The sequence below is a fragment of the Endozoicomonas acroporae genome (genome assembly GCF_002864045.1).
GTDB classification, from domain to species: domain Bacteria; phylum Pseudomonadota; class Gammaproteobacteria; order Pseudomonadales; family Endozoicomonadaceae; genus Endozoicomonas; species Endozoicomonas acroporae.
Genome location: NZ_PJPV01000009.1, coordinates 1 through 115,343, shown reverse-complemented (window position 1 = coordinate 115,343; position 115,343 = coordinate 1). Strand labels below are relative to the sequence as shown.

Annotated in this window: 97 protein-coding genes, 1 other RNA gene and 1 riboswitch; of the genes, 46 read left to right on the top strand and 52 right to left on the bottom strand. The window is 49.7% G+C overall.

The window, feature by feature from the left end; genetic code table 11:
- Window positions 1-265: 265 nt before the first annotated feature.
- The 4 genes from CX664_RS02110 to CX664_RS02095 all read right to left on the bottom strand — a co-directional run bounded on the left by CX664_RS02110 (window position 266) and on the right by CX664_RS02095 (window position 4,603).
- A complete protein-coding gene (locus tag CX664_RS02110; RefSeq protein WP_276328465.1) occupies window positions 266-1,168 on the bottom strand; it encodes an amino acid ABC transporter ATP-binding protein in 903 nt (300 codons plus the stop codon).
- Complete coding sequence (locus CX664_RS02105; RefSeq protein WP_163369682.1) at window positions 1,119-2,207, bottom strand: amino acid ABC transporter permease; 1,089 nt, start codon at window positions 2,205-2,207, stop codon at window positions 1,119-1,121. The genes CX664_RS02110 and CX664_RS02105 overlap by 50 nt, the downstream gene beginning before the upstream one ends.
- 18 nt (window positions 2,208-2,225) lie before the next feature.
- Window positions 2,226-3,395 carry an amino acid ABC transporter permease gene (locus CX664_RS02100; RefSeq protein WP_338063455.1) on the bottom strand — a complete coding sequence of 390 codons (1,170 nt, stop codon included), beginning with the start codon at window positions 3,393-3,395 and terminating at the stop codon, window positions 2,226-2,228.
- A 182-nt stretch (window positions 3,396-3,577) separates the two neighbouring features.
- Window positions 3,578-4,603 carry an amino acid ABC transporter substrate-binding protein gene (locus tag CX664_RS02095; RefSeq protein WP_101745114.1) on the bottom strand — a complete coding sequence of 342 codons (1,026 nt, stop codon included), beginning with the start codon at window positions 4,601-4,603 and terminating at the stop codon, window positions 3,578-3,580.
- Window positions 4,604-4,906: 303 nt separating this feature from the next.
- Here CX664_RS02095 and folE point away from each other — a divergent pair, with 303 nt between their 5' ends.
- Complete coding sequence (gene folE / locus CX664_RS02090) at window positions 4,907-5,458, top strand: GTP cyclohydrolase I FolE (RefSeq protein ID WP_101745113.1); 552 nt, start codon at window positions 4,907-4,909, stop codon at window positions 5,456-5,458.
- Between the two features lie 210 nt (window positions 5,459-5,668).
- On the opposite strand, the gene tdh is transcribed toward folE, so the two are convergent.
- The gene (gene tdh / locus CX664_RS02085; protein ID WP_101745112.1) at window positions 5,669-6,694 is read right to left on the bottom strand and encodes an L-threonine 3-dehydrogenase; all 1,026 of its coding nucleotides are present in this window, start codon (window positions 6,692-6,694) and stop codon (window positions 5,669-5,671) included.
- A 71-nt stretch (window positions 6,695-6,765) separates the two neighbouring features.
- On the bottom strand, window positions 6,766-7,974 hold the full coding sequence (locus CX664_RS02080) for a glycine C-acetyltransferase (RefSeq protein ID WP_101745111.1): 1,209 nt from the start codon (window positions 7,972-7,974) through the stop codon (window positions 6,766-6,768).
- A gap of 484 nt (window positions 7,975-8,458) precedes the next feature.
- Between CX664_RS02080 and CX664_RS02075 the strand changes: the two genes are divergently transcribed.
- Window positions 8,459-9,016: a hypothetical protein gene (locus tag CX664_RS02075; RefSeq protein ID WP_101745110.1), complete on the top strand. Its 558-nt coding sequence runs from the start codon at window positions 8,459-8,461 to the stop codon at window positions 9,014-9,016.
- Between the two features lie 276 nt (window positions 9,017-9,292).
- Here CX664_RS02075 and cysN read toward each other — a convergent pair whose 3' ends face one another.
- The 4 genes from cysN to CX664_RS02055 all read right to left on the bottom strand — a co-directional run bounded on the left by cysN (window position 9,293) and on the right by CX664_RS02055 (window position 14,536).
- Window positions 9,293-10,888 (bottom strand): sulfate adenylyltransferase subunit CysN, encoded by a 1,596-nt coding sequence (cysN, locus tag CX664_RS02070; protein ID WP_101745109.1) that lies wholly within the window; start codon window positions 10,886-10,888, stop codon window positions 9,293-9,295.
- Window positions 10,888-11,796, bottom strand: a complete 909-nt coding sequence (gene cysD, locus CX664_RS02065) for a sulfate adenylyltransferase subunit CysD (RefSeq protein ID WP_101745108.1) — start codon at window positions 11,794-11,796, stop codon at window positions 10,888-10,890. Before cysD ends, cysN begins: the two co-directional genes overlap by 1 nt.
- A 373-nt stretch (window positions 11,797-12,169) precedes the next feature.
- On the bottom strand, window positions 12,170-13,486 hold the full coding sequence (locus CX664_RS02060; protein WP_101745107.1) for an anaerobic C4-dicarboxylate transporter family protein: 1,317 nt from the start codon (window positions 13,484-13,486) through the stop codon (window positions 12,170-12,172).
- 261 nt (window positions 13,487-13,747) lie between these two features.
- A complete protein-coding gene (locus tag CX664_RS02055) occupies window positions 13,748-14,536 on the bottom strand; it encodes a Nif3-like dinuclear metal center hexameric protein (RefSeq protein ID WP_276328464.1) in 789 nt (262 codons plus the stop codon).
- Between the two features lie 92 nt (window positions 14,537-14,628).
- Here CX664_RS02055 and CX664_RS02050 point away from each other — a divergent pair, with 92 nt between their 5' ends.
- Complete coding sequence (locus CX664_RS02050; protein ID WP_101745106.1) at window positions 14,629-15,738, top strand: S1C family serine protease; 1,110 nt, start codon at window positions 14,629-14,631, stop codon at window positions 15,736-15,738.
- A 188-nt stretch (window positions 15,739-15,926) separates the two neighbouring features.
- On the opposite strand, the gene CX664_RS02045 is transcribed toward CX664_RS02050, so the two are convergent.
- From CX664_RS02045 to gcvA, 7 genes are all read right to left on the bottom strand, one after another.
- Window positions 15,927-16,745 carry a hypothetical protein gene (locus CX664_RS02045; RefSeq protein WP_101745105.1) on the bottom strand — a complete coding sequence of 273 codons (819 nt, stop codon included), beginning with the start codon at window positions 16,743-16,745 and terminating at the stop codon, window positions 15,927-15,929.
- Window positions 16,746-16,870: 125 nt separating this feature from the next.
- Entirely contained in the window at window positions 16,871-18,154 is a 1,284-nt protein-coding gene (locus CX664_RS02040) for an ankyrin repeat domain-containing protein (protein ID WP_101745104.1), read from the bottom strand.
- A 4-nt stretch (window positions 18,155-18,158) separates the two neighbouring features.
- Window positions 18,159-20,642, bottom strand: coding sequence for an ankyrin repeat domain-containing protein (locus CX664_RS02035; RefSeq protein ID WP_101745103.1), 2,484 nt, complete (start codon window positions 20,640-20,642; stop codon window positions 18,159-18,161).
- A gap of 4 nt (window positions 20,643-20,646) precedes the next feature.
- Window positions 20,647-23,232, bottom strand: a complete 2,586-nt coding sequence (locus CX664_RS02030; RefSeq protein WP_101745102.1) for an ankyrin repeat domain-containing protein — start codon at window positions 23,230-23,232, stop codon at window positions 20,647-20,649.
- Window positions 23,233-23,236: 4 nt separating this feature from the next.
- The gene (locus CX664_RS02025) at window positions 23,237-25,558 is read right to left on the bottom strand and encodes an ankyrin repeat domain-containing protein (RefSeq protein ID WP_163369621.1); all 2,322 of its coding nucleotides are present in this window, start codon (window positions 25,556-25,558) and stop codon (window positions 23,237-23,239) included.
- Between the two features lie 180 nt (window positions 25,559-25,738).
- Window positions 25,739-28,237, bottom strand: coding sequence for a CoA transferase (locus tag CX664_RS02020; protein WP_101745100.1), 2,499 nt, complete (start codon window positions 28,235-28,237; stop codon window positions 25,739-25,741).
- Window positions 28,238-28,469: 232 nt separating this feature from the next.
- The gene (gcvA, locus tag CX664_RS02015; RefSeq protein ID WP_101745099.1) at window positions 28,470-29,369 is read right to left on the bottom strand and encodes a transcriptional regulator GcvA; all 900 of its coding nucleotides are present in this window, start codon (window positions 29,367-29,369) and stop codon (window positions 28,470-28,472) included.
- Between the two features lie 693 nt (window positions 29,370-30,062).
- Here gcvA and CX664_RS02010 point away from each other — a divergent pair.
- The 3 genes from CX664_RS02010 to CX664_RS02000 all read left to right on the top strand — a co-directional run bounded on the left by CX664_RS02010 (window position 30,063) and on the right by CX664_RS02000 (window position 34,648).
- Window positions 30,063-31,715 carry a BCCT family transporter gene (locus CX664_RS02010; protein WP_219622115.1) on the top strand — a complete coding sequence of 551 codons (1,653 nt, stop codon included), beginning with the start codon at window positions 30,063-30,065 and terminating at the stop codon, window positions 31,713-31,715.
- 206 nt (window positions 31,716-31,921) lie between these two features.
- Window positions 31,922-33,082, top strand: a complete 1,161-nt coding sequence (locus tag CX664_RS02005; RefSeq protein WP_101745098.1) for an iron-containing alcohol dehydrogenase — start codon at window positions 31,922-31,924, stop codon at window positions 33,080-33,082.
- A 69-nt stretch (window positions 33,083-33,151) separates the two neighbouring features.
- Complete coding sequence (locus tag CX664_RS02000) at window positions 33,152-34,648, top strand: CoA-acylating methylmalonate-semialdehyde dehydrogenase (protein ID WP_101745168.1); 1,497 nt, start codon at window positions 33,152-33,154, stop codon at window positions 34,646-34,648.
- 303 nt (window positions 34,649-34,951) lie between these two features.
- On the opposite strand, the gene CX664_RS01995 is transcribed toward CX664_RS02000, so the two are convergent.
- The gene (locus CX664_RS01995; RefSeq protein WP_244910614.1) at window positions 34,952-36,064 is read right to left on the bottom strand and encodes a porin; all 1,113 of its coding nucleotides are present in this window, start codon (window positions 36,062-36,064) and stop codon (window positions 34,952-34,954) included.
- Between the two features lie 658 nt (window positions 36,065-36,722).
- Here CX664_RS01995 and CX664_RS01990 point away from each other — a divergent pair.
- The 8 genes from CX664_RS01990 to CX664_RS01955 all read left to right on the top strand — a co-directional run bounded on the left by CX664_RS01990 (window position 36,723) and on the right by CX664_RS01955 (window position 44,158).
- Window positions 36,723-37,037 carry a PTS sugar transporter subunit IIB gene (locus CX664_RS01990; protein WP_101745096.1) on the top strand — a complete coding sequence of 105 codons (315 nt, stop codon included), beginning with the start codon at window positions 36,723-36,725 and terminating at the stop codon, window positions 37,035-37,037.
- A gap of 75 nt (window positions 37,038-37,112) precedes the next feature.
- Entirely contained in the window at window positions 37,113-38,444 is a 1,332-nt protein-coding gene (locus CX664_RS01985; RefSeq protein ID WP_101745095.1) for a PTS sugar transporter subunit IIC, read from the top strand.
- Window positions 38,445-38,509: 65 nt separating this feature from the next.
- Window positions 38,510-38,821, top strand: a complete 312-nt coding sequence (locus CX664_RS01980; protein ID WP_101745094.1) for a PTS lactose/cellobiose transporter subunit IIA — start codon at window positions 38,510-38,512, stop codon at window positions 38,819-38,821.
- A 151-nt stretch (window positions 38,822-38,972) separates the two neighbouring features.
- On the top strand, window positions 38,973-39,971 hold the full coding sequence (locus CX664_RS01975; protein WP_101745093.1) for a LacI family DNA-binding transcriptional regulator: 999 nt from the start codon (window positions 38,973-38,975) through the stop codon (window positions 39,969-39,971).
- A gap of 33 nt (window positions 39,972-40,004) precedes the next feature.
- Complete coding sequence (locus CX664_RS01970) at window positions 40,005-41,318, top strand: 6-phospho-beta-glucosidase (protein ID WP_101745092.1); 1,314 nt, start codon at window positions 40,005-40,007, stop codon at window positions 41,316-41,318.
- Window positions 41,319-41,435: 117 nt separating this feature from the next.
- Window positions 41,436-42,224: a chitin disaccharide deacetylase gene (chbG, locus tag CX664_RS01965; RefSeq protein ID WP_206679313.1), complete on the top strand. Its 789-nt coding sequence runs from the start codon at window positions 41,436-41,438 to the stop codon at window positions 42,222-42,224.
- Between the two features lie 6 nt (window positions 42,225-42,230).
- On the top strand, window positions 42,231-43,142 hold the full coding sequence (locus CX664_RS01960) for a glucosamine kinase nucleotide-binding domain-containing protein (RefSeq protein WP_244910613.1): 912 nt from the start codon (window positions 42,231-42,233) through the stop codon (window positions 43,140-43,142).
- Between the two features lie 734 nt (window positions 43,143-43,876).
- On the top strand, window positions 43,877-44,158 hold the full coding sequence (locus CX664_RS01955; protein WP_163369613.1) for an ankyrin repeat domain-containing protein: 282 nt from the start codon (window positions 43,877-43,879) through the stop codon (window positions 44,156-44,158).
- A 76-nt stretch (window positions 44,159-44,234) separates the two neighbouring features.
- Here CX664_RS01955 and dnaJ read toward each other — a convergent pair whose 3' ends face one another.
- From dnaJ to grpE, 3 genes are all read right to left on the bottom strand, one after another.
- Window positions 44,235-45,377, bottom strand: a complete 1,143-nt coding sequence (gene dnaJ / locus CX664_RS01950) for a molecular chaperone DnaJ (RefSeq protein ID WP_101745089.1) — start codon at window positions 45,375-45,377, stop codon at window positions 44,235-44,237.
- A gap of 165 nt (window positions 45,378-45,542) precedes the next feature.
- Complete coding sequence (dnaK, locus tag CX664_RS01945; protein ID WP_101745088.1) at window positions 45,543-47,474, bottom strand: molecular chaperone DnaK; 1,932 nt, start codon at window positions 47,472-47,474, stop codon at window positions 45,543-45,545.
- A 205-nt stretch (window positions 47,475-47,679) separates the two neighbouring features.
- Window positions 47,680-48,294 (bottom strand): nucleotide exchange factor GrpE, encoded by a 615-nt coding sequence (grpE, locus tag CX664_RS01940; RefSeq protein WP_101745087.1) that lies wholly within the window; start codon window positions 48,292-48,294, stop codon window positions 47,680-47,682.
- Window positions 48,295-48,753: 459 nt separating this feature from the next.
- On the opposite strand from grpE, the gene recN reads away from it, so the two are divergent.
- Window positions 48,754-50,463 carry a DNA repair protein RecN gene (gene recN, locus CX664_RS01935; RefSeq protein WP_101745086.1) on the top strand — a complete coding sequence of 570 codons (1,710 nt, stop codon included), beginning with the start codon at window positions 48,754-48,756 and terminating at the stop codon, window positions 50,461-50,463.
- 63 nt (window positions 50,464-50,526) lie between these two features.
- On the opposite strand, the gene CX664_RS01930 is transcribed toward recN, so the two are convergent.
- The 3 genes from CX664_RS01930 to fur all read right to left on the bottom strand — a co-directional run bounded on the left by CX664_RS01930 (window position 50,527) and on the right by fur (window position 51,930).
- Window positions 50,527-50,847, bottom strand: coding sequence for a DUF2158 domain-containing protein (locus tag CX664_RS01930; protein ID WP_101745085.1), 321 nt, complete (start codon window positions 50,845-50,847; stop codon window positions 50,527-50,529).
- Window positions 50,848-50,934: 87 nt separating this feature from the next.
- Window positions 50,935-51,231: a DUF2158 domain-containing protein gene (locus tag CX664_RS01925; RefSeq protein WP_101745084.1), complete on the bottom strand. Its 297-nt coding sequence runs from the start codon at window positions 51,229-51,231 to the stop codon at window positions 50,935-50,937.
- Window positions 51,232-51,522: 291 nt separating this feature from the next.
- Complete coding sequence (gene fur / locus CX664_RS01920) at window positions 51,523-51,930, bottom strand: ferric iron uptake transcriptional regulator (protein WP_219622117.1); 408 nt, start codon at window positions 51,928-51,930, stop codon at window positions 51,523-51,525.
- 123 nt (window positions 51,931-52,053) lie between these two features.
- Here fur and CX664_RS01915 point away from each other — a divergent pair, with 123 nt between their 5' ends.
- Window positions 52,054-52,428 carry an outer membrane protein assembly factor BamE gene (locus CX664_RS01915; protein ID WP_101745082.1) on the top strand — a complete coding sequence of 125 codons (375 nt, stop codon included), beginning with the start codon at window positions 52,054-52,056 and terminating at the stop codon, window positions 52,426-52,428.
- Window positions 52,429-52,469: 41 nt separating this feature from the next.
- Here CX664_RS01915 and CX664_RS01910 read toward each other — a convergent pair whose 3' ends face one another.
- The 3 genes from CX664_RS01910 to CX664_RS01900 form a co-directional block, all read right to left on the bottom strand.
- A complete protein-coding gene (locus CX664_RS01910; RefSeq protein WP_241693387.1) occupies window positions 52,470-52,796 on the bottom strand; it encodes an RnfH family protein in 327 nt (108 codons plus the stop codon).
- Window positions 52,789-53,220, bottom strand: a complete 432-nt coding sequence (locus CX664_RS01905) for a type II toxin-antitoxin system RatA family toxin (protein WP_101745081.1) — start codon at window positions 53,218-53,220, stop codon at window positions 52,789-52,791. Before CX664_RS01905 ends, CX664_RS01910 begins: the two co-directional genes overlap by 8 nt.
- 77 nt (window positions 53,221-53,297) lie before the next feature.
- On the bottom strand, window positions 53,298-54,656 hold the full coding sequence (locus CX664_RS01900) for a sodium-dependent transporter (RefSeq protein ID WP_101745080.1): 1,359 nt from the start codon (window positions 54,654-54,656) through the stop codon (window positions 53,298-53,300).
- Between the two features lie 511 nt (window positions 54,657-55,167).
- On the opposite strand from CX664_RS01900, the gene smpB reads away from it, so the two are divergent.
- The 3 genes from smpB to CX664_RS01885 all read left to right on the top strand — a co-directional run bounded on the left by smpB (window position 55,168) and on the right by CX664_RS01885 (window position 56,624).
- Window positions 55,168-55,647, top strand: coding sequence for an SsrA-binding protein SmpB (smpB, locus tag CX664_RS01895; RefSeq protein ID WP_101745079.1), 480 nt, complete (start codon window positions 55,168-55,170; stop codon window positions 55,645-55,647).
- A 285-nt stretch (window positions 55,648-55,932) separates the two neighbouring features.
- Window positions 55,933-56,298, top strand: a transfer-messenger RNA (tmRNA) gene (gene ssrA / locus CX664_RS01890).
- A 161-nt stretch (window positions 56,299-56,459) separates the two neighbouring features.
- A complete protein-coding gene (locus CX664_RS01885) occupies window positions 56,460-56,624 on the top strand; it encodes a type II toxin-antitoxin system VapB family antitoxin (RefSeq protein WP_244910612.1) in 165 nt (54 codons plus the stop codon).
- Between the two features lie 157 nt (window positions 56,625-56,781).
- On the opposite strand, the gene CX664_RS26125 is transcribed toward CX664_RS01885, so the two are convergent.
- Entirely contained in the window at window positions 56,782-57,171 is a 390-nt protein-coding gene (locus tag CX664_RS26125; protein ID WP_180966349.1) for a hypothetical protein, read from the bottom strand.
- A 36-nt stretch (window positions 57,172-57,207) separates the two neighbouring features.
- Between CX664_RS26125 and CX664_RS01875 the strand changes: the two genes are divergently transcribed.
- The gene (locus CX664_RS01875; RefSeq protein ID WP_145999758.1) at window positions 57,208-57,999 is read left to right on the top strand and encodes a hypothetical protein; all 792 of its coding nucleotides are present in this window, start codon (window positions 57,208-57,210) and stop codon (window positions 57,997-57,999) included.
- A gap of 45 nt (window positions 58,000-58,044) precedes the next feature.
- On the opposite strand, the gene CX664_RS01870 is transcribed toward CX664_RS01875, so the two are convergent.
- Both CX664_RS01870 and CX664_RS01865 read right to left on the bottom strand, forming a co-directional pair.
- Window positions 58,045-58,740, bottom strand: a complete 696-nt coding sequence (locus CX664_RS01870) for a hypothetical protein (RefSeq protein WP_101745076.1) — start codon at window positions 58,738-58,740, stop codon at window positions 58,045-58,047.
- Window positions 58,741-58,907: 167 nt separating this feature from the next.
- The gene (locus tag CX664_RS01865; RefSeq protein WP_101745075.1) at window positions 58,908-61,295 is read right to left on the bottom strand and encodes a hypothetical protein; all 2,388 of its coding nucleotides are present in this window, start codon (window positions 61,293-61,295) and stop codon (window positions 58,908-58,910) included.
- Window positions 61,296-61,740: 445 nt separating this feature from the next.
- On the opposite strand from CX664_RS01865, the gene CX664_RS01860 reads away from it, so the two are divergent.
- The 3 genes from CX664_RS01860 to CX664_RS01850 all read left to right on the top strand — a co-directional run bounded on the left by CX664_RS01860 (window position 61,741) and on the right by CX664_RS01850 (window position 64,990).
- A complete protein-coding gene (locus CX664_RS01860; protein WP_101745074.1) occupies window positions 61,741-63,432 on the top strand; it encodes an Eco57I restriction-modification methylase domain-containing protein in 1,692 nt (563 codons plus the stop codon).
- Between the two features lie 180 nt (window positions 63,433-63,612).
- Window positions 63,613-63,867 carry a hypothetical protein gene (locus CX664_RS01855; protein ID WP_101745073.1) on the top strand — a complete coding sequence of 85 codons (255 nt, stop codon included), beginning with the start codon at window positions 63,613-63,615 and terminating at the stop codon, window positions 63,865-63,867.
- 142 nt (window positions 63,868-64,009) lie between these two features.
- Window positions 64,010-64,990 (top strand): transposase, encoded by a 981-nt coding sequence (locus CX664_RS01850; RefSeq protein ID WP_101745072.1) that lies wholly within the window; start codon window positions 64,010-64,012, stop codon window positions 64,988-64,990.
- A 268-nt stretch (window positions 64,991-65,258) separates the two neighbouring features.
- On the opposite strand, the gene CX664_RS01845 is transcribed toward CX664_RS01850, so the two are convergent.
- A complete protein-coding gene (locus CX664_RS01845; RefSeq protein WP_101745071.1) occupies window positions 65,259-67,394 on the bottom strand; it encodes a hypothetical protein in 2,136 nt (711 codons plus the stop codon).
- A gap of 361 nt (window positions 67,395-67,755) precedes the next feature.
- Here CX664_RS01845 and CX664_RS01840 point away from each other — a divergent pair, with 361 nt between their 5' ends.
- Window positions 67,756-68,211, top strand: a complete 456-nt coding sequence (locus CX664_RS01840) for a YcgN family cysteine cluster protein (RefSeq protein ID WP_101745070.1) — start codon at window positions 67,756-67,758, stop codon at window positions 68,209-68,211.
- A 24-nt stretch (window positions 68,212-68,235) separates the two neighbouring features.
- Here the strand turns inward: CX664_RS01840 and CX664_RS01835 are convergent, their stop codons facing one another.
- Window positions 68,236-68,994 (bottom strand): HpcH/HpaI aldolase family protein, encoded by a 759-nt coding sequence (locus CX664_RS01835; protein WP_101745069.1) that lies wholly within the window; start codon window positions 68,992-68,994, stop codon window positions 68,236-68,238.
- Window positions 68,995-69,220: 226 nt separating this feature from the next.
- Between CX664_RS01835 and CX664_RS01830 the strand changes: the two genes are divergently transcribed.
- The 8 genes from CX664_RS01830 to modC all read left to right on the top strand — a co-directional run bounded on the left by CX664_RS01830 (window position 69,221) and on the right by modC (window position 74,546).
- Window positions 69,221-69,799, top strand: coding sequence for a molybdenum cofactor guanylyltransferase (locus CX664_RS01830; RefSeq protein WP_101745068.1), 579 nt, complete (start codon window positions 69,221-69,223; stop codon window positions 69,797-69,799).
- 75 nt (window positions 69,800-69,874) lie between these two features.
- The gene (gene moaB / locus CX664_RS01825; protein WP_101745067.1) at window positions 69,875-70,411 is read left to right on the top strand and encodes a molybdenum cofactor biosynthesis protein B; all 537 of its coding nucleotides are present in this window, start codon (window positions 69,875-69,877) and stop codon (window positions 70,409-70,411) included.
- Between the two features lie 2 nt (window positions 70,412-70,413).
- Complete coding sequence (gene moaC / locus CX664_RS01820) at window positions 70,414-70,947, top strand: cyclic pyranopterin monophosphate synthase MoaC (protein ID WP_101745066.1); 534 nt, start codon at window positions 70,414-70,416, stop codon at window positions 70,945-70,947.
- Window positions 70,944-71,195: a MoaD/ThiS family protein gene (locus CX664_RS01815; protein WP_101745065.1), complete on the top strand. Its 252-nt coding sequence runs from the start codon at window positions 70,944-70,946 to the stop codon at window positions 71,193-71,195. Before moaC ends, CX664_RS01815 begins: the two co-directional genes overlap by 4 nt.
- Before the next feature lie 153 nt (window positions 71,196-71,348).
- On the top strand, window positions 71,349-71,792 hold the full coding sequence (gene moaE / locus CX664_RS01810; RefSeq protein ID WP_219622114.1) for a molybdopterin synthase catalytic subunit MoaE: 444 nt from the start codon (window positions 71,349-71,351) through the stop codon (window positions 71,790-71,792).
- A 97-nt stretch (window positions 71,793-71,889) separates the two neighbouring features.
- The gene (gene modA, locus CX664_RS01805; protein WP_219622113.1) at window positions 71,890-72,780 is read left to right on the top strand and encodes a molybdate ABC transporter substrate-binding protein; all 891 of its coding nucleotides are present in this window, start codon (window positions 71,890-71,892) and stop codon (window positions 72,778-72,780) included.
- Window positions 72,781-73,473: a molybdate ABC transporter permease subunit gene (gene modB / locus CX664_RS01800; RefSeq protein ID WP_101745063.1), complete on the top strand. Its 693-nt coding sequence runs from the start codon at window positions 72,781-72,783 to the stop codon at window positions 73,471-73,473.
- Entirely contained in the window at window positions 73,473-74,546 is a 1,074-nt protein-coding gene (modC, locus tag CX664_RS01795; protein ID WP_101745062.1) for a molybdenum ABC transporter ATP-binding protein, read from the top strand. Before modB ends, modC begins: the two co-directional genes overlap by 1 nt.
- A gap of 329 nt (window positions 74,547-74,875) precedes the next feature.
- Here modC and CX664_RS01790 read toward each other — a convergent pair whose 3' ends face one another.
- The 15 genes from CX664_RS01790 to mobB form a co-directional block, all read right to left on the bottom strand.
- Entirely contained in the window at window positions 74,876-75,085 is a 210-nt protein-coding gene (locus tag CX664_RS01790) for a cold-shock protein (protein WP_101745061.1), read from the bottom strand.
- 320 nt (window positions 75,086-75,405) lie between these two features.
- Window positions 75,406-75,933: a LabA-like NYN domain-containing protein gene (locus tag CX664_RS01785; protein ID WP_101745060.1), complete on the bottom strand. Its 528-nt coding sequence runs from the start codon at window positions 75,931-75,933 to the stop codon at window positions 75,406-75,408.
- Window positions 75,926-76,609 (bottom strand): TVP38/TMEM64 family protein, encoded by a 684-nt coding sequence (locus CX664_RS26120; RefSeq protein ID WP_163371024.1) that lies wholly within the window; start codon window positions 76,607-76,609, stop codon window positions 75,926-75,928. The genes CX664_RS01785 and CX664_RS26120 overlap by 8 nt, the downstream gene beginning before the upstream one ends.
- 155 nt (window positions 76,610-76,764) lie before the next feature.
- Complete coding sequence (locus tag CX664_RS01775) at window positions 76,765-76,992, bottom strand: response regulator transcription factor (RefSeq protein WP_441080162.1); 228 nt, start codon at window positions 76,990-76,992, stop codon at window positions 76,765-76,767.
- 52 nt (window positions 76,993-77,044) lie between these two features.
- Complete coding sequence (locus tag CX664_RS01770) at window positions 77,045-78,535, bottom strand: hypothetical protein (RefSeq protein WP_145999757.1); 1,491 nt, start codon at window positions 78,533-78,535, stop codon at window positions 77,045-77,047.
- Between the two features lie 284 nt (window positions 78,536-78,819).
- Window positions 78,820-79,377 (bottom strand): response regulator transcription factor, encoded by a 558-nt coding sequence (locus CX664_RS01760; RefSeq protein WP_101745056.1) that lies wholly within the window; start codon window positions 79,375-79,377, stop codon window positions 78,820-78,822.
- A gap of 7 nt (window positions 79,378-79,384) precedes the next feature.
- The gene (locus CX664_RS01755) at window positions 79,385-80,692 is read right to left on the bottom strand and encodes an ATP-binding protein (protein ID WP_101745055.1); all 1,308 of its coding nucleotides are present in this window, start codon (window positions 80,690-80,692) and stop codon (window positions 79,385-79,387) included.
- A gap of 64 nt (window positions 80,693-80,756) precedes the next feature.
- The gene (locus CX664_RS01750) at window positions 80,757-82,256 is read right to left on the bottom strand and encodes a hypothetical protein (RefSeq protein ID WP_101745054.1); all 1,500 of its coding nucleotides are present in this window, start codon (window positions 82,254-82,256) and stop codon (window positions 80,757-80,759) included.
- 320 nt (window positions 82,257-82,576) lie between these two features.
- Window positions 82,577-84,088: a hypothetical protein gene (locus tag CX664_RS01745; RefSeq protein WP_101745053.1), complete on the bottom strand. Its 1,512-nt coding sequence runs from the start codon at window positions 84,086-84,088 to the stop codon at window positions 82,577-82,579.
- A gap of 153 nt (window positions 84,089-84,241) precedes the next feature.
- Window positions 84,242-85,708, bottom strand: coding sequence for a hypothetical protein (locus CX664_RS01740; RefSeq protein WP_101745052.1), 1,467 nt, complete (start codon window positions 85,706-85,708; stop codon window positions 84,242-84,244).
- A 149-nt stretch (window positions 85,709-85,857) separates the two neighbouring features.
- Window positions 85,858-87,354: a hypothetical protein gene (locus CX664_RS01735; protein WP_145999756.1), complete on the bottom strand. Its 1,497-nt coding sequence runs from the start codon at window positions 87,352-87,354 to the stop codon at window positions 85,858-85,860.
- A gap of 433 nt (window positions 87,355-87,787) precedes the next feature.
- On the bottom strand, window positions 87,788-88,960 hold the full coding sequence (locus CX664_RS01730; protein WP_219622112.1) for a Na/Pi symporter: 1,173 nt from the start codon (window positions 88,958-88,960) through the stop codon (window positions 87,788-87,790).
- An 85-nt stretch (window positions 88,961-89,045) separates the two neighbouring features.
- Window positions 89,046-90,827 carry a hypothetical protein gene (locus CX664_RS01725; protein ID WP_145999755.1) on the bottom strand — a complete coding sequence of 594 codons (1,782 nt, stop codon included), beginning with the start codon at window positions 90,825-90,827 and terminating at the stop codon, window positions 89,046-89,048.
- Window positions 90,828-90,990: 163 nt separating this feature from the next.
- Complete coding sequence (gene moeA, locus CX664_RS01715) at window positions 90,991-92,229, bottom strand: molybdopterin molybdotransferase MoeA (RefSeq protein ID WP_101745048.1); 1,239 nt, start codon at window positions 92,227-92,229, stop codon at window positions 90,991-90,993.
- Window positions 92,230-92,302: 73 nt separating this feature from the next.
- A complete protein-coding gene (mobB, locus tag CX664_RS01710; protein ID WP_244910611.1) occupies window positions 92,303-92,845 on the bottom strand; it encodes a molybdopterin-guanine dinucleotide biosynthesis protein B in 543 nt (180 codons plus the stop codon).
- A gap of 584 nt (window positions 92,846-93,429) precedes the next feature.
- Window positions 93,430-93,558, top strand: a riboswitch (molybdenum cofactor riboswitch).
- Here mobB and moaA point away from each other — a divergent pair.
- From moaA to CX664_RS01685, 5 genes are all read left to right on the top strand, one after another.
- Window positions 93,547-94,539, top strand: coding sequence for a GTP 3',8-cyclase MoaA (gene moaA / locus CX664_RS01705; RefSeq protein ID WP_101745047.1), 993 nt, complete (start codon window positions 93,547-93,549; stop codon window positions 94,537-94,539). (Overlaps the previous riboswitch by 12 nt.)
- Before the next feature lie 383 nt (window positions 94,540-94,922).
- Entirely contained in the window at window positions 94,923-95,846 is a 924-nt protein-coding gene (locus CX664_RS01700; protein ID WP_101745046.1) for a hypothetical protein, read from the top strand.
- 155 nt (window positions 95,847-96,001) lie between these two features.
- The gene (locus tag CX664_RS01695) at window positions 96,002-97,174 is read left to right on the top strand and encodes an alpha/beta fold hydrolase domain-containing protein (protein ID WP_145999754.1); all 1,173 of its coding nucleotides are present in this window, start codon (window positions 96,002-96,004) and stop codon (window positions 97,172-97,174) included.
- A 223-nt stretch (window positions 97,175-97,397) separates the two neighbouring features.
- Window positions 97,398-98,369, top strand: a complete 972-nt coding sequence (locus tag CX664_RS01690; RefSeq protein WP_101745044.1) for an aldo/keto reductase — start codon at window positions 97,398-97,400, stop codon at window positions 98,367-98,369.
- 593 nt (window positions 98,370-98,962) lie between these two features.
- Entirely contained in the window at window positions 98,963-100,807 is a 1,845-nt protein-coding gene (locus tag CX664_RS01685) for a DEAD/DEAH box helicase (protein WP_241693476.1), read from the top strand.
- Between the two features lie 215 nt (window positions 100,808-101,022).
- Here the strand turns inward: CX664_RS01685 and CX664_RS01680 are convergent, their stop codons facing one another.
- Window positions 101,023-102,234 carry a cysteine peptidase family C39 domain-containing protein gene (locus CX664_RS01680; RefSeq protein WP_180966348.1) on the bottom strand — a complete coding sequence of 404 codons (1,212 nt, stop codon included), beginning with the start codon at window positions 102,232-102,234 and terminating at the stop codon, window positions 101,023-101,025.
- A 222-nt stretch (window positions 102,235-102,456) separates the two neighbouring features.
- A complete protein-coding gene (gene trhA / locus CX664_RS01675; RefSeq protein ID WP_101745042.1) occupies window positions 102,457-103,131 on the bottom strand; it encodes a PAQR family membrane homeostasis protein TrhA in 675 nt (224 codons plus the stop codon).
- A 13-nt stretch (window positions 103,132-103,144) separates the two neighbouring features.
- On the opposite strand from trhA, the gene CX664_RS26115 reads away from it, so the two are divergent.
- On the top strand, window positions 103,145-103,312 hold the full coding sequence (locus CX664_RS26115; RefSeq protein WP_163371649.1) for a hypothetical protein: 168 nt from the start codon (window positions 103,145-103,147) through the stop codon (window positions 103,310-103,312).
- Between the two features lie 167 nt (window positions 103,313-103,479).
- Complete coding sequence (locus CX664_RS01670) at window positions 103,480-104,211, top strand: META domain-containing protein (RefSeq protein WP_101745041.1); 732 nt, start codon at window positions 103,480-103,482, stop codon at window positions 104,209-104,211.
- 342 nt (window positions 104,212-104,553) lie between these two features.
- Here the strand turns inward: CX664_RS01670 and CX664_RS01665 are convergent, their stop codons facing one another.
- Window positions 104,554-104,946: an acyl-CoA thioesterase gene (locus tag CX664_RS01665; RefSeq protein ID WP_101745040.1), complete on the bottom strand. Its 393-nt coding sequence runs from the start codon at window positions 104,944-104,946 to the stop codon at window positions 104,554-104,556.
- Window positions 104,947-105,120: 174 nt separating this feature from the next.
- On the opposite strand from CX664_RS01665, the gene CX664_RS01660 reads away from it, so the two are divergent.
- The 6 genes from CX664_RS01660 to CX664_RS01635 all read left to right on the top strand — a co-directional run bounded on the left by CX664_RS01660 (window position 105,121) and on the right by CX664_RS01635 (window position 111,694).
- Window positions 105,121-105,969 (top strand): CvfB family protein, encoded by an 849-nt coding sequence (locus CX664_RS01660; RefSeq protein WP_101745039.1) that lies wholly within the window; start codon window positions 105,121-105,123, stop codon window positions 105,967-105,969.
- A gap of 124 nt (window positions 105,970-106,093) precedes the next feature.
- Window positions 106,094-106,426, top strand: a complete 333-nt coding sequence (locus tag CX664_RS01655) for a PBPRA1643 family SWIM/SEC-C metal-binding motif protein (protein WP_101745038.1) — start codon at window positions 106,094-106,096, stop codon at window positions 106,424-106,426.
- A 239-nt stretch (window positions 106,427-106,665) separates the two neighbouring features.
- Window positions 106,666-107,874 carry an aromatic amino acid transport family protein gene (locus tag CX664_RS01650; protein WP_101745037.1) on the top strand — a complete coding sequence of 403 codons (1,209 nt, stop codon included), beginning with the start codon at window positions 106,666-106,668 and terminating at the stop codon, window positions 107,872-107,874.
- A gap of 104 nt (window positions 107,875-107,978) precedes the next feature.
- The gene (locus CX664_RS01645; RefSeq protein ID WP_101745036.1) at window positions 107,979-108,284 is read left to right on the top strand and encodes a GIY-YIG nuclease family protein; all 306 of its coding nucleotides are present in this window, start codon (window positions 107,979-107,981) and stop codon (window positions 108,282-108,284) included.
- A gap of 482 nt (window positions 108,285-108,766) precedes the next feature.
- Window positions 108,767-110,482 carry an AMP-binding protein gene (locus tag CX664_RS01640; RefSeq protein ID WP_101745035.1) on the top strand — a complete coding sequence of 572 codons (1,716 nt, stop codon included), beginning with the start codon at window positions 108,767-108,769 and terminating at the stop codon, window positions 110,480-110,482.
- A gap of 780 nt (window positions 110,483-111,262) precedes the next feature.
- Entirely contained in the window at window positions 111,263-111,694 is a 432-nt protein-coding gene (locus tag CX664_RS01635; RefSeq protein ID WP_101745034.1) for an H-NS family histone-like protein, read from the top strand.
- Between the two features lie 350 nt (window positions 111,695-112,044).
- Here the strand turns inward: CX664_RS01635 and CX664_RS01630 are convergent, their stop codons facing one another.
- The gene (locus CX664_RS01630; RefSeq protein WP_101745033.1) at window positions 112,045-112,785 is read right to left on the bottom strand and encodes a DsbA family protein; all 741 of its coding nucleotides are present in this window, start codon (window positions 112,783-112,785) and stop codon (window positions 112,045-112,047) included.
- Window positions 112,786-113,437: 652 nt separating this feature from the next.
- Here CX664_RS01630 and CX664_RS01625 point away from each other — a divergent pair.
- Window positions 113,438-113,710 (top strand): hypothetical protein, encoded by a 273-nt coding sequence (locus tag CX664_RS01625; RefSeq protein ID WP_101745032.1) that lies wholly within the window; start codon window positions 113,438-113,440, stop codon window positions 113,708-113,710.
- Window positions 113,711-114,221: 511 nt separating this feature from the next.
- Here the strand turns inward: CX664_RS01625 and CX664_RS28035 are convergent.
- Entirely contained in the window at window positions 114,222-114,644 is a 423-nt protein-coding gene (locus tag CX664_RS28035; RefSeq protein ID WP_101745161.1) for a pilin, read from the bottom strand.
- Window positions 114,645-115,343 lie beyond the last annotated feature (699 nt).

Below are 115,343 nucleotides of genomic sequence, written 5' to 3'. Positions count from 1 at the left end.
TTCGATTGCCAAGTGACCTAAAATACCGGCGTGAACCATTCATGCCGGTATTTTTTTATTAACCCCAAACTGGTTTGAGTTCCCTGGTACATCATTTCAATGAGTTTTATGTGCACAATCTCCGTTCACCCTGAGCGGAGTCGAAGGGTGATTGGCACAGTCTTTATTCAGGGTATGGAGCTTACGCCCTTCGACTCCGCTCAGGACGAACGGAGCCTGGGAGTCATTGATAGAAGGAACCCAACAATTGCACTGAAACCATGCACTAGTGATTCAACACCTGCCCAAGAAACCTGCGGGTTCGCTCTGAACGTGGGTTGCTGAAAAACGCTTCCGGCGGAGCCTGTTCAATAATCTGACCTTCATCCATAAAGATCACCCGGTCAGCCACCGTCCGGGCAAAGCCCATTTCATGGGTAACACAGAGCATGGTCATCCCTTCCTGCGCCAGCTCGACCATAACCTCCAGCACTTCTTTAATCATCTCCGGATCAAGGGCAGAGGTGGGCTCATCAAACAGCATGACTTCCGGATTCATACACAGGCTTCGGGCAATCGCCACCCGCTGCTGCTGACCACCAGACAGTTGCCCGGGATATTTATTGGCCTGATCCGGGATTCTCACGCGCTCCAGGTATTCCATGGCCAACTTTTCCGCTGCCTTGCGCGACTGTTTACGGACCCAGATAGGTGCCAGTGTACAGTTCTCCAGAATGGTCAGATGTGGAAACAGATTAAACTGCTGGAATACCATCCCCACTTCACGACGGATGGTTTCTATATTTTTCAGGTCATTGGTCAGTCGGGTGCCATCCACCACAATGCTGCCTTCCTGATGCTCCTCAAGGCAATTAATGCAGCGGATCAATGTTGACTTACCGGAGCCGGAAGGCCCACAGATAACGATCTTCTCTCCCTTCCTGACATTCAGGTTAATATCACGCAGCACATGAAATTGACCATACCATTTATTCAGGCCACTGATCTCAATCAGGCTGGCCTGCTCAACAGCGGCTTCACGCTGAATCGTCACCCCTGGCTGGCCACTTTTCGCTAATGGCTTTTGCAAACGAGGCTCGTCAAGATAATCACTCATACCATTGGCATCCCTGATTTCATTATCGGTGTAATTGTTGTTCCAATCGCTGGCTGTACTTTGATATGCCAAAACAGAAGACCCAGAAAACCAGCCCGGCAAACAGGTAGCCCTCTATGGAGTTACCCAGCCAGGCGGGGTCATTCAGCCCGGCCTGAATAATGGCCAGCAGATCAAATAAGCCGATAACCAGTACCAGACTGGTGTCTTTAAACAGGGCAATAAAGGTATTTACCACCCCGGGAATAACCAGTCTCATGGCCTGGGGCAGGATAATCATAATCATCCCCTGCCAGTAACTCAGGCCAAGACTGTTAAACGCTTCAAACTGTCCTTTGGGGATCGCCTGCAACCCACCTCGCACCACTTCCGCCATGTAGGCCGCCTGAAACAGAATAATGCCAATAAGCGCCCGCAGCAGTTTATCGAACACCACCTCTTCCGGCACAAACAGTGGCAGCATGACCGAGGCCATAAAGAGCACAGTGATCAGGGGAACACCGCGCCAGAGTTCAATATACCCTGTGCATAAAGACCGTATGACCGGCATATTGGAACGACGACCAAGGGCCAGCAGCACACCGAATGGCAAAGAGGCGATCATCCCGCACAGCGCCAGCAACAGCGTCAGCATCAATCCACCCCACTGATGGGTCTCCACCTTCTCAAGCCCCAACAAGTCGCCATAAAGCAAAAACCAGGAAACCACCGGCATCATTACCAGGCTGTAGCCCAACACCCACTTTTTACCGGGTGTCGCTTTAAACGACAGCCAGGCAATCAATACGACCAGCTGGGCAAAAAAGAGATCCGCCCGCCACTGCTGTTCTTCCGGATAAAACCCGTAAATAAACTGATCAAGCCTTGCGGTGATAAAAGCCCAGCAGGCACCGTCACTGCTGCAGGCATTACTGTCGGTACCAAACCAGGTGGCCTCGATAAATGCCCACTGCACCAGCGGTGGCACCAATAAATACAGACCATAAGCAATCAGCAGCGTGGTCAGCGCACTCAGCGGGTTGGCAAACAGATTATTTTTTCCCCATGCCAGTACACCGACGGCTGTTGCCGGTGGCTCACGGGCAGGAATCATGTTGCTATCGTGACTGATCATTTCTCTCTCTCAACCTTACCGCTCGATAAGCGCCACACGTCTGTTATAGATATTCATCAGCAGAGATACACTCAAACTGATGGTGAGATAAACGGCCATGGTCATGGCAATCACTTCCACCGCCTGCCCGGTCTGGTTCAGGGTTGTGCCGGCAAAGACACTGACCAGGTCCGGATAACCTATCGCTGTGGCCAGTGAAGAGTTTTTGGCCAGATTCAGATATTGATTGGTCAATGGCGGAATAATCACCTTCATCGCCTGGGGAATCACCACCAGGGTCAACACTTTCCCTGGCTTTAGCCCCAGTGATGCGGCAGCCTCTTTTTGCCCTTTCTGGACAGACTCAATACCGGCTCTCACAACCTCGGCGATAAAGGCAGCGGTATAAATGGTCAGGGCCAGTAACAATGCGCCCAGCTCAGGAATGATGGCAATACCACCACGGAAGTTAAAACCTTTCAGCGCTGGCGTATCCAGAACCAACGATGCACCAGAAAAGTGCCAGACAAGCGCAGGAATGCCTATTAATAGTGCAGCCATATACCAGGGCGCACCGGAAATGCCCTTACCGGTTGCCACTCTTCTCTGCCGGTTTCTGGCCCTTAACAATAACGCCAGACCAATGGCCACCAGGCAACTGACCAGAACCGGCAGCAGCCCCTGCTCAATAATAGGTTTGGGCAGAAAAAGACCACGCAGATTTAAAAAAATGGTATCACCGAGGGCATAACTTTGCCGGGGATGGGGTAACGCCGCCAGAACGGCGAAATACCAGAAAAAGATTTGCAGCAGTAATGGAATATTGCGAAAGGTTTCAATAAACACCGATGCCATTCTGGCCAGCAGCCAGTTAGACGACAGCCTGGCAACACCCACCAGAAAACCCAGCAGGGTGGCGAAGAAGATGCCTAATCCGGACACCAGCAGGGTATTGAGTATGCCCACAACAAAGGTGCGGCCGTAGCTGTGGGATTCGTCATAGGCCACCAGCGATTGAATAATGCCAAAGCCCGCTTCCTGGGAAAGAAAATCAAATCCGGTGCTGATGCCCCGGTGTTCCAGGTTGTTCATGGTGTTATTGATCACCCAGACACCGAGCATCACCACCAACAGCACCACAATTCCCTGCATCAACAGCGGTCTGAAGGAGGCATCACGCCATAACCTCAGCATCTCTTTCAACATATTCTCCAAAAAGGAGGGTTTTGCATTTCTTTTATGGGATACGTGCTCAGGATCACTCACGACCTAACTCCCTTTTTCTTATCTTGTTCCCGCGCTTCAGAAGTTCTGCAGAAATGCAGGACTATCCATACTCCCGCTCTCACGCGCTGCGTGTAAGCGGGGTATATGTCATAACGATTGAATTAACGGAAGGGAGGAGCGTAGAGGATACCGCCTTCATTCCATAGGGCGTTCAGGCCACGATCGATCTGAAGCGGTGATTCTGCACCCACGTTACGCTCAAAGATCTCCTCATAGTTACCCACCTGCTCGATAATCCGCAGAGACCAGTCATCATCCAGGGCAAGACCTTTACCTTTAGGGCCGTCAATACCCAACAAACGACGTACATTGGGATCAGCAGATGCTTTTTGCGCATTAATATTGCCAGAGGTCAGGCCCAGTTCTTCACCATTAATCATGGCGGCCAGGCTCCACTTGACAATGTTGAACCACTGGTCGTCGCCCTGACGCACTACGGGACCGAGGGGCTCTTTGGAAATCACTTCGGGCAGAACCACTGCGGAATCAGGTTTGGACAGACGAACTCTCAAGGCATAAAGCTGAGATTGGTCAGACGTCAGGACATCACAACGCCCCGCATCAAAGCCTTTTGCCGTACTGTCAGAAGTATCAAAGACCACGGGCTGATACTCCATATTATTAGCCCGGAAATAATCGGCAAGATTCAGCTCACTGGTGGTACCGGACTGGATACAGATAGAAGCACCATCCAACTCTTTGGCACTTTTCACACCCAGGTCTTTCTTCACCATAAAGCCCTGACCGTCATAGTAAGACACGCCGGTGAAGTTCAGGCCCAGGGAGGCATCACGGGTCAGGGTCCAGGTGGTATTTCTGGAGAGCACATCAATCTCTCCTGATTGCAGAGCGGTAAAACGCTCTTTAGCGGTAAGCGGTACAAACTTGACCTTGCCAGCATCTTTCAACGTCGCTGCAGCAACGGCACGGCAGACATCAACATCCAACCCACTCCACTGCCCTTTATCATCCGGGTTACTGAAGCCCGGAAGGCCGGTGCTGACACCACAGGCCACATAACCTTTTTCCTTCACCGACTCCAGCGTTGCCGAAGCGCTGGCGACCGGTGCCAAACCCGCTGCCGCCAATGCACCCAGCGCAGCGACTGTTTTCAGACTTTTCAGCATGAGATCTTTCCTTTTGTGTTGTTATTATTTTCAGCACGGGATGCCCGGCACAGGTTAATCCTGCTCAACCACCTGACAATTGCAACCGCGCTTTAGCTCATGGTTTTTCAACCATACCTGCAAGCAAAAACACTAGCAACTGTTATGCCGCTCATGTTTGTCCTGGCCATCCCTTCTTCTTGTTCAAATTGCTCAGCCTGTGCCAAACCTTGCAAAGAAAGTCGTTCAGCTGCTTTCCGGGTTATGTATTAATTGTGTTAAACTGCCGTCCACTTCGATAACCATGCAGTGATAATTCTTCCAATGTCTCAAAGAATCAGCGAACACTACAAGGCCATTATTGAGTCCGTCGGTGAAGATATTCATCGGGAAGGCCTCAGAGATACGCCGCTTCGCGCTGCCAAAGCAATGCAATACCTGACCAGAGGCTATAGCCAGACACTGGAAGAGATCGTTAATGGTGCGGTGTTTGAATCCGACATCAGCGAAATGGTCGTGATCAAAGACATTGAACTGTACTCAATGTGTGAGCATCACCTGCTGCCCTTTATTGGCAAGTGTCATATTGGCTATGTACCCAATGGTAAGGTGCTCGGCCTGTCCAAGTTTGCCCGCATTGTGGATATGTTCGCCCGCCGCCTGCAGATTCAGGAAAACATGACCAAACAGATTGCCGACGCCATTATGGAAGTCACCGACGCCAAAGGGGTTGCCGTGGTGATTGAGGCGCAACATATGTGCATGATGATGCGCGGTGTGGAAAAACAGAACTCATCCATGACCTCTTCGGTCATGCGCGGCCTGATGAAAGACAATCAGCCTACGCGTGAAGAGTTTCTGCGTTTTATTCGCTGATAACCTTGATCATGGGCAACAAAAAAGCCAGCATTTGCTGGCTTTTTTGCTATCAAAGAACTGTCCTGAAATAACTTCCACATTTCCGATGTTATCCAATAAGAAAAAACCTTGCCACGGAGACACAGAGGAAAAGATTTTTTCTTTTCTCTGTGTGTCCGTGCCTCCGTAGCAAAAAATAGAAAGTTATTCAGGGAAAATTCCTTAGGCTTAACACCAGTCCAGAATCACTTTCCCTGACTGCCCGGAACCCATGATTTCAAAACCTTTGTCAAAATCATCAACCGGGAATCGGTGCGTAATGATTGGAGAAATATCCAGACCAGACTGCAACATGCTGGTCATCTTGTACCAGGTCTCAAACATCTCACGACCATAAATACCTTTGATCACCAGACCTTTGAAGATCACCTGGTTCCAGTCAATCACCGTATCACTGGCTGGAATCCCCAGCAGGGCAATCTTGCCACCGTAGTTCATATTTTCCAGCATCTGCTTAAATGCACGACCATTGCCGGACATTTCAAGGCCCACATCAAAGCCTTCAACCATGCCCAGCTCAGCCATCACTTCCGGCAGATCGGTATTGGCAACATTCACGGCGCGGGTCGCCCCCATTTTACGGGCCAGATCCAGACGGTATTCGTTGACATCGGTAATCACCACATTGCGGGCACCGACATGTTTACAGATGGCTGCCGCCATAATGCCGATGGGGCCGGCACCGGTGATCAGTACATCTTCTCCCACCAGGTCAAAAGAGAGTGCGGTGTGCACCGCATTACCAAACGGGTCAAAAATTGCGGCCAGGTCATCACTGATATCATCAGGAATCGGGAAGGCATTAACCGCCGGAATCACCAGGTATTCGGCAAACGCACCGTCACGATTGACGCCAACACCCACAGTAAAGTTGCAGAGATGACGGCGGCCAGCACGGCAATTACGACAGTGGCCACAGGTAATATGGCCTTCACCGGAAACCCGCTGACCGACCTCAAAGCCACGCACACCGTCACCCATGTCAACGATTTCGCCGACAAATTCATGGCCAACGTGCATACCCACCGGAATGGTGTTCTGCGACCACTCATCCCAGTGATAGATATGCATGTCAGTACCACAAATGGCTGTTTTGCGGATTTTGATCAGTACATCGTTGTAACCCACTTCTGGCATGGGGCGGTCTTCCATCCAGATTCCTGGTTCTGCTTTGCTTTTGGCTAATGTCTTCACAGTGTCAGTTTTCTCAATGGGCCTGCTATTCAGAATAGCAAGCCGGCTGTTTTGTAAATCAATGGCTTAATTCAGTGGATAACGCCCAACTCTCGACCAACCTTGGCGAAAGCGGCAATGGCTTTGTCCAGGTGCTCTCTGCTGTGGGCAGCGGACATCTGGGTACGAATTCTCGCCTGCCCTTTTGGCACTACCGGGAAGGAGAAACCAACCACGTAAATCCCCTCTTCCAGCATACGGTCGGCAAACTGGCCAGCCAGTGACGCATCACCCAGCATCACCGGTACAATCGGATGATCGGCACCGGCCAGGGTAAAGCCCAGCCTGGTCATTTCGGCGCGGAAATAGTCGGCATTATCACGTACCTTCCGGCGCAGTTCTGCGCCTTCAGCCAGCATCTCAAACACTTTGATCGAAGCAGCAGCAATGCTCGGTGACAGCGTGTTGGAGAAGAGGTATGGACGGGAACGATTACGCAACCAGTCAATCACTTCCTTTTTACCGGAGGTGTAACCACCGGAAGCACCACCCAGTGCTTTACCCAGGGTACCGGTGAGAATATCCACACGTCCCATAACATCACAGAACTCCGGAGTACCAACCCCTTTCTCACCAATAAAACCGGTGGCATGGCAGTCATCCACCATCACCAGCGCACCGTATTTATCCGCCAGATCGCAGATGCCTTTCAGGTTGGCGATAACCCCATCCATGGAGAATACGCCATCGGTAGCAATCAGTTTGGTTTTGGCACTGGCAGCCTCGGCCGCCTGCAGCTGTGCTTCCAGATCGGCCATATCGTTATTGGCATAGCGGAAACGTTTGGCTTTGGACAGGCGCACACCATCAATAATACTGGCATGGTTGAGCGCATCACTGATAATGGCGTCATCCGGCCCCAGGATGGTTTCAAACAGACCACCATTGGCATCAAAACAGGAAGGATAGAGGATGGTATCTTCCATGCCCAGGAACCGGGAGATATGAGCTTCCAGATCTTTATGAACGGTCTGGGTACCGCAGATAAAACGTACGGAAGCCATACCAAAGCCATATTGATCAAGTCCCTGTTTACCCGCTTCAATCAGCTCCGGTGCATTGGCCAGGCCCAGGTAGTTATTGGCACAGAAGTTAAGCACTTCATCACCGCTCTCACCATTGGAGAGTACTTTGATTTCAGCCTGTTGCTGGGAGCTGATCACCCGTTCACTTTTATAAAGCCCTTCCTGTTTGAGCTCATCCAGCTGCCTGCGCAGCCCTTGATAAAAATCGGCCTTCATTTCGACTCCTGTTCTCGGTAATTTCCAGCATCCCGCCTTTGAGCATCTGCCAAGGGCACAGTTGTCCCGGGAGGCTGTCAGGCCAATGGGGATGTCTTTCTGTCATCAACCAGATCATTGTAGATGATTGGCCTAATAGTGGATCAGCGAGGATTCCCATTGAACCGGCATTTGTACCTATTATCAGGGCTTTTGCGCCAATTCACCTGATTAATCCGGTGAGTCACTGCTGACTTCTGGTTCAGTGGTTGAAGCAGCGCAGAGTTCGAAAAATCAAAGGCTGCCTGAGAATACCGTACCCACCATCAAGGCGGTCATGGCGGCAGCCAATGGTTGGCTGACCAGTCAAAGCAGGCATCCTTCAACAGCATTCCGTTGAACCTTTTGGGAGAACAATGGGTCTAAATGAACAATGGGTCTAAATAAAGAAAGTTCAAAGACAATTGGCAACTGATGAATTTCATCACCCGGAGTTTCTTGCCATATGGATAATGTACATTCGACCAGCAGTTGTTTTCTGTGCCATGCCGCTCAGGCTACTGATATCACCCCACCCGCTGATAGCACCCCACCCGCTGATAGCACCCCACCCGCTGACGATGATATGGTCAACTGCGCCCGGGGTCACGCATTCCACCGTAACTGCCTGATTCGGCGGGATTGCTTCCGGCGTTGCCCCCAAACTAACTGCAACGCCCACATTCCCTGCTTTGTCAAACCACTGGCTGACCGCCTGGCACGATCATTACTGCCTTATATTGGCCTGGACGAGCTACTAGATAGAGTGGTCATGACCGACGCCCTGCAAGCTGGCGTTTCCCTGGAAAATGCCCGGCAATTCGTTTCAGAGTCGGAGTTTTTATCGGAGTACCTCCGGCGAATGCTGCCCGGATCAATGAGCTCTGTTACCTTTAGCCTGGCGGCTATAATCGCGACCTCCTTAATTACCAATTACCTGTTGCCACCGCTACCAGACTTTTCCGGTTCCCGGGATGATTCTGCCAGCCCTCCCATGGAGGAGGTGTTATTGCCGAGGGATTAGTACATGGTTTGAATGAGTTTGACGTGTACAATCTCCGTTCACCCTGAGCGGAGTCGAAGGGTGCTTGGCACGATCTATCAGAGTCCAGCGTTTCCGCCTTTAGGCCCTTTGGGTCCTTCGACAGGCTTCAGGACGAACGGAGTACGGAGGCACGACAACCCGTCAAACTCATTGAAACCATTTACTATTGCATGGTTTAAATGGGCGTGTTGCCGTTCTAACACAGTCGTTTTTGAGAGGCCTCTCTGTCAGTTGAAGAGAGGCCTGAGGAAGTGTTTATGGAAGAGTCAGAGAGGCCACAATGGTATCCACCACCGAGTCTACAGAAGCATTATCCGCCACCTCATCTTCCGTGATAATCAACACGGCCACTTCAGCCTTGAGTAACGCATCCGCCTTGGCAGCCCACTGTTCATCATCACTGCCAATCACCAATGGATAAAACCCACGATCAAACAGCTGTCGTTCAATAATTTTGGCATGCTGTCCGGCAACTTTAAACACACCGCCTTTCTGACCCAGGCGCTGTTGCCGATGGACTCTGGCGAGCGAATCCTGCTGAGTGCGCTCACTGACTCCCCGTACCATACCGGCAGCAACCGTGGCGTTACTGAGCCGGTCAATAACAATAAAGGCACCGGTCTGGCGGTTACGCTGGTAGCTGTCCACAGGCACGGCCCTGGTCAGCCTGAGCTGGCACAGGCCAATTTCATTCAGAGCCAACTGCTCTGCCGGGTGATGGGCCAGGGAGTTCACATCAACCCGGTGATCAACCCCGGCAAAACTGCCCGGAACCTTGCCGGCAGAAAACTTGATCTGATACTGCCTGCCGGGGCTCATGGGCTGTTCCGCCATCCACACCAGATCCACATCCAGATCAGCAGCCACCTGAACACTGCTGTCCCGGCGCACCAGCATATCACCACGGCTGATATCAATTTCATCGGTCAGGGTCAGGGTAACCGCCTGACCCGCATGGGCTTCTGGCAGATCGCCATCCCAGGTCACAATGCGGGCAATGGTGCTCACCTGACCCGAGGGTAGTACCTTGATCTGATCGCCGGGCTTGATCTTGCCTGAAGCCAGCGTTCCTGAAAAGCCACGAAAATCCAGGTTAGGGCGATTGACATATTGAACCGGGAAACGGAAGTCATCCAGGTTACGGTCCCGGGCAATCTCGACATTTTCCAACACGTCCATCAGCGTACTGTCACGATACCAGGACATCCGTTCGCTGCGGTGTACCACATTGTCGCCTTCCAGCGCCGACATGGGCACAAACTGGATATCACCCAATTGCAACGGTTCTGCAAAATCAAGGTACTGGTTACGAATCTCTTCAAACCGAGCCTTGCTGAAATCCACCAGATCCATCTTATTGATGGCCACGACAATATGCTTTATGCCCAGCAAGCTGGCTATGTAGGTATGTCGACGGGTCTGGGTCAGCACGCCCTGGCGGGCATCAATCAAAATAATCGCCAGATCACAGGTGGAAGCGCCGGTTGCCATATTTCGGGTGTACTGCTCATGCCCGGGCGTATCGGCAATGATGTACTTACGTTTTTCGGTGGAAAAATAGCGGTAGGCCACATCAATGGTAATGCCCTGCTCACGTTCTGCCTGCAGACCATCCACCAGCAGCGCCAGATCCAGTTTTTCCCCCTGGGTACCTACTCGTTTACTGTCGTTTTCTACGGCAGCCAGCTGGTCTTCATAAATCATGCTGGTGTCGTGCAAAAGACGGCCAATCAGGGTGCTTTTACCATCATCAACACTGCCACAGGTAAGAAAACGCAGCATCTCTTTCTGTTCATGACGGTTCAGGTACTCTTCGATATCGGTGGCAATAAGTTCAGATTGGTGTGACATCAGAAATACCCTTCCTGCTTTTTCTTTTCCATGGAGCCGGCACTGTCATGGTCGATCACCCGGCCCTGTCGCTCAGAGGTTCTGGTCAGGAGCATCTCCTGAATCACGTCGGTCAGTGTATCGGCTTCAGATTCTACGGCACCGGTCAGCGGGTAGCATCCCAGGGTTCTGAAGCGTACTTTTCGTAACTGGGGTTGTTCACCGGGTTGCAACGGCATCCGCTCATCGTCCACCATAATCAGGTTGCCATCACGCTCCACCACCGGGCGTTCTTTGGCAAGATACAGTGGCACAATAGGGATCTGTTCCAGGTGGATATACTGCCAGATATCGAGCTCCGTCCAGTTTGACAGCGGGAACACGCGAATACTCTCGCCCTTCTCAACCTGGCTATTGTAGATATTCCAAAGTTCCGGTCTCTGGTTTTTCGGATCCCAGCGATGGTTTTTGTCACGAAAAGAGTAAACCCGCTCTTTCGCCCTGGATTTTTCTTCATCCCGACGGGCACCACCAAACGCAGCATCAAAGCCGTATTTATCCAATGCCTGCTTGAGTGCCTGGGTTTTCATCACATCGGTATGTTTTGCGCTGCCATGGGTAAATGGCCCGACGCCCTGCGCCAGACCTTCCGGATTGGTATGCACCAGCAGCTCAAGACCCAGTCTTTGTGCCAGCTGATCCCGAAACTCAATCATTTCCCGGAATTTCCAGGTGGTATCTACGTGTAATAAAGGAAAGGGCGGTTTACCCGGGTAAAAAGCTTTCATGGCCAGATGCAGCATCACGGCAGAATCTTTGCCAATAGAGTAAAGCATGACAGGGTTTTCAAACTCAGCAGCCACTTCCCGGATGATATGGATGCTTTCCGCTTCCAGCTGTTTTAGATGATTGAAGTCTTGATCCGACATGCATTTCGACCCAAAGCGAAGTTATTGTTGTGCTCTAAGTGAAATACTATCAGTGAAAATAGAATAATAAATTCAATATCTATATTGTTTTTATATATAAATATATCGCTTACTGATTCCCCCTGAATTCAGTGGTGAACCCGTCAGCTAAACGCTAAACCCTCAGTTAATATGGACTTTGTATTGACGGTGAGTGTCGGGTATCGCATTCCCACGGGAGGCTTCGGCTGTTGTGATAGTCTTACAAGCATTGGAACCACAAAGACACGAAGACACAAAGGAAGACTTTTTTGTTTGCCGGGCGTAGTTCAGACAAACCCATAAAAACTTTGTGTCTTCGTGTCTTTGTGGTTCTATCAATGCGCCATTATCTTTACAGCACAATACTGCTGAACACAAAACCGGCAATCACAGAGAACACAATCGCCATCAGTCCTGGCAGCATAAAACTGTGGTTGAACACATACTTGCCAATGCGGGTCGTGCCAGTGCTGTCAAAGTCGATAGAGGCAATGATCGGACCGTAGTTAGGTACAAAGAAGTAACCGTTAACCGCCGGGAACATAGCGACCAGAGAGGCTACTGGCAAACCAAGAGCCACACCCAGAGGCATCAGTGTCGACGTAGTCGCGCCCTGGCTGTTAACCATCACAGAGAGAATAAACAGTGCGATGGCAAATGCCCATGGAGCACTGTGAACCAGATCAGAGATACCGCCTTTGAGCAGCACATCGTGGGCAGCGAAAAAGCTGTCCCCCAGCCAGGCAATACCGAAGATAGCAATAATTGCCCGCATACCCGCCAGGAATACATCACCACGGCTGGCTTCAGCAACATCCGCTTTACCCAGCCAGACAATCAGTGCCGATACCGCCAGCATAATGATTTCAATGGTGTGCGCCATGGACATGGCAGAGCCATTGAACTGAGGACGTAAACCGGGAATCGCCCCCATCAGAACCACCAGAACGGCACCAAACAGGAACAGCAGAACGGAGATTTTCGCACCAGGCTTCAGTTCAACAGCAGAAACCGTGGTGGTTTCTTCCATCTTGCGGCGAAACTCCGGATCTTGCATACGACGCTGATATTCAGGGTCATCCTTCAGCTCTTTACCCAGCTTATTGGTCACCAGGGCGGCCAGGAACAGGCCAACCATGGTTGCCGGAATGGTTGTGCCCAAAATTTGTCCCAGGGTAATGTCATACTTTGTCGACATAATGGTCAGCATGGCAACCGTGGCTGCGGCAATCGGGCTGGCCACAATACCCACCTGAGAGGCGATGACTGCCATGGACATAGGACGCTCCGGGCGCACACCGGTGCGGCGGGCCACTTCAGCAATCACGGGCAGCACAGAGTAAGCAACGTGACCAGTACCGGCAAACATGGTGAAGAAGTAAGTGACTGCCGGCGCAATAAAGGTAATACGCTTTGGATTTTTTCTGAGAATACGTTCCGCCAGCTGTACCAGGTAATCCATACCACCGGCTGCCTGCATACAGGCAGCAGCAGAAACCACCGCCAGAATCATCAGCATGACATCAATCGGTGGTGAAGTCGGCTGGATACCGAACAAAAAGGAGAGCGTGGCAAGACCCACCCCCCCCATCAAACCAAGACCAATCCCCCCGATACGTGCACCCACCAGGATGCACAAAATCACAATGGCCAACTGTAGCCAGATCATAATTACCCCCCAACAACACGACAGTGCTGTCCAAAACGACAAGACAAAACTGCCTCGTGCTGTGGCCACTCAGGCTTAACAGCGAGGCAGAAGAAAAAGCGAGGACAAGTGTACGAGAGTTATTTTTTATACAGATTGACTTACAGCAACAATTTCAACGGCGTTTAAATAATTAATGAATGTGCTATTTCAACTGTAATCAAAGAAGAACAAGCCACCTGTTTTTTCTAACAACACGGCACAAAATTAATAAAAGAAAATTTATACCGGAGAATCGATATCAACAAACTCATGCTCAATGCCTGTTTCCTCATGCAGCCAGCGAGCCAGTGCCTGAACCCCATAACGCTCGGTAGCATGATGACCTGCGCTGATATAATGAATGCCATTTTCCCTGGCAAAATGCACCGTTGACTCCGAAATCTCACCACTGACAAAAGCATCCACCCCCAGGTTAAGAGCCTTATCAATCATGCTTTGAGCGGCCCCGGTACACCAGGCGATGGTTTTGATGGGGTGGTTTCCTCCGGCAATCACCAGTGGATCACGTCCCAGCTTGCCGGAAATTTCCTGGCTCAACTCATCCAGCGACAGCTTTCGCCCTGTTGTGCCCCAGTTACCCACCGGCAATTTGGCTCCCGGCTCCATGCCACCCACGACATCCCACCCCATCAAGCGGGCAAGCTCTGCGTTATTGCCAAACACCGGATGGGCATCCAGTGGCAAATGATAGGCCACCAGACTGATATGGTTCGCCAGCAGCGTTTCGATGCGCCGACGTTTGCTGCCGGTAATCACCGCGTCTTCACCACGCCAGAAATAGCCATGATGAACCAGAATGGCATCGGCCTTTAGCTCAATGGCGCGGTCAATCAGGGCCTGACAGGCCGTGACCCCCGTGACTATTTTCTTTATTGGCGTGTCCGCTGCCGGGCTGGCATCGACCTGAATACCATTGGGACAGTAATCTTTAAACAGACCAGGCTGTAACTCCTGATCCAGTAATGCCACCATTTCTTTTAAGGTCATATCTTGTGATGTCGGCACCATCGGTTCTCTCCATCCTTACATCGCTGTATATTAAGAATCGTATTTTGTTGGTCTCATTATAATCACATAACGGCAATTCCCATGGGCTGCGAATGAAAAAACTGCTTAAGTCGGTGGGCTTACCCATCCTGATCGGGCTATTCACCGCGATCACAGTACTGCTGATCAGGCCTGAGTTCGGTGGTATTTCAGAAAAATCCCGCAACCGCTTTATTGAACAATCCTCCAGAGTGTTCAATGTCACCGGGCAGGTTTCCTACAGCGATGCCGTGAAAAAGGCCGCACCGGCTGTGGTCAGTATCTCTACCAACAGCCTGTCACAGCGTGGTGACAGCAACCTGCCACTGCCCCAGAGAACCCATGCCCGCAGCACCCCGGAAGGTTCCGGCGTTATTGTTGATCCTGAAGGTTATATCCTGACCAACCACCATGTGATTCAAAATGCGGCCAGGCTGATGATTACCCTGCGCGATGGCCGGGAAGTCAAAGCCCGCATTATTGGCACCGACCCGGAAAGTGATCTTGCCGTGTTGAAAGTCAACCTGAAGGATTTGCCTTACCTGGACCTGGTGGACTCTGGCAGCGCAGAAATTGGCGATGTAGTGCTGGCCATTGGCAACCCATTCGGACTGGGACAGACGGTGACCATGGGCATTATCAGCGCCACCGGCCGGAATGACCTGCAACTGAATACCTATGAAGACTTTATCCAGACCGATGCCGCCATCAATATCGGCAACTCCGGTGGTGCCCTGGTCAATGCCTATGGTGATCTGATTGGCATCAGTACGCTATTGTTTTCCCGTGGTGGGGGCAGTGAAGGGGTTGGCTTTGTGATTCCCTCCAATATGGCCCGCTTTGTTATGGATTCCATCATTAAATACGGCCGGGTGATTCGGGGCTGGCTGGGTATTGAGTCACAGCCACTGAGCTCGGCACTGGCAGAAGCCTACGGTATCAGCACGAAAATTGGCATTTTGATTACCGGGGTTTATGAAGATGGTCCTGCCGACCAGGCAGGTTTGCGACGTGGTGATATTCTTACCGGCATCAATGGCCAGAGCACCCGGGATGGCCGCAAGGTAATGAATATGGTGGCCCGTATTCCACCGGGCCAACGGATGACCATGCAGGTGTTGAGGGATGGCGAAGCGATTGAGTTAACCGCACAGGCAACGACAAGGCCAACTATTGTTAACTGAATGCAATGCACTCGTGCATGGTTTCAATGAGTTTGACGTGTACTATCTCCGTTCACCCTGAGCGGAGTCGAAGGGTGCTTGGCACGATCTATCAGAATCCGAAGTTTCCGCCCTTCGTCAAGCTCAGGACGAACGGAGTGCGGAGGCATGTCAACCCGTCAAACTCATTGAAACCATGTACTAGGAGCCTAATTATTTCGAAAATTCGAGCCACCCATGAAATTAGCCATATTGCCAGAGGGGCGAACATCCTGACCATTGGGGCCATCGTTTGAAAAAGGGTCAACGTTTTGCATTCGCGAGCATCCCTGAGCCCCGGATTGTGGCTTGGCCTGGTCTTTTTCGGAATAGATAGCCTTATAATACGATGTCAGGTTAATCCCATGGGCGTACAGAGGTTTCTTACTATCCAGTGTTCTGTACTTCACCTCACTCGAACCCAATCTTCTGGTACGGATCTCAAGCGTTGAATTGCTAATCACTTCAAGGGGGTGATTCTGGTGTTCGGAGCAAAAAACATATTCCAGGCGTTGCTGCTTAAACCCCGGTTTTAATGGCACATAAGGGTCTTTTGGTTTACATCCCTCGCCTTGAGTGACTGGGTAAAAGGTTGTGATAACGGCATAATGACCTTCTGATACTTTGGATGCATCTGCTTTAAATGCTGCTCCTGCTTTTGAGCCAAGCTTACTTGCTACTAATTCCGCTTCCTTGCTGGGGTTATGAACAGAAAAGAGGCGGACGTAGCAGTCACAATCTGTAATCTTGACCAATTTTCCATCACGCGAAAAACTTTCAATCTGGGATATGTTTGGGGTTTTATCTGCGTGTGTTAAATAGAGGTCATTTTGCGTGAAGACAGTCAGGGTGCGAGTTTTACCGACACCTGTCAAAACAAATGACCTGGTATCTTTCGGATTTAATGGGGAATTACCGATGAGCTTGAGAAATTCATCATGTGTTGTACCAATGGAAATGGTTGGCATGCTGCCACTGCTTGCGTTCATAATAATATCTCCCTGATTGGGAACCGTTAAAAGGATTCGTTCTATGCCAACAATCCAGATAGCTGTTTAAATATCAGACTTCCAATTCAGGCAAAAGTTCAAACATCACCCTTGAAAAACATCGGTTAAATTTTCAGCGGGTGGTAGACAAACGCTTTTAAGGAATCCTTCAGTGGCAGACAGTCAGAGTCTGTTGACAGCACTTCTGCCAACAATATCCGATTTTGCACCAGGCGTTGACGAATGCAGGTTCGGGCACAGGCTTGCAGCGATCCGGGTTGATAAACGGGTATATGATTGCGCAGGGAATCGATGATTTCGGGGGCGGCCCCTCCAGCTTCAGCACTCTTCATAGCTGTCCAGCCCAGCTGGTTACGCACACCGGGATCGGCACCACTATCCATCAGAATCCTGACCAATTCCGGGCTTTGATTTGCTATCCCCAGATGCAGCGGGGTATCGCCATCTTCACCACGGGCATTGGGGTCAGCGCCGTTAGCCAGTAAGAGCTTGAGCAGCTGGACAGCGCAGCCATCATCTCTGTTTACCACAAAATTCAGCGTGGTCTGGCCAGAATTGCTGCAAGTATTGGGGTCAGCACCGTTAGCCAGCATCAGCCTGACTTCAGCAACAGGTCGCAGTTTTTCTACCAGACAGTTCAACGTGGTTCGGCCAGAGCTGTTGCACAGGTCGGGATCGGGGTTGGCACCGTGATTCAACAGTGTATGGACAATATCGGTGTGTTGTTTAGATACTGCCTTGTAAAGTGGGTTCAAGGTCCAGACGCCAAACGTGTCGGGGTTGGCACTGTGAGCCAGCAACTTGTCAACTATTTTGCTCGCCCCTTGTTCCGCCGCTTTATTAAGTGGGGTAAAACCGAACTGGTCAGGAATATCGGGGTCAGCACCGTGCTCCAACAGAGTACTTACGGCCGAAAGATTGTCACAGATAACGGCACATTGCAGGGGGGTACGGTTCAGTGCAGTCACGGCATTAAGGTCGGCACCGTGATTCAGCAGGCAATTCAGGAGCAGCGCGGTCTGATCGTTGCTGTTCCTTGTAGCAAAGTGCAACGCAGTAAAGTGGCCGCTGTCACAGGTTTTCGGGTCTGCTCCCCGGTGCAGCAAGGCTTTGACCCTATCATAGTTGCCATGCCAGGCAGCATCCAGGAGCTGGTCGTTAAGGGCTGGGGGGTCATTATATCTGACGACTGATGTCGCTTTGTCGTCCGTCGATAACGGTAATCTTCGGTTACTTGCCGAAGCGGCGGCAAATCCCGGATTGATGTCTGCTGAGGTGCCCGGCTGCTGCAGAGACAGCAAAGGCGTTGCAGGTAAACTGCCGGTCGGTTCCTCTGGCTGGTCGCTTCCAATCCAGGGATACAGACATTGTCTGATACTTGCGAACATTTCGTTAAAACGTCAGTGGGTTGGACACAAATTTTTTCAACGTATTTGGCAACGGCAAACCTTGAGTTACTAATGACAGCGGTTTTGCCCGGTTTTTTTTCAGAGTCATCTGTGGCTGCACCCGGGTTGCACGAATACAATTTCGGGCACAAACTTTCGTCGCCCCGGGTTTAAAGGGCTCACGCAGGGCATCAATGATGTGCACAGGTGCCCCTGTAGCGAGGGCAGCCTCCAGGGCGGTCTGGCCTGACTGGTTGCGAATATCAGGATTGGCACCATGGGCCAGCAGCATGTCAACACAGGTTGAGTTGCTGTTCTTTATCGCCAGATGCAGCGGGGTTTCGCCCTTTTTGCTCACCTTGTCGGGATTGGCACCGTGAGCCAGCAAATCGTCAACCATGTTGGTGCGCCCATTAAAGACTGCATGATCCAGCGCGGTACTACCGTCATTATCAGGAATATTGGGATCGGCACCTTCGCCCAGTAGGGTGTTAACGGTCAAAAGTGAAAATATGTCCCCAATGACAGCATTGTACAGCGGGGTGTGTCCCATACTATTACGGGCATTAATATCGGCACCGTGATCCAGCAGGCACTTCAGGAGCATGACGGTCTGATCGTCTGGATCCGATCCGGCCCAGTGCAGCGCCGTCCAATGAGCGAGGTTATGGACTTGCGGATCAGCCTCGTGATCCAGCAAAGCCTTGCAGACATCATAACTGCCTTTTTTGGCAGCCAGAAGCAGAGGTATGAACTCTTCATTAGTCAACGGATCGATAGTGGAGACATTGGGGTCAATCCCTCTGTCCAGCAGTGTCTTGAGACATTCGTGCACTCTGTATGAGTCCCTGAACCAAAAAAGCGGGTAGCGGCCTTGCTGGTCACAGAGATTGGGATTGATTCCCTGCTCCTCCAGCAGGTTCAGCAGGTCGTAGAGGGCTGACAGATCACCTTTGCTTCCTTTCCTGATTGCTACTGCCAGTTGATCACCCAAATCACCCAAATCGAGGTCAGACGTCGATGGATGTATGTTCCCGTTACCCCGGGAAGCCACCGCACGTGCTGAAATATTTCCTTCGCAGGCAATGGGTTGCTGGAGAGAAGGTACTGGCTGTGCATGCCAACCCTCGGCCGTTGCCGCCGAATTGGCCGTGTCATCCCGGGATAAACAGGGTCTGATGTTTGAGTACGTTTCGTTAAGAGCCAGCGGGTTGGACACAAATTCTGTCAAAGGATCTGACAACGACAGGCGTTGAGATTTTATTGACAGCGGTTTTGCCCGAGTTTTTTTCAGGGTCATCCGGGGCCGCAGCAGGGTTGCACGAATACAGTTTCGGGTACAAATCTGCAGCGACAAGGGTCTAAAGGGCTCACGCAGGGTATCAATGATGCGAGGAGGTGAACCTTTAACCAAGGCAACCTCCAGGGCGGTCTGGCCAGACGAATTGCGAATATTGGGATTGGCACCATGGGCCAGCAGCATGTCAACACAGGTTGAGTTGCTTTTCTTTATCGCCAGATGCAGCGGGGTATCGCCCTTTTTGCTCGCCTTGTTGGGATTGGCACCGTAAGCAAGGAGCATATCCACAATGTCGTCTGTGTATTGCTTGCTTAATGCCACGCAAAGTGAGTTGCTCACTCCGTAGCTGTGGATGCTGCCAGGCGTATCAGGATTGGCACCATGAGCAAGCAAGTCGTCGACAATGTTAGCGCACCTGTTAAAGACTGCATGGTCCAGCGCGGTTTTACCATCTATATCAGGAATATTGGGATCGGCACCTTCGCCCAGCAGGATGTTAACGGTCAGAAGTTCCCTGCGAAGGACGGCAATGCACAGCGGGGTGTACCCGGCATCATTACGGGCATTAATATCGATACCATGATCCAGCAGACACTTCAGGAGCATGACGCTCTGTTCGCTTACATGCCGTGCGGCAAAGTGCAGCGCCGTCCAATTAGCGCCGTCACGGGCTTGCGGATCCGCTCCGTGGTCCAGCAAGGCCTTGCTGATCTCATAACTGCCCTTTTCGGCAGCCAGAAGCAGAGGTATGCAATCTTTATTAGTCAACGGGTCAAAAGTGGCGAAATTGGGGTCAATCCCCCTGGTCAGCAGGGTCTTGAGGACATTTGACCCTCCGCTGTATTGGTAACTGATCCAATAGAGCGGGTGGCGGCCTTGCTGGTCGCAGAGATTGGGGTCAATCCCCCGCTCCTCCAGCAGATTCAGCAGGTTGTCTACGGCTTTGTGGTCACCCTCCCTGGTTGCTGCTACCAGTTGATTGCCCAAATCAACCAAATCGAGACCAGACGTCGATGGCTGCATGCTCCCATTGCCCGGTGAAGCCCCCCCACGTGCTGAACTATTTTTTGCACTGGCAACGGGTTGCTGGAGAGAAGGTACTGGCTGTGCGTGGAAACCCTCGGCCGTTTCCTCAGGATTGGCAGTGTCATCCCGGGAAGATGAACATTGTCTGATGCTTGAGAACATTTCGTTAAAACGTCAGTGGGTTAGAAACAAATTTTTTCAACGTATTTGGTAACGGCAAACGTTGAGTTACCAGTGACAGCGGTTTTGCCCGAGTTTTTTTCAGCGTCATCTGCGGCTGCACCCGGGTTGCACGCATACAGTTTCGGGCACAAACTTTCGTCGCCCCGGGTGTAAAGGGCTCACGCAGGGCACCAATGATGCGAGGAGGTGACCCTGCAACAACGGCAACCTCCAGGGCGGTCTGGCCTGACGATTTGCGAATATTGGGATTGGCACCACGGGCCAGCAGCATATCAACACAGGTTGAGTTGCTTTTCTCTATCGCCATATGCAGCGGGGGATCACCCTTAATGCCCGCCTTATTGGGATTGGCACCGTAAGCAAGGAGCATATCCACAATATCTGTCCTTTGCCCGCGTAATGCCTCGTACAGTGCGTTGCTCCACCCGACTTCGTCGCGGTTATTACCAGGCGTATCAGGATTGGCACCATGAGCCAGCAAGTCGTCGACCATGTTAGTGTATCCTCCGGAGACTGCATGGTCCAACGCGGTACAACCGTGATTATCAGGAATATTGGGATCAGCGCCTTCATCCAGCAGGACGTTAACGGCCACAAGGTCGCCGCGAATGATGGCATTGCACAGCGGGGTGCGCCCCGGATCATTACGGGCATTAATATCGGCCCCATAATCCAGCAGGCACTTCAGGAGCATGACCATCTGCCTGCTGCTTTCTCCCCATGTGGCCCAGTGCAGCGCTGTGTAATTAGAGCGGTCATGGGCTTGCGGATCGGCTCCGTGCTCCAGCAGGGCCTTGCTAACCTCATAACTGCCGTTTCTGGTTGCCTGAAGCAGGGGTATGTACTCGTTATTATTATACGGATCAATGGTGGAGACATTGGGGTCAATCCCCCTGTCCAGCAGGGTCTTAAGGATATTGGACGCTCTGAAATCATCACTGACCCAATAGAGCGGGTAGTAGCCTTGCTGGTCGCAGAGATTTGGCGCAATCCCCCGCTTCTCCAGCAGGTTCAGCAGGTTGTCGAGGGCTGGCAGGTCTCCCTTCCTGATTGCCGCTGCCAGTTGATTGCCCAAATCACCCAAATCGAGATCAGACGCCGATGGACGTATGCTTCCGTTGCCTGGGGAAGCCACCGCACGTGCTGAAATATTTTCTGCGCTGACAACAGGTTGCTGGAGAGAGGGTACTGCCCGTGCGTGGGAACCCTCGGCCGTTTCCTGCGGATTGGCAGAGTCATCCCAGGGAAATAAACATTGTCTGATGCTTGAGTACATTTCTTTAAAAGTCAGTGGGTTGGTCACAAATTTCTTCAAGGGTTCTGACAACAGCAGGTGTTGAGATGCTATTGACAGCGGTTTTGCCCGGTTTTTTTTCGGGATCATCCGAGGCCGCATCAGGGTTGCACGAATACAGTTTCGGGCACAAATCTGCAGCGACCCGGGTTTAAAGGGCTCACGCAGGGCGTCAATGATGCGAGATGGTGCCCCTGCAACGACGGCAACCTCCAGGGCGGTCTGGCCTGACTGATTGCGAATATTGGGATTGGCTCCATGGGCCAGCAGCTTGTCAACACAGCTTGCGTTGCTTTTCTCTATCGCCAGATGCAGCGGGGTATCGCCCTTTTTGCTCGCCTTGTTGGGATTGGCACCGTAAGCAAGGAGCATATCCACAATGTCGTCTGTGTATTGATTACTTAATGCCATGCACAGTGCGTTGCTCCACCCGTGGTCGTGGATGTCGCCGGGCGTATCAGGATTGGCACCATGAGCCAGCAAGTCGTCAACCATGTTGGTGCGCTCGTTAAAGACTGCATGGTCCAGCGCGGTACTACCATCATTATCAGGAATATTGGGATCGGCACCTTCGCTCAGCAGGATGTTAACGGCTGGAAGTACGTCACCAATGACGGCATTGCACAGCGGGGTGCATCCCCTACTATTACGGGCATTAATATCAGCACCGTGATCCAGCAGGCACTTCACGAGCATGACGCTTTGTATCTTGTACTCCCATGTGGCCCAGTGCAGCGCTGTCCAATTAGAACAGCCACGGACATGCGGATCAGCTCCGTATTCCAGCAAGACCTTGCTGACTTCATAACTGCCTCTGTCGGCGGCACAAAGTAGAGGTATGTTCGTTTTTCTATTCCACCGATCAATGTTGCAGAGATTGGGGTTCGCCCCCCTGTCCAGCAGGGTCTTGAGAATTCTGTCAGCTCTGCCCACGGCACTGGCCCAATAGAGCGGATAGCGGCCTTCCCGGTCGCAGAGATTCGGGTCGATCCCCAGATCCTGCACCAAGTTCAGCAGGTCGTTGACGGCTGCCAGATCTCGCTTCCTGATTGCCGCTGCCAGTTGATCGCCCAGGCCCCGCAAATCGACATCAGACGTCAGTGGATGTAAGCTCCCGTTGCCTGGGGATGCCACCGCTCGTGCTGAAATATTTTCTGCATTGGCAACGGGTTGCTGGAGAGAAGGTACTGGCTGTGCGTGGGAACCCTCGGCCGTTTCCTCCGGATTGGCAGTGTCATCCCGGGAAGATGAACATTGTCTGATGCTTGAGTACATTTCGTTAAAAAGTCAGTGGGTTGGACACAAATTTTGTCAAGTTATTTGGCAACGGCAGGCGTTGAGATACTATTGACAGCGGTTTTGCCCGAGTTTTTTTCGGGGTCATCTGTGGCTGCACCTGGGTTGTACGAATACAGTCTCGGGCACAAACTTTCGGAGCCCCGGGTTTAAAGGGCTCACGCAGGGCATCAATGGTGCGGGGAGGTAACCCTGCATCTACGGCAACCGCCAGGGCGGTTTGGCCTGACTGGTTGCGAATATTGGGATTGGCACCATGGGCCAGCAAGTCGTCAACCATGTTGCTGCACCTGTTAAAGACTGCATAGTCCAGTGCGGTTTTACCATCTTTATCAGGAATATTGGGATCGGCTCCTTCGCCCAGCAGGATGTTAACGGTCATAAGCTCCTTACGAAGGACCGCAATGCACAGCGGGGTGTGCCCATCATGATTACGGGCATTAATATCGGCACCGTGATCCAGCAGGCACTTCAGGAGCATGACTTTCTGTTCGCTAAATCGCCGTGCGGCAAAGTGCAGCACCGTCCACCCGCAGTCATGGGCTTGCAGATCAGCTCCGTGGTCCAGCAAGGCCTTGCTGATCTCATAACTGCCATCTTCGGCAGCCAGAAGCAGAGGTATGTACTCTCTATTAGTCAATGGGTCGAAAGTGACGAAATTGGGGTCAACCCCCCTGGTCAGCAGGGTCTTGATGACATTTGCCACTCTGCTGGATCGGTCACTGAGACAATAGAGCGGGTGGTGGCCTTGCCGGTCACAGAGATTGGGGTCAATCCCCCGCTCCTCCAGCAGGTCCAGCAGGTTGTCTACGGTTTCCCGGTCACCATTACTGGTTGCTGCTACCAGTTGATCAACCAAATCAAGATCAGACGTCGATGGATGCATGCTCCCGTTGCCTGGGGAAGCCACCCCATGTGCTGAAATATTTTCTGCGCTGGCAAAATGGCGATCCCCGGCCGTTTGCTCCGGATTGGCAGCGTCAGGTGAACATTGTCTGATGCTTGAGTCCATTTCTGCCAAAGTCAGTGGGTTAGACACTGATTTTGTCAAAGGATCTGCTAACGACAGGTGTTGAGATTCTTTTGACAGCGGTTTTATCCGGTTTTTTTTCTGGGTCATCCGGGGCCGCATCAGGGTTGCACGAATACAGCGTCGGGCACAAAACTGCAGCGACCCCGGTTTAAAGGGCTCACGCAGGGCATCAATGATGCGCGGAGGTGACTCTGTAACGAGGGCAGCCTCCAGGGCGGTCTGGCCTGACTGGTTGCGAATATTGGGATTGGCACCATGGGCCAGCAGCTTGTCAACACCGGTTGCGTTGCTTTTCTCTATCGCCAGATGCAGCGGGGTATCGCCCTTTTTGCTCGCCTTGTTGGGATTGGCACCGTAAGCAAGGAGCATATCCACAATGTCGTCTGTGTATTGCTTACTTAATGCCATGCAAAGTGAGTTACCCCACCCGCAGCTGTGGGAGTCGCCGGGCGTATCAGGATTGGCACCGTGAGCCAGCAAATCGTCAACCATGTTGGTGCACCCGTTAAAGACTGCATGGTCCAGCGCAGTACTACCGTCATTATCAGGAATATTGGGATCGGCACCTTCGCTCAGCAGGATGTTAACGGCCAGAAGAGTGTCACGAATGACGGCATTGCACAGCGGGGTGCGTCCAATACTATTACGGGCATTAATATCAGCACCGTGATCCAGCAGGCACTTCATGAGCATGATGCTCTGTTTGCCGAATTTCCGTGTGACCCAGTGCAGTGCCGTCCAATCAGAGCCGTCACGGGCTCGCGGATCAGCTCCGTATTCCAGCAAGACCTTGCTGACCTCATAACTGCCGCTTTCGGCGGCACAAAGTAGAGGTATGTTCTTTTTTCCATTCCACGGATCAATGTTGCAGAGATTGGGGTTCGCCCCCCTGTCCAGCAGGGTCTTGAGAATTCTGTCAGTGCTGCCCTGGCAACTGGCCCAATAAAGTGGGTAGTAGCCTTGCCGGTCGCAGAGATCGGGGTCAATCCCCAGATCCTGCACCAGATTCAGCAGGTCGTTGACGGCTGCCAGATCTCGCTTCCTGATTGCCGCTGCCAGTTGATCGCCCAGGCCCCGCAAATCAACATCAGACGTCAGTGGACGTAAGATCCCGTTGCCTGGGGAAGCCACCCCACGTGCTGAACTATTTTCTGCGCTGGCAACAGGTTGCTGGATAGCAGGCGATGACTGTACATTAGAACTACCGGCTCCTTCCTCCGGATTATCAGTATCATCCCAGGGTAATAAACACTGTCTGATATCTGGGCTCATGTCTGTCCGTCGCTGGAAAATCCCAAAGGGGGAGTTTGATACCTGCCTTATTCGTTCCTGAATCTGGCGTTTCATCATTTTAAGAGACAAATGACGAATAGAGGCTAGTTCAAAAGGCCCGTTGTGCAAGCCTGTTGCCTATGTTTTGTTCTGGTGACAATACCGGGCAAGCGTTCATGCTTAACTCGGCAAGTACTCTTTCCCCCAGCCAGTACCGATAACTTTGTCGTTTAGCATGGTGGCAATTTGTTCATCGGTATAACCAAGACCCGCAACAATCTCGGTAGTCGAACGGCCTAATCGCTCGGTTGGTGTTTGCGCAATAATCTGTGCCCGTGAAGGCCTGATTGAGTAGTGATCAATAATAGTCACTGCATGTCCACTGGGATGATCGCGGTAGCTGGAAAACGCATAACTGCCAAGGTCAATTCCCACTTTGCCATCGGCAGGGCGAGTGTAACGCTCCCGAAGCTCGGCGATCCCCACTGAGCGCACCGCTGCAATATCCTGTTCCCGCAGCGCCTGCGCCCAATGATCGGCGCTTTCCCCGGAGAGAACCTCGGTCAAAAAGGCCTTCTTATCTTTTGCTTCACTGATGCCAGCAAGGCCCGGAACGCGTTCCAGCTTGATCAACTCCTGCTCACTGGCATCAATAAATAAATTGCCGTCTTTCGTTGCGTAAAAATGCGATAAATCGTGATTGCCCAAGGCTTCTCGCCCGGATGCTTCATCAAACGGAGCACGCCCCTGATAATCATAGGCAAATTTAATTTGTGCCAGATTGGTTGCCGCAGATAACGAAGTGCACGCCCGGCTGTGCCGCCCGGTGCGCATTTTGTGATAAAGACTCAAGGCCATCCCCAAACCGCCAACAAAACCACAATTAACATCCAAAGTGCCTAAGTGTGCGTGTTCTTCTGGCGTTTGTGGTCCACCAAAACGACTCATAATGCCGCTATTTGCCTGAATAATATCGTCGTAGCCTATGTAGTCTGTTTTGGGTCCACGGGTTGGTCCTCCCAGGCAGTCTAAACGACAGAATAACACGCCCGGATTAACGGCCTGTAAGCTGGCTTCGTCCAGGCCCAGAGGTACTATCTGGCGCTCGGGGGCATTAATTAACACCAGGTCAACGGACCGAATTAGCTGGTGAAAAATATCCCGTCCCTGTTCAGTATTGATATCAACCAAAGCACTCTTTTTGCCAATATTGGCTTGAAAACTGTACACGGTGCCAATCAGTGGATCATACAATGGTGTAACCGGATCCAATTTGATCACTTCGGCACCAAAGCGACTTAAAAAGGCGGCAGAATGGGGGCCGGCAATGACATTGGTTAAGTCGAGTATTTTCACACCTGCCAACCAGGCCTGCCGGTTGTCCTTTGCCGCAACCGCGCCAGTGGGCGGGGGCGTTGCTTTAACCTCTGAAAGCTCAGCCAGTGCTGCCTCAAAATCAACCGTGACTCTGGCCCTTGGCTGTAACATTTGTTCAGCCGATTCTTCCAGCCAGACCATAGGCCCCGGTTGTTTCATCATTCCGTATTCAGGATCATCCACTTCAACGATCAATCCCGCCTGCGCACAGTGGTCACTGTTCACCCATTCCTGAGTGGTGCGATGCGGTGCCCCCGGAATTTGCCCTTCACCAAAGATAACCCCCCACTCTTCTGAGGTTTTGGTTAAAAACACCTGCTTCATTTTGGCTGAAATAATATCCGCCCACTTCTTCGGCAGTGGATAAACGCCAATGGAGGTTTCGTCATCCCACTCATCAACCGGTAAATGCAGATTGTGCACCTCAGGTAAGCCTTCGGCCAACAACTCGTCATATAAGCCCGTCACCTGTAAACAACGTTTGGCATGATTGCGATGGGATGGACAAACGACGTAGAAAAAGCGACCGTCTTTGCATTTATAAGTACGATAAAAGGGATCCAGGTACTCTTGTAAATCGTCGTAGCTAACATCCATCGGCAGATTGTTTTCCTTGCGATGGCTGATTTCATGCTCGCGCATGGTCAGGTAGCGTTTGGGCAAATCTTCAATAACGATGGAGTTGTACGACAGCCCTTCCATTAAGGCAGCGACAATCGGCACTTCAATATGATCACCAACACCGAGTTTTTCCCGGGCGAACAGTGCCATCACCACCGAGCTGGCCGCCAGCGTTGTCGCATAGGCTGAGCACAATGACAAAGGAGAAAAACTGGGATCCACGCCCATCAACACCCGGTTAAAGCCCATATCGGTGAAAGCACCAGAGTTAGCGGCAACAATAGCCTCTGTTGCTTTCCACTGACTGCGCAACTGATCATTACTGGCGTAGCCCGGCATGGAAATTGTGATCAGCTCAGGACGTGCTTGCCGCAACTGTGCAAAATCAATTCCCAGACGCTTTAAGACACCGGGACGAAAACTTTCTAAAACAATATCGGCGTGATCAATTAAGGTTAACGCCTGCACCAGACCCTGATCGGATTTCAGATCAATAGTTACCGTGGTTTTGTTCCGGTTCAAAACAGCATTGGCAGGGCTCTGCCATTGTGGTCCGGTTGGCGGATCAATATGAATCACCGTTGCCCCCAGGTCAGCCAGAATCATGGCGACGGCAGGCCCGGCTATTTGCTGGCCAAAATCGATAACCCGAATACCGATTAATGGTAGATTTGCTTTCATACTCAATGTGTTTTCTCACTCTATTTAATTAGTAGTTCTGACTTTCAATCTCCAGCGTAAAAACGTGAAAAGTAATAATTTTGTTTATCATAAAAGTCGTTATTAATTAATTAGCCCATTTGAAAACTGAGTAGTTACCTTTCAAATTTATTAAACACCGACATAGTAAACGCTTGGCAAAAAGTGACCAGCAATAAAAATATTATCTTTGATCTTAATTTTTTTATAGCGGCTACCCTGGTTGAACTTCACTAAGTAACCAGGTACGAAATGCCTCGATATCCTGATGTTTAACATGAGAGCTGGGGTAAACGAGATAAAAAGCTTCATCGGTTGCAATTTTAGTTTTAAACGGGGTAACCAACTTACCTGAATCAATAAGATCCTTTACCAGGCTGGTGCGACCAAGCGCAATACCCTCCCCCAATACCGCCAACTCCAATGCCGATACCAACGTGTCCATATAAAAGCCCTGGCTGGTCTTCATATCTTTATAATTGGCCTGACTGAGCCAGTGTCCCCAACCTTCTTCATAGCCCATCACGTGCAGCAACATATGCTCAGAGAGATCAAAGGTGTCTTCGTCAATCGGGTATTTTGCCAGGTAGTCGGGACTGCACACAGGAAAGAGCTCATCCCAGGTTAACCGGTCGCTGGTCATCCCCTGCCAATGGCCCTTGCCGTAACGAATTTCCAGATCGCTGTCCAGGCTGTTTTCCCGCTCAACTTCATTCACCCAGATATTGCTGGTCAAACGCAGGTTAGTATCCGGGTATTGCCTTCTAAAATTTTTCAGCCTCGGTGCTAACCACTTAATAAAAAACACCATATTCACTTTAATGGTCAGCAGGCTCGTTCGACCATGGCCAAAGATCTCTTCCGTGGCAACGGTCAGGCGTTCAACAGAATCGTGGACAGCGGGCAGGTAGGCGGCCCCGGCATCGGTCAGCTCCAGTCCCCTTGGTAACCGACGAAACAATAAACAACCCAACTGGCTCTCCAGCCCCTTGACCTGCTGGCTCACGGCAGCCTGAGTCAGGTTTAGCTCGTTAGCCGCATGAGTAAAACTCAAGTGCCGGGCAGAGGCCTCAAACGCCCTGATCCAGTTTAAGGGCGGCAGTCGTTTTTTCATAAGAACACCGTATAAGTGCCTGAGCATTTGAAATCATCTTGCAAACTGGCCGGATCAAAGGGAAGTTAACGACTTAAACAAATGTTTAATTATTATTTTCAAGATTTTTAGCTTTGTTTTTAATATTACATAACTTAATAAACAGCACTTACAAATTATTTTATACCTTTGCCATAAGTTTTATTGATTGTCTTCAAACCGAAAGCTGCTCAAAATCATATCATGTCGTAAAAGTCGCTAGTACGCAAAAACAGGTACATGAGGAAATATTACTTTCTGTCGTCTAACCTGACCTCTATGTTTATATCACTTCCCGAAGACTTACCATCCAGCCTGCCTGAGTATATTGCTCAACGGCAGGACCAGAATATTCAGCTGCATGAGCGGTTGCCCGGCAACAGGCCCGGATTGAACGACTCGATAACGCTCCCAACCACCATGCCCTCCTGTTTGTGCAGAAGAGGTGATCGCGCATGAAGACATTCCCGAGGGACCCACCCGTTACGGTCGGGAGCCCAGCTCCGATCAGGCGATGGAAATTAAGGTTAAGACCATTCAAAAGCAGTCAGGAAAGAACGGCTCAGTGTTCCGGATGACCCGACCTTCCCCCTGCACAATAACCCTTGCGCCAGTCAGTGCAGGCGTTTTTGAGTACTTACCCGTGCGTCCAGGTTTACCGAGCGGAGCGATACTATGAACAGCCCAAAGTCAGGAACCGGTATTTTCGCCAATACCCATCCCGTGATGAGCAGAGGCTCGGCGATAGTCATTGTCGCCTTTGTCCTTTTCACGATCATTGCCCCGGCATACGCTAATAGTCTCTATGAAGCCGCCAAGCGCTTTATCGCCACAAGTCTGGCCTGGTATTACACTCTCCTGATGAGCTTCTTTTTACTCCTGGCCATATACACAGCGTTCAGTCGCTTTGGCCGCATTAAGTTAGGCCATGACCACGACAAACCCGAATACGGCTTCTTTTCCTGGTTCTCGATGCTGTTCAGTGCGGGTATTGGTATCGGCATCCTGTTCTGGAGTATTGCCGAGCCAATTTACCACTTGCAAAGCAATCCTTTTATTGCCGAAGGCCAGGCAAAAACCGTGGCAGCCGCACAGGTAGCGATGCGCGTCAGTATCTTTCACTGGGGCTTACACGGTTGGGCACTATTTGCGATTACGGGTATGGCATTAGCTTATTTCACCTACCGCAAAGGCTTGCCATTATCGATCCGTTCTGGCTTGTACCCGACCTTTGGCAACAAAATATACGGCCCGATTGGTCACATGGCGGACTTGCTGGCGGTTTTCGGTACTGTATTTGGTATCGCCACCTCGTTGGGACTTGGCGCACAGCAGATGAACGCAGGTATTAGCTACCTGTCTGGTATCAATATCAGCCCGGCCAACCAAGTGATCATTATTGCGCTCATTACCGGATTGGCAACGCTCTCAACGTTAAGAGGCCTGGACAAAGGCCTGAAAAAAGTCAGCGAATTAAACATGCGCCTTACCGCATTAATGCTCACCTTCTTTATTGTTCTGGGGCCAACTGCTTATTTACTGGGAGCCTTTGTCACTAACCTGGGTGATTACATGACACATGCCGTCGGGCTCGGTTTTTGGGTTGACCCGGATCCCAAAAGCCAATGGCAAAGTTGTTGGACCCTGTTTTATTGGGGCTGGTGGATCGCCTGGGCACCCTTTGTCGGCATTTTTATTGCCCGTATCTCTAAAGGCCGTACCGTCAAAGAGTTTATTCTGGGAGTCTTGACCGCACCAACGTTACTGGCAACCTTTTGGATCACCGCGTTTGGTAATACGGCTATTTTTATTGAACTCTTTGGTTCAGGCGGGGTCACAGAGGCCATTAATAAAGACATTACCACGGCTTTGTTTGTCACCATGGAGTTAATGGACCTGGGTACGGTTGTTGTAGGAATCGGTGCCATTATCTGCATAGTCATGCTGGTGACTTACTTTATCACTTCTGCTGACTCGGCAACCCTGGTTATTTGTACGTTGGTGTCTATGGGAGAACAAAAACCTCCACCCAAGTTGCGGATGTTCTGGGGCTTACTTATTGGTGCGGTTGCCGGTGTATTATTAATTGCCGGAGGCTTGAAAGCGTTACAAACCGCCTCTATTGTTGCGGCACTGCCCTATTCAATTGTGCTGGCGCTTACTACCTGGGGCTTGTATAAGGCTTTTCGCGAGGAACCCAATATTGACATGCCATACTCAGTCACCCCTGGTGATACTCCACTGCCACCGGAATACGGTCAAAGCTATGCGCTCAAGCGCAGTAAGCAGGAAACAGCGGAGTGCCTGGCGACTAATCAAAATGTTTAGCGCATCATTTCGATGAGTTTGATGTGTACAATCTCCGTTCACCCTGAGCGGAGTCGAAGGGTGATTGGCACAGTCTTTATTCAGGGTATGGTGTTTACGCCCTTCGTCCGTGCATCCTGAGCGGATCCAAAGGACGCTCGGTGTGAGCGGCATGGATATCAACGCTTGCCAGTGAATAGACTGTCCTGACGAATAAGGAAAACCACATGTCTTCACAGATCATTCTGCCGCGTATTCTGCAAGTTGGTGAACATGCGAGTTTGGCAGTCGCTGATATTTTAGCCAGCATGGGCTGCTCCCGCGCCCTGATTGTCACTGATAACATGATGGTTAAATTAGGCTATGTCGCTAACATCACAAAAGTACTGGAACAGCAACATATAACGTTTGATGTTTTCTCAGACACCGTGCCCGAGCCCACCGTTGCCTCCATTCAAGCCGGGGTGGAAATGGCCAGGGCAGGCGATTATGACGGCATGATTGCTTTAGGAGGTGGCAGTTCAATCGATAGCGCCAAAGCCATTGCAATGCTCGCTCAATACGGCGGTGACATGAAAGATTACCGCTTCCCGCGTATTGTCAACGAACCCGGCGTCCCCCTGATTGCGATTCCAACCACCGCCGGTACCGGCTCAGAAGCAACCCGTGTCACCATTATTACTGACGAGACCAACGACGAAAAAATGCTCTGTATTGGCACCGGCTTTATGCCCGTTGCCGCACTGGTGGACTACACGCTGACCATCAGTGTACCAGCCCGAACCACCGCAGATACCGGTATTGATGCCCTGACCCACGCCATAGAAGCTTACGTCAGTAAAAAAGCCAATGTTTACAGCGATACGCAGGCCATTGCCGCGATGAAACTGATTGCGCCAAACCTGCGCAAGGTTTACCAAAACGGTGAAGATCAACAGGCCCGGGAACTCATGATGCTGGGCTCGACCCTGGCAGGTGTCGCCTTCTCCAACGCATCGGTTGCCCTGGTACACGGCATGAGCCGTCCTATTGGCGCTTTTTTCCACGTGCCGCACGGTTTATCGAATGCCATGTTATTACCGGATGTCACGGAATATTCCATTCCTGCCGCCCCCGGGCGCTACGCGGATTGTGCCCGGGCTATGGGCATCGCTGCGCCACAGGACAGTGACCAGCAAGCCAATAAAAAATTATTAACGGAACTCAAAGCCCTCAATGAAGAGTTATCCGTACCAACGCCTGAGCAATTCGGTATCGATAAAAAGGAGTTTTTCTCCGTTTGCCCGACAATGGCAGAACAAGCCCTGGCCTCAGGCTCACCGGGCAATAACCCAAGAGTACCAAGCGCAGAAGAACTCGTAAGCATGTACCAGGCACTATGGGATTAGCACAATGCTCAAGCACTCATGAATCAACTGTGCCTGAGTGCTAAAAATATCAGCCCCGGGAGGACATCCATGAATACCATTGGTCATTTTATCAACGGTGAAATGGTCTACGATAATGAACGCACCCAGGCAGTGTATAACCCCGCAACAGGCCAGGCAGAAAAACAAGTCGCGCTGGCTTCCGTCGCTACCGTTGAAGAAGCGATCACCAAGGCTGAAGCCGCTTATCCAGCATGGCGCAATACCCCGGCAATAAAACGCGCCCGTGTCATGTTCAAGTTCAAAGAATTACTGGAACAAAACGCCGAAAAAATTTGCCAGCTTATTGGTCAGGAGCACGGCAAAATTTCACACGACGCTGCGGGTGAATTACAACGCGGTATTGAAAATGTCGAATACGCCTGTGGTATCCCTGAATTATTGAAAGGTGAACACAGCAAAAACGTTGGCCCGAATATCGACGCCTGGAGTGAATTTCAGCCACTGGGCGTGGTCGCGGGTATCACCCCGTTTAACTTCCCGGTTATGGTGCCACTGTGGATGTTCCCAATGGCCATTGCCTGTGGCAACTGCTTTGTTCTAAAACCGTCTGAGCGTGATCCCGGTGCCACCATGCTGATCGCTGAACTATTAAAGCAGGCGGGATTACCTGACGGCGTTCTGAATGTGGTGAACGGTGATAAAGTTGCGGTGGACACTTTACTAAACGACGCGCGTATTACAGCGGTCAGTTTTGTTGGCTCAACCCCCATTGCCGAATACATCTACCAAACCGCCAATAACAATGGCAAGCGATGCCAGGCGCTTGGCGCTGCCAAAAACCACGCCATTGTGATGCCAGATGCCGATATGGATAACGCCGTAAACCAGTTACTCGGTGCCGCCTTTGGCTCCTCTGGTCAGCGCTGTATGGCGCTATCCGTGGTAGTAGCGGTTGGCGATCAGGCCGCCGATGCATTAGTGGCAAAAATGGCTGAAGCCATGAAAGGCCTGAAAGTTGGTGCCTGCACCGATAGCAGCAACGACTTTGGCCCGGTTATTACCGGTGCTCATCGCGACAAGGTGGTCAGCTACATCAGTCATGCCGAAAGCCAGGGGGCAAGCATCGTCGTTGATGGCCGCACCCCGAACGTCGATGGCTACCCCGATGGCTTCTTTGTTGGCGGCACCCTGATTGACCGGGTAACACCGGAAATGACCAGCTACCAGGAAGAAATCTTTGGTCCGGTACTGCAAGTTGTCCGCGTTAACACCATGCAAGAAGCGATGGACTTGATCGATGCCCACGAATACGGCAACGGTACCTGTATTTTTACCCGCGACGGCGAGGCAGCCCGTTACTTTTCTGATCACATCCAGGTGGGCATGGTCGGCATTAACATACCGCTACCAGTACCCGTTGCTTACCACAGCTTTGGTGGCTGGAAGCGCTCGCTGTTTGGTGACTTGCACGCCTACGGCCCTGACTCCGTGCGTTTTTACACCAGGCGCAAGACCATTACTCAACGCTGGCCTTCTGCCGGTATCCGCGAAGGTGCTCAATTCTCGATGCCGATAATGAAATAATTGATAGCAAGCCTGCAGAATAAAGCAAATATGGCATCGGCACTCTTAACGAAAAGTGCTGTAAAAAACTGACCCGAAAGAGCCACTCCTTTCGGCGGTAGACAACTTAAGTCGTTTAGATTTTATTGGCATCGGCTTTCCCCCTCCTCGTTCCCAAGCTCCACGTGGGGACGACGCAAAAAAAAACCGGGCATATAAAGCCCGGAAAGAACGCACAGAACAACAATTACAGGGAGGTCTCACTCATTTAAATGGTTAAAAATCAAGCTCCGGCACCATCAGGGAAGAGCCGGATGACTTGAATCAGAACCAGTATTCAACACCAACGGATGCTTCTTTGAAGCTGTCAGTTTTCCAGCGGCCACCAAAGGTTTCGCCTGCATCTACGTCACGATAACGGCCATAAACTACCGCATTAGAGTCAATCTTATACAGCAGTTGAGTTGACCACACATCATCACTGGTATTCTGCTGTTTAACTCCTTTAACTTCCAGATCCTCATTCCCGGCATAGCCCACTTTAGCCTGCCATTTATGATCAGCACCAAAGTTATACATCAAGCCAACAGAATAAGAGTTCTGCTCTTCATCAGCACCAACATTGTTATCGGCTTCAGCTACTCGATACTGGGCAAAATAACCAACTGGACCATGGCCACCCTGAACTCCCACTAAATAAGTTGTATTATCCCAGAAAGTTGTTGAAGTAGTCCCATCTTGAGTGTCGTAGTTCATCTCATAAGCCAGATCGAACTGCACCCAGTTACCTTCGCCATATTTAAAGTTCTGATGGGCAGCTGCACCATGGTAATAGTTACTCCCTCCTTTTTCACTTCCAGTAGCTCCGGCACGATCCTGTCCAGCACCTGCTGCGAGATCAAGAGTAAAGCCTGACCACAGCTCTTTAGAGTCCCAACGGACAGTATCTGACTGACGGTCATTGAAGTTATTACCACCAATAATGCCACCCCAGTCATAAATATCACCTAGCCCCGGGTTAGAAGCAGGCCAGTCTACAACTTCATATAAAGGAGTCAGTACACGACCGGCACGAATCAGACCGAACTCAGTGCTGTCAAGACCGACAAAGGTATCACGCTTGCCCAGATAGCCTTCGCCACCGTTTTCTCCGGCAAAAGACTCATCAACATAACCACTCTCAATCTGCCAGATGAACTTGGTGTGAGATGGCAGGCCGTCAAAGTTTGCATAACCACGTAACCCAATCCGGCTCTCATTGTTCACTTGGATACCATCATTGGCTTTGGCGTTTTCGTAGTCACGATTAGCAACCTGAACAGCAATAACACCGTACACATCGTAACCATATTTATCTTCACCATGGTTTTCCGCAACCGCAACCGTAGAAGCCAGCGCAGCCAGTACAGAACTTGCAATAACTGTTTTCTTAAACATCGCCATTAATCCCCATTAACTCCTGGTGTGTTTTCTGCTTTTTTAGAAAGACAGCACTTTCTGTTTATTGTCGTCCGTCGTTTTTAAGGTCTTCGCCCTGTTCAACGACCCGCTTCAACCCAGGCAACCCTGTCGTCAAGAAACGGTGACATTTGTAAACGCTTGTCAGTTTATCTTTTCGCAAAAAAAATGTAACCGGTTTCCGCAACCGGTTTCAACCTTTTCTTGACATTTTTGTCATAAATCAACTTTTCATGACTTTTCACATCACACTAAAAAAACACAAAGCAAAAAATTGATTTACATCATAGAAACCAACCGTTAAACCACCATTGCAAATCTCCAGGAGCGAATTTTCTGCCCGGTAAGGCTGCTCACCTGCTCACCGAATCACTTGCACACCCCGAAATCCCAATAGCTTCAGCCATATACAGCAAGCCAGAAACTGCCTGAAAAGCACCAATGTAACCGGTTACAGAAACCGGTTGCGTCATGATTACTTCTGTGATTTCATTGTCAACGTAATGAAAACTTCCACATACGGTTTCCCGTTCAGTTCATGGTCACTTTGACCAGGCTCTTAACAAGAGCAAACGGAATTACTGTACTGGACCAACAAAACTGACCTGTCTTGGAATTGAATAGCGGAGTCACTGTGATGAAAAAGATTTTTCTATGCTGCAGCGCAGGTATGTCAACCAGCATGCTGGTTAAGAAAATGGAACAGGCCGCGGTGGATCGTGGCCTTGAAGTAAAGATCGATGCCGTTGGTATGGCCAATTTTGAACAAGCCATCGAGTCTTACGACGTTTGTCTTCTTGGCCCACAGATAAAGTTCAAGCTGGCCGACTTTCAGGCTCATGCGGCAAAACTGCACAAGCGTGTAGAAGCTATTGACCCAATGGCCTACGGCATGATGAAGGGTGAACAGGTTCTTGATCAGGCACTTGCCCTGCTGGAAGAAACTGCATAACAACAATAACAACGACGGTTGCAACACAGAAGGCGCTCATTCAGGGCTCTTTTTTTAAGAGAATGGGGATTAACCATGAAACTGTACGACCAACTCATACAATTTGTAGAGCAGAAGCTGGGGCCAATAGCCGGCAAGCTGGGTGCTCAACGTCATATTACCGCACTGCGTGATGGCTTTCTGGTGGCCATGCCCTTCATTATTGTGGGCAGTTTCATCCTGATTTTTGCCAACCCTCCGTTTGCTGCCGATACCACCAACGCTTTTGGCCGTGCCTGGCTGGACTTCGTCGCTGCCCATCGCCCGACCATCGTCATGCCCTGGACCATGAGTATGGGCATCATGTCCCTGTTCATCACCATGGGTGTTGCCTACTCTCTGGCCAAATCCTACCAGATGGACGCCATTGGTGCCGCAGCCCTGTCGGCCATGTCATTCCTGCTGGTGGCTGCCCCTGAAAAAGGCTGGGCTCTGCCACTGAACCACTTTGCCGGTACCGGTATCTTCACCGCACTGCTGGTTGCCTACTTCTCCGTAGAACTGACCCGCATTCTGAAGAAGTACAACATTACTATTCGCATGCCTGAGCAGGTACCGCCAGCCATTGCTGCGTCCTTCGCTCTGCTGGTTCCGGTGCTGGCGATTTTCGTAACGCTGTACCCACTGAGCCTGTTTGTACAGTCTGGCTTTGATATGCAGATTCCCGATGCGGTAATGACCATCTTCAAGCCACTGGTCAGCGCCTCCAACAGTCTGCCAGCCATCATTGGCGCACTGCTGCTCTGCCAGCTGCTGTGGTTCGCGGGTATTCACGGTGCCAACATTGTTGTAGGTATTCTGTCGCCTATATTCCTGGCTAATATTAGCGCCAATGCTGCTGCCTACGCTGCCGGTGAAACCATACCTAACCTGTTCACTCAGCCTTTCTGGGACTTCTATATCTTTATCGGTGGTGCCGGTGCAACTCTGTCTCTGGTTATCCTGATGAGCTTTAGTAAAACCGCTCACCTGCGCAGCGTTGGCCGTATGAGCTTCCTGCCTGGCGCATTCCAGATCAACGAACCGGTTATGTTCGGTGCCCCGGTGGTCATGAACCCAACCCTGTTCATTCCATTTGTGATGGCTCCGGTGGTGAACGCCATCATCGCTTACGTTGCCGTTAACACGGGCATTGTTGACAAAGCCATCGCGGTAACGCCATGGACTGCTCCGGCCCTGATCGGTGCCGCCTGGGGTGCTGGCTGGGCCTTCAAGGCTTCTATCCTGACTGCGGTACTGATGGTGATTGACCTCATGATCTACTACCCATTCTTCAAGGCCTACGAGAAGCAGGTGATGGCCCAGGAACAGGCCACAGCCACAGGTGCCACCAAGACTGAAACCGCCGGTAACCCAGCCATCGCGTAACACCTTTCCTTCCCACCGGCTGAGTCCGGTGGGTGTATTACCCCCTTATTTTCAGGAGACTTCCCATGAACGTCGACAACGTTGTAATGGAATTGATCGTTAAATCCGGCGAAGCCAAAAGTCAGGCCCTTGAAGCCCTGGCCCACGCCCGCTGTGGCGATTATGTCAAAGCGGAAAAATCCCTTGCCGATTCCCGCGAAGCTGGCAGACTGGCCCATAAAATGCAGACTGCCCTGATCGCTGCCGACAATGGCGAAGGCAAAGTACCCGTTAACCTGCTGCTGGTTCATGCCCAGGATCACCTGATGAACTCCATGCTGGCACAGGATATGGTAGAAGAGATGATTCGTCTGTATCAGCGACTGGACAACCAATAATTTTTTAAACGACTGAACGCAGCCATTTTTCTAAGTTGTTTTTCGGCATTCAGAATGCTCATAGCGAAAAGATGCCCATAGCAAAAAAAGTACCCAACAAGGTATTTTCACGAAAAGCCCGGCGAAATCAGATCGGATTCAGGAGAAGGCAATGGCGAGCATAAAGGACGTAGCTGAACTGGCAGGGGTTTCCAGGGCAACGGTATCCCGGGTTCTCAATGAGACAGGCCAGATTAAGGAAACGACCAGAGAGCGCGTACATAAGGCGATGAAAAAGCTGAATTACCGCCCGAACCCTCTTGCTCGCTCGCTGGCAACCTCTTCTTCCAACACCGTTGGACTGGTCGTTACCTCCTACCGGGGCTCCTTTTTCTCCGAGCTGATGGCTGAAGTTCAGGAAGCGATGGACCAGCAGGAAAAATTCCTGCTGGTCAGCCGCGGTAAACGCTCACGGGAAAGTGAGCAACTGGCAATCCAGCGATTGAAGGATATGCGCTGTGATGGCCTTATTCTCCATGCCCGTAATCTATACGACGAAGAACTAATTGAGCTGGCCGGGGAAGCAACACCGTTCATCATCCTGGACCGTCAGGTTGTGGGTCTGGAAGACCGCTGCGTTGCCTTTGAGCACGCAGAAGCCGGTAAGCTGGCCGTTAACCATCTGATAGCGCATGGCCATCGCAAAATTGCCTGTCTGGCAGGCCCACGGGAGCGCCTGACTGCGCAGTTGCGCTTCCGGGGTTATGAGCAGGCACTGCGTGAACACCACATCGAACTGGATGAATCACTGGTGGCTGAAGCGGATTATGACCGGACAGGGGGTTATCACGCCATGGCAGAAATACTGGCAAAACACCCGGATATCACTGCCGTGTATTCCTGTAGTGAAGAGATGTGTGTCGGTGCATTTGACCTGTTCAGAGAACGCAGCATGACCGTTCCTGGCGATATATCCATGGTCAGCTTTGACAGCGTCAGCATCTGCACCATGTTAAGGCCAGCAGTAACAACAGTGCACTTTCCCATCAAAGAGATGGCGGCCCGGGCATCAGAAGCGCTTTCAGGCCTGATGAATCACCAACCGTTGTCGGCACTGGAAACATTTAAACCGGAATTACGACCAAGAGAGTCCGTCCGTACTCTTAAGTAACCATTTAAGGGCGAAGGATCTCAGGAAAATAGCATGAAAAATCTTAAGCTGACGATTATTGGCGGTGGCAGTAGCTACACACCGGAGCTGGTTGACGGCATTATCCGCCGTATCCGTGAGCTGCCTGTTACAGAAATCTGCCTGGTTGATGTTGAAGACGGCGAACACAAAGTGAACATTATCGCTGATCTGACCAGGCGCATGATCGAAAAAGCCGACCTTGATATTAAAGTATGGGCAACGCTGAACCGTCGTGAAGGCATCAAAGACGCCCAGTTCGTCATGTCCCAGTTCCGTGTGGGTGGCCTGGCAGCCCGTGCCCGCGATGAACGTATCCCCCTGAGATACAATGTTATCGGCCAGGAAACCACCGGGCCTGGAGGTTTTGCCAAAGCACTGCGCACTATCCCTGTTATTCTCGACATCTGTCGTGATATTGAAGAAGTTGCCCCAAACGCCTGGCTGATCAACTTTACCAACCCGGCCGGCATGGTAACCGAAGCCGTTATCAAGCACACCCGGGTAAAAGTGATGGGTCTGTGTAACGTCCCCATCAATATGCACTACTCTATTGCCCGCATGCTGGGTGTTAAGCCGGAAGAGGCTTCCCTGGATTTTGCCGGTCTGAACCATATGGTGTGGGTTCACAAGGTTTCCGTTGCCGGTGCAGACAAAACCCGGGAAGTCCTCAAACTGCTGGGTGATGGCGCCAGCCTGAACATGAACAACATTACTGAAGAGCCATGGGATCAGTCCTTCCTGAAGGCCCTTGGTGTGGTTCCCTGCCCTTATCACCGTTACTTTTATCTGAAAGAGGCGATGTTGGCGGATGAACTGAAAGCAGCAGAGTCTGGTGGTACCCGTGCAGAACAGGTGATGAAAACCGAAGAAGAGCTGTTTGAACTGTACGCTGATCCTGATCTGGACCATAAGCCAAGCCAGCTGGAAAAACGTGGCGGCGCTTACTATTCAGAAGTTTCTCTGGATCTGGTGGATGCCATCTGGAACAACAAAAAAACGATGAATGTCGTTAATACCCGTAACAATGGTGCCATCAATGGCCTGCCAGACGATGCGGTGGTAGAAATCAATGCCATGGTGGATGCCGACGGTGCTCACGCTATATCTTTTGGTACTATGCCTACCCATCTGAACGGCTTGCTCCAGCAGGTCAAGGCTTATGAGACTCTGGCTATTGATGCCGCTGTTTACGGCGATTACGACAAGGCTCTGATGGCCATGGCACTGAACCCGCTGGTTCCGGATCTGGCCACCGGTAAGAAGATTCTTGACGATATTATCGCCGAGAACCGCGATTACCTGCCACAATTTGCCGACCTCGTTTAATCTGTTTGGGAACCGCAAGGAAAACGCGTTCCGCCGCCCGCTGTCCGAAAAAGCACACAATCCTGGCTGTTTCGGGAGCCGGGCTGCGGATAGCGGGCAACGCTTCTTTATACCTTTGTGGTTCAAAATTCCCATATCTCTGAGGGGGAGATTAATCTCCAACGCCCTATGAAACTGATCGTCAATGCCGATGATTTCGGCCTGACCCGGGGTGTCAACCTGGGCATCATCGAAGCTTTTCAACAAGGTATTGTCCGCTCCACCACCTTAATGGTGGGCATGCCTGCCGAGCGCCATGGAGCTGAACTGGCCAGACTCAATCCGGGATTGAAAGTGGGTATCCATCTGCGTCTGACCGCAGGCACACCCATGGCCGACCATGTTCCTACCCTGCTTGACCAGACCGGTCATTTACAGAATCAGACACGGTTTTGGGACAATCAGTCCATGAACCCGGAAGAAATCGAGCGTGAGCTGCGTGCACAGATTGAGCAATTCTTAAGCCTTGGTGTTGAACTCAGCCATATGGATGGTCACCACCACTGCCATCGCCACATATTGGTTGCCCCTATCGCCAGAAAGTTGGCTGAAGAGTACAAGGTTCCACTTCGCCCTGAAAATGAAATGACCCAATACCGGGGCAAAAGCCTGGGCTTTTCGGACAAGTTTTACGGTGACAGCCTGACCGGTGAAAACCTCCTCGAAATCGTTCGCCAATATCTGGGCAGAGTACAGGTGCTGGAACTGATGGCACATCCGGCACTGATCGATGAACCTCTGCGGGAAGCCAGCGGTTATGCAACCGCCAGAGCCCGTGAGCTGGCCATTCTGACCGATCCATCACTGCCTGAAGCCCTGGCCGGTATGGGTGTTACCATCTCCGATTACAGTTGCCTGCAGGATTAAGCAAATATGGCATCCGAACTCTTGACGAAAAGCGCAGTAAAAAAAACTGACCACAAACAGCCACTCTTTCTGGGGGTAGACGGCGGTGGCACTTCATGCCGGGCACGTATCGCCGATCTTGACGGCAATATCCTGGGGGAAGGGTTCTCAGGCAGCGCAAACCCCCGGACCGGGCTTGATTCAGCCTGCAACGCCATCATGCAGGCCACCCGTGCAGCGATGGCTCAAGCGGGCCTGAAAGAGAACGACTTCGGACGTATGTATGCCGGTCTTGGCCTGGCCGGTGTCAATCAGCAGAAAGAGCGTGATCTGGTTCTGGGTTGGGGCTTTCCGTTTGCCGGCATTTTCCTGGAAACCGACGCCTATGCCGCCTGCATGGGCGCCTTTAATGGCCGGGATGGAGCGATCCTGATCCTGGGCACTGGCTCCTGTGGTGCCAGCCTGATTGATGGTGAAGTGAAAACCCTGGGCGGCTGGGGCTTTCCAATCTCGGATCATGGCAGTGGTGCCAGCCTGGGCCTTGCGGCGATTCGTTACTCCCTGCTGGCCCACGAAGGCATGAAAGAACAGACACCGTTAAGCCGGGCCATCATGGCAACGTTTGACCACAGTCCTGAACAGGCCGTTGCCTGGCAGGACAGCGCACTCCCCAGAGACTACGGATCCTATGGACCGCTGGTGATTGAACATTTAGGCAAGGGCGATCAACTGGCGGAACAGTTAATTCGGGAAAGCGCTGAAGATGCCGCCATGATGATCCGGGTACTTTATCAGCGTGGCGCTAACCAGTGCGCATTGGTTGGAGGGCTGAGTGAGCTCGTTATGCACTGGCTGCCGGAAGATGTCGCTGCCATTGCCACCCTGCCACAGGGTGATGCCATGCACGGTGCACTGTTGATGGCTATGAAACTCTTCTGAAAAACGTTCGGCTTCCATCGGGAAGTCGAATACTCTAGGAGGCTGACCGAGAATAGACTGCCCTACTGCGGTGGCAGCAAATTGGTCTAAAAAGTCGGAAATTTTTAGCAAATAGAACCACTATTCACTAAAAATTTCCGACTTTTTATCCTCAATTTTCTGCCATCCTCGCTACGGGCGCTATTCTCGGTCAGCCTCCTAGTACGCCATTTCTGGGAACTTAATTTTAGAAAAAAGGTCAGAATTAAAACAAAAGGCCAAGAACCATTTAACGAAATGGGTCTTGTGTTTTTTTTCAAAATCATGATTCAGACTATGCACAGTGTAAATAATGGTGATGTTTCAACAATCACTTATAATCCCCCACCAGGAAAACAAAAAACCGAAAATTGATAATATTGATAATAAAGTTTCTCAAAGGGAGAGTGATACCAACAATCCCATTACTCACAGAACATGTAATACAGCAGGGGATGTAGCTGAATCAAGTTCTGTACAGGCTGCCAGGGCCCTACCCGATTTGCCATCAATCCACCTGACAAAAAAATTTTACCGGCCCATAGATAAAAAACCTCTTAAGTTTGGCTGTGAACAACTTACATCGTGTATTAAGAAATGGCTGAATATAAGTAAAAAACCATTTTGTCCATTGTGTCGTCGTAATCCTTGTTTTATTGCCGATACCGGGGTACCTCTCCACTACACAGCTGCTCAAGGCCTGCAGAAAACCATTGGTGCTCTTATTGCCAGAAGTGCGAACGTCAACTCTCGAACCAAAGACGGTAGGACGCCCCCTCCACTTTGCAGCCGAGAAAGGCCAGCCGGATGCCATTTATGAACTGATTGCCAGAGAAGCGGACGTCGATGCTCGAACCAAAAACGGGTTTACGCCCCTCAAATATGCAACCGAGAAGGGTCAGCAGGCAGCCGTTGATGCCCTGATTGCCTACGCTGCAAAGCTCAAGAAGAGAACCACCGGTCCTCATGTCCGAAAAAACACAGTAAGACAATGCTAAAAATCACGCAAAAACAGCAGTAACGCAACCATTTAATTGAAGCCCCTGATAACAGAGGCCTCTTTGAGGGGGTGAATCAGGAAGTCATATCGTCAAAGAACTTCTTGACGCCATCAAAGAAGGATTGCTTTTTAGGTGACTGGTGACCGGCACCTTCTTTTTTGAAGGTTTCATCCAGTTCCCTGAGCAGCTCTTTCTGGCGTTCGGTCAGTTTTACCGGAGTCTCAACCACAACCCGGCACATCAGATCTCCGGCACTGCCACCACGGACCGGGACAACACCCTTGCCACGCAGACGGAACAGTTTACCCGTCTGGGTTTCCGCTGGAATCTTCAGCTTCACCCGGCCTTCCAGGGTGGGGACTTCCAGTTCACCGCCCAGTGCTGCATCCACAAATGTGATGGGTACTTCGCAGTAGAGGTGTTTGCCGTCACGCTGGAAGATCGGATGATCAGCAACACTGACCTGAACGTAAAGGTCTCCGGCTGGTCCACCATTAACACCCGCTTCGCCTTCACCGGCCAGACGAATACGGTCGCCGGTATCAACACCGGGAGGAATCTTGACGGAGAGGGTCTTGTATTCCTGAACGCGGCCTTCACCGTGGCAGACGTTACAGGGATCCTTGATCATCTTGCCTGTGCCGCGACAGTCAGGGCAGGTTTGCTGCACAGAGAAAAAGCCCTGCTGCATACGCACCTGACCAATACCACCACAGGTTGTACAGCTGACAGGCTGAGTGCCTTTTTTTGCGCCGGAACCATCACACCCGGTACAGCTCACCAGTGTTGGAATACGGATTTTCTTGGTAACGCCGCGAACGGCTTCTTCGAGGCTGAGTTCCAGTTGATAGCGGAGATCGGCACCACGCTGGACGGAACTGCGACTGCGGCCACCGCCAGCACCGAAAATGTCACCAAAGACATCGCCGAAGATATCGCCGAAATTACCACCGGCAAAACCGCCGGCACCGCCCATGCCACCCATGTTCGGATCGACACCGGCGTGGCCGTACTGATCGTAGGCCGCTTTTTTCTGGCTGTCGGAAAGAATTTCAAAGGCTTCGTTGATTTCCTTGAAGCTATCTTCCGCTGCTTTATCACCCGGGTTACGGTCGGGGTGATATTTCATGGCCATACGACGATAGGCCTTTTTTATGTCCTTGTCTGAAGCGCTCCTTTCTACACCCAGCACTTCGTAGTAGTCGCGTTTTGACATCAGAAAAACCCTGAGCTACCTGCATTCACCAGTCGAGCATGAAAACACAGAGCTAACTGGATTCATGGTCAAGTCTGACAAAGCCATCATTTTGATATATACGACAACGCGGGAATGAATCCCGCGTTGTGACCTTATCATCAGTCATTGATGATCGAGTTGGTCTTACTTCTTGTCATCCTTTACTTCTTCAAACTCAGCGTCAACGGCGTCATCAGCTGCTTCAGCCTTTTGCCCGGCACCGGCATCAGCCTGGGCTTCACCCTGCTGCTGAGCTTCAGCATACATCTTCTGGGCCAGACCGGCAGAGGCTTCAGACAGTGCCTTGGTCTTGGCTTCGATTTCTTCCTTATCGTCACCTTTGACCGCAGCTTCAACGTCTTCGATCGCCTTGGTGATGGCCGCCTTCTCTTCTTCAGTGGCCTTGTCACCGGCTTCTTCCAGCGTCTTGCGGGTAGCGTGCGCCAGACTGTCAGCCTGGTTACGGGCCGCCGCCAGCTCTTCGAACTTCTTGTCGTCTGCTGCGTTGGCTTCAGCATCCTTGACCATTTGATCGATCTCTTCGTCCGACAGACCGGAAGATGCCTTGATCACAATAGACTGTTCTTTGCCAGTTGCCTTGTCTTTTGCAGAAACATTCAGAATACCGTTGGCATCCAGGTCGAAGCTGACTTCGATCTGTGGCATGCCGCGAGGTGCTGGTGGAATGTCTGTCAAGTCAAAACGGCCCAGGGACTTGTTGTGAGTCGACTGCTTGCGCTCACCTTGCAGAACGTGAATGGTGACTGCACCCTGGTTGTCGTCGGCCGTAGAGAACACCTGGGACTTTTTGGTCGGGATGGTGGTGTTCTTTTCGATCAGTGGCGTCATTACGCCGCCCATGGTTTCGATGCCCAGGGTCAGCGGAGTAACGTCCAGCAGCAGAACGTCTTTAACGTCACCGGCCAGAACCGCAGCCTGGATGGAAGCACCCATGGCCACCGCTTCGTCAGGGTTAACGTCCTTGCGAGGCTCTTTACCAAAGAACTCGGCCACTTTTTGTTGAACCAGTGGCATACGGGTCTGACCACCCACCAGGATAACTTCGTCGATGTCAGACAGGTCCAGGTCAGAGTCCTTGACCGCGATGCGGCATGGCTCCAGGGAACGGGCAACCAGGTCTTCTACCAGGGATTCCAGCTTGGCACGACTGACTTTAACGTTCAGGTGCTTGGGACCGGTGGCATCGGCTGTGATGTAAGGCAGGTTGACGTCTGTCTGCTGAGTAGAAGACAGTTCAATCTTGGCTTTCTCAGCGGCTTCTTTCAGACGCTGCATGGCCAGTGGGTCGCCTTTCAGGTCGATGCCCTGGTCTTTCTTGAATTCGTCGGCAAGGTATTCGATCAGGCGCAGGTCGAAGTCTTCACCACCCAGGAAGGTGTCACCGTTGGTGGCCAGTACTTCAAACTGGTGCTCGCCGTCTACGTCAGCGATCTCGATGATGGATACGTCGAAAGTACCGCCACCCAGGTCATAAACGGCGATGGTCTGGTCGCCTTTTTTCTTGTCCATGCCGTAAGCCAGCGCCGCAGCGGTTGGCTCGTTGATGATCCGCTTAACCTCCAGACCCGCGATACGGCCTGCGTCTTTGGTAGCCTGACGCTGGGAATCGTTGAAGTAGGCAGGAACAGTAATAACCGCTTCAGTCACTGGCTCGCCCAGGTAGTCTTCAGCGGTTTTCTTCATCTTCTTCAGGATTTCGGCAGAAATCTGTGGTGGTGCTTTCTTGTCGCCCTTAACCTCAACCCATGCATCGCCGTTTTCTGCTTCGACAATTTTGTACGGCACCATCTTGATGTCTTTCTGAACAACGTCATCTTTGAAGCGACGGCCGATCAGACGCTTGATGGCAAACAGGGTATTGTCAGGGTTGGTAACCGCCTGGCGCTTGGCTGGCTGGCCTACCAGAATCTCTCCGTCGTCGGTGTAGGCGATGATGGAAGGCGTAGTACGTGCGCCTTCGGCGTTTTCGATGACTTTGGATTTATCGCCGTCCAGGATCGCCACACAGGAGTTGGTGGTACCCAGGTCAATACCAATAATTCTGCCTTTACTCATTTTGAGTCTCTCCATTGCCCATAATCAGGGCGGAAAACTTTGAAATCTTTGTTCGCTGCCCAATGCTTTCAACCGATGTTGAGTCTGGTGAAACAGCGTTTAGGTGGTGATTACCACGATCTTGGTTTGCTATATGGGAGCGGTCTTTGCTTTTTCAAGGGGCTCTTGCAAGATTCTCGATCAGCCTCCCGGAGCCCCTCTTTGGTTAAGCCGCTTTGGAAACCACCACCATGGCCGGGCGGATAACTCGACCGTGCAGTGTGTAGCCTTTCTGGAAGACATTCATCACGGTGTTGGGTTCCATATCCGGGTTGGGCACCATGGAGATGGCCTGATGGAAGTTCGGGTCGAACGGCTGGCCTTCAGGGTTAACCTGCTCAACACTGAATTTTGCCAGGGCATCCAGCAGCTGTTTGTGGGTCAGGCGCATGCCTTCGAGCATGGTCTCGTGCTGACCTTCACCCTGTTCTGCGCTTTCAATGCCTTTTTCCAGGCTCTCGACCACAGGGATCAGTTCGTTGACGAACTTCTCCAGGGCAAATTTGTGCGCTTTTTCGACGTCCTGCTCGGCGCGGCGCTTGGTGTTCATGGCTTCGGCATGAGCGCGCAGCGCCTGGTCTTTAGCCTGGGCAAGTTGCTCTTCGAGCTCTTCAATGCGTCTGGCGCTATCGTCGCTGGCCTGCTCTTCGGCCTGATCTTCTGAATCAGCCGCTTCTTCCAGAATCGGGTCAACGGCTGCTTCAGCGTCAGCAGAAATTTCAGTTTCGTTGGCTTCAGGTTGCTCGGCCTGATCTTCTGCTTTGGTGTTTTCTACAGTCATTCCAACGTTTCTCCGGATGTCAATCCAGCCTGAAGTGCTGGCTGGAACGTGTCTTCGTGTTATGGGCCGTGGTGCTTCCGTAGGAGGCTGTCCGAGAATAGACTGCCCTACCGGCAACTGCTCCTGCGTTGCTCTAGCTCCTGCATCCATGCAGTCGTGCGGTGGCAGCAAATTGGTCTAAAAATTCCGTTTTGTTCGGCAAATAGCCCCGCTATTCACCTCACAAAACGAAATTTTTATCCTCAATTTTCTGCCATCCTCGCTACGGGGTCGCCTAGACGGGCGCTATTCTCGGACAGCCTCCTAGGGCCCCGGGGCAAAAGTAAGTATTAAGTGATAGCCTAATATGGGGTTCATGGCAGCTTATTCAAGGGGAAATTTGCTTTACCAATTCGGGTTTTAAGTTTACTGTATAAATAAACAGTAACCCGATATGCAATTGGGATCGTGAGAGCTGCCATGCTGAACCAAATTTCCATCAGCAACTATGCCATCGTTGACCACCTTAACCTGGACATCAATCCCGGGATGACCGCCATCACCGGGGAAACCGGTGCCGGTAAATCCATTATGCTGGATGCCCTCGGGCTGGCCCTGGGAGGCCGGGCGGGCAGCGACTGTGTGCGTGATGGCGCTGATCGGGCCGATATCCGCGCCTGCTTTGACCTTCAGCGCATACCTGCCGCAAGAGAGTGGTTGCAGGAGCGAGATTATGACGGCGAGCATGCTGGCGGTTCCGAATCCTCGGCGAACGAATGTATCCTGCGCCGGGTGGTTACCCGTGAAGGTCGCTCCCGGGGCTATATCAATGGTATCCCGGTCACACTTGCCGAGTTGAAGGGGCTGGGGGAGCTGTTAATCGATATTCACAGTCAGCATGCCCACCAATCATTGTTGAAAAAGAGCAATCACGCTGAGCTGCTGGATGAGTTTTCCGGCTCGCTGGCGCTGTCCCGGGAAGTAGCGGATATGGCCGCTGATTACCGCCAGACCAGTGCGCAATTGCATACTTTATTGTCCGATCAGCAGGACCGGGAAGAGCGGGTTCAATTGCTGAGTTATCAGTTGCATGAGTTGGAGCAGTTAAACCTTCAGCCTGGGGAGGTTGAGCAGTTGGAGCAGGAGCATCGCCAGCAATCCCAGGCAGGTGCAACCTTATCGGCCTGCCATCAAATCACCCGGGTTTGTACCAGTGACGATGGTGATAATTTGCTGCAGCAGCTCTCTTTCTGTCTGCACCGCCTCAGTGAACTGCAGGTTGAGCATGCCGCCATCAATAACTCTCTGGAGATGCTGTCATCCGCGCAGATTCAGGTGGAGGAAGCGGTTGGCGAGCTGAATCATTTTATTGATCACTTTGATGCCGATCCGCAAAGGGCCCGGGAAATCGAAGACCGGCTCAGTGCTATTTTTGATCTGGCTCGCAAACACCGTATCCAGCCGGAAGCGTTGCTGGAAAAACAACAGCAGATCAGCGAAGAGCTGGAAAAAGTTCAGTGTCATGATGAACAGGTCGCCGACCTGGAACTGTCCCTGGAACAGCAGCAGAAAAAACACAATCAGTTAGCCGAAAAACTGTCTGCCAGACGCAGGGCTGCCGCACGAAAACTGGAAAAACAGGTGTCTGAGCGTATTGCCTTTCTGGGTATGCCCAAAGGTAAGTTCTGTGTCGAGCTAACAGACATTCCTGATCGCACGGTTGCCTCTCAGGGCTTTGAAGCCATCGAGTTCCTGGTGACCACCAACCCGGGGCAACCTCCGCGCGCCCTGGCCAAAGTGGCTTCCGGTGGAGAGCTTTCCCGTATCAGTCTGGCCATTCAGGTGATTATTGCGCAAACCGCGTCAACGCCAACGCTGGTGTTTGATGAGGTGGATGTCGGTATTGGTGGCGGCACAGCAGAAATCGTGGGCAGTATGTTGAGAGAAGTGGGTAAAAAAGGGCAGGTGCTGTGTGTTACCCATCAGCCCCAGGTGGCATCCCAGGCCCATCAGCATCTGCACGTCAGTAAGAAAGTCAGTCGTAAGGCGTCCAGCACCCGTATTCTTGAGCTGGATGGTGAACATCGCATACACGAAATTGCCCGAATGCTGGGGGGCGTTGAGCTGACAGCACCAACATTAAGTCATGCCCAGGAGATGCTGTTTCAGGCTCAGGTGCAAGCCGTATAAATGCTTCCGATAAAGTTGCTTTAAATGAATTAAAGCAACCTCACAGGTTTGGATGTGGCGGAGTTAATGAAAATTTTTACCTGGTTTGCCACCTTTTTTGTCTGCTTCATTATCTGATTCTGATTCTGGTTCTGGTTCTGGTTCTGCATCTGCCTTTGTCTTTGCTTCAGGGTCGAGCTGAACCTCAATATCAATTTCAAAATCACCTTCCACAGGCTCAAGGGCTACGATTGGAAAGGTTGAATGTCTGAGTTTTTCATATTCGAACCACTCGCAGCAGTAACTATAAGTACCATCCTCCATCGGGTATTCATAGGTAACGCAAAGTACCGGGCCACCGGCTCTCAGGCGGACGAGTTGACCAATTTTTGCTCTTATTTCCATATCTTTGAATCCTTATGCAAGTTTGATAGTTTTTTTAATAGACATTGTTTAATCATATTAGTTCCATCGTTTATTCTTGAATGAGTATTAGTGATAGTTTTTACCCTTATCGCCCTCTTCTGTTTCTGCTTCCGCTTCTGTATCTGCTTCTGCTTCTATTTCCACTTCGGTGCCGGGCTGACCCTTAATACTGGCTTCAAACTCACCTTCCACAGGTTCAAGGGCTACGATTGGAAAGGTGTAATCTCTCAGTCTGTCATCTTCAAACCACTGGCAGGTATAGCTATAAGATCCATCAGCCATAGGGTATTCGCACGTAACACACAGTACGGGACCACCGGCTCGTAAGCGGACAAGTTGACCGATTTTGGCTCTTATTTCCATTTGCTTGATTCCTTTTGATTGAAAGTCCTTTTATAGACATTTTTTTATTATGTTAGTTCCATCGTTTTGCTCTTGACGAAGTTTTTGATTGGAGAGTTACGTTTAACCATTTGGTTTGGCACAAAAATCAAGGGATCGATTACGGAACGAATGTTGATCTATCCGTTCTGGTCAATTTCACTAACCAATTGAAGAAAATAAAAAATAATAATCCCCCTCGGCAGAAGCTGAGGGGGCAAGTGATCTCACAGGTTAGAGGTTAACTCTTGTTTTTTTCTTCTTTAATGCTGCTTATTTTTTCTTCTTTGGACGTACATAGATCACCAGATTGTGATCCACAATTTCAAAGCCGTGCTTTTCAGCAATAGCGTACTGACGTTTCTCGATTTCTTCGTCAATAAACTCGATAACGTCTCCGCTCTCCATGCAAACCATATGATCATGGTGCCCCCCGCGGGCGAGCTCAAACACGGAATGACCGCCATCAAAGTTATGGCGAACCACTAAACCGGCACTCTCAAACTGGGTCAATACCCGGTAGACGGTGGCCAAACCCACATCCTCTTCAGCTTCAAGCAGAGCCTTGTAGACATCTTCCGCCGACATATGCTTCTCTTCGGCACCTTCAAGGATCTGCAGAATCTTCACACGAGGCAGGGTGACTTTTAGTCCTGCTTTGCGTAACTCTTGATTTTCCAACACGTTTCCCTAACCCTTTGCAAGATAATCCTGCTATTATCACATTTTCGTGCAGCTTTTTCATTTTGCTCTGCGAGCAGGCTGCTAGTCATTTTTGAGCAAGATAGTGGAAGTCTGAAACCGATGCCAAAAACCACGATCGCCCTGGCCGCCGCACTTTTCTCAGCCACCCTTCTGACAGGGTGCGCCAGCTCCACGGACAGTGGTTCGAAGCTTATCAGTTTCCCCGGTGCCTATAAAATTGATATTCAGCAGGGAAATGTCATTACCCGGGAGATGGTTGACCAGCTCCGTCCGGGCATGACCCGAGCCCAGGTCCAGTATGTCATGGGTACGCCATTGATCGAGGATACGTTTAACAGCAATCGCTGGGATTACATCTACAGCTTGCAGCCCGGTGGTAAGAGCCGTGAGCAGAAGACGGTTACGCTGTTTTTCGTAAACGATCAACTCCATTCCATTCAAGGTGACCTGGTACCCGGTAGTAATCAGCAGTAATCACTGCTGATACCACTCCTGAAGAACATCATCCTCAGTTATTACAGTACAGAATTCTTCTGTTTCGCCTGTTCAGCCCTGCGTTTGCGAACCTCTTTCGGGTCGGCAATCAAGGGGCGGTAAATCTCAACCCGTTCGCCTTCTTTCAGTGCCTGTTCTGCGGGCTTTAACACGGCCTTGCCAAAGATGCCCAGTTTCGCCTCGACCAGATTAATCTCCGGAAAGTAATCAACAATGCCCGATTCCCTGGCCGCTTCCAGAACTGTAGTTCCCTCTTTAACCTGCAGCGCGATAATCTTCTGCTCATGGGCTCTTGCATAGGCCACTTCTACGTGGATAGTGGGTTCATCCATTAACATCTTAGCCATAAATCTGCTTCGCTCTTTTGCCAAAGGCATCAACCATGGCATTCATCATGTGGCTAATCAGACCACCCAGTGTTGCCTGAGTCAGCTTATTGCTCATCTCAAACTCCAGCTCAAGGGAAACCTTGCAGCCATCCTCAGCCAGGGGCTGAAATGTCCAGATACCGGATAAGTGTTTAAATGGCCCTTCCAGCAGTTGCATCTCAATAGACCTCCCGGGAATCATTTGGTTCCTTGTGGAAAAGCTATGATGCAATCCGGCCTTGCCAATTTGCAGCGTGGCTTCCAACTGTGAGCCTTCCTGGCGGTCAATACGACCACCGGCACACCCCGGCAGAAATTCTGCATACGACTCAATATCGCTGACCAGATCATACATCTGTTCAGCGGAATACATGACCAGTGCGGAACGGGAAATCCTTGGCATACAAAGCGCCTTTCATAAAAAAAGGCCGGATAGAATAACCTATTCCGGCCCTTGGATTAATAGACAGTGTCTGAGATCTAGAACAGCGCGGTAATCAACACCGTCAATACACACAGCGGCACGATCACACGGATCATGGCACGCCACAGGTTGAACACTCCCACACTCAGGCCCAGCTCATGCATCAAGGTTGAACGCTTCATTATCCAGCCAGCGAAGATGGAGATCAGCAGACCGCCCACAGGCAGCAGGATATTACTGGTGAAGTAATCCAACAGGTCGAAGAAGTTCTTCCCGAACAGCGTGAAGGTCAGGTCACCACTCATGGAGAACACGGTGCCCAGGCCAACAAACCAGATGGCAGCACAGAGAATCACCGTGGCGACGGTACGGCTCAGTGGTGTGCGCTCGATCAGCCAGGCCAGTGCCGGTTCAACCAGAGAGATAGCCGAACTCAGCGCAGCAATACCCACCAGAACAAAGAACAGGAAGCCAAACAGCTCACCCATCGGCATGTGCACAAAGGCGGCCGTCAGGGAGACAAACAGCAGGCCTGGTCCGGCAGAGGGCTCTAAACCATAGGCAAATACGATAGGGAAGACAATCAGGCCGGAGATAATTGCCATCAGGGTATCCAGAGCGGCAACGTTAATGGCGGTTCTTGGAATGGAGTTATTGGCGGGCATATAAGCGCCGTAAGCCATCAGGCAGCACATACCCAGACTCAGGGTAAAGAATGCCTGACCCAAAGCAGCAACAAACGCTTCACCGGTCACCTTGGAAAAATCCACGGAGAACATAAAGTCAAAACCGCGCATAAACTGTCCGGTTTCCAGCATGCTGTAGCCCAGCATGATCAGCAGCAAGGCGAACAGAGCGGGCATCATCACCTGCAGGCCTTTCTCAAGACCTTTATGGATACCTCGGGCGGTAATCACCAGGGTGATCACCATAAAGACGGTGTGCCAGAAGATCTGACGTGGTGCCGATGACACCAGCCCACCAAAAGCATCACCCACCTGATCGGTGTTCATGCCGCTGAAGGCCCCGGTCACAATGTCCCAGGCATAAGAAAGGGACCAGCCAGCAATAACACTGTAGAAAGAGAGAATCAGGAAGCCCGCCAGCATACCCATCCAGCCGATAATGCCCCACAGTTTGCTGGCTCCCAGATCACTGGTCAGCTTGCGAATGGCATTCAGGGGGCTCAGGCGGGTATGACGGCCAATGGCCGTTTCTGCCATCAATAGAGGCACACCCATAACGGCGATGCACAGCAGATAAAGCATAACGAAGGCGCCACCGCCATATTGCCCGGCGATGTATGGAAATTTCCAGATATTACCCAGGCCGATGGCAGAGCCGGCGGCGGCCAGCAGGAAGGTCCAGCGGTTGGCCCAGGTTTTTTTCGATGTCGTTGGATTTTGTCCGGACATGAGTTCCCCAATGAGTCGAATTATTTTACTCCGAGGCTGTTTGAAAGGCAGGTGAGGTCTAACAACACAGAATAATTCTTATGGATAAGATACAGCTGCGACCATCTTTATCAATAAGACCGGTTGTCAAAAACCAGAACAGCAACGCTGCATTTCAGACGGCTTCTTGCTTCTTGAACAATTGCCACGCGAGATTTTCACGGGAACAACACAATCCCGGTAAACCTCCAAACCGAACAATCAGCGATAAAGACTACCTCAGATGAAACAGCATGCTGATGGAAGAGCGGAGAAGATCACACAGGTTGGTCGCTATTGTACCGGTCAGGCACTTCATCTCAACCGTTTTTTCCGTCTAATTGGTTAAAATAGAGTTTTTTAAATATTAAGGTTATTAAATGCAAAAATATTCACTATGCTAAACCTTCGTTGATCCGGCGCTATTGTCGAAACCCGTCCGGATCCCGCAGAATTAGTGACTTTACATTTAGCTGCTCCTATAATCCGCGCCATGGCAAAAAGTTCAAAGAAAGGCAAACAGGGCGACTCATCCATCGTCGTCAACAAGAAAGCCCGTCACGATTTTCATATCGACGAGACTTTCGAAGCAGGCATTTCCCTCGCCGGTTGGGAAGTGAAAAGCCTCCGGCAGGGCAAAGTCCAGCTGGTGGACAGTTACGTCCTGCTCAAAGATGGCGAAGCCTGGTTGATTGGTGCCCAGATCACACCGCTGATCACCGCATCCACCCATGTTGTGGCAGACCCTCTGCGTGACCGTAAACTGCTGCTGCACCGTAGAGAACTGGCCAACCTGTTCTCGGTAACCCAGCAAAAAGGCCACGCCTGCATCGCCACCAAACTCTACTGGAAAGGCCATCTGATCAAATGCCAGATCGCCCTTGCCCGGGGTAAAAAAGAGTTTGATAAGCGTGCAGCCACCAAAGAGCGTGAGTGGAATATTGAAAAGCAGCGGGTTATGCACCGCGGCTGATAACCCCCGGCACACGGTTTCACTGTGTGCCGCTTACTCCTTTTTCTTAATGCAATTCACCTGGCTATTGAATTCGGGACTTGTTCTTGAGCAGTGCCTGTGCAGTGAATAAAAACAGCTGGCGATCGGTTTCCCGGCTCAGTACCTCATACAGAAGGCGCTTAAAGTCTTTCTCAGAAAAATTTAACGACAATGGTATTTTTTACAGTGTAAAAATACTTATGTACTAAACGCAGTTGCATTTGCTATCCACTTTTGGCATAAATACGACATAGTTTTGTTACTGGGGGCGATCAGGATTCGACGACGGTTACGAAACCCAAGGTGCATGTCGAGGGCGTAGCGGCTCTCGTAAATCAAAACGCTACAAACGTGTAGTTGCTAACGATAATAGCTTCAACGGAGCAATGGCTGCCTAATAACAGCTTTCTCCCGATCACTCTGTCTTGTCTGTTGGGTGGAAATTGATCGTTACCGAAAATAGAATCGCCACATCGGTCTTCCTGGAGCCGGTGGGTTAAATCCACAGGATCGCGCAGTGTCACCCTGACCGTTGGGTCGTTCTGCGTTAACTTAATAACGGAAACTAAGCATGTAGAGCCGAAGGCGTAGAGCTGGCGGACGCGGGTTCAAGCCCCGCCGCCTCCACCACATACAAACCTCGTGGGTTGTTGATCTACGAGGTTTTTTTTATGCCTGGACAGAAGGTAGGTTTGTCTAATCGTCCAGAAAGTGTCCAACTGGATTTCTTTGGTGTGAGTCGGACTGGCTCAATACACACAAATAGAAATATTTATACACACTGGTGATTCATGAGAAAAAATATTGTTATTGATGATGAACTGATGCAGGAAGCGTTAAATGCCAGCGGACTGACGACCAAGAAAGAAGCGGTAGAGGCGGGGCTGAAAGCACTGATACAGCTGAAAAGCAGGAAAAAATCAGAGGTATCGTGGCAAGCTGAACTGGGAAGGTGATCTGGATGAGATGAGAACCGACAAATGATGATGGTGGATTCATCGGTCTGGATTGACTATTTCAATGGCATGAAGTTGCCAGACAGAAAGTGCTGGGTATTCAGCGCCGGAGCCGACCACAGCGACAAACCCTATGGCATGGGGGATATTGAGACCATTACTGAGACAATTGTCGAATTGCAGCATCATAAAATCTGCATGCCCTGTCGTGTAAATATTTGCAAATTTCGTACATTTTGTACGGGCCAACACTGGCAGAAAATATGACTATCGGGATTAACACATCCTGGGCAGTAATGCCAAAATCGTTGAGTTTAAAGTATTCAAGACGTTGACCATCAGGCAGGTTATCGAAAGCAAAGTTCTTGGCAGGCAATTCATGCTTCCGGCGAATTTCATCACAGGCAAAGGATGCGACTAATCCAGCTTGAAGTGAGAGATTGGCTTTTGATCCAACCTTCCTCAACTGTGAAAATATCGAGAGAGGCTCCGGATTCCGTGATGGTATAGTTGGCACGGAATTGTTGGCAGCAGAAAGCGTTAGCATTTATGAACCTCTAATCGAATCTAGGACTAAAACTATATGAACCCAAGTTTAAACCAAATAATTCAAAAACAAAGGACCGATCCAACAACTTTTTTATCAAGAACTGAAAAAGAAGCAGTAACCCCTACTTCTTCTATTTCAGATTTAAATACTTTACTTAATGAAAAGTTACGTGGTGGAAAATTACTGGCAAAAATGCTTGTTAATTCTTCGACCCATGTGGATTCTGTCAGATTAGAGCAGGAGTTTGTTCAACTTACCTCGGAAGATAAGGTCGTGAAGTGCGCTGCGACCTCACTTTTGGCCCCTTGCCCAAAACAAAAACTATATCGAAATATTGGTTTTCTCATTGATGCAGACAAGGCGAAACTTCATGTCATTGCCGACAGTGATGTTGGTTCAATACCTGTTGATAGTCAGGGTCATTTTCTGCAATGGGATTATACAAAAAAAGCCTACGAAAACATATCTATTCGGAGAGGTAAAATTATTAATCCGGGCTGTGCTGGTAGCTTTGCTTTGAGTTGTAATATTGAAAATAAAAAACTATTTCAAACCACCAGACAGCTAAAAGATTATATGGTAGAAAATGCTCATTTAATTGAAAGTAGGTTTAATCATAATGAAGTTGTTTGCGAATACACCACTGAGTCAGTAATGGCCATATTAATTACCTTTAATCGACATGACAAACTTTATGATGAAAAAAATCAAATAATTCACGATGGGTTAGAATTTAGAAAAAAATCGGAGCAGATATTAGGCTTGAAACTTCCAGTAGTCATATTTGATTGCGAAAGAGGCACTATCTGTCAACAGGAGGCATAACGTTTGGTTCAAGTGCGGCGCAGGAACTTTAAAGCGCCTTACTTGCTATTCATACTCAAGAATATGAGAGATGTGGTTTGATAGTGGAGTATTATCATGAACTATCTTTATTAGGTTCTCTACTTCCTGAAAAGTCCTCCCCGAATAAATGGCATCAACTCTTAAAGCAGATGGATCTCCTTTAAATAAAACATTGTTGGGATTATTTGGATCTTCTACAATATTACAGGCTTTACGAGGTGCCATAAGAAATACATGCCCATTTTCAAATAACCCTGTGAGCAAAGGGTATACTTTATCACTGTATTTAAGGGTTGTGTTACTCAGATTCATAATTGCATAGAGATTTTTTATATTTACTTGCTTTGGCTCATAATTAAACCCTGAGCGGTGGTCATATTCATAACGTGTATAAGAATGTTCAAATATGCCTGAGTTGTAAATTGATATAAAATTCTTATATTTATCAGGATTTACTATTGCTTCCATATTCTTGAATTGAATTGGGCGCTGTAAATCTTCGATAGCCCTTTGATCAATAGATTTGTTGGTATTATGGCATGTCTGTTCCAGTTGGAGTTCGTCAGGCTGAGCCAGTTCATTTGCTTTAGTTTGAATCGCCTCAACTGGCACATAGTTGAAATTGCCAGGTTGTCGCTGTTGGTCTTCTGTTGAGTTTGCTGATTGCGGTGGAGCTTTGGGCAATAATTCTGTTTGATTATTTGAAATATTGGTTAGCATAAGATCGTCATTAAATTTTATTTACCTATGATTTTTGATCCTAAGTTTACAAAAAAGTTCCATTTACGAAATTTCCTGGCTGCTACACAGTTAATAGTCCAATTCCCTGTTACCTCTTAACCATTCCCTCACAAACTGTTTTATTTCAGCCAGCAGATTTGACTCACTTATCTGACCGCATTCCAGTTGTCCGAAATCGCAGGTAATCCCATTGCCTTATATATGCAGTTACTCCCTTTCTCCTGATTAAAGCAGTCAAGAGCCAGTGGATTTCTCACCTTAACAGGGAAGGCCTGCCTCTGATCACTTCTGCCAACCACAAGATAATAGCCACCTGTCGGCTTGTCATGGAACAAGGCAATGACCATGCTTTTGATGTGCTCGGCCCTGGCTCTTTCAACGCTGGTTGGTGGTCGTTTTGTGTTTGTCCCGGCTCCTTCAACGATCTGTTTAAGTGTGGATATAACTTCTGAGCCAAAAAGTGTCTCCAGAAATGTGTGTCTTTGCTGAGCTGTGAATAGTTCCAGCCGCTTGCAGTCTCTGTAATCAAATAAGGGCCTGCCAATGAAATCGTCGTACATCGCCTTTGCCATAAGCTCGAATTCCTGATCAGCAGGAGATGCTTTGCGTTCCTTGTCATACCCCCAGCCGAATGGATATTGCTTCAGCTTAAAGAGTCGTAATATATCATCGGCGTATTTCCGGACACATTGGCGCTGACTCTCTGAGTGTCTGGAGGCTCCTTTGTCAAACTCAGCCAAAAATTCCTCGCGAGTCCATTTTGCCGGATCCCCTTTGACATCCCAGCTTTTTGGAAAGACCACTGATTGTTTCAGCAGGTGCAGCATTGTTCCATCAATATTGCTGCCGTTGCCAGGCACTTTTTTATTGTCTGCTATTTCAGAGAGTTTTCTTGCCGAGGGTGGAGCAATCTTTTCGGCAATCTGGCGGTAGCCTACGGTTTCTGAAAACTTGTGGACGCATTCGCTGGGTTTCATTGCCTGCTGTTTGACCCGGTTAAGATCACTGACAATGGCTTTTGATTTTTCTGCACAGCGCTCTTCCAGAAATTGATCCAGCTCTTTTCTTTCAGGCTCGCTTTGACAGTTTTCTACAAACTTCAGCACCGCATCTGCAATAGCCATATCCCCCTTAAGCTTGCGGATGTCGGCGATTGATGGGTAGGTTTTGGTGACAGTGACAGGCTTTGGTGTTTCCCTGGCAACAGGTGGTTTGCTGGTGACAGGTTTTGCTGCAGGCTGTGGAGTAGATGGTTTCGACATCACTGGCTCTGGCTTTGCCTCTTCTTCTTTGTTCTTTTTGGACTGTTCAAGGAATTTCCCCCCCTCTTCAAGTGTTCTGTCTACCTCCTCCATTTCTTTATCTATGGCTTCGCGGCGCTTTCTTTCCACTTCTGAAAGCAGAGAGGTTGTGTGTTTACTGGCAGTTTCTGTGCTGTCCTGCTTTTTGTGTTTTTTATTACCTGGCAGTGGTTGGTCAAGAGCGTCGGCTACAGACTCTTTTTGGCCATCATTGTTTGAGTCTGGCTGATTGACACCAGAATCAGAGCCCGGGTCTCTGCCATCTGGAGCAGAAGGGATAGAAACTCCAGAGTCTCTTACCAGTGCGTTTACTTCATTGCTCATGAAGTTAAAAGCGGAAAGTGTCTGTAACCTGCGAAGAAGAGATTTATCGGTATCCGATTCAACCTTCTCCAGAGCATCTTTAAACGTGGGGTTGCTGAAGGCTTCCGATATGCAGGCAGTTCTGACATCATCCATCAGCATGGCCAATTTCTCGGTCATTTGATCGATCGCATGCCTGATGATTTCGCCCTTTGCTTTCATTCCTGCTGGCATTTGTCTGTCGAGCTGATACACGCGTCGTACGAACTCAGTAAAATGATGTGCTGCTTTTTCCTTATCGGGAGAGACAAAATCGTGAGCCCTGAAAGTAAATAGCTCTTTTAATTCCAGAATGGCTTTTTGTCCCCTCCCCTCTCTGATTTTTCTCAAATTCTGGGAAAGTTTAATTTCAAACGTCTGATAACCCTGATCAGGTAATTCAGGAATAAAAGGGAGTGCTATATCTTCATCGAACAGTTCATCCAGCTCTGAGTCTGAAATTTCAATCTCATCAGCTTGCTTCCGGGAAGGTGGCGCTTTAGGCCTTTCCGGTTCTTTAGGGCTTTCAGGTTCTTTAGGCCTTTCCAGCTCTTTAGGCCTTTCCGGCTCTTTCCTCTTCTTTCTGGGTGCTGGTTTTTCCATCTCTGGCATCATCATACCGAACAGTTTTTCATGTTCCAGAGCGGGAGTTTTGCCAGTGCCCGGGAGAAAAGTGTGTACTTGGCTGACAACCCGGGGATTGTAATTGTCGAGGCTTTTCCGGGTGGGAGTGGACGCAAAACTCTTTCTGAAATTAAATGTTTGACCGGGATCTTCATCTCTCCGGTGGCAAGTCTGTTGCTCTGTATGGGCAGAGTCACTGCCACGGCGGGCAGCAGAAGAATAGTGTGTGTCCAGTTTGTATAGTAAGAGCTGGTTATTAGTATCCACTTGATAATCCCTGACTTAAATAACTTGAGTTAATTAAAGTTGGAGTTTTGTGAGTCCAAAAAATTCAATTTCAGCTCAGGGAATTCATCATTAATTTATAAATTACTGAATAAAAAAGTTATTTTATACTCCTTTGAGTGCGTTTAAATGACGGTTTATTGGGAATAATAGTACCTATTAGTTCTCCGCAGGGGGAAATTCTCAAAACTACTTATATAATAAACCGCCAGGAGCCTGTCGCACTTAAGACTGTCCTACTGCGGTTGCGATAAATTGGTCTAAAAATTCCTGCTTCTTCGTCAAATAGCCCCGCTATTCTCCTCAGAAGCAGAAATTTTTATCCTCAATTTCTCGCAATCCTCGCTACGGGGTCGCCTAGACGGACGCTTAAGTCCGACAGGCTCCTAGAATCAACCCTCTATCGAAGCGATAAATGATTTAAATAATGAAAATCCCGATTGCTTCCGGCCAGCTTTGCCATTATGTTTTAACTGTTTTTTTATACAGTCTGGGTTTTCTGGTAAACGCAGATGCCCCGATTAGCCTGTCAGATTCATTACGACCAGCAAAGCATGGAGACTTCAGGGACTTGTTACACATTATTGATGATATTCGGCAACAAGCCGCCTTGAAACTTGATCAAGCCAAACGGAGCGAGCAAGGTCAGTATATGACACCCGCTCCAACAGCTGAGCTGTTGGCGTCCATGTTTGATAATCTCAGCGGCGATATCTCATTGCTGGACGCAGGGGCCGGTGTTGGCTCCCTAACCGCTGCTTTTTTGCAAAGAGTGGTTCAGGAAGGCGGTGTCAATAAAATTACCGCTACCGCCTACGAAACCGACAAGGTTCTGATTAATAACTTGCACAATAGCATGGCTCTGTTTGCCGAGGTTGCAGGGGAGCAAAAGATTCAGTGGCACAGCAATATTATCCCGGCCGATTTTATTGAGAGTGCTGTCAATCAACTGCAGGCGATTTATGTCGATGCAACCCCTATAATTCGTTACAACAAGGCGATTCTTAATCCACCTTATTTCAAGATCGGCAGTAAAAGCCGCCATCGAAAGTTACTCCAGCAGGTAGGCATCGAGACCGGCAACCTCTATTCCGCCTTTGTTGCACTTGCCATCAAGCTTCTTGAGCCTGGTGGTGAACTGGTGGCCATTACCCCTCGCAGTTTCTGCAATGGCCCGTACTTTAAAGGATTCAGGGATATCCTGTTAGAGGATACCGCACTGAAGAAAATCCGGGTATTCAACAGCCGTACGAAAGCGTTTAAAGGCGACAAAGTCCTGCAGGAAAATGTGATTTTCCACCTGGTAAAGGGGGAGCCACAGGGGGATGTGGAAATTTCATCCAGCAGTTGTGCTGAAGACCCAAACCCGATTATTCGAATCACCCCTTTCCATGAAGTGGTTAATTCAGATAATCCAGACCGTTTTATCCATATTGTAACCTCAGAGCAGGAAGCCGATATCGCCGTTAAGGTGGGCGGTTTGCCGTGCTCATTATCTGATTTGGGTCTTGATGTCAGCACCGGAAAAGTGGTTGATTTCAGGACCAGGGATAACCTCAGAATGGAGCCCAAAGCGCAGACTGTGCCACTGATTTATCCCATGCATTTAAAAAATGGTTCTATCGTATGGCCAATAAGCAATGTAAAAAAACCGAATGCCCTGCTTAACAACAGTGAAACCGCCAAACTGATGGTTCCCAACGGCACTTATATATTGACCAAACGACTGACAGCAAAAGAAGAAAAACGCCGGATTGTTGCCTCCCTCTATGAACCGTCTGTTGCTGACGTAGACGTTGTAGGCTTTGAGAATAAAACCAACTATTTTCATGCCTTGGGCAAACCGTTGCCGCAGGATCTTGCCAGAGGCTTATGGCTGTTTTTGAATAGCACCATTGTTGATCAATATTTTCGGCAGTTTAACGGGCACACCCAGGTCAACGCCACGGACCTGAGAAACTTGCGTTACCCGACAACAGAGCAGTTGCAAGCTTTAGGGCATGGAGCAAAAGGAAACTCGCTGCCATCTCAGGAGGAGACTAATCGTCGGGTGTCGGCTATTTTTCAGCCAGTAATCCCTTCCTTCACGATCAAGCCTGGTAACCTGGCCTCTTTATAAAATACCAATATGTGCTCCAACGTGAGCTGTAGCAGCGCCATCTTTGAATGCTGTACCAATAGATGCCTTACTGAACCATTTTTCCCATATTAGGGATGGGATACCGTTTCTGAACTTAGTACCATTGTTTTCTAATCGTCTGCTACGCTCAGCAGAAGTGATATCAAAGGAGACGTTGCTATGGATCGTATCCATCTGGCACAGGTACCACGAAACAACCAGGGCAAGATCAGTTACTCCTCTATCCCGTCCATGGCAGTGCGGGTGATGGTGGCTGAAGAGGAGCTGTCGGTTTTGCAACGGCGGGTGAAGCGGCACCATGATGTTCGTGACCGGTTGCACATTGGTGAAGAGGAACTGGCTGGGCTGGAGGCGCATATTGCTGATTTGGAAGAGAAGTTGGTTGAGTGGCGAGCGTTGCTGGCGGAGGCGTGAAAGCGGTTACTTTTACAGCCTGATGGTCACAGCCGCCAGAGTCTCTTCACTGAGAAAAATAAGACATCCACATTTTTCTTGATCATTCAGACATCTCGACTACTTTTTAAGCATCAAAAACTTAAAGATCGCTACTAAAGTCATGACGACTGCTCGGAAAAATTTGATAGACCCAGCCTGTACACCTTATTACCACTGCATGGCTCGCTGCGTTCGTCAAGCCTTTCTCTGTGGTAAAGATTCGTTTTCCGGCAAGAACTGCGAACACCGTCGCCAATGGGTGGAAGACCGAATTCAACAACTATCGTCAATCTTTGCATTGGAAGTTTGTGCTTATGCGGTCATGTCCAATCATTACAACATCGTGCTTTATATCAACCGTAAACAGGCCAGGAGCTGGTTTACCAATGAGATTCTCACTCGTTGGTCTTCCCTATTTTCAGGCCCGATGCTGGTCCAACGATTTCTCTCTGGCAAACAATTGCGCGAGGCAGACAGGCTACGGGTGGATGAGTTTGCTGAAGAATATCGTTGTCGTTTGATGGATATCGGCTGGTTTATGAGATGCCTCAACGAACATCTGGCCAGAAAAGCCAATAAAGAGGATAACTGTAAGGGAAGGTTCTGGGAAGGACGTTACAAAAGCCAGGCGCTGCTCGACGAAGCGGCTCTGCTGACTTGTATGGCCTATGTCGATTTAAACCCTGTTCGAGCCAAAATGGTGAAATCTCCAGAGACCTCTGAATACACTTCTATCAGCAAACGGACGAAATACTACTCAGCTCCATCCGGCAAAAAGCAACCTGCCAAATTGAAGCCCTTCAAAGAGCCAGGACAAAACCCTGACCATGCATTGCCTTATGCACTCAGTAGTTATTTTGAACTGGTTGGCTGGTCGGGAGGAATTGTACGTCAAGGTAAGCGAGCTTGTTTAAACGACAACGTTCCCTCAATACTTAAGTTTTTTGATATTTCGCCGGATGAGTGGATTAAAACCATGCAGTGGAATAACCGTTTCTATCGGGCTGTTGGTACGCTGGCATCACTGAAAAGTTATGCTGAGAAAGTGGGAAAGTCTTGGGTACATGGTCAGAGTACCAGCGCTTTGCTATTTGCAGGCTAACTTTCCGTCCGCCATATTGTTGAAACTGAAGAGAACTCTAACTTCAGCTCCTGTCCTTCACTACGCTATAGACTCTGGCAGCTCATAAGTGAACATTTCTGAGTTCTAATTGCTTTTCTCTTCCTTGACTGTGACTTTCATTTCCGCAATTAGCGAACGAAATATTTGATTATCCTGGCTTTAAAATCTTTGGGTGTCCTTTTCTTTCCTTCAAAGTCTTTGGGTGTCCTTTTCTTCTCCTTTTCTTCCTTGTCAGGCTAATGAATGTTTACTCATCATTCGGCTCTTCAATCTGCATATTTCTCAGTACTCTCATGGTCACAACATCCGAATCAACCTGACGTTGGGTGTAATAACGCCAGGCGAATAAAGCACCGAGACCCAGAGCCGCCGCCACACCTACAGAAATCCCGACAATGGCCCCAGTGCTTAGGGTTGTTCCTGCCTGGACTCCTGTTGCCAGGGCGGTTAATGCTGTTGAGGCTTCGGTATAATTCACCAGTCCGGTATTCAGCGTCGATGGAGCACTTGAACTTGGCAGGGAGGAGGGTGCAAACAGCAAATCCGTTGCTGTACAGTTCCCGTAACCTTTTAAAGGCTGATTCATTACCCGACAATCATTGGTCACAAATCGTTGATCAGCAATATCACACAACTGATCTAAAGAGGACTGGGACACATTGCCGACATTTTGCAACCCGCCGTTTACAGTGACGTTCACTGCCTGAACACTTTTTCTCATTTTAGTAATAGAGAGATGACCGGGAGGATAGGAAAATACATCAATCTGTCCAGCAGCAATATCTGCTACTGCACTTTTACCGCTGGCAGTAATGCCGCCTCTCACCGCAATAATGCCCTCTGTTTTTCCCCCATTAAAATGACCGGTCCCAATAGCAGCATCAGCGTAATCTCCGGAGGTATTGACGAAACAGTCAATGGCCCTGGTATCAAGAACCTCACATCCAGTTTCACCCACACCAATGGCGGCATTCGCGGTATCTCTCAGGGTCGTTACATTACATGCTATTGCTGTTGTCCCTTCTAGCAGTCCACCAGGTTTACACTCACCAGCACCGATACCAGCATCTGAAAACTCTCCTCCGGTCTTCACTGAACTGTTCACAGCGGTCAACTTTTCCAGTTTGCCCCCGTCATATATTATTCCCCCACCAATGCCGGCGAAACTATCAGTCGCATCGGTTTCAACCTGACTGTCCAGAACGGTAAGATGGTTAATTCGGCCCTCAACGATTCCGGCACCAATGCCGGCGCGGGAGTCGCCACGATCTGTTTTGACCCGACTGTTGTTTACAGTCACATGTTGTATATCTCCTTCAGCCCTACCACTGACAATACCAACAGCTCCAGATTTACCAGTACTGGTCACTGAGCAATTATTGACCCCAACTTGCTCAATATAGCTATTCTCCTGCTGGTGGCCTGTTATCACACCTGCATGAGTCATCGATGCTGCGCCAGGCTCGCCATCCTTGTTAGTCAAAACGCTGGAATGTTCTATCAGCAGGTTTTCCAGACGGCTTCCTTCGCCCATTTTACAGGCGACTACGGCACTGTATTTATCATTACTCTCAACATGGGCCTGCACCATGCGCAAATCACGGACAACACCATGCTTTGCAACCTTGCCAAATAAACAATGTCTCTGACCAATGATCTTATGGCATCCGCCATCGTAATCCCCATAAAACGGCTGATCTTCACTGCCAATGGTTACATCGCTGATGATATCCTGAGTCTGGACATAATGACCCGATAACTTGTAACTGTCATTTTGGCCAATTTGTTCCAATGTTTCCCGGTTTGGTACCGGAATCGGGCGATCCGTTGCATTGCTCGGTGCAGGTGTAGCAGCAGAAACTGGTATCTGCCCCATAGTGACCATGGCAGCAGCGGTGAGCACTTCCCGGGTCATACTACTTTGGGCGACCGGTCGGCGCTTGTCACCGGTACATTTTTGCCCGGAAAGCTCTCCCTTTACAGCATCTTTTTCTTGCATGTAGTCAATGGCTTTACCGGCAAAATTACCAGCGAAACATAATTTAGAAGCCACATCAGCCAACACTTTCACTTGCGGAACCCAGGCTCCCGCCAGTTGAGCGACTAATCCAGCACCCTGGCAGATATCATTCAGTATTGATTTGCTGGGTAGTGCAACTGGCTTTGAATCATACGGCACTGATTCATTATTATTGGCCGAAGACTGCTGGTAATCAGGAGAGAGCGACTGAAAAAAAGGAATGACGGCAGAGCGCACAATGACACTCAAACCATTTAACTGCCCGGTATTACCCGTCCCGGAGTTCTCCTGCTCGGGAGATGTACTGAAAACGTTGCCCGGGTATGTTACTCCAGCATAATTCTTTTCGGTTGGTGTTTGCATACTCTTTCTCCAGATTCATGAGGAAAATCATAATCCTTGTGATTGCTTTTAATAACAAAAGACTAATGTACGACTTTAGACAGCATCATGAGTATAAGAAAAGCAATGAAAACAACAGTCGCACGACGATATTCTGTTATTCATATCAACGCATCCCATCTGCCGAACAGCTTAGAGGAGGAGGGATAAATCGCCAATTTGAAGCAAACCAGAGTTCAGCGAAGCAGTGTCGATGACCTTCAGTCCATTATCGATGGTTATAACGTGTGATAATTACTGAACCGTGAACTCGCGTATTGCCATCTTTTGAAGTGGTAGTATGCTCAGGCAAATCCAATGTTATATCGTGTTCAGGTGTTTGATGAGTGAGCAGGAACCTGCATTCTGGCAGGTAAAATCGTTAACCGAGATGACGCCCGAAGAGTGGGAGTCGCTCTGTGATGGCTGTGGTCGCTGCTGCCTCAATAAGATTATTGATGCGGATACGGATGAGATTCACACAACGGCGGTAGCCTGTCGGCTGCTGGATCTGGAGACCTGCCGCTGCAGGCATTATAAACACCGTCGCAAGTATGTGGATGACTGCATCAAGTTTACCCCGAAAACCCTGCATGAGCATTTGCCATGGCTGCCGGACAGCTGTGCTTATCATCTGCTCTACCATGGTTATGACCTGCCACAATGGCACCCTCTGAATACCGGGCGTTCGGACTCTGTCCATGAATCCGGTTTCTCCATCAAGGGCAAGGACATCGCTTCAGAAGAAGATGTTCCGGCCCCTTCGGACTGGTTTGATTATATTATCCGGGTGAAGTGAGGTGGTTTCTGAACAACTTTCAGATTACTGCCTCAGTGATTGGATGGTGTGTGTGGCACCCGCGCGGACGAAGTCAGCGTCACAGCCAGCGGTGACCAGGCTGAACCCTTTTTTTCGCATACGATCAGCGAACTGTGGTCCCATGCAATGAATGGCTGCGGGCACATTATGCTTTTTGCTGCGGGCAAGGATATGTTCGATGGCCTCCATAACGGGAGCCTCATAGTGGTCTGGTTGGGGCTGACAGCCCAGGGCGTAGGACAGGTCAAAGGGGCCAATATAGATGGCTCCCAGTCCTTCGGTGCTGAGGATATCATCCAGGTTATCCAGAGCCTGACGGGTCTCTATCATGACCATGGGCAAAATGGTCTCTTCTGCTTTTTCCGGGTAATCACTGCCGGCATAGATCATCGCCCTGCTGGGGCCAAAGCTGCGGTTGCCTTTGGCGGGGTAACGGCAGGTGGCGACAAATTCCCGGGTCTGCTCTGCGGTTTCAATCATTGGGCAGATAACGCCATAAGCACCGGCATCCAGCATCTTCATAATGATGCCCGGTTCAAGCCAGGGAACCCTGACCAGCGGAGTCACCGGGGTGGTGGATATGGCTTGCAGCATGGCCAGGGCCGATTCAAAGCCAATCATGCCGTGCTGCATATCGATGGTTATTGAGTCAAAACCCTGGTGGGCAATCAGCTCCGCCGTCATTGGGCTTGGATGGATAAGCCAGCAGTTGATGGCTGTCTGGTTCTGCTGGAAAAGGCTCAGTACCTGATTCTTTCTCATTGTTGATCATTGTTATCTATTGGCTGTGGTCAAAACAGTATAGCCAACGGACGAACGGGTTAAGCGGCGGCTTTTCTGTATGATAATTGAACCCAAGGCTTGTCAGCGGGGTGGAAAACCTTACACTAGCCGGTGGTCTGTCCGGAGACAGAGTCGTCCTGACGGGCGCTATTTCCGGACCATCTCCGGGTTAAATTGAATATTGGCACAAAGAGTCTGTGATCGAATGACAGCCCATGGCACGCTTTACGGCCTGGTTCTGGCTGGTGGTCGTTCCTCCCGTATGGGGCAGGACAAGTCACGGCTGAACTGGTGTGGCAAACCGCTTTACCGACATATAGCTGCTCTGCTGGCCCGGGCCGGGATTGATCAGGTTCTGATCAGCGGGTCCGGTTTTGCCCCGGATGACTCTGTTATTGCCGATGTGGTTCCCGGAAGAGGCCCGCTCAGCGGCATTCATGCGGCTCTACAGCGACTGCAGGATGGCGACCGGCTGCTGGTGATTCCTGTGGATATGCCACTGGTTCCTGTCGATGCGATCCGGACACTTGGCGATCAGCAGCAGGCGTGCTGTTTTGCGGGTTTTAATCTGCCGATGATATTGCCGGTCACTTCAAAATTGCGGCAAGCCGTTGAGCGTGCCATAACCAGTGACAATCCAAAAGACTATGCCCTGTGGCACCTGCATCAGCTTTCAGGTGGACAGACACTGGTGCTGCCGTCATCCATGGCAGACCTTTTTGTCAACGTCAATACGCCAGAAGACTGGCATAATCTGGTTAATAAGGCGGTTGTTCAGACGTAAGCTGTCGTCCACATTGCAGGCCTGGTCATGAGCACCCCTGAATACGATTGAAAATAGACTGGAGCGAGAATAGCCATGGCTCATAATCAGTTTGATGAGTTTATTCCTGTAAATATTGCCGTGTTGACGGTGTCCGACACCCGTACCAAAGAAAACGACACATCCGGTCACTTACTGGTTGATAGCCTGACCGCCGCTGGTCACAAACTTGTTGACAAGGCCATTGTAAAAGACGACATCTACAAGATTCGCGAAGTCGTATCCCGCTGGATTGCCAGTGATGCAGGGTCCCCAGACTGTGTGCAGGCCGTGCTGGTCACAGGCGGTACCGGTTTCTCTGGCAGAGACAGCACACCAGAAGCGCTGTTGCCTGTTTTTGACAAGCAGATTGATGGTTATGGCGAGCTGTTCCGCCAGCTTTCCTATGATCAGATCAAAACCTCCACCATCCAGTCCCGTACCGTGGCGGGCATGGCCAATGGCACCGTTATTTTTGTTATGCCCGGCTCCAATAATGCCTGTAAGACCGCCTGGGAAGGCATTATCAGGGATCAGCTGAACAGCCAGCATCGTCCATGTAACTTTGTTGAACAATTAAAAAAGGCAGGGTAATCATGTCGTCTGCCAATAGTGCCCTCAGCCATATTGATAGTGATGGTAAGGCCAGCATGGTTGATGTTGGTGAAAAAGACATCACACGTCGTGAAGCCAGGGCCGAAGGTTATATCTACATGGCTCCTGAGACACTGGCGCTGGTAAAAGACAATGGCCTTAAAAAAGGTGACGTGCTTGCCGTGGCCAGAATTGCCGGCATTCAGGCTGCCAAACAGTGCAGCCAGCTGGTGCCGCTTTGCCACCCGTTGATGCTGAACTTTATCGGTGTTGAGTTTCAGCTTGAAGATCCGGCTTCAGTGAATGGCGAAGCCTGCATTCGAATTGAAACCTGTTGTCGTTTGAATGGCAAAACCGGCGTTGAGATTGAAGCGCTGACAGCGGCATCGGTCGCTGCCCTGACGATCTATGATATGTGCAAGGCAGTGGACAAAGAGATGCATATTGAAGGCATTCGTGTGCTGGAAAAGAGCGGCGGTCAAAGTGGTCACTATATTCATGGTTCAGCGACGTCTGCCTCAGGTGGTGCAGCATGATTAAAGTACGGTTCTTTGCCAGTTTTCGGGAAAAGCTAAACTGCGAACAGTTGACACTGCAAGAAGGGGAGTATGCTCCCTTGCTGTCCGCATTAAAAAGTCAGTTGGCGGACCAAGGTGAAGGCTGGCGTGAAGTCATGATGAGTGAGCGAACGCTGGTTGCCATCAATCAGACCATGACTCGTCAGGATGTCACATTGCGGTCTGGTGATGAGGTCGCCTTTTTTCCTCCGGTGACCGGCGGGTGATTTTTATTTGAACCACAAAGACACGAAGACACAAAGGCTTTATTTTGTTCTCGTTCCCACAGTCTGAGACTGTCGTGAAAGCCCCGTAAAAACTTTGTGTCTTTGTGCCTTTGTGGTGAAAAGTGGTGCAAAAAGACAAACAGGATCAGAACCTTGATTGCCATTCAAACAGAAGACTTTAGCCCCGCCCAGGAATATGAACGCCTGGAAGGGAGTAAGTCATCAGGAGCGATTGTCACTTTTACCGGTACGGTTCGCGATATGAACCTTGGGGATAAGGTGGGTGGCCTGTTTCTGGAACATTATACGGGGATGACGGAAAAAGCCCTGCAGGAAATTATCGATGAGGCCATGGCACGTTGGGAGCTTCAAACTGTCCGGGTTATCCATCGCATTGGCCAGATGTACCCCGGGGACCGAATTGTTTTTGTGGGGGTCGCCAGCGCCCATCGCAAAGAAGCGTTTGCAGCCTGTGAGTTTATTATGGATTACCTGAAAACCCGTGCGCCGTTCTGGAAGAAAGAGACGACACCGGAAGGGGATCGCTGGGTGGATGAGCGTGAGTCTGACCAGGCAGCGGCGGATCGCTGGCTTTAATCTTTCAAGTGAACGCGTAAAAAACGGTTGCTTCATGTTAAGAAACTGTCCTGAAATAACTTCCATATTTCCGTTGTTATCCAGTAAAGGAAAAAACTTGCCACGGAGACACGGAGGCACGGAGAAAAGAAAAAATCTTTTCCTCTGTGCCTCCGTGCCTCCGTGGCAAAAAGAGGAAGTTATCCCGGGACAGTTCCTGAAAACCTTATTTTTAGCGTTTGTACTCTCTTTTCCGGGGGCATCGGTCTACGCAGAAGAACTGAAAGTCGCCGTTGCAGCAAACTTCAAACCATCGCTGGACGTTTTGGCAAAGGCATTTGAGGCAGACACCGGGCACCGGTTGTTGATCTCCTCGGCCTCGACCGGTGTGCTGTATAACCAGATTACCCACGGTGCGCCTTTTGATATCTTTCTATCAGCAGATAGCCTCAGACCGAAGCTGCTGGAAAAAAAAGGACTGACACTGAAGGGCAGCCGACACCCATACGCCCTGGGAGAACTGGTGCTATGGAGCCCCGGGTTTTCCGCTAAAGAAGGGAGAACCATGACCCTGGAGGATCTGGCGGTTTATCAGGGACGCCTGGCCATTGCCAATCCGGCAACGGCGCCTTATGGTCTGGCGGCACAGCAGGTGCTGGAAAAGCTGGGCTTCTGGTCCTCGTTCCGCTCCCGTCTGGTTCAGGGGGCCAGTGTCCAGCAGGCCTGGCAGTTTGTGGCCAGTGGCAATATTCCCGCAGGGCTGGTGGCGAAAGCGCAGCTGGTAGACAACGACGGTCATATTTTTTCGATTCCTGCAACGTTGTATGATCCGATTCAGCAGGATCTGGTTATCTTAAAGCGCACCAGGCAACCTGGGGCGGCCAGGGCATTTGTAGCGTTTATTTTGTCACCGTCTGCCCAGCGCACCATTGCCAGACAGGGTTACTTCCCTGTATCGACGACAATGGCCGATAAAACAACGTCCGAAAATCGAAGGGAAGCGCTCTGAATGCTGCTCACCGCTGTCTGGGTCACGCTGAAACTGGCCACCATTACCACCGTGATTCTGATGCTGCTGGCGATTCCCATGGCCTGGGGGCTGGCCAATATGCAGAGTCGGCTAAGGCCCCTGTTGGAAGCGCTGGTGGGTCTGCCAATGGTATTACCGCCCACCGTCCTTGGCTTTTATATACTGTTGCTTTGCTCGCCAAACTACGCTCCCGGGCAGCTCTGGCTGTCCCTGACCGGCACCACCCTGGCGTTCAGTTTTACCGGGCTGGTGATCGCTTCTGTTATCTGCTCTATGCCCTTTGTCGTGCAACCTTTGCAACGAGCGTTTGAACAGCTGGATAAAGGTCTGCTTGAGGCGGCAGCCATGATGGGGGCCGGGCGCATGGACCGTTTCTTTAATGTGGTACTGCCCTGTACCCGCCGGGCGATGATTCTGGCGGCCTGCATGGGGTTTGCCCATACCGTTGGGGAGTTTGGTGTGGTGCTGATGATTGGCGGCAATATTCCCGGAGAGACACAGGTGCTGTCCATTGCCCTGTTCGATGCCGTGGAATCGCAGCAGTTTACCGAAGCACACCAGATTGCAGCGGGACTGATGGTGTTTGCCATGATTTTGCTGATTACCCTTTACAGCCTTGATCGTCAGCCCGTGGCTCAATTACCCCTCAAATCACACCCTGGTCGTTATTAATGCTAAGAATTGATATTCAGCTGCCCCGGGACCGCTTTGTTCTTAGTGTTGATGAGTCACTGGATACCGATAACACCTGGGCCATGATGGGGCGTTCCGGGTGTGGTAAAACCTCATTGCTGAGAACCATCGCGGGTTTGGAAAGTCATGCCAGGGGGCGGCTTCAGTTTAATGATGAAATCTGGCAGGACTCGGAACAGGGAATATGGGTTCCGCCGGAACAACGGGGCATTGGCTATATATTTCAGGAAGCCAGGCTGTTTCCCCACCTGGACGTTATGGAAAACCTCCGGTTTGCCTTGCGGCGGGCCAGAGCCAATGTTGCCATGCCGTCATTATCCGAGGTGGTTGAGCAGCTCGATATTGTGCATCTCTTGGGGCGTACGGTTGATAAACTGTCTGGCGGTGAGAAACAGCGTGTGGCCATTGCCCGCACCTTATTAAATGCACCCCGTCTTCTATTAATGGATGAACCGCTGGCGTCACTGGACTGGTCATCAAAAACAAGCATTCTTCCCTGTTTGAGAAATATCCATCAGCACTTTGGCATACCGGTTGTTATGGTGAGTCATGCCCGTGAAGAGGTGGCACGGCTGGCTGATAAACTGCTGCTTATTGACCAGGGGCAGGTTGTATCCCGGGGCGAGTGTCGTCAATTACTCAGTCGGCCAGGTTCTTTATTAACCCGGGATGACTGTGCACTGTCCATTCTGGAAGTGCAGGTGGGCAGCCACGATCACCAATATGGTTTCACCGAGCTGTTATTGGGTGGTCAGAAATTGCTGGTCAATCAGATTTCAGCACTCCCGGGAACCGGCCTGAGAGTGATATTGCCGGCTCATGAAGTCAGTATTGTGGTGGAAGATATCCACTGCACAAGTGTTCAGAATCGAGTGGCAACAACGATTCAGGCTATTCAGGAACTGGATTCCAAAAATGTCATGCTGTTTATGGCGGCGGAAGGGCAGACATTGCTGGCGCTGGTCACCAGAAGAGCGCTGGGGTTATTGAATTTGTCAGTGGGGCAACGTGTTTTTGCCCATTTTAAAGGGGCCTGTCTGGATGTTGTCTAAGACAGGTGTCTGATACCCAGCGAAGGAGAGGTTTTGAATAGCAGCGTATGCTAACTTTTGACAAAGGTTTCAAGTAGAAAAAGTAAAACGCTCCCATTTTGTTTTTCTTCTGCCGTTAGCATTGGATCAAATGAAACCGGATTTTGATTCCATTAGTCCGACCCTCATTGGATGGGAACTTATGTGCGCCATTGTATCGTTTTGGCACTTTTTTCTACCAATGGGCTGTGCAGTGCTACTGGTTTGATTTCCTCAAGAGGGCTGGATTAACCCATAAAAAAAGAGCACCTTATGGTGCTCTTTTTCTGTTTTCCCGCAAAGGGAAAAGCTTATACTTTCTCTACGTTGGCAGCCTGAAGACCTTTCTGGCCCTGCTCAACGTCAAAGGTCACAGCCTGACCTTCAGCGAGAGTTTTGAAACCGTCGCCAATGATGGCACGGAAGTGAACGAAAACGTCTGGACCGCCGTTATCCTGAGCGATAAAGCCAAAGCCTTTCTCTTCACTGAACCACTTTACCGTTCCGGTCGATTTAGACATGCAATGTCTCCTGAATATTTCTATAAAAATGCGTTGTACACGCGTTAAGCCAATGTGTAGTCACATCTTCATATATCTATTTAAGAGTAAAGCAATTAAAGCAGCATAACTTAAACTAAGAAGTGGTGTGACGATCAGGAAGTACTCAAAAAGTAAAACGATTTTTCGTTCTTCTCAATAATGGCCAATAGGAACTCTAATAGCTGTCCGAAGGGATGTCAAAGATTTTATCAAGTTTGTGAAAAACAAATTATCAGATGAATTTTAACCTGAAATCAGGGGGTGGAAGACCCGCTTGGATAAGAAATTAATGCTTTGATTTATATAGTGTTTGTTACTTTTTGTTGACTGTTTTTCGCACTCTTGATTGGCAGTAACAGGTCGTGGGTAATTGGAATAAAGTGACTGGACGATTGAATCAGGGAAGATGCTGTCAGCGCCTCAACACTGTATACCTCAGTCTGCCGACCAAAATCCTGTTGCACTCTTTGCAACAGCAGGTCAAAGTCACCATCACCGGAAGCGAGAGCAATGGTATCGACTTCGGGTGCCCAGCTCATAACATCCAGCGTTATCCCGACATCCCAGTCCCCCTTTGAGGTGCCATCGCTTCTTTGAATATAGGGTTTCAGCTTTACTTCAAAGCCAATGGCTCGAAGAATGTCCTGAAATTGCCGCTGTTTTGGATCTCCGCGATCAATCGCGTAGGCGATGGCCTTGGTGATCTTTCTGTCTTTGCTGACAAGTGCCCAGAATGCGTTGTAATCAAAGTGACTGTTATAGCACTGTCGGGTGGTGTAATAGATGTTCTGCACATCAACAAACAGCGCAACACGCTTTTCAGTCATAGGTTTTGGTCTCCCCGCGTTTGTTTGCCGCCTGTCTCATTATGATGGTGGATGATGCTTTCTGGGCAAGATAAAGCAGTCCGCCAATGGAAAGAATCGATGCTATCACCATGACCATAACGGACAGATTACCTTGCGTCGGGTTGTTCAGTAAAGAGATCAGGTCTCTTGCCTGCACCCCTGCCCAAAGGGCAAACAGCGTTCTGGGTAACATGCCAATAAAGCCAGCGATCAGGAATGCAGGAAGGCGGATGCCAATCGCGGGTAACACCAGGTTCATTAATGAAAAGGGCAGGACCGGGGAAATCCGGGTCAGAACGACCAGCGGCCACTGATGATGTTTCAGCTCCTCAAGAATCAGATGTATTCGGGAGTTCGGCGGGAGTGTCCGCATCAGCTTCCCATGATCCAGTGATTTCCCGACCAGATAACCGAGGACAGACGCTGCCGGATAGGAAATCAGGATATAGAAAAGCGCTGTCCACCCCAGAAAATAGCCACTGATCAGGGCAATCAGCGTAGACGGTGTCAGGGCCAGCGCCATGGTCAGGGCGCTGGCTGAAAAGAGCCAGGCCCACTGGCTGATGGATAGTGTGGAAAGCGTCTCCTGCCAGGTGATCGCCAGTGTGGTGACCAGGGTGCTGCCAAAGAGGGAGGTAATACTGAGCAGGCCCATCAGTGAGAGTATCTGACGATTCTTTCTGAAAAAAGAGCCTCGCAAGAAAGCGCTACGAAACAATAAGCAATTCACTGGAAAAGACTGGCCGCTGCCTGTAAAACCCACAAGCATAATGGCTACGACAGAGAAGAGGCAATAATGCGTGCATAATTTCAACGGGAGCCTGATCGTTTGTTGAGTTTTCGCTGCAGTGTCCTGCGATGCATGCCCAGGCTTCGGGCGGCGGCAGAGATATTGCCATTGTGCTCCAGAAGGACTTTTTGCAGATACTCCCATTCCAGCTGGTAAACCGGCATTCTAGTTTCCGGGATGACAGGGCCGGGTTGATGAGGCCGCTGGCTGATATTGAGTGCCGAGAGTATCTGTAAGTAGCTAACCATATGAAATCATATTGAATACCCTCAGACTCGAAAATTGGTTTTTTTATCCCGGTCAGGGATTTTCAACGTCATCCTCTGCATCTGTGCTCTCAATGGAAACCCAAATACTCTTTAGCTTTAATGAATGAATGGTCTTCCGATCAGAAAGCAGCTCATCTGTCTGGGCACAAATAGTTTCTGCCTCTGCTTTCCAATCAACGATTTTGTCTCGCAATGCGTTTTCGCCCTGAGAGTTGCGATAACCCATTGCCATTAACAGGTCACCGAGTGACGTCATGATGAGCGAGTGCAGGTTGATCATTGGGAAATAAGAGTCTTTTCCCGAAAGGATTTCTTCCTGCGCCGCTTTCTTATGCCATTCCACCTCCTTATGGATAAACTGCTGACTGATTTCTTCCTGTTTAATTTTCAGTTCTTCCTTAGTACTGGTATTTTCAAGCTGCATCAGTTCATCATACACAATGGCTTGCCTGACCAGGCCCGCACAATCAGTCATGTATTGTTCGGAGAATGCCAATCGACGGATTGCTTTATTAATGGCAACAGAGAGATCGGGGTGCTCTTGCGGGTAGGTATTCAACGCCCTGATGGCCGATTGACAAAACATTATAGACTTTTGGTAAGGAGCCATAAAAAACTCCGCTTCCCGTAACGATTTGACCACCCCCTCATTTTCAATACTTGTTGGTTGGCCAGCGTTAACAGCCCGATCAATCATTGCCTGATACTTCGTTTCGATAAGCTCAGTCCCTTGCAGCATGGGTAGTTTGGTATCAGCAGGCCTGATGAGAAGCAGGTGATTTTTGTCCGTCGGTGAATAAACGGAAGAGACATAAGCTGCCTGGGAAGCCTGGCCAGTTTCGATGATAGGGCACTGCAATACATCATGGCCGAATAAATGTTTGTATTCAGGGAGGTGCTCGTCTAAGGTTGACAGGTCGAAGCAATGAGGTATTGCACCGAAAGCGCCACTATGATTGAAATTGATATTGAAAACGGGCTGGATTCCCCTACTCAATAATCCATTCATATCATCCCCGGGCTTAAGGAAAAATCCAAGTTTTGCTAATTCAGCTATACGTTCATCAGATAATTCAGGATGCATGGCCGTATTGGAATGATAATAAAACGATTGACGCCTGTTCTGCTCACCAACCTCTCCGAGCGTTTGGTATTTATTGTCACTAACCACGACAGCAACCTTCCTGTCCGCCAGTATTTTCAGGGGGATTGCTTCACAGCGGCTAAAAATCTCAGCGGGCATAAATCGGAGATCCGGATTGAGGCGGATCATTCCTGTGTCCCCCACTTTGAGCGTATGCTCAAAATCAAAATCTCCAAATAAATACAATGCCTCGCCATAAGGCCTGGGCGTAAACGGATTGGTAAAGTAGGCTGTTTTGACTGGCACCCGAATCGATTTAATAAGACGACTTCGGCCATGCAGTTTCTCCCTACACCCTTTACCCTCCGTAAACCTGTCAGGAGGGCCGCTGAAGGGCACGCCAAAGGTGGAGCCATTGGCAAACAGGTTGATATTCATTTCAATCCCCATCTGTTGCTATTTATGTTGAGACTTGACAGGAATTTTCCAGGGAGGCTGTCCTGTTTTCCGCCATGATCCAGTGATTTCCCAACCAGATAACCGAGGACAGACGCTGCCGGGTAGGAAATCAGGATATAGAAAAGCGCTGTCCACCCCAGAAAATAGCCACTGATCAAAGTAACAAGCATAGACGGTGTCAGGGCCAGTGCCATAGTCAGGGCGCTGGCTGAAAAGAGCCAGGCCCACTGGCTGATGGATAGCGTGTAAATGCTTACATAATTTCAGCGGGAACCTGACCGTTTGTTGAGTTTTCGCTGCAATGTCCTGCGATGCATGCCCAGGCTTCGGGCGGCGGCAGAGATATTGCCATTGTGCTCCAGAAGGACTTTTTGCAGATACTCCCATTCCAGCTGGTAAACCGGCATTCTTGTTTCCGGGATGACAGGGCCGGGTTGATGAGGCCGCTGGCTGATATTGAGTGCCGAGAGTATCTGTAAGGTATCGACCGGCTTGCAGAGATAGTCTTTAGCCCCAAGTTTAATGGCGCTGACTGCGGTGGCAATACTGGCATACCCGGTTAGTACGATGATCTCAATATCTGGATTGACGTTGCGTAACAGTGAAATAAGCCGGAGGCCACTCTCACTGCCGATTTTCAGATCGACAACCGCACTGGCCGGGCGGTGTTGTTGTTGCAGGGTGGTCGCCTTACCGATGGTGTCTGCCGTAATGGGGTTGAACCCCCTTTTTCTGAGTGAGGTGGCAAGGGTGTGTAACAGGATCTGGTCATCATCGGCAATCAAGATAGTCGGTAACTCCAGGGCTTTTCCGGGGTTCATCGTCGCTTTATGGTTCCTGTTCTGGTTGGCTGAGGATGGGGAGTTGGACTTCAATCAAGCTTCCCCCGCAGGTCAGGGGGCGCATCTGTATCAGACCTCCCAGCCGTTCAATACTGGCCTGGCTGAGTAGCAAACCAATCCCGAGGCCATCTTCTTTTAAGCTATAAGGCGTTCTTGATAAGGTGGTTGGGTTCCCTTCTTTTATAGGGACTGAGCTTTTTCCGGGTCTGCCTTCCGGGAAGCCCGCGCCTTTATCCAGAATCTGCAGGGTCAGGTTTTGGCGGTTCTGAATCACGTGCAGTGACACCTGGCCCGGGCTGGCATCTTCTGCATTATCAAGTAATGACGTGATTGCCTGATACAGTGTCAGATCACAGGGAATAGATACTGAAACAGGCCATTGAGCGGCATTGTAATAAAGCTCGGATTCAGGTCTGATCAACTGCCATTTTTGGATGACCTTAATCAGAAAATCCTGGCTATCGATACTCTCAATACCTTTATATTGGCTTTCCGATACCAACTGTTGCAGCCTTTTCTTGCATTCATCGATCTGATCCCGGAGAAATATCAAGCGCTCAGCCAGTGCGCTGCCCTGGTATTCCTCCTGCAGATCCCTGAGCACAATGGCCATTGTGGTGAGTGGCGTTCCCAGTTCATGGGCTGCACCCGCTGCCTGAAGGGCAATGGCAAGAATGCTTTCATCTCTCAGTTGACGTTCTCTGCTGATGGCTATATCCCTTTGCTGTTTTCTCAGGGCTGAGGCCATCAGTTCGACAAAGTAATTGATCAGAAAGGCACTCAGCACAAACGTTAGCCACATGCCAAGCAAATGAATGTCGATCATCAGCTGCTGTTCTGGCAAGTGAAGCATCGAACCGGGGCCGGATGGAACGTACCATTTCATCAGCAGGGTATAGAGCAGCGTTGCAGTGAATGTCACGCCCCAGCTGTATTTGCCTGGCAGCAGTGCAGCGCCGATACAGACAGTGATCAAATAGGTCGATACCAGTGGGTTGGTATAACCACCACTAAAGAATAACAGCGTACTCTGGGAGAGAAGGTCCAGCAGCAGTTGAACAAAGAACTCCTGATCGCTGACATGGCTTTTGATCGCATGTAACCGAATGACAGTACCAATAATCATCAGCAAGGCGATGAAACAGGCCAGAACAAGGCCGGTGATCTGGAGGTCAAAATGGCGGCTGGCCAGGAAAAAGGCCATACCCTCAACCGCAATCAGGGTTCCACGGAGCCAGCACAGGCGCTTGAGGTTCTCTGCACCAATCGAGAGGTTGGGTATTGTGTTCGTCATTAAGGCTTCATGATGTGCTCATGTTGAATACCCTTAGACTCGAAAATTGGTTTTTTTATCCCGTTCAGGGATTTTCAACATCATCCTCTGCATCTGTGCTCTCAATAGAAACCGAAATACTCTTTAGCTTTAATGAATGAATGGTCTTCCGATCACAAAGCAGCTCATCTGTCTGGGTACAAATAGTTTCTGCCTCTGCTTTCAAATCAACGATTTTGTCTCGCAATGCGTTTTCGCCCCGAGAGTTGCTAAAACCCATTTCCATTAACAGGTCACCGAGTGACGTCATGATGAGCGAATGCAGGTTGATCATTGGGAAATAAGAGTCTTGTCCCGACAGTATTTCTTCCTGCGCCGCTTTCTTATGCCATTCCATCTCCTTATGGATAAACTGCTTACTGATTTCTTCCTGTTTAATTTTCAGTTCTTCCATAGTGCTGGTATTTTCAAGCTGAATCAGTTCATCATACACAATGGCTTGCCTGACCAGGCCCGCACAATCAGTCATGTATTGTTCGGAGAATGCCAATCGACTGATTGCTTTATTAATGGCAACAGAGAGATTGGGGTGCTCTTGCGACCAGGCATTCAACGTCTTGATGACCGATTGACAAAACCTTATAGACTCTTGGTAAGGAGCCATAAAAAACTTCGCTTCCCGTAACGATTTGTTCAACACCTCCTCATTTTCAATGCTTGCTGGTTGGTCATCGTTATCTTCCTGATCCATCCTTATCTGAGTAATTATTGCCTCATACTTCGTTTCGATAAGCTCAGTCCCTTGCAGGATGGGTAGTTTGGTATCAGCAGGCCTGATGAGAAACAGGTGATTATCGTTCGTCGGTGAATAAACGGAAGAGACATAAGCTGCCTGGGGAACCTGGCCAGTTTCGATGATAGGGTGCTGCAATAAATCATGGCCGACAAAATGTTTGTATTCAAGGAGCTCCTCGTCTGAGATTGACAGGTCGAAGCCATGAAATGTTTCACTCAAAGCGTCAAAATCATTGATATTGAAAAGGGGCTGGCTTCCCCTGCTCAATGATCCATTCATATCATCCCCGGACATAAGGAAAAATCCAGATTTTGCTAATTCAGCTACACGTTCATCAGATAATTGAGGATGCCTGGGCGTATTGGAATGATAAAACGATTGACGCCTGTTCTGCTCACCAACCTCTCCGAGCGTTTGGTATTTATTGTCATTAACCAATACAGCAACCCTCCTGTTCGCCAGTGTTTTCAGGGGGATTGCTTCACAGCGGCTAAAAATCTCAGCGGGCATAAATCGGAGATCCGGATTGAGGCGGATCATTTCCGTGTCTACCTCTTTGAGCATGCGCTCAAAATCAAAATCTCTAAATAAATACTTATCCCCGCTATAAGGCCTGCGTATAAACGGAATGGCAAGGTAGGCTGTTTTGGCTGGCACCCGAAACAATTTAATAACATGACTTCGGTCATGCGGTTTCTCTCTATGCCCTTCACCCTCCGTAAAATTGCAATGAGGCATGCTAAAGGGCACGCCAAAAGTGGTGCCATTGGCAAACAGGTTGATATTCATTTTCATTCCCATCTGTTGCTATTTATGTTGAGACTTGACAGGAGTTTTCCCGGGAAGCTGTTCTGTTTTCCGTCTTCATTAGGAGTTGTCTGGAAATAACTTCCCTATTTTCATTGCCTGACTCCGTTCGGACTGAGTGCTGAGCTTGTCGAAGTATCGAAGTTCGGTGGCACGACCCTTCGATACTTCGACAAGCTCAGCATTCAGGGTGAACGGGAATCGGGAACTTATTAAAAGACAATTCCTTAGACACTGGTTATCGTTAAATAGTTCTTGTCCAAAAACGCACTGGCCCGCTTCTTTATCCAGAATCTGTAGGGTCAGGGATTTTCAACGTCATCCTCTGCATCTGTGCTCTCAATGGAACCCCAAATACTCTTTAGCTTTAATGAATGAATGGTCTTCCGATCACAAAGCAGCTCATCTGTCTGGGTACAAATAGTTTCTGCCTCTGCTTTCTGAGCAACGATTTTGTCTCGCAATGCGTTTTCGCCCTGAGAGTTGCGATAACCCATTTCCATTAACAGGTCACCGAGTGACGTCATGATGAGCGAATGCAGGTTGATCATTGGGAAATAAGAGTTTTTTCCCGACAGTATTTCTTCCTGCACCGCTTTCTTATACCATTCCACCTCCTTATGGATAAACTGCTTACTGATTTCTTCCTGTTTAATTTTCAGTTCTTCCTTAGTACTGGTATTTTCAAGCTGCATCAGTTCATCATACACAATGGCTTGCCTGACCAGGCCCGCACAATCAGTCATGTATTGTTCAGAGAATGCCAATCGACGGATTGCTTTATTAATGGCAACAGAGAGATCGGGGTGCTCTTGCGGGTAGGCATTCAACGTCTCGATGGCCGATTGACAAAACAGTATAGACTCCTGGTAAGGAGCCATAAAAAACTTCGCTTCCCGTAACAATTTGATCAACACCTCCTCATTTTTAAGAGGTGTTGGTTGGCCAACGTTATTATCCAGATCAATCGTTATCCGAGTAATTATTACCTCATACTTCGTTTCGATAAGCTCAGTCCCTTGCAGCATGGGTAGTTTGGTATCAGCAGGCCTGATGAGAAGCAGGTGATTATCGTTCGTCGGTGAATAAACGGAAGAGACATACGCTGCCTGGGAAACCTGGCCAGTTTCGATGATAGGGTGCTGCAATAAATCATGGCCGACTAAATGTTTGTATTCAGGAAGCTGCTCGTCTGAGATTAACTGGTCGAAGCAATGATATTTTTCACTGAAACCGTCAATATCATTGATATTGAAAACGGGATGGCTTTCTCTACTAAATGCTTCATTCACATCATCCCCGGGCACAAGGAAAAATCCACGTTTTGCTAATTCAGCTATACGTTCATCAGATAATTCAGGATGCCTGGGCGTATTGGAATGATAAAACGATTGACGCCTGCTCTGCTCACCAACCTCTCCGAGCGTTTGGTATTTATGGTCACTAACCAAGACAGCAACCTTCATGTTCGCCAGTATTTTCAGGGGGATTGTTGCACAGCGGCTAAAAATCTCAGCGGGCATAAATCGGAGATCCGGATTGAGGCGGATCATTTCTGTGTCTACCACTTCGAGCGTATGCGCAAAATCATAATGTCCAGATAAATACCTAAACTTATAATTATTATAAGGCTTAGGCACAAACCGATTGGCAAAGTAGGCTGTTTTGACTGGCACCCGAATCAATTTAATAAGATGACTTCGGTCATGCCGCATCTCCCTATGCCCTTCACCCTTCGTAAAATTGTAATGAGGTGTGCTACAGGTATTGGGCACGCCAAAAGTGGTGCCATTGGGAAGCAGGTTGATATTCATTTTCATCCCCATCTGTTGCTATTTATGTTGAGACTTGACAGGAGTTTTCCCGGGAGGCTGTTCTGTTTTCCGTCGTCTTGGACACTGGCTATCGTTAAATAGTTCTTGTCCAAAAACGCACCGTGCCCGCTCCTTTATCGCGAATCTGTAGGGTCAGGGATTTTCAACGTCATCCTCTGCATTTGTGCTCTCAATGGAAACCCAAATACTCTTTAGCTTTAATGAATGAATGGTCTTCCGATCAGAAAGCAGCTCATCTGTCTGGGTACAAATAGTTTTTGCCTCTGCTTTCTGAGCAACGATTTTGTCTCGCAATGCGTTTTCGCCCGGTGAGTTGCGATAACCCATTGCCATTAACAGGTCACCGAGTGATGTCATGATGAGCGAATGCATGTTGATCATTGGGAAATACGAGTCTTTTCCCGAAAGGATTTCTTCCTGCGCCGCTTTCTTATGCCATTCCACCTCCTTATGGATAAACTGCTGACTGATTTCTTCCTGTTTCATTTTCAGTTCTTCCTTAGTACTGGTATTTTCAAGCTGCATCAGTTCATCATACACAATGGCTTGCCTGACCAGGCCCGCACAATCAGTCATGTATTGTTCGGAGAATGCCAATCGACTGATTGCTTTATTAATGGCAACAGAGAGATCGGGGTGCTCTTGCGGGCAGGTATTCAACGCCCTGATGACCGATTGACAAAACATTATAGACTTTTGGTAAGGAGCCATAAAAAACTCCGCTTCCCGTAACGATTTGACCACCCCCTCATTTTTAATACTTGTTGGTTGGCCAGCGTTAACAGCCCGATCAATCATTGCCTGATACTTTGTTTCGATAAGCTCAGTTCCTTGCAGCATGGGTAGTTTGGTATCAGCAGGCCTGATGAGAAACAGGTGATTATCGTTCGTCGGTGAATAAACGGAAGAGACATAAGCTGCCTGGGAAATCTGGCCAGTTTCGATGATGGGGTACTGCAATAAATCATGGCCGACTAAATGTTTGTATTCAGGATGTTTGTATTCAGGGAGCTGCTCGTCTGAGATTAAAAGGTCGAAGCAATGAGATCTTACACTGAAATCGTCAATACCATTGATATTGAATACGGGATGGCTTTCTCTACTAAATGCTCCATTCACATAATCCCCGGGCACAAGGAAAAATCCAAGTTTTGCTAATTCAGCTATACGTTCATCAGATAATTCAGGATGCCTGGGCGTATTGGAATGATAAAATGATTGACGCCTGTTCTGCTCACCAACCTCTCCGAGCGTTTGGTATTTATTGTCACTAACCACGACAGCAACCTTTCTGTCCGCCAGTATTTTCAGGGGGATTGCTTCACAGCGGCTAAAAATCTCAGCGGGCATAAATCGGAGATCCGGATTGAGGCGGATCATTTCTGTGGCTACCACATTGAGCCTACTCACAAAATCATAATATCCAGATAAATAGGCAAAGTAGGCTGTTTTGACTGGCACCGGAATCGATTGAATAAGACGACTTCGGTCAAGCCGTATCTTCCTATGCCCTTCACCCTCCGTAAAATTGTGATGAGGTCTGCTACAGGTATAGGGCACGCCAAAAGTGGTGCCATTGGCAAGCAGGTTGATATTCATTTTCATCCCCATCTGTTGCTATTTATGTTGAGACTTGACAGGAGTTTTCCCGGGAGGCTGTTCTGTTTTCCGTCGTCTTGGACACTGGCTATCGTTAAATAGTTCTTGTCCAAAAACGCAATCCGCTCCTTTATCCAGAATCTGTAGGGTCAGGGATTTTCAACGTCATCCTCTGCATCTGTGCTCTCAATGGAAACCCAAATACTCTTTAGCTTTAATGAATGAATCGCCTTCCGATCACAAAGCAGCTCATCTGTCTGGGCACAAATAGTTTCTGCCTCTGCTTTCCAATCAACGATTTTGTCTCGCAATGCGTTTTCGCCCTGAGAGTTGCGATAACCCATTGCCATTAACAGGTCACCGAGTGACGTCATGATGAGCGAATGCATGTTGATCATTGGGAAATAAGAGTCTTTTCCCGAAAGGATTTCTTCCTGCACCGCTTTCTTATGCCATTCCACCTCCTTGTGGATAAACTGCTTACTGATTTCTTCCTGTTTAATTTTCAGTTCTTCCATAGTACTGGTATTTTCAAGCTGCATCAGTTCATCATACACAATGGCTTGCCTGACCAGGCCCGAACAATCGGTCATGTATTGTTCAGAGAATGCCAATCGACTGATTGCTTTATTAATGGCAACAGAGAGATCGGGGTGCTCTTGCGGGCAGGTATTCAACGCCCTGATGACCGATTGACAAAACCTTATAGACTTTTGGTAAGGAGCCATAAAAAACTCCGCTTCCCGTAACGATTTGACCACCCCCTCATTTTCAATACTTGTTGGTTGGCCAGCGTTAACAGCCCGATCAATCATTGCCTGATACTTTGTTTCGATAAGCTCAGTTCCTTGCAGCATGGGTAGTTTGGTATCAGCAGGCCTGATGAGAAACAGGTGATTATCGTTCGTCGGTGAATAAACAGAAGAGACATAAGCTGCCTGGGAAATCTGGCCAGTTTCGATGATGGGGTACTGCAATAAATCATGGCCGACTAAATGTTTGTATTCAGGGAGCTGCTCGTCTGAGATTAACAGGTCGAAGCAATGAAGTGATGCACCGAAAGTGCCGCTAAAATTGATATTGAAAACAGGCTGGATTTCCCACCTCAATAATTTAAATGTACTCATTATTTCCCCCTCCCTGGGCATAAGGAAAAATCCAAGTTTTGCCAGCTCAGCTATACGTTCATCACATAATTCAGGATGCCTGGGCGTATTGGAATGATAAGAAAACGATTGACGCCTGTTCTGCTCACCAACCTCTCCGAGCGTTTGGTATTTATTGTCACTAACCACGACAGCAACCTTCCTGTCCGCCAGTATTTTCAGGGGGATTGCTTCACAGCGGCTAAAAATCTCAGCGGGCATAAATCGGAGATCCGGATTGAGGTGGATCATTTCTGTGTCGACCATTTTGAGCATACGCTCAAAATCAAAATCTCCAATTGAATTCCTTGCCTCGCCACAAGGCATGGGCATAAACGGATTGGCAAAGTAGGCTGTTTTGTCTGGCACCGGAATCGATTTAATAAGACGACTTCGGTCATGCAGTTTCTCCCTGCACCCTTTACCCTCCGTAAAACTGTCAGGAGGGACGCTGTAGGGCACGGCAAAAGTGGTGCCATTGGCAAACAGGTTGATATTCATTTCCATCCCCATCTGTAGCTATTTATGTTGAAACTTGACAGGAGTTTTCCTGGGAGGCTGTCCTGTTTTCCGTCTTTCTGGACGGCGATCGTCAAATAGTTCTTGTTCAAAAACGCGACCCGTAGTATAGGAGCCTGTCGGACTTAAGACTGTCCTCTTAGGGTAGACATTAAGCGTCTACTCCCCTCTTCGGGAAGTTAAAGATGGAACCACGAAGGACACGAAGAGCACAAAGAAGAGATTTTCTTTTCCTTCGTAGTTCCATTCAAAAGCCATTGAAAATGGAGGGGTAAGCTTAATGTCCACCCTAAGAGACTGTCCTACGCGGCAACTGCTCCTGCGTTGCTGTTTCATGGGGTTAAGCCTGCAAAAAAAAACCTGCTGTGCAGTCAAGGCACAGCAGGTTTTTTTGCAGGGCAAGGAATCTTGCCAATCACGCTGTCAGGAAAATAAGGACACCTGGCAGAATGAAGAAGGCGATGAACAGATAGGCAAACGCATACATTCTGTTTCTGACTGCCAGATCTGACAGTTTGTCAGCCATATACAGCGGAATCTCCCTCAGCCACTTGATCCCGTAAATCAGAACTACGGCACAGAAGTTAAAGAAGAAATGCACCATGGCGATGGTCAGTGCCGACAGGGCCGCAGGACCGGTAATTGCCGTGGCAGCCAGCAGGGCGGTAATGGTTGTACCGATGTTGGCACCCAGAGTGAAAGGGTACATTTGTCGTACAGTAAACAGACCATTGGCCACCATGGGTACCATCAGGCTGGTGGTGGTTGAGGAAGACTGAACCATCACGGTCATGGTCATACCGGACAGAATGCCGCTGATCGGCCCCCGGCCAATGGACTTGTGCAGGGCATCTTTGGCTTTACCCACCATGACCTTTTTGAGCAGCTTGCCCAGACGAACCACCGAGAAAAAGATCAGGACAATACCGATACCAATCATGGCAATACCTGCCAGTGTGTTGTCCGGCAGTACCGATACAAAACCTTTGACAATGTCTTCAGCCGGTGAGGTTAACGGGTCAATAAAATTCAGGCCTTTCATTGACATATTCTGACCGCCAACCAACATGCTGGCTACCGATGCAGAAAGCTTGCTCAAAAAGCCTGTGAACAGCTCCAGAGGCAAAAGAATGAGAACCGCAAGCCAGTTAAAGAAGTCATGAACGGTAGAGGCAGCAAACGCCTGCTTGAACTCTTTATGGCAGCGAATATGACCAAGACTTACGATGGTATTGGTAATGGTTGTGCCGATGTTGGCACCCATAATCATCGGGATGGCCATGTGAACCGGCAGGCCGCCAGCGACCAGGCCGACAATAACAGAGGTTACTGTACTGGAAGATTGTACGAGCGCTGTCGCCAGTGTGCCCGCCAGCAGACCCAAGATGGCATTGTTGGCAAAGCTGAACAGCTGTGCTGCCGCTTCACTGCCACCCACCGCCATTTTAAAGCCGGAGCCGATGACACTAACAGCTACCAGCAGAGCGTAAATCCATAGAACAACGCGCAGCCAGATACGACCGTAATGTCGCGTGGTCATGGTTTCGAAATCAGCGCCCTGTGAAGAAGCAGATGTCATTTCAGACATAGAGAGTGCACCTCGGTGCTTATAAAGTTGATGCTAAAAGTATCGAGTCTTTATTACAGTTTTATGACAACTTCTTCACAAACAATCAGGAGATTTTCTTTTTCGGGGGCTCATAACAGTCTGAAGCGCTCTCTTGATCGACCTGTTTTTGCAAAAAGTCGATCATATATTTTCTGTCTTCTTTCGGTTTTTCCCTGGCTCTGACGATCTCTTTATCCAGCAGTTCTTGCGGCTTTTCCGGTTGGGACTTGAAGGTGGTGAGCTGGTGTTTTAACAGCCATCCTGCGATATAGGGATCACTGAACTCCAGTGCTCTCTCCAGGATACGTGGCGCAAGTGGTCGCAATTCCTCAAGGGATGCTCCTCCCACCTCTAATAACCAGTCTATTGGCTGGTGGGTGTAGATGGGCTCCACCACTTCTTCCCGGGAAAGATAGCCATCAAAATAACTGAGCAATGCCGAGGTGGCTTTACCGGGGTTCTGTTTGGCCTGGTGATTATCCATCAGCCATTGGGCTACCCGGGTATTATAATGGCTCATGGCCTGCTCAAATTGATGCTGGGCTTGCAGATTGGCTCCCTTCTCAATCAGCCATCGGGCGTTGGCAAGATACCCGCAGTAAAGGGAGGTATTTAGCGCCTGGTTGAGCAGCGCAGCGGAGGCTTTGGATATCAGGCTTGCCCCATTGGCCAGCAGCCAGTCTGCCTGAATGGCCATATCGATATGAGTCTCAGCAATCACCTCCAGCAATGTTGTATTGATATCGTTGCTGAACGAGCCGATGCCCCGGGATTGACTGTTGATTGATGGGGCGGTTGCTGTGGTGGTCCGGTGTTCTGTTATGTTGCCGGGCTGATTGGGATCTGACCGGGATTTCAGCTGGCGCAACGTTGTCATCGCTGTTTTGATATTTGCCCCGTTTTCCAGGCACCATTGTGCAGTTCTGGTATACCCCTGCAAAATAGCGTGGGGCAACAGCTTATCCAGTCTTTCGGATTCTGTCAGTTTCCTGAGTTCTTTCCCCACCAGTGGTGTCAGCTTCAGATCTTTCCCGAACCGCCCTGAATTCTCGGCTTTATGCTGTTGGAGTTGCTGTAATTCACGACACTTTTCCAGCTGTGCAAACGCGGCATCCGGCAGATCGCTGGTTTCCCTGAGCCTGCCGACTTCCTTGGATTTAAGGTTTATTTTCGCGGTGACGACCGGATGCACTGGACCATCATCAAGTTCAGCCCAGAGTGTTTCTTTCATTGCCCAATTGACCAGTGTTTCATCATGCTTCCATTGTTGACCGGTCCGACTGACATCAAACAATAACTGATCGTCCATCCATGGGTTAAGAATCCAGCCCTCCAGGGCCAGAAAATCACTGTGAATCTCTGCTCTGAGCCGCTGGTCAGGGATATACCGGTCACTGTAAGGTATGACCCGCTGATAAATCGACCTGACGGTAAATGCACTCTGTCGAACCTCCGCCTCCGGGTGATTATGGAGAGTTTCGGTTGGTGCCGGTGCTGGCAGATCCGTTTTGCTGGCAGGCGGAGGAGGTAGTTTTGGATGGGCGGGATGGGTGGTCAATGTGCGTGAAGTATTCACGACGGGGGCAGGTAATCTCTGGCCGGGGAGTGATTGCCTGACGTAACAGGCAGAAGCGTGGCTTGGCTGTAAGCTAAACCCAAGGTATCCGGACATCCGGTTAGCTGGTACATGGCTCCCGATATTGCCAGCCCCCCTGCCGGGACTTGTGTTGACCTCTCTGGGTTGCTGCTGAAGATGGCCACCGCTCTGATTTTGGCGAATACAGCCCTTGGCGGCCTGTCTGTAGTATTCTCTGGAGAGAGGGACCTTGAAATGGGCGTTATCCACGTTTCCACCAGTTCTTTTACGGAAGCATATAAAATTGACCCGATATTCGAGATTAAGTTCCACATCGGTGGTCATCGAGTGAAGGATAAACGTTAGTTTAAATTAGAGGAGAAATGGGAATAGCCTGGCGAATAAACGAGCAGGCTATTCTATTGTGGCTGGTTTATTTCAGCAGGTCATCAAACAGCTGCACATTCACCAGCTCACCCGCTGGTTTATCACCATCTTCTTCCGCCAGTACGATATAGCAGTCAGAATGACTCATGGTACTGAGAACTCCAGACCCCTGATGACCGGTTGACATAACCTGCAGTTCACCGGATTCCCGGTAAACCAGCTTTGCCCTCTGGAAATCCCGGCGTCCCGGGCGCTTCCTGAGCGGGGTTTCCGTCGCCAGTGTAAGCTCCACTTTTGGTTCCGGTTGCTGGTGCATCATGTGGCGTAATGCTGGCGCGGCCAGCTGCTGGAAGGTGACGGTAGCCGATACCGGGTTACCGGGCAGGCCAAAGAAGACACTGTTCGGGAGCTGTCCAAAGGCAAATGGCTTGCCCGGTTTGATGGCCAGTTTCCAGAAGCCGGTTTCCCCCAGCTCATCAAGAATGTCTTTGGTGTAATCCGCATCGCCGACAGAGACGCCTCCGGAGCTGATCACTGCGTCAGCTTCCTGATCGGCTTGCCGAAAGGCTTCTCTTAACGCCGCTTTGTCATCAGGAATTCTGCCAAGGTCGATGATGTCGACGGCCATTTTTTTCAGCATGGCCTTGATAACAAAACGATTACTGTCGTAAATATCACCCTGTTTCAATGGCTCACCGGGCAGCTTTAATTCATCACCTGTGGAAAACACCGCAACTTTGACTTTCCGGTAGACCGTGACATTGGCAATACCCAGCGAGGCCAGCAGCCCGATATCCTGAGGGCGAACTCTCCGGCCCGGTGTAAACACCCGGGTGCCTTCCGGAATATCTTCCCCCGCTGTTCGGATATTGTTACCGGGCTGGTCCGGTTTCCAAAGAAAACGAATGCCTTGTTCTGTGGTTTCAGTCTGCTCCTGCATGACCACCACATCGGCACCTGATGGAAGGCTGGCCCCGGTCATAATGCGGATACAATGTCCGGCGGGAATCTCCCCGGAAAAAGGGTGACCGGCCAGGGACTGGCCTGCCAGGGGTAAAGTATCACGGTTGTGCAAATCCTTCAGCGCCAGGGCATAACCATCCATGGCCGAGTTGTCATGGGAGGGCACATTGATAGGCGATACGAGAGGCTCTGCGAGTACCCTGCCAAGGCTGTCTTCCAGGGCAACGGTCTCGGTTCCGGATACTGGCTTTACACTGCTGATCAGGGTTGCCAGTGCTGCTTCCAGCCTTATTAATCCATCAGTGGCACAGCAGTCGCTCATGATTGCCCTCGTTCATAGCGGGTGGAAAAAAATAGCGTGCTTAACTCTCTGTTATGCCAGGTGGTGATGCAAGCTATTTTTCATGACAATAGTTTTCAATAAAGCTGGCAATATGTTCGGGGCTGTTGATATCCAGTTCTGCCAGATGGCCAGGAAGGTTGATGCCGGGATTGCCATCCCAGGCGATGGCTATGATATGGGGGTCCTCAGTAAACAGGAAGGGCTTGTCATAATCACTGCGATGAAGCTCGATTTTAGCGATGGGAGCCTCACGAAAACCTTCCACCAGGATTAAATCCAGCTGATCCTGATTGAGGAGTTGCAGTTGCTCCTGCAGCTGTCGTTCATATCCATTCGGGTACTCGGTATAGCAAAGAGAGCGACCAGGCATGCTCAACACCAGTTGGCTGGCACCGGCATGGCGTAAACGATAACTGTCTTTTTCCGGTGGATCAGGTTCTATCCTGTGATGCGAGGCTTTGACCACACCGGTTCGAAGTCCCTTGCCAGCTAACAGTGGCAGTAGCTTCTCGATAAGCGTGGTTTTACCGGTACCGCTAAAGGCGGCGATACCAATAACCGGGATGGTGGCACTGATCTTTGGGGGTATCATCATAGAAGACATCTTTCGTTTTTTGCAACCTGCCAGGAGCCTGTCCGAGAATAGCGCCCGTAGCGAGGATGGCAGAAAATTGAGGATAAAAAGTCGGAAATTTTTAGTGAATAGTGGTTCTATTTGCTAAAAATTTCCGACTTTTTAGACCAATTTGCTGCCACCGCAGTAGGGCAGTCTATTCTCGGACAGGCTCCTAGCATAAGGGTCAGCCCGGATATTTCATCAATCAAAAGGGGGCCATGGGCAGCAGGGTTGCCTGATAATCCTGTAAAACAATAGTACCTGATAGCATGGTTTTTCGAGAAATAAGCAGGTAGGATTCACTTGGCTGTTGATAAAACGATCTCCCGGGAATTTTTTTTAAAAGTCAAATGAGGTTGTTTAACGTAGTGATTAAACTGAATTAACAAGCGAGCGCCGAGCTTCGGTACCTAATGGGTAAGTAGTTGACCAAATGGAATCGTATATTTCTGGCTAAGTGGGCAGTTACTATGCAAGGCACAACGTAGGGAGCATAGCCGTAGCTATGTGACCGTAGTTGTAACGCCGCAGAGTGACTGCCCACTTAGTCAGAAAATACGATTTCATTTGGTTAACTACTTATGATCCTATGGACTGGAAGCCGCAGCCAGAGTGCATATCACTGGCTGCCAGGGCTGTAGAAGAAACTTTGCAGCCTCCCGCGATTGGAAAGGTGTTCTATGCATTCTAATTTACCAGAGCTGCAGGACCGTCAGGGACGGAAATTCCCTTACTTGCGACTGTCAGTCACAGACCTGTGCAACTTTCGTTGCAATTACTGTTTGCCTGACGGCTGCCTTGACCATCATCACAGTGAAGCACTGACCATTGACGAAATACGTCGTCTGGTAACGGCTTTTGCTGCGGTCGGTGTGGAAAAAATTCGTCTGACCGGGGGGGAGCCTACCTTACGTCAGGACTTTTCCGACATTGTCAGAACCATCAAGCAGATCCCCGGCATAAAGAAGCTGGCCATGACCACCAACGGCTACAAAATGGATCAGCGGGTTATGGACTGGCTGGATGCGGGTATTGATGCCATCAATGTCAGTGTCGACAGTCTTGACCCCCGGGCCTTTGAGCTGATTACCGGCCACAACCGGCTGCGGGAAATTCTGGCTGGTATTCAACACGCATTTGACCATGGTCTGCCATCCATCAAGGTGAATGCGGTGGCGATGAAAGGCATTAATGATGATGAACTTGATGCCTTTCTTGACTGGATCCGGGATTATCCCGTCTCTATTCGTTTTATCGAGCTGATGCAAACCGGGAACAATCAGGATTTTTTCCAGAAGCACCACTTCCCGGGGAAACAGATTCAGGAACTGCTCCTGGCTCGCGGCTGGGTAAGAAAAATGCGTCTGGCTGATGCCGGGCCTGCCCAGGAGTATTGCCACAGTGATTATGAAGGTACGGTTGGCTTGATTATGCCTTACAGCAAGGACTTCTGTAACGACTGTAATCGACTGAGGGTGACCAGTCTGGGGCAGCTCCAGCTTTGTCTGTTTGCTGAGTCCGGCATTGATCTGAGAGACCTTCTGCAAAGCGATGATCAGCAGGAAGTGCTGGTGGCTCGAATTCGTGATTCACTGCGGCTTAAAGACGACAGTCATTTTCTTGAACAGGGCTGGACGGGTGGCACGGATAACCTTTCCCAGATGGGAGGGTAGTACACGGTTTCAATGAGTTTGATGGGGTGTCGTGCCTCCGCACTCCGTTCGTCCTGAGCCTGTCGAAGGGCGCAAACTCCGGCCTATGATAGATCGTGCCAAACACCCTTCGTCCGTGCATCCTGAGCGGAGCCGAAGGACGCTCAGGATGAACGGAGATGGTACACGGTTTCAATGCATTTGATGGATTCTCTCTATCAATGGCACCCTGACTCCGTTCGTCCTGAGCGGAGATTGTACACATCAAACTCATCGAAACGATGACCAGTACACTACCAAATCAATTTATTGAATAAAGTCGAACATAACGTGTAGAGGGAACTTATTTTAATGAAACCCGACTAACTTGCTCCACGCAGCAACTTAGTGATGGGTGCTTTAACATGAATCCAATAACGAGTTCTTCTGATCAGCTTCCGGTACATCCACAGACAAATCCTCTCAATCCCGGGTCAAGTGATGACAGCAGAGTAGCGGATCTGCAAGCCTCACTCAGCCGCATGAGTATTCCTGATGATCCGCCAGGTGCAGCCAGCACGCCAAATCCGGTTAACATCGCTGACAGATCGGCCAGTATTCCTGCCAGGCCGACTACCTACGACTATGTATGCGCTACTGATGGTAAAACTTACAAGGTGCTACCTAAGCAATTTACCCATAGTGATGGTTCTTGCGGCCTTAGATTAAAGCTGGAAAATGGCGAAAGGTTTATGCAGTGCTCAATACGATTTTCCAGTTATTCTCAGCTGGTACGCAGCTATACCGAGCCTGATTTTAATGAAGATCAACATATAACAAAATTGATGCTGATCAAGGACCTTGAAGGAAACAAAGGATGCCTGGATTTTCTGATAAAGAACGATATTGTAAAAGTAGTGGGAAAGGTGGATTCCGAGGGCGCTGACTGCACGATAGTTCAGTTAACAGCAGATAGAAAGTTAAGTAAAAAAAGTATTGGGTTGGGTTCGGCTGATTCTATATCAGCCCGAATTGATGCCTTTTCCGGAAGAGTTCTTGTTCCCCCATCGAAAACATTTCAGCAATTTCTTGCACAAGGAATGAGAACCAAGGAAGCAATGCCTGCACCACAGGTGGCAGTGCTCAGGAAATACGTTGCTGAACCTGATCCGAAAATACTTGAACGCTCTTCTTTTAGACACATTGCTATCTTTATGGATCATGGTAAACAAACGGCCAGACTGCCCGTTGGCTGTAGTGATTTCGGCTACACGTTAGAAGAACTGAAACAGTTTCGTCTGGAAAATAAAAGTTCAGTTGATGTTGCTTTTGAAGTGCTACTAAGGTAGTGGCTTTTCGACCTTGAATTATCTTCTTTTCATCTTCCGGGAGCGACGGGATATTCATTTAAGCTGGCCTGACAGGGCATGGCCGCTTTTCTGTCTTCTAACTGCAACAATGATTTTTCTGAATCGATACTCAGAATTAGAATAAAGAGGCTGTTATGACTTACGGAACTATTGCTGATCGATACGCTTATGAATCACCCTGGTTAAGGAGTCGGGCGAAGGAAGCATGCCCTGATAATGACCAAAAGTCGCGCATGGGGGCTCGTTCTGCTGAATCCGTCGAGCCTGATAGTTATTTATCCCAGGCTAAGGATCTTATTTGTTCTGTCCCCGGAACCTGCTATTCAATTTTATCAAGATCTGCGGTTGTCCTGACGCCTTTTCATTGGATGATTGAAAACAGGCTGGGGGTTGCCAAGGTTGTTGGTATTGCCCTGGTGCGATCGCAAGTGTTTCCATGGCTTGGCAAGACTTTTCCTGACAAGTTCCCGTGTCTGGCGAAATTTCCAGGCTTACAGGAAAGTCGTGAGATTGTTAAGGAAGCCTGTGAGGCAAACAATACCAATGGCTTTCGGTTTGAGCAGCTCCCGATTAAACATGATTCGGGCATCATATTGCAGGGCGTGATTTGTTATCCCCCCGACTGGGACCCGAATAATAGTCAATGCGTTCTTTATCACAATCCAAATGGTATGGTCCTTTCACAGCTACTGGGTAGAGGTTGTCTTCATCCGGGGTCAGCACCCGGACGAATACAGTCAGAAAAAAAATGCCCGGTCATTCTTTATGACTACAGGGGGACGGGGTTAAACCAGAGCGATGGGTTGTCGGGTTATCTGCCTTTCTCAACCTATGAAACCGTTGTTCAGGATGGTGCTGCGGCCCTGGGATATGCATTGGAAAATTTTGAGTATGTCTACGTCGCTGGCACTTCTCTTGGCGGAGGTGTGGCAACCGTCTCGCTTGCCAGACACCTTGAAGCCAGAGGGGGGCAGGATGATTCAAGGGTCGAGTTACTGTCCCATGACTCGTTTACCACAGCGCCAAGAGTTGTCATGCCAGACCGGCCCCGACTGGCCAATTTTCTGGGCTGGCTGGTAGGTGGGAATCTGGATGCTGAAGCCCCTATGCGTAAACTGATTGACCGTAAGGTTTACATCGTATCACTGAACCATCGTGATGATCCGGTTATCCCGAAAGGGGCTCGTATGTCAGAATTTATAAAGTCGCTTCATCATGGTCAGCTGGATCCCGGGCAGGTATTTGCCAAGGAATTTTCCGGCAATAGCCACGCAGTACTGACTTATGAAATGGTAAAGTACCTTTGAGTGAATCAATGTTACTATGTCTGCACCATATAATAAGTAGTTGGCCAAATGAAATCATATATTTCTGGCTAAGTGGGCAGTTACTATGCAAGGCGCAACGTAGGGAGCATAGCCGTAGCTATGTGACCGGAGTTGCAACGCCGCAGAGTGACTGCCCACTTAGTCAGAAATATATGATTTCATTTGGTTAACTACTTAAGTAACCCGATTGGGTTGGAGTCTTATGAATCGAATTCCCCTGACTATTTTCTTGCCTGAAGCCAGCAGAATTGCAGCAGGCTGTATGGGGTTGGGTGGAGGCTGGGATAATAACCCGGTTTCAAAGGATCATCTGATGCAGGCGCACCAGTTTCTGGATAGTGCCCTGGAGAGCGGCATCAACTGCTTTGACCACGCCGATATCTATACCTTTGGTAAGGCTGAGCAGGTATTTGGTGGCGTGCTGGGTGATCGGCCGGAGCTGAGGGAGAAGATATTCCTGCAAGGCAAGTGCGGCATTCGCTTCGCCGAAGGGAACATTCCCAATCGCTACGATTTCTCCCGGGATTGGCTTCTGCACAGTGTGGAACAGAGTCTTGCCCGTTTAAACACCGACTATCTGGACCTTCTGCTGCTGCACAGACCGGATCCGCTGATGCAGCCAGAGGAGGTTGCCGGGGCGTTTCATCAGCTGCAGAAAGATGGCAAGGTCAAGCATTTTGGCGTGTCAAATATGAATGGCCACCAGATCAAATACCTTCAGTCATTCCTTGATCAACCTATTGTGGTCAACCAGTTGCAGATGAGCCTGACCCATCTGGACTGGCTGGATGAAGGTGTGCTGTTCAATCACCCGGAAGGGCAGGCGGTCAGCTTTACCCCGGGCACGGTTGAATATTGTCGCAGCCACAATATTCAGCTGCAGGCCTGGGGTTGCCTGAGCAACGGTGTGTTCACTGGGAAAGATACTCATGGTGAGCCTGAGGCTATTCAGAAAACGGCTGAGCTGGTCAAAACGTTTGCAGAGCAGCAGGGTGTTTCCAGAGAGGCTATTGTGCTGGCCTGGCTGATGCGCCACCCCGCAGGTATCCAGCCGGTGATTGGCACAACAAATGCCCAGCGTATCAGGGCCTGTAGCGAAGCTGAGACTATTCAGTTAAGTCGTGAGCAGTGGTACCAGTTGTATGTGAGTGCCCGGGGCCGGGCGCTGCCGTAGCCTGAAACGATTGGGGGAATATCCCTGGATGTGATAATTCCCTAGTTCATTCAGGGATAAAAACAGTATTCACTGTCTAAAAAACACGCTAGACTAGCAGATCTTTTTCTATCCCCATGTGCAGTCCTTCTTATGGACACAGGGGTTTGTTGGGAAGTCCTGGCACTTCGTTTCCTGCATTTAATCCGGCTGAAAAGTAAATTGTCCGCTCTTTTGAAAGTCTATGGCAATCAAGAGCTCAGTCACTGGAAGATCAATAGATCTTATTATCCTCTGCCAATGCAGGCCAAGCTTGTTCATCAAGCCTCTCCAAACGCAGTCGTGGACCTCACAGGCGATTCGGTAACGTCTTTCTGTATGCGATCAGAGGGGCGTTCCGGATAGCGGCACCAGGAAGTCCATGGCTGCAAATTTTCCGAATGCTACTGGAACAGCGTCGGAAAAGTGTACTGCCATCCTATTTCTGTTTGCTCCAAACGTCGCCAGCACCATGAGCCGGTTTACCGGACGATCAAATGCCGTCTGATCCTGACAGCTTTTGACAGCAAAATGGCGGCATTTTTATGGCAAAGAATGAATTTACGGAGTATCAAATGACTGATACCAACAACGCAATGACTTTTGCGGACCTGCCCCTGTCGGAAGCGGTAATCAAGGCTGTTCAGGATGTCGGCTATGAGAGCCCGTCACCCATCCAGGCACAAAGTATCCCTCACCTGCTGGAAGGTCGTGACCTTCTGGGTCTGGCGCAGACCGGTACCGGTAAAACAGCCGCATTTGCATTGCCATTGCTGTCAGCCATTGATTTGAAGCAGCGCGATCCGCAGGTTCTGGTCTTAACGCCGACCCGTGAGCTGGCAATACAGGTGGCAGAAGCCTTTCAACGCTACGCCCGTCACATGAAAGGATTCCATGTGCTGCCTGTTTACGGTGGTCAGGATATGCGCGGCCAATTACGCAGCCTTCAGCGTGGAGCCCATGTGATTGTCGGTACGCCGGGCCGGGTCATGGACCACCTGCGTCGTGAAAGCCTGAAGCTGGATAGCCTGAAAACCGTGGTTCTGGATGAAGCGGATGAAATGCTGCGCATGGGCTTCGTGGATGACATCGAATGGATCATGGAGCAGACGCCCGCTGACCGTCAGGTGGCCCTGTTCTCTGCCACCATGCCTTACCAGATTCGCAAAATTGCAGATACTCACTTAAAAGAGCCTGCTACGGTGGAGATCAAAGCCAAAACGGCAACGGTTGACACCATTACCCAGAAGGTCTGCATGGTCAGCGGTTTCCACAAGCTGGATGCCCTGACACGGATTCTGGAAGTGGAATCCTTTGATGCCATGATCATTTTCGTGCGCACCAAAACCGCCACGGTTGAACTGGCGGAAAAACTGGAAGCCCGTGGTTTCGCTGCGGCGGCGCTGAATGGCGATATGAGTCAGGCACTGCGCGAGAAAGTGGTGGATCGTCTCAAGAAAAAATCCCTGGATATTCTGATTGCTACCGACGTAGCGGCCAGGGGCCTGGATGTTGAGCGTATGAGCCACGTAGTGAACTACGATATCCCCTACGATACAGAAGCCTACGTTCACCGTATTGGCCGTACCGGGCGTGCTGGCCGTCAGGGCACTGCGATCCTGTTTGCTACCCATCGTGAGCGCAGGATGCTTCGTGCCATCGAAAGTGCTACACGACAGCGTATTGATACCATGCGTTTGCCTTCCATGAGTGACGTGCGTGATATTCGTATCCGTCAGTTCAAGGAAGATGTCGTCAAAGCGATGGACATGGGCGAAGAGCTGGATGTATTCCGTGAGATTGTCGCCGAGCTTGAGCAGGAAAATGCCCTGAGCTATGAAGATATGGCAGCAGCACTCTGCTTTATGGCCCAGAAAGAACGCCCATTCCCGGATGCCAAAGAGCCGGAGCAGCCCCGTCGTGAAGGCCGTGATCGTGGTGACCGTGATCGTGGCGAAAGACGTCGTGATGGCGAAAGACGTGGTGAGCGTGGCCGTGAACGCAACAATGATGGCATGGTCCGTTATCGTGTCGAACTGGGTCGCGACCAGGGCATCAACCCGGGTGACCTGGTGGGAGCCATTGCCAATGAAGGCAAAATTTCCGGACAGAGCATTGGTCATATCCGACTGTTTGATAACTGCTCGTCAGTCTACCTGCCAGAAGGGATGGACAAGACCGTTATTGAAGCCCTGAAAGGTGCCAGGATTCGCAACCGGCCAATGGAGTTGAAACTGTGGACCGGTGACGAGCCTCAAACAGAACGCCGTGGCCGACGTGATGGTGGTCGTGGTCGCCACGAAGGTGGTCGCTACGAAGGTGGTCGCTACGAAGGTGGTCGCCGTGAAGGCGGTGCCCGTCGTGAAGGTGGCCGTGGTGGCGATCGTCGTCCACGTCGTGATAATAGCGGCAATCGTTAATAGCATTCCGGGCTATTGGTTTTTCCAGTAGCCCGGACTTTCTGGGATTTGTCTCGGAATAATTTCCTCTTTTTGCCACGGAGACACGGAGGCACGGAGAAAAGAAAAAATCTATTCCTCTGTGCCTCCGTGTCTCCGTGGCAAGGTTTTCTCCTCACCAGGCAAATTGGAAATGTGGAAGTTATTTCCAGACAACTCCTGAAACCGGGAATTTATCAGTTTTCTATCAGCTGTTTCACCTGAATGGCGTCCCTTACCCAGGAATTCTCAAAAGCATCCCGGCTGATCTCGATTTCCCAACCGTGGTATGGGTCTCGAATAAGAACAGATGTATCTGTCACCGCATCAACAATAATGACGTGTCCTCCCGATTTGCATCTGCCTACTGAGACTATTGCAGACCCACGCTTGTAAACCGCATTGGCCAGTTTTTCAAGATTTGAACACCGGGTTTTAATCGGGGTCAGGCCAGCAGTAGATAATGTTCGACGTATCAGCCTGTCATTGCCAAGGTTGGTTGACTTTAAGGCACTTACCGAAAAGGTGCGGTGATGTTGATGCATCAGCATTGCTGCGGCAGCATAAGTACAGCCTCTGGTTGCTTGTTGTTGAATGATTGGTCTTTCATTACAGGTGTATTTGACCTCAACCGATTTAAACTTTTCAGACTCCTTGATAAATTCTGTTCTTATAGGTTGATGCACTTTTAAAATTTCATGGTCAAGAAATGAGAGCATATAACCATGCGCTCCGTAAAACGATATATTCCTGAGAACAGGGTCAACCTGGAAAGTATACTGGACAACAACTTCCAGAAGAGAACCCGGTCTATTCCACATAAAATGATTTTCATCAAAAATTTCCTCTTTCAGACCTTCCGCTGCCAGATGGTTTTTAAAACCTGTGTCATCAAGTAGATCATATAGGGCAATAATATCTTCAACCGTCTTTTTGGTTTGTTCACGCTTGGCATTGTCGCCATCATAAACGGTGTCAATAATAGATACTGACGGGTATTGTCTCTGGAAAGCAGAAGAGGGGATGCCAGCTAATTTTAACAGTGTGGTCATAAGTTCCGGCGTTGGTTCATAAAAGGGTTGACTAATCTTGCCAGAGGGTGAATTAAGCGGCGTACGCCGACCAGGTGATGTCAGTTCTGACATGTGTGAGGCAGGCTCGCCTGACAGCTCACTGGCGTTAATTTGAATAATGGGAAGCCCGGTATTGTGTAGCCTTGTTTTTTCATGAAATGGTTTTCGGCCATTGGAGGACAATGACGGACCTTGTTTCAAGGTAGAAAGTATTGGTGGAACCTGTTTAACCAGATGACCACTGGAATCTCCTGTTTGCTTACATGGAGAGATGACTTCGTCTTTCAGAGCGATGTCTGTTTTCGGAGCAGTATAGCCGGATGAGGGCTCATTCAAGGGGATCATAAACCAGTATCTTCACTTTATTACCAGTAAACGGTTTCGATGTAATTGACAGACTCCTTCATAGACCTCCGGACTCCATTCACCCTGAGTGGAGTCGAAAGACGCTCAGGGTGAACGGAGATTGTACTCATCAAACTCATCGAAATGATGTGATGGTTTTGATTGAGTGATCGCCAAATAGTTTCCAGAGAAACTGAAAAAATTTATTTTTCTTCAAGCTGGCGGTAATACATGGAATAAAACCGAAAAGAAATGACAGGCCGCCCCTCCTAATACAAAGAGATGCCAGATTGCGTGATTGAAAGGCAGCTTTTTCCATAAATAAAAGATCACGCCAACGGTATAAAGCAAGCCACCGGCAACCAGCCAGTATATGCCATTGGTTGATAAGTTCTCTGCCAGCTCTTTGGAGGCCGCCAGAACCAGCCAGCCCATCAGAATGTACGTGCTTAACGACAGTTTTTTGTACCTGGACCCAAACACCGCCTTAAAGATGATGCCCAGGGCGGCCAGGGTCCAGATGACAGCAAAAAGAATCCAGCCAGTCACACTTCTCATGCTAACCAGAAGAAAAGGCGTGTAGGTTCCGGCAATCAGCAGATAGATGGAGCAGTGATCCAGCATCTTGAAGACGCGCTTGGTTTTTGGATGTTGAAAGCTATGGTAAAGCGTAGAGGCCAGAAACAGCAGAATCAGGGTGCTGCCGTAGATACTGAAACTGACCACCCGCCAGACATCGGCCTGATGGGCGGCATAGGTGACCAGTAGCGTCAGACCGGCGACACTGAGCAGAGCCCCCAGACCGTGAGTAATACTGTTGGCAATCTCTTCAGCCAGGCTGTAGCCACGGCTGATCAGTTGGTTTCCTGCGGTAGATTTCGGAGCCATAAAGCGGTTTTTAATGGGTGCCAGTGCTGCTGATCATACTGAATCTTATACCCTGATGCATGGGAATTATCAGGTCATCCTGAATGTAGCCCAGACACCAGGGTCGGGTGGAAAATTAGAATGGCAGCAATACCTGATGATCGACTACTTTAACACTATCAGTTTCTGCTTTGCTGGCTGATCAAAGGGGTATTCTTGCCAAGGTTATCTGCCCCCGGCAGTCACCCTCTACAGGCTATCGCTGATGGCTGTCCCGCAGGAGTCTCTCGAACTTAGACGACCCTTACCACCCACGCTTAAGTCCGACAGCCTGCAAGTTTATCTTTATTCCCGTTGCTGGAGTATGACATGAAAAGGTTGATCCACTCTTGTATTGTTTTGGTTGCAGGTGCCGCCCTGTTCGGGTGCAGCTCCCACAAGCTGACCAGTGTTGAGCCCCGGTTGGTTGAGAACAAAACCTGGGTATTGACGACAATGAACGGTCAGCCGGCATCGGCCCCGAGAGTCACCATGGAGCTTCGCCCTGCCACTGCCCTGGATGGACGTATTGGTGGCCAGGCACCCTGTAACCGCTACTTTGGCAACTATCAGGTTGCCAGCCATAAAATTCACTTTACCTCAATGGGGAGTAGCAGAGCGGCCTGCCCGCCACCATTGATGACCAGTGAAGCTGAGTATCTGGCAATGTTCCCAAAACTGGACAATATCACCATAAAAGAACATGGACTGGTATTGAACAGCGCCAGCGGTGACCAGGAACTGACCTACGTGACCGAATCAGCCAATGTGAGCGGTCAGATTACTGCCAGTGAAGGCACTTTTGCTCCAGGCTCTGAAATTATTGTGGTTCTGCAAGATAGCGCCATGCCCGATGACCCGGCTGGCATCATTGGCATTGATCGAATCCGGGTAGGCAGGGCGGTGGATGTAGTGGATTATGTGGTCCACTATGCACCTGAACTGGTGAAACCGGGCAGCAACTATGAGCTGTTGGCGGAGGTGATCCAGAATGGTCAGGTGATGTTTACTACTGCGGTGAAGCCCACTGTTCAGCTTAAGACTGCTCCGGCAAATCACTGAGTCGTTTGTGGGTGAAGTGCGCTACTGGTGCATGGTTTCAATGGGTTTGACGGGGTGTCGTGCCTCCGCACTCCGTTCGTCCTGAGCCTGTCGAAGGGCGGAAACTCCGAACTCTGATAGATCGTGCCAAGCACCCTTCGACTCCGCTCAGGGTGAACGGAGATTGTACACGTCAAACTTCGACTCCGCTCAGGGTGAACGGAGATTGTACACGTCAAACTTCGACTCCGCTCAGGGTGAACGGAGATTGTACACGTCAAACTTCGACTCCGCTCAGGGTGAACGGAGTTTGTACACGTCAAACTCATTGAACCATACACTGGTGCACACTTACTCAAGACATCAAGCCATTTCCGGCACATCTGACTCTCTCTCCGCCTTGATATGGTGCGGAGTCGGATTGCCCATTTCGTCAACACAGACAAACACAATACGATCAACGACGATAATCACCTGTCGGGTGACCTTATTGCGTACCACACAACAGATGGTCAGTGAGGTCTTACCAGTACTGACCACTTCAATACCGAATTCCAGAATATCACCGCAGGCGGCTGAGCTGACAAAGTCGATTTCTGACATATATTTTGTCACCAGCAACTTGCCCGGGCCCATTTTGCAGGAAGCATAGATAGCGGCTTCCTCATCAATCCAGGCCAGCAGTGTGCCACCAAACAGTCGGTATGCGGGGTTGAGGTCGCCGGGTTTTACCGCGCGGCGTGAAAAATACTTCATTCTGATGCTCCTTGCCTGGTTATTATGACAACAGATTTATTGTGAATAATTTATATGACATTAATAAGGCAATTCTCGCGCCATAAATAACAGACACTATTTTTGCTGCTGATAACAGCAGAGCCTTCACGGCAATGATATAATCCCCGCCCGCTTTTATTGCCGGACAGGCTCATGGTTAGAATAGGTCGCATGAACCACCTGAAGGTGGTCAATCTTCTGGATTTTGGTGCATTTCTTGAGGGGGGGATGCTGGACGACATCCTGCTGCCCAAACGCTTTGTGCCACAAGGGTGCCAGGTAGGGGATGAGCTGGATGTTTTTATCTACCTGGACTCTGATGATGTCCCCATTGCGACGACACTCCGCCCCAAGGCTCAGGTAGGGCAATTCGCCTGCCTGAAAGTCACCGATACCAACCGTATTGGTGCTTTCCTTGACTGGAATATGCCAAAAGAGCTGCTGGTGCCTTTTAGTGAACAGAAAGAGCGCATGGTCAAAGACCAGTTCTATGTCGTGTATATCTATCAGGAACAGCAGAGCTATCGGATCGTTGCCTCGTCAAAAATAAGCAAATTTCTGCCGATCATCTCGTCCAAAACACCCCATCGGTACAGTAATGGCCAAGCGGTTTCTCTGATGGTTTGTGACCGTACGGATATTGGCTATACGGCAATTGTTGACAATAAATACCTGGGGGTTATTTTTGACCAGGATATCGACCAGCCAATCCGGATGGGCATGAAGTTTGACGGGTTTATCAAACGGGTCCGACCCGATCAGAAACTGGATTTATGCCTGAAAAAGCCCGGCTTTGATCAGCAGGAAATGAGCGACCTGGGTACGTTGATTGTTGCCAGGCTAAAGGCTGAGAAGGGCTTTTTGCCGTTTAATGACCGTACTGACCCTGCGATTATTAAAAGAGAATTTTCGGTCAGCAAACGGGTGTTCAAAATGGCGATTGGTGGGCTATACAAAGAACGCCTGATTAGCATTGATGAAGATGGCATTCGTCTTTTATAAGCTGTACCGGAAAGAATTGGTCGGTGGCTAATGACGGGCACTTCCAGTAAACTGCTCCGGTTTTGCATTTCCCTTTTGCTCTCGTTCCGAGAAGTCAACATTTTCCAGCTTAACAGGTGATCAAATGGGCAAATTTTATACCCAGACCAATCTTCAAATTGACGATAAACAGGCCTACCGGGTTTTCGACGGTAAAAAACAAGCCCGTCTCGGAACAGAAAAGAACCCTGCCGTTCTTACTGTGCAGACCGAAGAGCGCCGGGCTGAGCTGGAACAAGAGTTTCTGGAGAATGGCTGGTTTTGCCAGATTCACGTGGATGAAGAAGCCGCAGAGGACACCTCTGCCCTGCAACTGTTGAAGGATACGCCCAAAACCACAGTACTGGAAAAAGTGCCGGGCCGGAATGATCCTTGCCCTTGTGGTAGCGGGAAAAAATATAAAAAGTGCTGCGCCTGATAGCCAGGGTCTATTAAGGGTTTACTGCGAGCAGGCAAAAAAACTCTACAGGCCCCGGGTCAAACTCCCATCAGATTGCTGGCAAAAACATCTGATAAGTAGAAAAAATTCTAATTCAGTCCATTATTAGTACTGGCAGGTTATTTATAGAGCCATGTTGTCGATCTATTTTATATAAGTTTCCCACTTTCAAAAGCCACTTTTAGTGGCTTTTGTTTTATCAAGCAGGTGGACCGAATATGAAAAGTCAGACGTTGGGTAGCAGCCTTCTGGTCGCCGGTACTTCCATTGGTGCAGGCATGCTGGCATTACCGCTGGTGTCCGCACTGACCGGTCTGGGCTGGGGCGTATTCCTGATGTTTTTGATGTGGGGGTTATCAACCTATGGCGGTCTGTTGATTGCCGAGGCCTGCCGGGCCTGCCCCGAAGCAGAGAATCTGCATGGCGTTATGGGGCGTTTGATGGGGCCGGTTGGCCAGGGTATTGCCGTGGTCGCCATGCTGTTCCTCTATTATTCCCTGTGCGCAGCTTACATTTCCGGTAGTGCCAACGTGCTGGGCAGCCTGCTGGCCAAAGAGGGGATTCATCTGCCTTTTCGCATCACGGCAACGGTGGTGGTGTTGCTGGTTGCCATTCTGGTGGTGACCGGTACCCGGGTGGTTGATGTGGTCAACCGGGTGATGTTCGCACTGATGCTGGCCCTGCTGCTGTTTATCGTGGTGTCACTGCTGCCCGAGGTCAGTTTGAGTAATCTTGGGCTGGAGAACAGTACCCCTGGCATTTTATTCGCGGCGCTGCCGGTGTTATACACCTCATTTGGCTATCACTGTGCGGTACCCACCGTGGTTCAGTATGTGCAGGGAAAACCCCGGCGGTTTCGCTATGCCCTGATCGGTGGCAGCGCCCTTCCGTTCAGCATTTATGTGATCTGGATGGCGGTGGTGATTGGTGTGGTTTCCTCTGCGGTGGTGGTGACCATGGCACACCGTCCGGATGGTGTACCCTCGCTGATGGATGCCATCGGCCGCCATTCCGGTGCGTCCGGTTTTGATTATATGATCAGTGCCTTTGCTGCCTTTGCCCTGGGCACGTCCTTCCTGGGGGTGGCTCTTGGGTTATTTGACTATCTGGCAGAAGTGTTTGGTCGCTCCCATGGTATTTGGGGGCGCATCGAAACCATCACGCTCACGCTATTGATTCCGCTGCTGGCGGCTATTTTTATGCCGGGGAGTTTTGTCACTGCCCTGGGTTACGCCGCTGTGGCCCTGGTGATTCTGGCGGTATTTATTCCCGTGGCCCTGGTCTGGAAGGTTCGCAAGCTTCATATGGAAGAACCCTATCAAGTGGCTGGCGGTATTCCGGCGCTGGCCATTGCCATTATTGTTGGACTTTTGGTGATTGTTGCCCAGTTTGGGGTGATCGGTGGTATGTTACCTTCTATTGGCTGAAAGGCTCTCTGAGAATAGACTCACTATTTCAGTGGCCCCGAACAATTCCTGCCGTGGTCAATTGGATCAAAAAGCAACTTGGTATCGTTCAGGAAGAGCAAAGAATGTCGGATGGATGTTGGTCGGTTTACATAATTCTTGCCAGTGATAGCAGCCTTTATACCGGCATCACCACGGATATTGAACGGCGCTGGCGTCAACATTGCGGTACGGTCGGGGGAGCCAGGTATTTCAGGGGGCGGAAGCCACAGCAGCTGGTCTACCTGGAAGGTAATCATGACCGTTCTTCGGCCAGCCGACGGGAAGCAGCCATCAAAAAGCTGACTCGTCCACAAAAGCTGAGTTTGCTCACCTCACCGGAAAATTGCTGTGAACTCTGGGCCGGGAAATTGCTTAATACCCATCGCTGACTCCCGGGAGCAGAGAGTGTCGCACAAGCCTGAAGAACACGCTCCGAAGCTGGTCGGTTCCCATTGTCCTCTGACCCCTGGCACATCATTTCGATGAGTTTGCAGGGTTCCCTCTATCAATGACGCCCAGACTCCGTTCGTCTTGAGCGGAGTCGAAAGGCGTAAACACCATACCCTGAATAAAGACTGTGCCAATCACCCTTCGTCCGTGCATCCTGAGCTGAGCCGAAGGGCGCTCAGGGTAAGCGAGATTGTACACCTCAAACGCATCGAAATGATGTACTGGCCCGAAAGCTTTTTAGCACAAAAAGCAGCATAAATTATCATTTTAGGTTCAAGGTTGAACGTTTAGATAGTATGATCCTCAGAAATAGATGAAGCAAAAAGGATTTTTGTAAGACACCTGCCTCATAAAAAGCAGGCCAGGGAAATAACTGTTTCATCGCCTTCCGATAACAACAAAAAATAAGTATGAGGTGTTCATGGAAGCCAGTTTTTGGGATGGCAAACGCGCCCCAGGTATTGCAGACCAAATTGATCTTGAAAAGTTCAAAAACCTGGGCGAAGTCATTGAACATGCAGTCCATCAATACGGCGACCGGCCAGCCTATACCAGCATGGGCAAAACGGTTACCTACAACGAAATCGATCAGCTTAGCACCCGGTTTGCTGCCTATCTCCAGAACCATACGACACTGAAGCCCGGCGACAGTATCGCGATTCAGCTGCCGAACCTTATTCAGTACCCCATCGTCGTTTATGGCGCAATCAAGGCTGGTCTGGTTATTGTCAATACCAACCCGCTCTACACCGCCCGGGAGATGAAGCATCAGTTTACCGACTCAGGAGCCAAGGCGCTGGTCTGCCTCAATGTGGTTGGCCACCTGGTGGAGGAAATCATTCAGGATACGCCCATCAAGCACCTGATTGTCACTGAGCTGGCCGACCTGCTGCCCTGGCCGAAGCGGTCACTGATTAATCTGGCGGTAAAGCATGTCAAGAAGATGGTTCCCTCATTCAAGCTGCCACAGGCGCTGAGCTTCAATCAGGCCATGAAGCTTGGGGAAAAATCCCGGTACAGTAAACCGCTACCGGCCAACCCTGATGATGTGGCGGTGTTGCAGTATACCGGTGGCACCACCGGCGTGGCCAAAGGCGCTATGCTGACTCAGCGCAGTCTGGTCAGTAATGTACTGCAGACGGTCAATGTGTTGTCCCAGACCGATGATAATGGTGTGCCAGTGGCAAAGCCTGATGGTAATACCGCAGTTGCGCCCCTGCCTCTTTATCATATCTACGCGTTCACCGTGCATCTGATGGCATTCTTCCATCAGGGTGGACACAGCATTTTGATCGCCAACCCACGGGATATGGATACGTTCGTCAAGTCCCTGAAGCCCCACAAGGTGAATATCTTCATCGGCCTGAACACACTGTTTGTTGGCTTGATGAATCACCCGGAGTTTAAAGACCTGGACTTTTGTGAACTGCAGTTAACCATGTCCGGTGGTACTGCCTTGCAGGCGGCGGTTGCCAACCGCTGGCAAACAATCACGGGATGTTCGATTTCCGAGGGTTATGGTCTCTCTGAAACCTCACCCGTGGTATCCCTGAACCCTGCAGGCAGTTACTCCAGGCTGGGCACTGTCGGCTTGCCAATGTCCGGCACGGCGCTGAAGACCATTGATGATCAGGGCAATGAGTTGCCATTGGGAGAGCGTGGGGAACTCTGTGTCAAAGGCCCGCAGGTGATGAAAGGCTATTGGCAGCGCCCGGAAGCCACGGCAGAAGTGATTGACAGCGAAGGCTGGTTTAAAACCGGAGACGTGGCCATTATCGATGAACAGGGTTATGTGCAAATCGTCGACCGGGTTAAGGATATGGTGCTGGTCTCAGGCTTTAACGTGTACCCCAACGAAGTGGAAGATGTGGTTACCAAGCATGAGAAAGTGCAGAACTGTGCCGTTATTGGTGTGCCCGATAAGAAAACCGGCGAGGCCGTTAAACTCTTTATTATTCCACAGGACAAAAGCTTAACGGCACAAGAGGTCAAGGAGTACTGCCGACTGAACCTGACTGCGTATAAAGTGCCAAAGCAGGTTGAATTCAGGGATGTTCTGCCAATGACGCCAGTGGGTAAAATTCTGCGGAAAGATCTTCGCGCCGAAGAGATGAAGAAGCACGAAACGGCTGCCTGATTTTAGGCATCAGCAAAGCCCCGGTAAGTGTTCCGGGGCTTTGTAATTAAACTGACTTTTAATATGCTTGAAACTTATTGCTTCAATCCATTGATTCAGTTTCAGCCAGAGTTCCGGTTTTTTGGCGTATTTTTGAATATGAATTAAACTCAGTAATCAGGCTTTCATGAAGTAAGCAGGCGGCCACTTTTTATTTTTTCCTGAAATGTGAGTAAATGATTGATCAGTATTCTGGCTTTAATTAATCTTTCCTGTTTCATGCTGCTGATTTCTACCTTAACTGTTAACCTTTACTGACACCCCAAACCATGTGATGAGGAACCTGATTCTTCGTATTATCCCTTATGATTCATGGCTTCATCGTAATGTAATTGGCTGTTAAGTAGTTGGCCAAATGGAATCGTATATTTCTGGCTAAGTGGGCAGTTGCTATGCAAGGCGCAACGTAGGGAGCATAGCCGTAGCTATGTGACCGGAGTTGCAACGCCGCACGACTGCATGGATGCAGGAGCTAGAGCAACGCAGGAGCAGTTGCCGGGAGTGACTGACAACTTAGTCAGAAATATATGATTTCATTTGGTTAACTACTTACGCATAACGATGTCTGAAAACACATTTTTGCGAGGTAATGGGAAAATATGCTCATTTTTTTATCAACTTTTTTACCAGCTATGCACGGGCTTTTGTCTATTTACAGGCAGAATTGTCAATGTTAAGTTTTTTACCAATTTTAAACCCTGCGTTTAATGGATCCTTTGATTTACCAGATTGGTTCAAACCATGAATATTTTTGATGAAGCTCTCGGTGTTCTGAAGTCTAAAGTTCAGGTGCGCAAGCTCTTTCACGATATGCACGCTGAAGACCTTCAGCGCGTCATCGGTCGCATTGAAGCCATTTACGAAGAAAAAGTGATGGCTCAAATGGAGGTGGAAGAGCAGCAGGCCCGCAAAAAAGAAGCGCTGGATGCGGTGGTTAAACAGATTAAAGAGCTTGGTCTCTCCCTGGGTGATATCAAAGACCTGTCAGAAGAGAAAAGCAGCGGTGGCCGTAAAGGAAAAACACGCCAGCGTTATTTGTTTCGCTACGAAGCCGTTGATGGTTCATCAGTGGATTGGGAAGGGGCAACAACCGGGCGTATTCCTGCGGACTTCTCAGACTATCTTGAGCGAACCGGTAAAGATCGCAAGGCCTGTATCGTTGCTGAAATCTGATGCTTTAAACCCTTGCTTATTAAAGAGCTTGGCAGGAACAGTCTTTAATTAACCTGCCGGTTTGGAACACGATCTCCGTTCATCCTGATTGCCATTCACCCTGATCTCCGTTCATCCTGAGCGGAGTCGAAGGGTGCCTGGCACAATAAGTAGTTAACCAAATGAAATCATATATTTCTGACTAAGTGGACAGTCACTCTGCGGCGTTGCAACTCCGGTCACATAGCTACGGCTATGCTCCCTACGTTGCGCCTTGCATAGTAACTGCCCACTTAGCCAGAAATATACGATTCCATTTGGCCAACTACTTAGTGAGCCGGAGTTCACGCCTTTGTTGCTTTCACTCCTGCCTATTTGATTTGCCTGAGCCTTTTATCAATCATCTCCTTCAGAACATTTTCCTGGTTAAACCCCCTAACCACCTCATCGGGGAACACCAGAGCCGGAGTACCGGTAATGCCCAGCCTCTGGGCCAGCATGATATTACGGTCCAGTTGTTTGTTAATCTCTTTATCATCTACTACGGCGGTTTTCAGTGCCTCCACATCCAGCCCCTGTTTTCTGACAATACCGGCAATGGAAGCCGAGTCATGCCGGGCACGATGAGACATCAATGCTTTATGCAGCGCCAGATAGGCGTCATTACCTTCAGCCCTGGCTGCCAATAAGAGCGCCGCCGCCTCTCTTGAACTGGGCCCGAGGATGGGCATGTCTTTATAGATAATTTTCAGGTCAGGGTAATTGTTGACCAGCACTTCCAGAACCGGGTCCTGCCGTTTGCAAAATCCACAGTTCACATCACCAAAGTAGGCAATGGTCAGTTTGGGGGTTGAGGAACCGGCAAAGGGATCATCACTGTGAAACAGCTCGGCCATATTGCTGGTAAGCACCGAGTTTTGCGCCTGTGATTTGGCTAACTCTTCCCGTTTTTTCAACTCATTGACAACATCGAGAAAAATTTCAGGGTTTTCCATCAGGGCTTCACGCACCAGCTCTTTGACCTGTTGTTGCTGTTCCCGGTCCAGCGGTGCGGCCTGACTGCTGATTGGCAGGATAAGTGCGGTAGCGGCAATGGCCAGCAGCTTTTTCATGGTTAACGTCCAATGTAGTGATCAGGAGTGTTTTTCACCATCTTACCGGTTTGACGGGCGGTAATGGAATGCAGTCGCCATTGGTTAAGGCAATAATCTTGTAAATATTGCTGTTTTTATTCTGCTTATTTATTAATCGCTGCCTTTGCTGATCAAAAAAGCCGGGACTCCGGAAAAACTTGATCAAGATCAAAGTACATCGGGTCCAACCTGCGTATGGTTTTTATAGGGATAGCAGACCGATTGAAGCCGTAGCGTCAAGACCAATGGCACTGACTTAAGCCTGTAAGCCCCGTAAACAGGGACATTGATATAGGTTGATAGATTTGAATTTGAACCACAAAGGCACAGAGACACAAAGAAAAGATTTCTTTTTTCTTCCTTTGTGTCTTTGTGCCTTTGTGGTGAAAGTCTTTTAACTATGTCAAGGCTTTCACGCTTAAGTCAGTGCCATTGGCGTCAAGACCGCTGGAGTACCCGAAAGAACAGATTATCGGTATCAGCCAGTGAGATTGGAGAAGCCAAATATACTTCATTGCAGGTGTTGTATTGGCTTCAGGCATTTGCCAGAAAAACCCATTAAGCGGCTAAATGATCGCAGCCGGGGCCGATAACAACAGTTCCTTAAAAAAACACGTAAAGGACTGAAACAATGAAAGTAATTGCTGTTGCTGTAGCGGGAATGTTATTGGCCGGTGCTGTTCAGGCTGCTGATAAGGCGGAAGATCTTCAAAAACAGGGTATGGTCTGTTACTCAATGGGCCAGGTCAATGCCGAAAGACAATCCGGTGGACGTGGAATGGCTCCGGACCTTACTGTCAATATTGCTCCGACTTTTTATATCACCAGTGACCGTGACTATAAAGCCTGCCGTAAGATGGCGGCGGAAAAGGGCGCTCATGTGATTGTTGATCCGAATGCCTGAGTTTTTGGTTGGATCGTGAAGGCTTGAGGTGCTGAGTGAAAATGATCTCTTGGTATTTCAGGCTTGCGTTTAGGTTATGATCTTGTTCCCACGGGCATGAGGCTGTCGCGAAAGTCTTACAAGCACTGGAACCACGAAGAGCACTAAGTAATTTTTCAAAGGCTTAGTGCTCTTCGTGCACTTTGTAATTCCAAAAAAAACGCCTAAGGCCTACCTTTCGCGACAACCTCGCCTCCATGCGAATCCCTGCCTCAAGATTCCTGCTAAATTAGCTGAGACAAGAGTATCTGCGAACAACCGTATGTATTTCCATCCAGAGCATCGGTTCGATTGAACCAGACTCTTACGTGTGTTGTTTCGTATAGTTGGTGCTGGTTTGTCGAGGAGTGCTTCAATCGGTGGGAGTTTCTTAGAAAGACATTTACCGGGTATGCATTCCCACACCGGAGTGTGGGAAAGAGGTCATGAATTAGCGATTTCCGCCTTAAATACCTTGCTGTTGATCATTTTACTATTGAGCCGCATCTTGGCAGCCATCAATAAAGTTACCACAATTTGAACCATTAACGCCCTCAATTGCCCACTGCATAACACCACCGACTGTGTTCGGTGTTAAAGTAACGTCGTCATTATTACCATCACCGGTGAAATCACCAGCATCTACAGTGATAATACCATTTGCTACGTCAGTTACCTGGCCAGCAACAACAGGGATCCCTTCGTCTCCTGCATCACAGTCATCCAGTACACCGCTATTTGTCTGAGAACAAATTGCAATAGCTGTTCGATAGGCAGCGGCTTCTGCAATAGCAGAAGTGGCAGTCGCACCTCTTGTGTAGTTCTGATACTGCGGAATAGCCACAGCCGCCAAAATACCAATGATCGCCACAACGATCATCAATTCAATCAGCGTAAAACCCTGTTGTTTTTTCATTTTTCTGTCCCCCGGGAACATCATTTATAGTTTTTTTAGCATGCATCTTCTTACAAGACATGCGTCTTTTAACCACCCTACCCTGGGTACATCGTCCTTTCTCAGTGTGTATTCCGCTAAAAGCTTATGGTTATCATCTTTATAACTCCGCAGAACACGAAAAAAGTAACATGGTTTGATATGTGTCACAACACTAAAACCAGAGATTTGCTAAACACGGCTTTTATGGATCTCTCTCCTTGTTGTGAGCCGACACTTGCTCCAATCCCTTAACTCCGCTCAGGGTGAACGGAGATTGTACACATCAAACACATTGAAATAATGCACGGTTACACGGTTCCAATGTATTTGATGGGTTCTCTCTATCAATGACGCCCAAACTCCGTTCGTCCTGAGCGGAGTCGAAGGGCGTAAGCTCCATGCCCTGAATAAAGACTGTGCCAATCACCCTTCGACTCCGCTCAGGGTGAACGGAGATTGTACACATCAAACACATTGAAATAATGCACGGTTACACGGTTCCAATGTATTTGATGGGTTCTCTCTATCAATGACGCCCAAACTCCGTTCGTCCTGAGCGGAGTCGAAGGGCGTAAGCTCCATGCCCTGAATAAAGACTGTGCCAATCACCCTTCGACTCCGCTCAGGGTGAACGGAGATTGTACACATCAAACACATTGAAATAATGCACGGTTACAC

Bases quoted from the DNA above. Each gene is read 5' to 3' on its own strand.
- CX664_RS02100 (WP_338063455.1), bottom strand. From the start codon at position 3,395: ATGTTGAAAGAGATGCTGAGGTTATGGCGTGATGCCTCCTTCAGACCG.
- CX664_RS02095 (WP_101745114.1), bottom strand. From the start codon at position 4,603: ATGCTGAAAAGTCTGAAAACAGTCGCTGCGCTGGGTGCATTGGCGGCA.
- folE (WP_101745113.1), top strand. From the start codon at position 4,907: ATGTCTCAAAGAATCAGCGAACACTACAAGGCCATTATTGAGTCCGTC.
- CX664_RS02080 (WP_101745111.1), bottom strand. From the start codon at position 7,974: ATGAAGGCCGATTTTTATCAAGGGCTGCGCAGGCAGCTGGATGAGCTC.
- CX664_RS02075 (WP_101745110.1), top strand. From the start codon at position 8,459: ATGGATAATGTACATTCGACCAGCAGTTGTTTTCTGTGCCATGCCGCT.
- cysN (WP_101745109.1), bottom strand. From the start codon at position 10,888: ATGTCACACCAATCTGAACTTATTGCCACCGATATCGAAGAGTACCTG.
- cysD (WP_101745108.1), bottom strand. From the start codon at position 11,796: ATGTCGGATCAAGACTTCAATCATCTAAAACAGCTGGAAGCGGAAAGC.
- CX664_RS02060 (WP_101745107.1), bottom strand. From the start codon at position 13,486: ATGATCTGGCTACAGTTGGCCATTGTGATTTTGTGCATCCTGGTGGGT.
- CX664_RS02055 (WP_276328464.1), bottom strand. From the start codon at position 14,536: ATGGTGCCGACATCACAAGATATGACCTTAAAAGAAATGGTGGCATTA.
- CX664_RS02050 (WP_101745106.1), top strand. From the start codon at position 14,629: ATGAAAAAACTGCTTAAGTCGGTGGGCTTACCCATCCTGATCGGGCTA.
- CX664_RS02045 (WP_101745105.1), bottom strand. From the start codon at position 16,745: ATGAACGCAAGCAGTGGCAGCATGCCAACCATTTCCATTGGTACAACA.
- CX664_RS02040 (WP_101745104.1), bottom strand. From the start codon at position 18,154: ATGTTCGCAAGTATCAGACAATGTCTGTATCCCTGGATTGGAAGCGAC.
- CX664_RS02035 (WP_101745103.1), bottom strand. From the start codon at position 20,642: ATGTTCTCAAGCATCAGACAATGTTCATCTTCCCGGGATGACACTGCC.
- CX664_RS02030 (WP_101745102.1), bottom strand. From the start codon at position 23,232: ATGTACTCAAGCATCAGACAATGTTCATCTTCCCGGGATGACACTGCC.
- CX664_RS02025 (WP_163369621.1), bottom strand. From the start codon at position 25,558: ATGAGCCCAGATATCAGACAGTGTTTATTACCCTGGGATGATACTGAT.
- CX664_RS02020 (WP_101745100.1), bottom strand. From the start codon at position 28,237: ATGAAAGCAAATCTACCATTAATCGGTATTCGGGTTATCGATTTTGGC.
- gcvA (WP_101745099.1), bottom strand. From the start codon at position 29,369: ATGAAAAAACGACTGCCGCCCTTAAACTGGATCAGGGCGTTTGAGGCC.
- CX664_RS02010 (WP_219622115.1), top strand. From the start codon at position 30,063: ATGAACAGCCCAAAGTCAGGAACCGGTATTTTCGCCAATACCCATCCC.
- CX664_RS02005 (WP_101745098.1), top strand. From the start codon at position 31,922: ATGTCTTCACAGATCATTCTGCCGCGTATTCTGCAAGTTGGTGAACAT.
- CX664_RS02000 (WP_101745168.1), top strand. From the start codon at position 33,152: ATGAATACCATTGGTCATTTTATCAACGGTGAAATGGTCTACGATAAT.
- CX664_RS01995 (WP_244910614.1), bottom strand. From the start codon at position 36,064: ATGTTTAAGAAAACAGTTATTGCAAGTTCTGTACTGGCTGCGCTGGCT.
- CX664_RS01990 (WP_101745096.1), top strand. From the start codon at position 36,723: ATGAAAAAGATTTTTCTATGCTGCAGCGCAGGTATGTCAACCAGCATG.
- CX664_RS01985 (WP_101745095.1), top strand. From the start codon at position 37,113: ATGAAACTGTACGACCAACTCATACAATTTGTAGAGCAGAAGCTGGGG.
- CX664_RS01980 (WP_101745094.1), top strand. From the start codon at position 38,510: ATGAACGTCGACAACGTTGTAATGGAATTGATCGTTAAATCCGGCGAA.
- CX664_RS01975 (WP_101745093.1), top strand. From the start codon at position 38,973: ATGGCGAGCATAAAGGACGTAGCTGAACTGGCAGGGGTTTCCAGGGCA.
- CX664_RS01970 (WP_101745092.1), top strand. From the start codon at position 40,005: ATGAAAAATCTTAAGCTGACGATTATTGGCGGTGGCAGTAGCTACACA.
- CX664_RS01960 (WP_244910613.1), top strand. From the start codon at position 42,231: ATGGCATCCGAACTCTTGACGAAAAGCGCAGTAAAAAAAACTGACCAC.
- dnaJ (WP_101745089.1), bottom strand. From the start codon at position 45,377: ATGTCAAAACGCGACTACTACGAAGTGCTGGGTGTAGAAAGGAGCGCT.
- dnaK (WP_101745088.1), bottom strand. From the start codon at position 47,474: ATGAGTAAAGGCAGAATTATTGGTATTGACCTGGGTACCACCAACTCC.
- grpE (WP_101745087.1), bottom strand. From the start codon at position 48,294: ATGACTGTAGAAAACACCAAAGCAGAAGATCAGGCCGAGCAACCTGAA.
- recN (WP_101745086.1), top strand. From the start codon at position 48,754: ATGCTGAACCAAATTTCCATCAGCAACTATGCCATCGTTGACCACCTT.
- CX664_RS01930 (WP_101745085.1), bottom strand. From the start codon at position 50,847: ATGGAAATAAGAGCAAAAATTGGTCAACTCGTCCGCCTGAGAGCCGGT.
- CX664_RS01925 (WP_101745084.1), bottom strand. From the start codon at position 51,231: ATGGAAATAAGAGCCAAAATCGGTCAACTTGTCCGCTTACGAGCCGGT.
- CX664_RS01915 (WP_101745082.1), top strand. From the start codon at position 52,054: ATGCCAAAAACCACGATCGCCCTGGCCGCCGCACTTTTCTCAGCCACC.
- CX664_RS01910 (WP_241693387.1), bottom strand. From the start codon at position 52,796: ATGGCTAAGATGTTAATGGATGAACCCACTATCCACGTAGAAGTGGCC.
- CX664_RS01905 (WP_101745081.1), bottom strand. From the start codon at position 53,220: ATGCCAAGGATTTCCCGTTCCGCACTGGTCATGTATTCCGCTGAACAG.
- CX664_RS01900 (WP_101745080.1), bottom strand. From the start codon at position 54,656: ATGTCCGGACAAAATCCAACGACATCGAAAAAAACCTGGGCCAACCGC.
- smpB (WP_101745079.1), top strand. From the start codon at position 55,168: ATGGCAAAAAGTTCAAAGAAAGGCAAACAGGGCGACTCATCCATCGTC.
- CX664_RS01885 (WP_244910612.1), top strand. From the start codon at position 56,460: ATGAGAAAAAATATTGTTATTGATGATGAACTGATGCAGGAAGCGTTA.
- CX664_RS26125 (WP_180966349.1), bottom strand. From the start codon at position 57,171: ATGCTAACGCTTTCTGCTGCCAACAATTCCGTGCCAACTATACCATCA.
- CX664_RS01875 (WP_145999758.1), top strand. From the start codon at position 57,208: ATGAACCCAAGTTTAAACCAAATAATTCAAAAACAAAGGACCGATCCA.
- CX664_RS01870 (WP_101745076.1), bottom strand. From the start codon at position 58,740: ATGCTAACCAATATTTCAAATAATCAAACAGAATTATTGCCCAAAGCT.
- CX664_RS01860 (WP_101745074.1), top strand. From the start codon at position 61,741: ATGAAAATCCCGATTGCTTCCGGCCAGCTTTGCCATTATGTTTTAACT.
- CX664_RS01855 (WP_101745073.1), top strand. From the start codon at position 63,613: ATGGATCGTATCCATCTGGCACAGGTACCACGAAACAACCAGGGCAAG.
- CX664_RS01850 (WP_101745072.1), top strand. From the start codon at position 64,010: ATGACGACTGCTCGGAAAAATTTGATAGACCCAGCCTGTACACCTTAT.
- CX664_RS01845 (WP_101745071.1), bottom strand. From the start codon at position 67,394: ATGCAAACACCAACCGAAAAGAATTATGCTGGAGTAACATACCCGGGC.
- CX664_RS01840 (WP_101745070.1), top strand. From the start codon at position 67,756: ATGAGTGAGCAGGAACCTGCATTCTGGCAGGTAAAATCGTTAACCGAG.
- CX664_RS01835 (WP_101745069.1), bottom strand. From the start codon at position 68,994: ATGAGAAAGAATCAGGTACTGAGCCTTTTCCAGCAGAACCAGACAGCC.
- CX664_RS01830 (WP_101745068.1), top strand. From the start codon at position 69,221: ATGACAGCCCATGGCACGCTTTACGGCCTGGTTCTGGCTGGTGGTCGT.
- moaB (WP_101745067.1), top strand. From the start codon at position 69,875: ATGGCTCATAATCAGTTTGATGAGTTTATTCCTGTAAATATTGCCGTG.
- moaC (WP_101745066.1), top strand. From the start codon at position 70,414: ATGTCGTCTGCCAATAGTGCCCTCAGCCATATTGATAGTGATGGTAAG.
- CX664_RS01815 (WP_101745065.1), top strand. From the start codon at position 70,944: ATGATTAAAGTACGGTTCTTTGCCAGTTTTCGGGAAAAGCTAAACTGC.
- modB (WP_101745063.1), top strand. From the start codon at position 72,781: ATGCTGCTCACCGCTGTCTGGGTCACGCTGAAACTGGCCACCATTACC.
- modC (WP_101745062.1), top strand. From the start codon at position 73,473: ATGCTAAGAATTGATATTCAGCTGCCCCGGGACCGCTTTGTTCTTAGT.
- CX664_RS01790 (WP_101745061.1), bottom strand. From the start codon at position 75,085: ATGTCTAAATCGACCGGAACGGTAAAGTGGTTCAGTGAAGAGAAAGGC.
- CX664_RS01785 (WP_101745060.1), bottom strand. From the start codon at position 75,933: ATGACTGAAAAGCGTGTTGCGCTGTTTGTTGATGTGCAGAACATCTAT.
- CX664_RS26120 (WP_163371024.1), bottom strand. From the start codon at position 76,609: ATGGGCCTGCTCAGTATTACCTCCCTCTTTGGCAGCACCCTGGTCACC.
- CX664_RS01775 (WP_441080162.1), bottom strand. From the start codon at position 76,992: ATGGTTAGCTACTTACAGATACTCTCGGCACTCAATATCAGCCAGCGG.
- CX664_RS01770 (WP_145999757.1), bottom strand. From the start codon at position 78,535: ATGAATATCAACCTGTTTGCCAATGGCTCCACCTTTGGCGTGCCCTTC.
- CX664_RS01760 (WP_101745056.1), bottom strand. From the start codon at position 79,377: ATGAACCCCGGAAAAGCCCTGGAGTTACCGACTATCTTGATTGCCGAT.
- CX664_RS01755 (WP_101745055.1), bottom strand. From the start codon at position 80,692: ATGACGAACACAATACCCAACCTCTCGATTGGTGCAGAGAACCTCAAG.
- CX664_RS01750 (WP_101745054.1), bottom strand. From the start codon at position 82,256: ATGAATATCAACCTGTTTGCCAATGGCACCACTTTTGGCGTGCCCTTT.
- CX664_RS01745 (WP_101745053.1), bottom strand. From the start codon at position 84,088: ATGAATATCAACCTGCTTCCCAATGGCACCACTTTTGGCGTGCCCAAT.
- CX664_RS01740 (WP_101745052.1), bottom strand. From the start codon at position 85,708: ATGAATATCAACCTGCTTGCCAATGGCACCACTTTTGGCGTGCCCTAT.
- CX664_RS01735 (WP_145999756.1), bottom strand. From the start codon at position 87,354: ATGAATATCAACCTGTTTGCCAATGGCACCACTTTTGCCGTGCCCTAC.
- CX664_RS01730 (WP_219622112.1), bottom strand. From the start codon at position 88,960: ATGTCTGAAATGACATCTGCTTCTTCACAGGGCGCTGATTTCGAAACC.
- moeA (WP_101745048.1), bottom strand. From the start codon at position 92,229: ATGAGCGACTGCTGTGCCACTGATGGATTAATAAGGCTGGAAGCAGCA.
- mobB (WP_244910611.1), bottom strand. From the start codon at position 92,845: ATGATGATACCCCCAAAGATCAGTGCCACCATCCCGGTTATTGGTATC.
- moaA (WP_101745047.1), top strand. From the start codon at position 93,547: ATGCATTCTAATTTACCAGAGCTGCAGGACCGTCAGGGACGGAAATTC.
- CX664_RS01700 (WP_101745046.1), top strand. From the start codon at position 94,923: ATGAATCCAATAACGAGTTCTTCTGATCAGCTTCCGGTACATCCACAG.
- CX664_RS01695 (WP_145999754.1), top strand. From the start codon at position 96,002: ATGACTTACGGAACTATTGCTGATCGATACGCTTATGAATCACCCTGG.
- CX664_RS01690 (WP_101745044.1), top strand. From the start codon at position 97,398: ATGAATCGAATTCCCCTGACTATTTTCTTGCCTGAAGCCAGCAGAATT.
- CX664_RS01685 (WP_241693476.1), top strand. From the start codon at position 98,963: ATGACTGATACCAACAACGCAATGACTTTTGCGGACCTGCCCCTGTCG.
- trhA (WP_101745042.1), bottom strand. From the start codon at position 103,131: ATGGCTCCGAAATCTACCGCAGGAAACCAACTGATCAGCCGTGGCTAC.
- CX664_RS26115 (WP_163371649.1), top strand. From the start codon at position 103,145: ATGGGTGCCAGTGCTGCTGATCATACTGAATCTTATACCCTGATGCAT.
- CX664_RS01670 (WP_101745041.1), top strand. From the start codon at position 103,480: ATGAAAAGGTTGATCCACTCTTGTATTGTTTTGGTTGCAGGTGCCGCC.
- CX664_RS01665 (WP_101745040.1), bottom strand. From the start codon at position 104,946: ATGAAGTATTTTTCACGCCGCGCGGTAAAACCCGGCGACCTCAACCCC.
- CX664_RS01660 (WP_101745039.1), top strand. From the start codon at position 105,121: ATGGTTAGAATAGGTCGCATGAACCACCTGAAGGTGGTCAATCTTCTG.
- CX664_RS01655 (WP_101745038.1), top strand. From the start codon at position 106,094: ATGGGCAAATTTTATACCCAGACCAATCTTCAAATTGACGATAAACAG.
- CX664_RS01650 (WP_101745037.1), top strand. From the start codon at position 106,666: ATGAAAAGTCAGACGTTGGGTAGCAGCCTTCTGGTCGCCGGTACTTCC.
- CX664_RS01645 (WP_101745036.1), top strand. From the start codon at position 107,979: ATGTCGGATGGATGTTGGTCGGTTTACATAATTCTTGCCAGTGATAGC.
- CX664_RS01640 (WP_101745035.1), top strand. From the start codon at position 108,767: ATGGAAGCCAGTTTTTGGGATGGCAAACGCGCCCCAGGTATTGCAGAC.
- CX664_RS01635 (WP_101745034.1), top strand. From the start codon at position 111,263: ATGAATATTTTTGATGAAGCTCTCGGTGTTCTGAAGTCTAAAGTTCAG.
- CX664_RS01630 (WP_101745033.1), bottom strand. From the start codon at position 112,785: ATGAAAAAGCTGCTGGCCATTGCCGCTACCGCACTTATCCTGCCAATC.
- CX664_RS01625 (WP_101745032.1), top strand. From the start codon at position 113,438: ATGAAAGTAATTGCTGTTGCTGTAGCGGGAATGTTATTGGCCGGTGCT.
- CX664_RS28035 (WP_101745161.1), bottom strand. From the start codon at position 114,644: ATGAAAAAACAACAGGGTTTTACGCTGATTGAATTGATGATCGTTGTG.